Below are 115,343 nucleotides of genomic sequence, written 5' to 3' on the forward strand. Positions count from 1 at the left end.
TCTAGAGAGGGGCAGAAGAATGGACGGAGAATGCTGATGGGTTATGATCTCGAGGGCCAGTATTTAGGTTTTGAGAATGCGGAAATTTTTGCCCAGGCGCCCTATGAAGAGCAGGGGTGGAGTCACTATGCGGGAGCTGCACCACCACAGCTGCGGCCTCCAGTGGGAATGCAGGCAGGACATATTCCACATATACGGGTGGATGCTCTTTTGAACCTTCTGTTGGGAGATAAGGTTTGATTAATAGTGATAAAAATACTGAGTACCGTCGCGAAACACGTATCGAGTCGCTAGATGAGCCTGGACAGGAGGTCCCGCACAGAGATGCGACGCGGGTGGAACCGCTTGCGGATGAGTCAGCGGAGATTCCTAGGTCAATAACCACTGGAGAGTCTCTTCCAGATCGGATTGCTTTCTCCGAGTTGCGCCTACCCACTTTCCGGTTTAAGTGGCTAAAGCCAGCAGTGCTCTCTGCGCTTGCAGTAGTGGTGGCCGTGGTCGGATGGGAGTTTTATGGACTTTATCAATGGGCGGTCGATAAACACTGGGGATTGGGACTTTTTGTGGCTGTTTTGATGGCGGGCTTCAGTGCAATCATTGGTAGTTCCGTTTGGGAGTTTTTCCGAGCGGGGCGCCCACTGAACAAGCTTGAAAAAACTCAGGCAATGGCTGCCGAGGCCCGAGACTGCCGCAGTCACCAAGAGGCGCAAGTATTCAGGCGCAATTTGCAGGAGCATTTTGCCGGTAAGCCCCAAGGTGTACTGCTCAATCGAGTTCTAGATGAGGCAGCTGACTATTACGATAGCAGTGAGTTGTTAGAGCACTTAGAGGTTACCTTCTTAAATGCCCTTGACCAAGAGGCTCTAAGGAGAGTCGTGCGCCACTCAACGAGCACTGGTGCACTGGTTGGGCTGAGCCCTTTTGCCAGTATCGATATTCTGGTTGCCCTGAGGCAGTCACTGCGAATGATTGATGATGTGGCGCAGATTTATGGCGTGCAGCCGTCTCTTGTGGTGCGATGGCGCTTGTTCAAGAGGGTTTTGTCTTTGGTCGCCTACACTGGCGCGAGTGAGTATGCGATCAGTGAAATGTGGCCGGAACTTGTTGGCGATAGCATGCTGAGTACAGTATCTGTGCGTTTGGGGCAGGGGGTCGGAGCCAGCCTGTTTGTTGCGCGTATCGGCCTGGCGACAATGCAAAGCTGTCGGCCAATCCCTTTTACTGAAAAGCAGCGCCCTCGCCTGCGATCAGTTATGGCCCGTATTGGTGGTGGCCTTAAAGAGAGGATGCCCGAGTTGTTTTCTATGGTTGGGCTTAGCTCGCGAAAGGAAGCAAAGGTTCGGAAGGCGGGTACCGAGTAGCTACTGGGATCGTAAGCCCATCTCTTGGGCTGACTGTTTGATGTAAGGGGGCGAAAATCTGCCCCCTTAGTCAGCAACTTATTGAAACTGTTTTTTCATCAACATGCGGGTGTGATGTCGATCAACCAGCTGGGCCAGGGCTTCATAGCGGCGCTGTATGAAGGGGGCGGGGTTGTTATTTCCCGATTCATCCCGATATTCAACTCCAGACCGGACGTGTTGGAGCTCCTTGGCTAACTCTCTGATGGCGGTGAAGATCTTTTGTGTGTCGTCTTTGCTGTGAAATACTGAGCTTTTTGTGGTGTCTGTCAGGTAATCATCGCACTCGCTCAGCCAGTCCAACCTCTGTTCAAGAAACTGTATTGTATTGCGAATTCCCCCGGTGTATTCGGGGTTGAAGTTATGGTTGATATACTTGTCGAGGCTACGCATGCCCGAGCCGACAAATTGTTCAACCACATCGCCACAGTATTTTTCTGACAGATAGGATGGATGAGACTTTGCGCTGCTTAAATTGCTGATGAGCAGTAGAGAGGTAAGCAATAGGGCGCGCTGCATCACTGCATTTGGGTATTTCATATTATTGCCCATAGGTTTTGCTCTTATTAATGACTGTTATTTTATCCGCCTCAGGTTTTTTTGTTGTGCAATTTCCTCTGGCGGGCTGATATCTGTGACAGCAGTCACATGAATATCCAAAGCGAAGTCAAGTGTCAACGGTTATTAAGTAAGAATTGTCAGCTTGAGATGGTTGTTCACAGAAAACTTATTGTCGGGCTGTTTAAAAATTATTCGAAGCATAGCTGAGTGGGAGTTTATTTTGGCTGAGTATGATTTTGATCTGTTTGTTATTGGTGCCGGCTCTGGTGGCGTGCGTGCAAGTAGGATGGCTGCTGCACAAGGAATGAAGGTCGCTGTGGCTGAAGACCGCTATATGGGGGGGACCTGTGTAAATGTAGGTTGTGTCCCCAAGAAATTATTTGTTTATGCGAGTGGTTATTCCGCAGGCTTTTCTGATGCTCGAGCCTATGGCTGGAATAGCGCGGGAGTTGAGTTTGACTGGCCAACACTGCGGGATAACAACGCAAAAGAAGTTGCTCGACTCAATGGGATTTATCGCAATTTGCTGGATAACTCTGGGGTGGAAACCCTAAATGGCAGAGCCAGCATCAAAGGTCCTCACAGTGTTGTTGTTAACGGCAAAGAAATTACTGCAGAGCGTATTTTGGTGGCGACAGGCGGATGGCCATTTATTCCGAATATTCCGGGACGGGAATTTGCGCTGACTTCCAATGAAGTTTTCTCAATGGAAAACTTTCCCAAGCGAGTTTTGGTTGTTGGTGGGGGTTATATTGCCGTCGAATTTGCAGGCATCTTTGCTGGTCTCGGCGCGAACGTGCACCTCTCTTATCGAAGAGATTTATTCTTGCGAGGATTCGATCGGGATATTCGCACTTTTGTTCGCGATGAGATGCAGAAGAAAAATATCGATCTAAAGTTTAACCACAACGTTGTTTCTATTGAGAAGCTTCAGGATGGCAGCTTGCTCGCTCATGCCGATGATGGTTCCAGTATTAATGTAGATATGGTGCTTTACGCTACTGGGCGCGTAGCAAATGTTGAAGGGTTGGGGCTAGAGGAGCAGGGTGTTGTCTTGCACAAGGATGGCACAATCTCTGTGGACGATAATTTTAGAACTAGTGTGCAGTCAATCTATGCACTGGGAGATGTAACGGGTGAGCCTCAGCTTACTCCTGTTGCCTTGGCGGAGGCTATGGCCTTGGTTAAGCATTGGCGCACTGGAGAGACGGCTGAAATTGACTATAACAACATTCCTACAGCGGTTTTCTGTCAACCGAATATCGGAACTGTGGGGTTGTCCGAAGAAGAGGCGCGGGACTCTGGACTCGACGTCACTATTTATAAGTCGGAATTCAGACCAATGCGTCACACTGTGAGTGGGAATACAGAGCGGACATTGATGAAGCTGGTTGTAGATGCGTCCAACGACAAGGTGATTGGCGTGCATATGGTTGGCGATGACGCAGGGGAGATTATTCAGGGGATGGCCGTAGCACTTAAGGCAGGAGCTACCAAAAGCACCTTTGATTCAACGATTGGAATTCACCCCACCGCTGCTGAGGAGTTTGTAACTATGAGAACTCCAGTTGCAGGTTAGGTGCTGTTGTTACGCTGTAGATATAAGTTGCAGTTGTGAATAATGAAAAAGGCGGCATTTTGCCGCCTTTTTTGTGACTCCCAGTTTTTAGCTGGGTTCTTCTACAACCTCTTGTAGGGCTTGGTGCCGCCGTGTTTTCTTGCGTTCACTACGCTCTTTCAGGCAGCGCTCGGCGGAGGCGAATGTGTCGTTTACCGCTCGGTGTATGGATTCGTTCTCACTACTAATAGTCACGGGATTGCCACTAATCGCAAGCTCTAGTGATGCCTTGAAGTGTCTGCCTTTAGTTTTGTGTTGATGGGGAGCTTCGAGGACTACGCGACTATGTATGATGTCGCCACAATAACGTTCCAGCTTGTTTAACTTCTTGGATACGGTAGTCGCCAGGGCGGCTGACTTGTCGATGTCGCGGAACACAATGTTATCGTTAGGCGCTGATTTCATGGGCACATACCTCCGGTTAAAAGAAACCATGCAGGCCGCTGTTGCGGTTTGCTGTAAAGAAGGTAGGGCGCCCTAGTGGGAGGGTTCGAGGCTGCAGTTGAAGCGCCGAGCTGCCGGAATCGCAACGATTGTTTGCTGACAAAGCAGCTTAGGGTGTTTTACGTCCGGGTCGGGTTTCCGCTGAGTCCAGCGATCTTCTCCCTGGTATCCATAATGCTTCCGCCAAAAAAAAAATCAAGCGCTATCGCAGAAAAATTTCATATAAATTTTGGAGTGGTGTCACTGTGGTGACTCAATATTGTGGATTTGAAGGTTTATTGATCAGCTAGTTGGCTCAGGTGAACGCAAGGTCATTGCTCATAGCTTGCTCCCTGCGTAAAATTGACCATATTGCGCAGTAGCTTCACTCTGTCGTAGATTCAGAGTCGCTGCGCTTCCAAAACACGAAACACATCAATTCGAGAAATGGGTTCACGACGATGGCGGTAAAGCGGTGTTGCTCGCTCCTTTTGGCGGGCTTAGTAGTTATGGGTGGGGCAGTGGCACAAGCGCAGACGCCCCTCACGGCGGAGAAGAACCGTCTTGCGCGATTGGAACAGTCTCTTGAAAATCGGAGTGTTGGGCTCGAGGATGTCGAAAATGAGCTGCTCTCCTACGAATATAAGCTTGAGCAGGCCCAGAAATCTCTCGATGACCTGCGCCTGGAATACGAGGCGAGTCGCCAGGAGCTCAATCAAGCGACCCGGGCTCATGAGTCAACCCCCAACTCAGATACTGAGCGTCGCCTGAAGAAGGCTAAGCATGCCTTCGCTATGGCGGAGAGAGGTGTCGATAGCCGTTCACGTCGTCTCGAGTTTATTAAAGAAAATCATCAGCAGCTTCAACAAAAACTGGCTGAAGAAAAGCAGGCAATTGCTGATGCCAAAGCTAAGATTTCTGCCCAGCAGGATAAAATTAGCAAGATGGTTGAGGATATGCTGGCAAAGGCTGAAGCGTCCGAGAGAAGGGCAGCTATGGCGCGAGCTGCTGCTACTAATGAGAAACCAAAACCCCCGCAAATTAAAGCTCAGGTCGAGCCGCCAAAGCGCGATGAGCCCGCTAAAAAAGTGGAAGCTGTTGCTAAGCGAGAGATCGATGCCGACTTGTTGGATTATGTAAAGCGGGAAACAGCACGCCTGAGTGATCTCCTGGCTGACGAAGAAGGTAACGATAGAAAAACGTTCCGGGATCTTGAGTTGCGGCCAATTGGGGGGGAAAGAGTGCCCTTTGAGTTTTTGGGGGAAAATCAATATCGCTTGGTGACTACCGTTGAGTCAGGTCGCCAAACTTATAAAATTAACACTTGGAAATTCCGCCGTACAATTCCGGCTGAGGATGATGGGGCTCGCTATGTCTTTATTTTTGATGCGCGTCGCCTATCTCGACCAAGATTGGTTATGTACCCAGAGTATGTGCTGTCAGAATTGAATTAATTGTTCAGTGAACAAGTAAATAAAAAAGCGAGCCTAAAGCTCGCTTTTTTGCTTTTTGGGGTTTCAGAAAATAGATATTAACAGTGGGGAGGAGTTTTACCGCGACTGTAGAATAGTTGTTTGTAGGGGGGTGTAAAGGCTTCCTGTTGGACTTGGTTGACTTTGGTAGAGAGTAATATTGTTAATTGTTATTGGGTGTTCTAGGTCGATTGGAGAAAATCCGTGAAATTGTTTCCTATTTCTGCACAGGGTGATATGTGGGCGATAGCGCCGGTTTTCTGTCGGTATGGATAGGCTCTCAGCGAGGCGTTTGACGGACATATGCAAGGCCGTCAATTGTTTGGTGACTGTGATTTCTGCGGCGATTAGATGAGCATCATTGCCCGGGAAGGTATCAAGTTTAAATAGGCGGGTTTTCGTCTCAGTTGTGTTTCGAGCGATTGAGGTCAACCCGGTTTTTAGTGGCTGTATTGTTTTTATTGGAATCTGACCTAAAAAACAAAGGGTGATATGACGGTTCTTATAGGCTATCAAGCGGGTGCTGGCTAAGGATGAGGCGCTTTGTTTTTCCGTGATGAAGCTTGTTAAATAATTTAAAAATTCTTGTGTTGTTTTATCCAGCTGGATGCCGATAAAGATTCGACAAGTGGGCTCTAAAGGTTTTTTGTGATTTTTTGGCATAAAATTTATCTGTCACCCTTGAATTAGAAACCTCTGCCCATATCTCTGTTGTACAGGTGGTAGCTTCAATGAAAAGTGCCTCTGAAAAGAGTCCGGTCATTTGACGGACGTAGTTTTAAATATTGCTCTGAATTGAGGATATGATAATGCGTAATTTTGATTTCTCTCCACTTTATCGCTCTGCAATTGGTTTTGACCGTATGGCCAGTCTGCTCGATGCAATGACCACAAGCGAGCAAAAACAGCCATCCTACCCCCCTTACGATATAGAGTTGACCGGTGAGGATAGCTACCGAATTTCCATGGCTGTCGCTGGCTTTGAGCAGTCTGAACTCGATATTCAGGTGGAGCAAAATCGTTTAGTGGTTAGCGGTACTAAGCCAGAAAGTAATAGCCAGGGAAATTATTTACACAGGGGTATCGCCGCAAGAAATTTTGAGCGGCGCTTTCAACTTGCCGATCACGTGAAAGTGACCGATGCAAAACTGGCTAGTGGGTTGTTACATATAGAATTGGTACGTGAAATACCTGAAGCGATGAAACCACGAAAAATTTCGATTACAGAAGGTAATGTGCTGCAGCACAAAGAGAGTGAGACTAAGTCCACTGCTGCAGTAGCGTAAGTTGTCACTTCATTGCCCGCTGTGCCGCCAAAGCGCGGTACAGCTTTACCATCAGGATAAATTCCGCAGTTATCATCAGTGTGATAACTGCGCGCTCGTTTTTGTGCCGCCGCAATACCATCTGACACCTGAAAAAGAGAGAGCTTATTACGACCTCCATGAGAATTCGATGGAGGATGACGGTTATCATCAATTTCTCAGTCGTTGCGCGCAGCCGTTACTGAAAGAGTTGAGTGGGGCCTGCCATGGCCTGGACTTTGGTTGTGGCTCGGCGCCTTTATTGGCCAGAATTTTGGCGGAGAGTGGACACCGGGTGGACCTGTATGATCACTTTTACATGCCGGCCAGGAAGGCGCTGCATAGGAGCTACGATTTTATTGTTGCTACAGAAGTGATCGAGCATCTTGTGAAGCCAGGAGAAGAGCTTGAAAACCTTTGGCAAAGGCTTCGCACAGGGGGGGTTATGGCCCTGATGACGAAACTGGTTATTTCTGCAGAGCGCTTCGCCACGTGGCACTATATCAGAGACCCTACACATATTTGCTTCTTTAGCGTGAGGACATTTGAATGGTTGGCTCGGTCACTCGGTGCCGAGCTCCAGTTTGTTCACAGCGATGTTATTTTTCTAAGAAAATTAAGTATTGACCCTGAATAGCTTGGCTCGCACCGTGGTGCGGTATTCACTTGGAGTTGTTGCCAGGAATTTTTTAAATAGCGCTGTGAAATGCCCCATATCCTGGTAACCAACTTTTTCAGCAATTTCATTGACCGATAAATTGCTTGATTGTAAAAGCTCGCGCGCCATGTCAACCCTGACATTTTGCAAATACTGCAATGGTGTCTGTCCTGTAGCAAGTTTGAACCGGCGATTGAACGATCGCACACTCATATCGAAAAGTTGTGCCACTTCGCTAAGGCGTACCTCGGTATTGCAATGTTCCTTGAGCCAGGCCTGGGCTTGAACGATATCTTCGTCTGGGTGTAAGTGAACAGATCCTTCTGAGTAGGCTATCTCTTCAAATGGGCGGCGAATTTCGTGAGAGAAATTGCGCTCTACATGACTGGCAATGGCCGGTCCATACAGTTGGCGGATCATATGAACCGTTACGTCAGCGAGGGCATTGACGCTGGCCGCGCAGAAAAGTTTGTCTGCCTGGGTAATAAAATACTGACGTTTTAATTTTACCTCTGGATAGTCTGAGCTAAATTGATCAAAATAATGCCAGTGGGTGGTTGCAGGTTTTCCGTTAAGGAGGCCCGCTTCGGCCAAAAAGCAAACTCCGGTACCCACAGCACTAATTGCAGCTCCTTGTTTTTCCTGTTGGCGCAGCCATTCCAATATTTTTCCGCCTCGCTTAAGGGCGGGGCGGGGGTTGCGCCACATGGTCGGGATGTAGATTAGGTCGCTATCTGGTGCGTCGCTAAGAGCGACGTCCGGTTGAAGGGTAAACCCGCAGCGGGTATTTACTGGTGCCCCATCCAAACTGGCGGTCACCAGTTTTAGGCTGCCCTTGATGCCCTCAACCCTGGCGCGACTCTCCGCACCGCGGAGCATCTCAAGTGGGAGAACGGTACCGGTTGCCAGCATCTGGTCGATAAGTAGAAAAGTTACTGTTCGCATTACACATCTATGCGCACTTGCGCTATTGGCCAAAACACTCAATTTTGCTGGCCAGTATGCCCATAACTGGACAGAATCGCCACCCCCTACACTCGCATCTCTTATTTTTATAGTGTTAAGTGCTTGGCTGGAGGTCAGGATGCAGCGCCTTCCCGTAATCACCGCATTCGGTGGATTCAACCCTGCTGGACGTAGTTCTTTCCATAGGGGGTACTCTCGCCTCGTGCTAGATAAACTGGGTAAGGAAGAGAGGGATAGCACTCTTTCCGACCTGGCCGCCCTGATGGGCTTGCGTACCGGAGACAACGCTGAAGGCATTTTGGACCCTGCCCTTGAGCAGCAGGTGTTGGATGGTACTTTGGTGCGCGAACTAGAGAGTCGCTATTACGACTACCGCAAGTGCCATTTCCATCAGTCTGCCCAGCTCGCAAACCCCCAGGGCCTGACATTCGAAATTTCCACCCGGCAGCTTCCGCAGCCTGTGCCCGCTCATTGGCACTTGGAGCATATCCAGGGCGGCAGGGTTCGGGTCACCACAGCTGAGCTGTCAGTTTTGTTGGATAGCCACCGCGAGATAAGTGTGGCTGCTGCCGGCCAGCTCCCAACCGGATTTGAACCGGGCACTAAATATAACTCTCGATTTCACCCGAGGGGACTGCAGTTGGCCCTCTTGGGCGCATCAGATGCTGTGCAGTCTTTGGGGGTTGATTGGGATACCGTTGTATCTGCGGCTGGGCCGGGAAATATTTCACTCTATGCCGCCTCGGCAATGAGTCAACTGGACCCATTTGGCAACGGTGGTCTATTGCAGTCCCGCCTGCGAGGTGGTCGCGTAAGCTCTAAACAGTTAGCGCTTGGCCTAAATAGTATGCCAGCGGATTTTGTTAACGCTTATGTGCTCGGAAATGTCGGTTCTACTGGCGCTGTTGCCGGTGCTTGCGCAACCTTCCTGTACAACCTTCGCGCTGGCGTTGAAGATATTCGCTCGGGTAGGGCGCGGGTCGCTGTAATTGGTGCGGCTGAGGCGCCCCTTGTGCCTGAAGTTGTCGATGGCTATTCAACGATGGGTGCTCTTGCCACTACCGAGAATTTACGCAAGCTTTTCCCTGGTGAAATTGATTATCGACGCACTAGTCGCCCGTTCGGTGAGAACTGTGGTTTTACCTTGGGTGAGGGTACCCAGTGGGTCATCTTAATGGATGATGCTCTGGCGCTTGAGTTGGGTGCTTCCGTATATGGTTCGGTTGCCGGTGTGTTTACCAATGCCGACGGTACAAAAAAATCGATTTCTGCGCCGGGTCCCGGGAATTACCTGACGATGGCCAGAGCAATGGCGGAGGCGCGGGCAATTGTGGGTGAGGATAGTTTGCGGCGTCGCAGCTTTGTGCAGGCCCATGGCTCAAGTACGCCGCAAAATCGGGTTACTGAGTCCGCCATTTTTGATCGTTTGGCCGGCGCATTTGGCATTGCCGAGTGGCCGATTTGTGCGGTCAAGGCCTTTTTGGGGCATACCGTCGCTTCAGCCAGTGGAGATCAGTTAGTTACAGCGTTAGGTGTATTTGATCGCGGCATTCTCCCGGGAGTGACCACCGTTGATCACATCGCCGATGATGTTCATTGTAAGCATTTGGATATTTCCCTTGAACATACCGATAGGGGCAGGGGTGCGCTTGATTTAGCGTTCTTAAACTCGAAAGGTTTTGGTGGAAATAATGCGACGGCAACAATTTTGTCCCCGCAGATCACAAAATCAATGATGGAAAAGCGTCATGGCAAATCGGCCATTGTGACGTCTCAAGCGTTGAACGAGAAGGTTGTAGAGCAGAGCGAAAAGTACAACACCAAGGCTTCTCGTGGTGAGCTTGATGTTATTTATCGATTTGGTGAGGGCATGATCAATGAAAGTGAGATCGCTATCTCAGAAGAAGAAATATGTTTGCCCGGGATGCCGCCGGTGAAGCTGCCAAATGGAAATCCCTTTGAAGATATGGTGTGATTGGCTTTTACATAATGCCTCAATTTCGGTGATTTTTACCTGAGGGAAGATTGCACAAAAGGAGCTAATGGGGAGCATGGATGATCCTGAAGAGGATGTTGGCGCCCGCTTGAAAATGGTGCGCCACATTTACGGTATCTCACAGAGGGAGTTGGCGAGACGGGCTGGGGTAACCAACGCAACAATTTCTTTTATTGAATTGGGAAAGGTTAGCCCTTCCGTAAGCTCCTTAAAAAAAATATTGGGCGCCATTCCTATGTCGCTAACCGATTTTTTTTCCTTGGAAATATCGGGCGCAAAGCAAATTTTTTTTCGCGGAAATGAAGTGCCTGAGATCGGTCATGGCTCTGTGTCCTGCCGTTTGTTTGGAGGGGCAAAGGCAAACTGCGGCATGTCGCTATTGTGGAAAGTATTTCCCGCTGGGGATGACACCGGCTTTTCTCTCGAGTCTGCTGAGGGGGAGATTGGTGGAGTGGTTGTCAGTGGTGACCTGGAGGTTACGGTTGGCTCCGATTTTGCCCTGCTGAGTACCGGTGATGGGTATTATTTTGATGCTCAGCGTCCGCACCGCTTTCGAAATACAGGTCGCTGTGACTGTGTAGTTGTCAGCGCAATGATGCCGGCTTATGGGCATCCCGGCCTTCAAGAGTCCAATTCCTGAAAGGTGGTTTAGAAAAGAGGGAGTTCGTGCCAAGTGGCTGATAAGGCAGCACGATCCGAGATAGACTAGCCCAGCTTTAAATTCTCTCTGTTCGCAAACTGGCGAATTTCTGTACTTTGGCACTCCTGGTGCCACTCCATTTGTAAGAAATAGTATTCAAACAATCGTTTGAATCTGGCTATACTACGGCTGACCAAATTGGGCCTAAGTGTCACCGCGCTGTGCGGGGCGGCCCTTGGTTGCACAAAAATTCCGACCCCGGGCCCAGGATCGCGGCCCAGAATAAAAGAGGTCAATCAATGTTATTTAGTGGCAAAGCGCTCACGGTACAGATGCTGGACAACGGCATCGCCGAGCTCAAATTCGACCTGCAAGGCGAATCCGTCAATAAATTTAACCGTCAGACGGTTTCTGAATTCTCCCAAGCGCTGGATGCTATCGAAGCAGCGGATGGTGTAAAAGGTGTACTGCTGACCAGCAGTAAAGGCGTCTTCATTGTTGGTGCTGATATCACTGAGTTTGGTGGTGCCTTCTCTGCAGGTGCAGAGGGCGTTGCTGATCTGATGAATCAGAACAACGAAAATATCAACCGCCTGGAAGACCTTCCGGTACCGACTGCGGTAGCAATTAATGGTTACGCGCTTGGCGGTGGTTTTGAGGTGTGTCTTGGCTGTGACTTCCGCCTGATGGGCGAAGAGGCCAAAGTTGGCCTTCCGGAAGTTAAGCTGGGTCTGATTCCGGGCTGGGGTGGCACTGTTCGCCTGCCGCGTGTAGTGGGTGTTGATGTTGCTGCTGAGTGGATTGCAGCGGGTAAAGAGCAGAAGCCTGCCGCCGCTCTGGAAGCTCACGCTGTCGATGCGGTGATCCCCACTGCCAAGCTCAAAGATGCAGCGGTCAAGCTGCTTGAGCGCGCTATTAATGGCGAGCTGGACTACAAAGCCATTCGCGAGCTGAAGAAATCTCCAATCCCCTTGAATGATACTGAAGCGCTAATGGCCTTCTTTACCACCAAGGCATTTGTGGGTCAGCAGGCGGGTAAAAACTACCCCTCTCCCGTAGCTGCGGTTGAGTCAATCGAGCAGGGTTACAAGTTGACCCGTGATGAAGCGCTGAAAATCGAACAGGAGAAGTTCATTTTCTGCGCGCAGACCGGCACTGCGAAGTCTCTGGTAGGGCTGTTCCTGGCTGACCAGGCAATTGGTAAAGTTGCCAAAGGTTGGGAGAAGAAAGCCGATAAGCCGATTGAGCGTGCGGCAGTATTGGGTGCTGGCATTATGGGTGGCGGTATCGCTTACCAGTCTGCCTACAAAGGCACTCCGATCAAGATGAAGGATATCGACCAGAAGGGTATCGATCTTGGTCTGAATGAGGCGAACAAGCTGCTGTCCAAGTTGGTTGATCGCAAGCGCCTGACCCCCGTTAAAATGGGTGAAGTGCTCAACCGTATCGAGCCTACCTTGAGCTACGACGGCTTCAACGATATCGATGTTGTTGTGGAAGCGGTGGTTGAAAATCCCAAGGTGAAGCATGCAGTATTGAAAGAAGTGGAAACCAAAGTAAGCGAAGACACTGTAATCGCTTCTAACACCTCCACTATTTCTATTAACCAGCTGGCTGAGCCGCTCTCTCGTCCGGAGAACTTCCTCGGTATGCACTTCTTCAACCCAGTGCACAAAATGCCGCTGGTTGAGGTGATTCGCGGAGAGAAAACTTCCGACACAGCTGTAGCTCGCGTTGTTGCCTACGCAAACAAGATGGGCAAGAAGGCTATTGTTGTACGCGACTGCCCTGGATTCCTGGTTAACCGCGTTCTCTTCCCTTACTTTGCCGGTTTCTCCATGCTGGTGCGCGATGGCGCTGACTTCCAGGCCGTTGACAAGGTGATGGAGCGTTGGGGTTGGCCGATGGGCCCCGCTTACCTGATGGACGTTGTCGGTATCGATACCGGTGTTCACGCAGAAAGCGTAATGGCTGAAGGCTTCCCCGATCGCATGGGTAAAACCTTTACCGCTGCTTCCGACGTTATGTATGAAGCGGGTCGTTACGGCCAGAAGAACAACAAAGGCTTCTACAACTACGAGCAGGACAAAAAAGGTCGCCCGAAGAAAGTGGCTACTGAAGAGTCCTACGAGCTGCTTAAGCCGCACGTTGCTGAACGTCGCGAGTTTGAAAAAGACGAAATTATCGAGCGCATGATGGTGCCTATGGCAACCGAACTGGCTCGCTGCCTGGAAGAGGGTATCGTGGATTCCCCAGCTGAAGCTGATATGGCGCTGATCTACGGCATTGGCTTCCCTCCGTTCCGCGGTGGAATCTTCGCGTGGCTGGACAGCATTGGTCTGGATGAATTCGTGAAGATTGCCGATAAGTACGCCGATCTGGGTGAGCTGTACAAGCCGACCGATCGCATGCGTGAAATGGCCGCAAGTGGCAAAACCTACTACGGCGACAAGTAAGGAGAATAGCGATGAGTTTAAATCCTAGAGATGCCGTAATCGTCGACTACGCGCGTACGGCCATGGGTCGCTCGAAGAATGGCGTATATCGCCATGTTCGCGCCGATGATATGTCCGCTGAGCTGCTGAAAAAGTTCATGCAGCGCAATGACAAGCTCGATCCCGCCGAGATCGATGACCTGATCTGGGGCTGTGTTATGCAGCGCGATGAGCAGGGCTTTAACGTAGCTCGCTTTATCCTGCTGCGCGCTGGTCTGCCACACACTATCCCGGCGCAAACCGTCAACCGCCTGTGCGGCTCCTCTATGTCCTCCCTGCATACTGCAGCTGCCAACATCCAGGCTGGCGTTGGCGATGTGTACGTTGTGGGTGGTGTTGAGCACATGGGCCACCTGAACATGATGGAGCATGTTAGCCCCAACCCAATGCTGGGTCGCTATATGGCTAAAGCTGCCGGCTCCATGGGTATGACTGCTGAATACCTGGCGATGATGCACGGTATCCAGCGTCAGCAGATGGATGAGTTCGGTGCACGCTCTCACCATCGCGCGGCTGAAGCTACCAAGGCTGGCAAATTCAATCGCGAAATTATCGCTATTGAAGGTCATGACGATGACGGCGTACCTTTCCTGGTTGAGACGGACCAAACCATCCGTCCGGACACCACCGTGGAAGGTCTGGCTCAGCTGAAGCCAGCATTCGATCCGAAGCACGGTCAGGTAACAGCTGGCACCTCCTCTCAGATCACCGACGGTGCCTCTGTGATGCTGGTAATGTCCGCTGAGCGCGCTCAGGCTTTGGGTATGACTCCTATTGCTCGCGTGAAAGAAATGGCGCTGGCTGGTGTTGATCCGTCCATTATGGGTTATGGCCCGGTGCCCTCTACCAAGAAGGCGCTCAAGAGAGCGGGTCTAACTGTTGGCGATATCGACAAGTTTGAGCTGAATGAGGCATTTGCAGCGCAGGCGCTGCCGGTGCTGAAAGACCTGGATCTGCTCGAGCAGATGGATGAGAAGGTCAACCTGTACGGTGGCGCTATTGCCCTGGGTCACCCCTTCGGCTGCTCTGGCGTGCGCATTACTGGCACCCTGCTGAGCGTTATGCAGAATGAGGGCGGCAACCTGGGTGTGTCTACCATGTGTATCGGTCTGGGGCAGGGTATTACCACTGTTGTAGAGCGAGTCTAAGGAAATTAGACCCCGAAAAAAGGCGCCTTTGAGGCGCCTTTTTTTATTTTATGAGAAAAGTGTTCAGTAAAGTGTTGAAGACCCCAAAATGCTGTGGCACAATCTGCACCCCTTGTCGCGATGGGCTCTAAAAAAGTAGCGAAAGCGCTTAAATATCAAAGAGTTAGCGGCAGGTTCGATTTGGGGACGTGGTGAAATTGGTAGACACGCCAGATTTAGGTTCTGGTGCCGAAAGGTGTGGGAGTTCGAGTCTCCCCGTCCCCACCAAATTAAAAGCCTTGAAGTCCGTGTGACTTGCCCTGGAGGGGTAGGTGCGGGCTTCTTGTGTATTTGGCGGCAGCACAAAAGTATTGTTTTGGTGCTGGGCCTACGAGGTTACTGACTAAGTCTCGGTGACCCGGTATTCGTTGGCGCTGCGGCGCGATTACAGAGATAGTCTCACGAGGATAAACATGCAGGTTTCCATCGAAACTACTTCCGGTCTGGAGCGTCGCTTAACGGTCAACTTGCCGGCAGAAATTGTCGACAAAGAAGTGGATAAGCGTCTCCAGCAGGCTGCTAAGACTGTTCGCATCAATGGCTTCCGCAAAGGCAAGGTGCCGATGAAGGTTGTTCGTCAGCGCTTTGGCGCCGGCGTTCGTCAGGAAGTTCTGGGTGAGGTAATGAGCCGTTCTTTCTACGAAGCGGTACAGAAGGAAGAGGTTAAACCTGCCGGCCAGCCTAGCATCGAAGCTAAGCAGACTGCTGCTGGCGAAAACCTGGAGTACGTTGCTACTTTTGAGGTTTACCCTGAAGTTGAACTCGCTGATCTGGCTGAGATCGCTGTAGAGCGTCCTGTTGCAGTAGTTACTGATGCTGACGTGAAGAACATGATCGATGTTCTGCGTAAGCAACAGTCTTCCTGGAAAGATACCAAGCGCAAAGCTCAAAAGGGCGATCGTGTTGTTATCAACTTTGTTGGTCGTAAAGACGGCGAAGAGTTTGAAGGTGGCAAGGCCGAAGGTCACCAGTTGGTACTGGGTTCCGGCCAGATGATCCCTGGCTTCGAAGAAGGCATTCTGGGCATGAAGCCCGGTGAAGAGAAAGACATTGATCTGACCTTCCCGGAAGATTACCAGGCAGAAGAGCTTCGCGGTGCTGCTGTAACCTTTAATATCAAGGTGACCTCTTCCGAGAAGCCTGAACTTCCCGAGCTGAACGAAGAGTTCTTCAAAGCTTACGGTGTTCAGGAAGGTGGCGAAGAGAAATTCCGTGAGGAAGTTCGCAACAACATGCAGCGTGAGCTGAAAAATGCCGCTCTGAACAAAGTTAAGACCCAGATCATGGATCAGCTGTTCGAGAAGCATCCAGTTGAGCTGCCGTCCGCGCTGGTTGCCAGTGAAGTAACTACCCTGCGTGGTCAAATGGTTCAGCAGTTTGGTGGTCAGATCAAGGCTGAAGATGCCGAGCGTATGTTACCTGACACTATGTTCGAAGAGCAGGCAAAGCGCCGTGTAGTTCTCGGTCTGGTAGTCGGTGAGATTGTTAAGCAGAATGAACTTTCTGTTGATGCCGATCGCGTAAAGGCGAAAGTTGAAGAGCTGGCTTCTACCTACCAGCAGCCGCAAGAAGTGGTTGACTACTACTACAGCAACCGTGAGCTGCTGTCTGGTGTTGAGTCTGTTGTACTGGAAGACCAGGTTGTTGATCACGTACTGGCTTCAGCTAAAGTATCTGAAGTTGACAGCAGCTACGACGAAGTGATTAAGCCGCAAAAACAAAGCTAATCTCTCACTTCATTCAGGTGTAAGGTGGCGTCCGCTCAAGCGTGACGCCCCTACATCTCCTTCCTTTTTACCGGCTGGCTTTCTCTCGCCTGACCGGTTAAGCTCTGAAAACCAAATTTTTCAGCATGGGCATACGATGCCTACTCGCTGGCCTGCCGAATAAGCCACAAAAGGAAGCAATGGTACCTATGGCACGAATTGATTTTCCAAAAGCTTCGATAGAGCCCTCAGCATCAGGTTTAGTTCCCATGGTGGTAGAACAAACCGCCAGAGGGGAGCGCTCATTTGATATTTATTCTCGCCTGTTAAAAGAGCGTGTGATCTTCCTGGTCGGGCCTGTAGAAGACCACATGGCCAACCTGGTTGTTGCGCAGCTGCTTTTCCTCGAGGCAGAAAATCCGGATAAGGATATTCACCTCTACATTAATTCACCGGGCGGTTCGGTAACTGCCGGCATGTCTATCTATGACACCATGCAGTTCATTAAGCCTGACGTCAGCACTATGTGCATTGGGCAGGCCTGTAGTATGGGCGCCTTCTTGTTGACTGCCGGTGCTGAAGGCAAACGCTTCGTAACACCAAACTCCCGTGTGATGATTCACCAGCCCAGCGGTGGGGCCCAGGGGCAGGCGAGCGATATCCACATTCACGCCCAGGAAATTCTCAAGATTCGTCATCGTTTGAATGAGCTCATGGCGCATCACTCTGGACGTCCAGTCAGTGATATTGAGAGGGATACAGAGCGCGACAACTTTATGAGCGCCGATGAAGCCAAGGAATATGGCTTGGTCGATGATGTATTGTCTCGCCGACAGGCATTCGATAAGTAGATTTTTCTACATTAAAAGTTTGCCGGAGGCGGATTTCAGCGAAAGTTAGTTTTTTTGACAGGCTGGCTTTCGTTGGGACTTGAAAATCACGCCAAAAGGCAGCATCTTGCTGGGTAAGCTGAATTTAGGGCCCTGGCCGGCCAGTGACGACGGAGTATTTTGATGACCGACAAAAGCAGCGGAGAAGACAGCGGAAAATTGCTGTACTGCTCTTTCTGTGGCAAGAGCCAACAGGAAGTGCGGAAGTTAATCGCTGGGCCGTCAGTCTTTATCTGCGATGAATGTGTCGAGCTGTGTACCGACATTATTCGTGAAGAAGTACAAGAGACTGCGGAGGGGCCTGAAGGGCGCCTGCCGACACCCCGTGAGATTACTGAAATCCTCGATCAGTATGTGATTGGGCAGGAGAGAGCCAAGCGTGTGCTGGCTGTTGCCGTATACAATCACTACAAGCGTCTGCGCACCAAGTCTGGTGTTAAAAGTAAGGATGAAGTAGAGCTCAGTAAGTCTAATATTTTGCTGGTAGGCCCAACCGGTAGTGGTAAAACCCTTCTTGCCGAGACCCTGGCTCGCCTGCTCAATGTTCCTTTCACTATTGCCGATGCAACCACCCTGACCGAAGCTGGTTATGTGGGTGAGGATGTTGAGAATATCATCCAGAAGCTTTTGCAGAAGTGTGATTACGATGTAGAAAAAGCCCAGCAGGGTATCGTCTATATCGATGAGATCGACAAAATTTCGCGCAAGTCAGACAACCCTTCAATTACCCGTGATGTGTCCGGTGAAGGTGTGCAGCAAGCGCTACTGAAGTTGATTGAAGGCACTGTGGCGTCTGTGCCGCCGCAGGGTGGACGCAAGCATCCGCAGCAGGAATTCTTGCAGGTCGACACCTCCAATATCCTGTTTATTTGTGGCGGCGCTTTTGCGGGGCTGGATAAGGTTATCCGCGATCGCTCGGAGAAGGGTGGAATTGGTTTCAGTGCCGAGGTTAAATCAAAGGATGGCACCAGTAATTTTGGTGAGATCCTGCGCGACCTGGAGCCTGAAGACCTGGTTCGTTACGGGCTGATCCCGGAGTTTGTTGGACGCCTACCGGTGACCGCAACTTTGGAAGAGTTGGACCGTGAGGCTCTGGTACAGATTCTCACCGAGCCACGCAATGCCTTGACTAAACAGTACGCAAAACTGTTTGATATGGAAGATGTAGAACTGGATTTCCGCCCCGATGCGTTGGATGCAGTTGCCACCAAGGCAATGGAGCGGAAAACAGGCGCCCGTGGCCTGCGCTCTATCATGGAGTCCGTATTGTTGGAGACCATGTATGACATCCCATCCACAGATAATGTGGTGAAAGTTGTGATTGACGAGGCGGTCATTAAAGGCGAATCAGCCCCGTTGCTGGTTTATGAGAGTGAGTCCCAGCCGCAGAAGGCGGCGCCGGAAGAGTAGCTCAAATCCCACCTCAAAAAGCCCCAATATTGGGGCTTTTTTTATAGTTTTTTCTGATTACCCGGGTATCTAACTACCTGTCTGGGTATTCCTGGCTCGAATAGCACTCTTAGCTCGGCACAAATTGGTCGCGAGATTAGACTTGTATTTCGGGCCCTTCCCCCCCATTACTAGCATCTGAAGGGCGGTGGCCCAGGTTAAGCTGTCAATTCCAACAGCAGCATGATGCCGCGCCAAATACCCAGTGATAGGGCCGAGAGGAGTTCTATGGATCAGTCATCCGACACCACACTTGAATATCCGTTGTTGCCATTGCGCGATGTTGTTGTTTACCCCCATATGGTGATCCCGCTTTTTGTCGGCAGGGAAAAGTCCATAGAGGCCCTGGAAGAGGCCATGCGCAGGGATAAGCAGGTATTGCTTGTGGCGCAGCGAAAGGCATCTGAGGATGACCCAGGTGCAGACGATATCTATCGCGTGGGCACTATTGCCAGTGTCTTGCAGTTACTCAAACTCCCCGATGGCACTGTGAAGGTGCTAGTAGAAGGGGGAGAGCGCGTAAATATCCACGAAGTGATGGAGAGGGAGAACCATTTCGAGGCGACCGTTTCGGCGATGGAGACGCAGGAGTTGCCGGAAGGCGAAGCAGATGCCCTTGTGCGCTCTGTGATGTCTCAGTTTGAACAGTACGTTTCTGTAAGTAAGAAAGTCCCCAATGAGGTTATTACCTCTCTGTCGGGAATTGATGAACCTGGCCGCTTGGCAGATACCATTTCTGCACATATGTCCCTTGAGTTGGCTCAGAAGCAAGAGCTTCTGGAGACTCTCAGTGTTAAAGAGCGTTTGGAGCATTTGCTGGGCCTTATGGATGCTGAAATCGACCTGATTCAGGTGGAAAAACGCATTCGTGGGCGTGTGAAAAAGCAGATGGAGAAAAGCCAACGCGAGTACTATCTCAATGAGCAGATGAAGGCGATTCAAAAAGAGTTGGGCGAGATCACCGAAGAGCCCAATGAAATTGAAGAGCTGGAAAACAAAATTGCCGAATCCGGCATGAGTGCGGAGGCAGAGAAGAAAACCCGCGCTGAGCTGGCTAAATTGAAAATGATGTCGCCTATGTCTGCGGAAGCTTCGGTTTTACGCAGTTATATCGACTGGATGTTGAGCCTGCCCTGGAAAAAAGCCAGCCGGGTGAGACACGATTTGGTTAAAGCCGAGGAAATTCTCGAGAAAGAACACTACGGCTTGGAAGAGGTTAAAGAGCGGATTCTGGAATACCTCGCGGTACAAAAGCGAGTGAAGAAAGTGAAAGGGCCGATCTTATGTTTGGTTGGTCCTCCCGGGGTGGGTAAAACCTCCCTCGGTCAATCTATTGCCCGAGCAACAAATCGTCAGTATGTGCGTATGGCCCTGGGCGGCGTTCGCGATGAAGCCGAGATTCGCGGGCATCGACGCACTTATATTGGCTCACTGCCGGGCAAGCTGATTCAGAAAATTTCGAAAGTTGGAGTGAAAAATCCCCTGTTCCTGCTCGATGAGGTTGACAAAATGGGGATGGATCAGCGCGGCGATCCCGCCTCAGCGCTTCTTGAGGTTTTGGATCCAGAGCAGAATAAAACCTTCAATGATCACTATTTGGAAGTGGATTACGACCTTTCCGATGTGATGTTTGTCTGCACCTCTAATTCAATGAATATTCCAGGCCCGTTGCTGGATCGTATGGAAGTTATTCGAATCCCCGGTTATACCGAGGACGAAAAACTGAATATTGCACAGCGCTATCTTGTGCCGAAGCAGCGCAAAGCCAACGGCCTTAAAGATGATGAGCTGGATCTCTCCGATGACAGTATCCGGGATATTGTCCGCTACTACACCCGTGAAGCGGGTGTGCGTGGCCTGGACCGGGAGATTGCCAAGATCTGCCGCAAGGTAGTAACGGAGCACGTTCGCAATCCTTCAGAGAAGAAGGCTGTAATACAGCCAGAGCAACTTGAAGAGCTTCTCGGTGTTCGCAAGTTTGATTTTGGCCGTGCGGAGGAAGAGGACAAAATCGGAATTGTTACCGGTCTCGCCTGGACCGAGGTGGGTGGTGAGCTTCTTAACATTGAAGCTTCAGCTGTGCCGGGTAAAGGGCGCATGATCAAAACCGGCTCCCTCGGCGATGTTATGCAGGAGTCTATTCAGGCGGCCTTGACGGTTGTGCGTTCTCGCTCCCAGGCACTGGGAATAGGTCCGGACTTCCACGAGACCCGGGATATTCATATCCACGTGCCTGAAGGTGCCACCCCCAAAGATGGCCCTTCGGCGGGTATTGCCATGTGCACCGCTTTGGTGTCTGTGTTAACGGATATTCCCGTTCGCTCAGATGTGGCGATGACTGGAGAAATTACTCTGCGTGGAGAAGTTTTAAGAATTGGTGGTCTTAAAGAAAAGTTATTGGCAGCGCATCGGGGCGGTATAAAAACTGTACTGATTCCTGCTGATAACGAGCGAGATCTGAAGGATATTCCCGATAATATTCTTCAGGACTTGGTAGTTAGGCCCGTTAAGTGGATCGATCAGGTACTTGAGCTGGCGCTCGAACACAAGCCTGAATCCCTGTCTGATGAAGAGTATTCCGCCTTACAGAAAAAGGCAGAGGAGCGCTCGCAGCGAGGAATCCAAACTCACTGACTCTTGTAATGGGGTGACTTTTGTCGCCCCTTTACAACTTGCAAGGCCAAAACTTCGCCAATCAGGCTATCTACGCTGCTTGAAAAGTGTGCATCTGCCCGGAAACCCGCATGGTTCCTTGACCCGCTTCTGGGCAGTTGGTATAAAACGGGGCTTATTGCCCGGCGCGTAAATTGCCGAAGGCTAAAAAATTTAAAGTATGGGTGTCTTTTGTAGACCACCCGAAGCATATTTAAAAAGAACAGAGGGATTAAGCGTGAATAAGTCCGAACTGATTGAAGCAATTGCCGCATCTGCAGATATTCCAAAAGCAGCAGCTGGCCGTGCTTTGGACGCAATGGTTGATAGCATCACTGATGCCCTGAAAAAAGGTGATCAAGTTGCCCTCGTTGGCTTTGGTACCTTTGCTGTGAAAGAGCGTGCAGCTCGTACTGGTCGCAATCCTCGCACTGGCGATCCCATTGAAATCGCTGCGGCAAAAATTCCTAACTTCAAGGCCGGTAAAGCCCTGAAAGACGCTGTAAACTAAGTTTTCAGCAGGCTTTGAGACTTTGTAAAAGAGTCTGAATGTCAAAGAGGCGTGTCAGTTGGGATGCGCCTTTTTTGTATCTGATAGTAGTTAAAAACAATTAATTTTCGGAGCTGAGCATGCTTCAGTCCATGCGTGACAACCTGAAAGGGACAGCCGCGATTATTGTCGCAGCCTTTTTCGGTTTTATTATGGTCATTGGGGGAATTGATTTCTTCACCGGTGCCAGTGGAGGTGCTGCCGATGCGGTAGCCGAGGTTAATGGCGAAAAAATTACAAACTTGGATTTGCAACGCGCAATTCAAAATCGCCGCAATATGATCATTAGTCAGTACGGCGAAGATGTGCCCGCTGATTTAATCAGCGATGAGCAGTTGCGTGAGCCAGTTTTACGCCAGTTGGTTTCCAGTGCTGTGATGCGCCAAGCTGCTCAGGACAGCGGTATGGTGATGAGCTCTGCGGCGGTCGACAGAGCGATCGTGGGAATTCCGGCTTTTCAGGTGAACGGCAGTTTTGATCCGCAAATGTACCGCGATGCTTTGCGTCGTATGGGGTATAGCCCTGCAGGCTTCCGCCAGATTATGGAAAATGATATGGCGCTGGAGCAGTACGCAAATAGTGTGGTTGAAAGTGCTTTTACTACCCAGGCGGATGCAGAACAGATTGTTGCCGCCTCTATGGAAGAGCGTGATTTTGATTACGTGGTGATGCCAGTTGAAGGCCTGCTAGCAGAGATTCAGGTTTCGGATGCTGAAGTAGAACAGTACTACCAGGAGAATCAAGGGCAATACCAGCGTCCAGAGCAGGTGGCGGTTGAGTATATTGAGCTAACTCCTGAAGTATTTGCCGGTAACATTGATATTTCTGAAAGCGATGTTCGCGCTCAGTACGAGCAAGAGCTGAAAGGTTTCGCATCGGAACTTCGCCGTCGTGCTGCACATATTTTGCTTGAAGAAGCTGACGCAGAAAAAATTGCTGAGATTCAGAGCAAACTGGATGCCGGCGAAGATTTCGCCGAGTTGGCAAAGACTTACTCCCAAGACGTAGGCTCTGCGGAGGAAGGCGGTGAGTTGGGTTACACCACAGGTGATGTATTCCCAGAGGCATTCGAGCAGGCCTTGGCCGCGCTGGAAGTGGGTCAGGTTTCTGCTCCAGTGACCACCGATAGTGGAACTCACTTTATCAAGTTGTTGGAAGTAGAGCAGAGTGAACCGCCGAGCTTCGAAGAGCAAAAAGTGGCGATCGAAAAGCGACTGCGTGCGTCCGTTGCCGAGCGCGAGTTTGTTGACGCCTTGTCCCGTCTCGCCGATCTGGCATACAACGCGGACAACCTGGCTGAGCCCGCTGAAGAGTTGGGTGTTCCCCTGAAGACTGCCAATCTGTTTTCGCGCGAGAGCGCATCTGGCGTCCTTTCTAACGGGCAGGTTATCGAGGCTGCTTTCTCTGTGGAAGTGAAGGAAGATGGCAATACTTCAGATGTGATTAACCTGAACAATGAGCATTCTGTCGTTTTGCGGGTCACCGACTCTAAGCCCGCGGGTACCTACCCTCTGGAAGAGGTTCGCCAGCAAATTGTTGACCGTTTGAAGCGTGATAAGGCCAGTGAGCAATTGGCTAAGCAAGCGGAAGAGCTTAAAGAGAAGCTCGCTACTGGTACTAGTTTTGCAGAACTGGCGGAAGCGCAAGGTTTAACCCTGGAGACCAGTGATAAAACTCGTCGCGGTGGTTTTGCTCAGCGCGGTGAGATTAATGCCAAGGCATTTGCATTGCCTGCACCATCTGCTGGCAAAGATGAAGTAACCAGCTTCGCTACAAATAATGGTGATCTGGTAGTTCTCGATCTGCGCAGCGTGCGCCCGGGCGAACTGTCCAAGCAGAGCAAAGAGCAGCGTCAGGCACTGATGCAGCAATTGGCCTCTGTAAATGGTGGGGCCGAGTTAGCAGCTATCCAGCGCTACTTGTCCGATCAGGCAAAAATCGATCTGGCCTCTTCTGCCGAGTGACGGTTGTTATTGAGCGATAAAAAAACCCGGCAATTGCCGGGTTTTTTTATGGCTAACTCCCTGTAAGGTAGTGTGCGCTCTAAGTGTTGCTGGCACTATCCACAAATAAGGTTAAGCGCTGTCCGGGTTGTAAATACTTGGACTTATTTATCTTATTCCAGCGGAGAATATCATCGATTTCGATACTGAATTTATTGGCTATCCGATATAGAGAGTCGCCGCTGCGTACCCGGTAAGAAACCTTGCGGGTAGTGCGGTTGTTCTCTGATACTGCGGGGGAGCCGTTGTAAGCCACCAGGGTGCGTCCAGGGCGCAGGGTGTCTCCCGGTGCCATGCTGTTCCAGCTGGCCAGTTGCTTTACGGTCACATCCAGCTTGCGTGAAATCCCCCAAAGGCTGTCGCCAGGGCGTACAGTGTAATTAACTTTCTGGCCCTTGCCGGAAGACTGCTTGCGTTTAACGCGCTGATCGAGTGCGTAGGCATACTGTCCTGCGGGGCCCGATGCGCTGGGGATTAACAGTGTTTTTCCGGCGCGAATATTATTGCTGCGCAGTTTGTTTGTCTCGCGTATCGCTCCGACGGTGGTCTGGTAGCGGCGAGCGATAGTGGAGAGGGTGTCGCCTCGGGCAATGGTGTAGCGCTGCCAGCTTACCCTCTCTTCCTTGGGAAGTTGTGCCAGGGCGCTCTCAAACTTTTCCTGGGTCTCTATTGGAATCAGTAGTTGGTGGTTTCCGTTGGGGTCGGTTGCCCAGCGGTTATAGCCTGGGTTCAGTAGGTACAGCTCTTCAATCTCAATTTCTGCAAGTTCTGCAGCTTGGGCCAGATCGATCTGACTGCCTACATCGACACGGGCGTAGTAGGGCTCATTGGAGACATCATGCAGTGGGATTTTGTAATGGTCCGGGCGGGATATAACCTCCGCCAGAGCCAGCAGCTGGGGTACATAGCGCTTGGTTTCCCGCGGTAGTTTGAGATCCCAATAACTGGTGCCAAGCCCGTTGCGACGATTGCGCTCTACGGCTCTGCGAACCGTTCCCTCACCGGCGTTGTACGCAGCGAGTGCCAGCTCCCAGTCCCCATCAAAGCGATCGTGCAGGTAGTTGAAGTACTTTGCCGCAGCCTGGGTGGATTCATGGACATCGCGGCGTCCGTCATACCACCAGTTTTGCTCGAGCCCGAAAGAGCGCCCGGTGGCCGGGATAAACTGCCACATACCGGAAGCCCGGGCGTGGGAGTAGGCGAAGGGGTCGTATGCACTCTCGACAATGGGGAGCAGCGCTAATTCAAGCGGGAGATTTGCCTGTTCCAGTTGTTCTGCAACATGGAAAATATAGCGGCGAGAGCGCTCGGTTACCCGAGCCATATAACCCTCGTTGCGGGCGAAGTAAGCAATATATTCCTTAACCTTGGGGTCGCTGGTGTGGTGATCCAGGGCGAACCCCTGACGAAGTCTTGCCCAGATGTCTACGGGGGGAGGGACCGCTTCAGAGGGTTCGTGCTTTTTAACAGCTCGGTCACTCGCGACAGAGGTTTCCTCTGCAGGGATATTTTCAGTTTCGGGCGCAGAGGCCTGTTCCGGTAATTGCGAGCAGGCCCCTACCGTAGCGGCTAGTAATGCTACGGCAAAATTCTTGTGAACCATGTGTGATATCCGCGAGTCTTTCTTGTAATTCATCCTGACGCATTTCAGAACAATTATTGGTAAAGCGCCAGGCATTTGGTCAATTACTTTCGATTCTAATTAGGCAAATTAGTTTCGGTCAATATTGACGGTTAAAAAGTATGCGAATTGCTAGTTTATCACCCAGCCTGAGAGGAGTTTAGGTGAAGTTGGGCGTTTAGAAGTTGTCCTTCCAGCCGCGCAAGCTCGCAAAAATATCTACGTTATCGCTTCCGTCATTTAACTCCGGTCTCGAATTGATAGCTGTCTGCCTAACTTCCGGATACTGACAGCGAAGAAATGGGTTGGTGTCTAGCTCAAGGGCGATAGTTGAAGGCAAAGTTGGCTTGTTTTCTACTCTCAAGGCTTTGCACTGAGCAACCCTTGCCTCAATGGCTTGATTGTTAGGCTCTACCGTTTGGGCAAACTTCAGGTTGGCGAGTGTGTACTCGTGTGCAGGATAGACAAAAGTTGCGGCGGGTAATTTACTGAGCTTTTGCAGGGAATGGTACATCTGCTCTGGAGTGCCCTCGAACAACCTGCCGCAGCCAGCGGAAAAAAGAGTGTCACCACAAAAAAGGTGTAATTGTTCACCGCCTGCTGCTGTGGTTTCATTCAAAACCAAAGCTAAGTGGTCTAGAGTGTGCCCCGGAACAGCGTGTACCTGGAAGGGCATGCCAAGGACCTGTAAGGAATCTCCACCGGCAATGGGGTGAGTGACACCAGGTATGTGCTCGGGGCCATAGACAGGGCACTGGTACTGGCGACAAAGCGTTTCGATGCCGCCGGTATGGTCATAGTGGTGATGAGTAATGAGAATGCCGCTGAGCCTGGTCCCCTGTAGGGCCTTTTCTACTGGCAGAGCATCACCAGGGTCGACTACCCAGTGCTGACCATCTTTTTGCAGGTGCCAGATATAGTTGTCATTAAAGGCGGGGATTGGCGTGATGGATAGCATAATCAGATCGTCTTTTCGCTGAATAGCAGAACAATATCATGGAAGGCGTGAGACGGTGTGAATTGTTACCTGAGGACTGGTTTACTTAGATAAGGCCCTGGAAACATCGCCCGAGTGTAGAATTGAATAGCTGTTAGATTGATCAATGGAGATATGATGACCGGAAAGAGCAGGCCTGGTAATGATGAGGAGCAATCCCCTCTTGGCAAGGTCTGCCCAGCGCTATCCCATTGGTTTTCCAGTTCGCTGGGAGAGGAGATTCTCTCGCAACAGCTGGCGTTGGCCCAACCCTTAGTGGAGGGCTTTTTCGGTTATCACTTTCTACAGGCCAGTGTGACCCAATCCGTTGATTTTGGCGCCTCCAGTCGTATCAATCATCGTTTTCGATTGGGGGCAACTTCTGAGCAGGGCGGGGCTGCGATAGTGGAGTTCGAGCAACTGCCCCTCCCCGCCGATTCAATCGATGTAGTATTGCTGCATCACCTTTTGGACTTTTCCAGTCATCCCCACCAAGTACTGAGAGAGGCAGCCAGGGTTTTGATACCCGGTGGTCATATGCTGCTAATCGGGTTTAACCCGTTTTCTTTGCTCGGCTTGTCCCGTCTGCTGTTTTCCAGGGGGGCTTATCAGCGCGGAAATCAACTGCGGGCTGCTCGAATTGCCGACTGGATGAACCTGTTGGACTTGCAGGCTGAGAGGGTAGATCGCGGTTTCTTCCGCTTGCCATTACAGCAAAAGGAATTGCTTTCCAAGACGGCTTGGATGGAGCGCCTTGGCTCCCGCTTGCACTTGCCATGGGGGGGCTTTTACATCATAGTCGCCCGCAAAGAAGTGGCACGTGTTCGCACTATTAAAATCAATTGGCGGGCCGAGAGAAAGCCCGCTTTGGTTGCCACCCCGTCGAGCCCTCGCGTTGCAGCACGCGGGAAGCATCAAAAGCGCTGATTTCGCTGAAAATCGGCCCCATATCTAATTTTGGCGTAAGTTTTGAAACAAATTACTATCTATACAGATGGCGCTTGTCGCGGTAATCCTGGTCCCGGCGGTTGGGGTGCCCTGTTGGTGTACGGTGAGCGGGAGAAAGAGTTGTTTGGTGGGGAGGCGCATACCACCAATAATCGTATGGAATTGTTAGCTGCAATCAAAGCTTTGGAGGCTCTTAAACAGCCATGCAAAGTTGATTTACATACTGACTCACAGTACCTGCGCCAGGGAATTACCGGCTGGATTAACAACTGGAAAAAGAACGGTTGGAAGACAGCGAGTAAGAAGCCTGTCAAAAATGCAGACCTATGGCGGCAGTTGGATGAGAGCGTCTCCCAGCATGATGTAGAGTGGCACTGGGTTAAAGGTCATGCCGGCCACCCGGGCAATGAGCGGGCCGATCAGTTGGCAAATCGTGGCGTCGATGAACTGGAGTCCTGAGGGGAATATTGCATATGCGTCAAGTGGTTCTCGATACAGAGACAACAGGTCTCGATCCCAAAAGCGGCCATCGTATTATTGAAATTGGTTGCGTAGAGCTGGTTAACCGGAAGTTGACTGGCCGTCACTATCACCAGTACATCAATCCTCAGCGACAAGTGGAAGATGGGGCTATTGAGGTCCATGGAATCACTAATGAATTCCTGGCAGACAAACCCGTATTCGCTCAGATCGCCGATGAATTTATGACCTTCTGTGAAGGTGCAGAGCTGGTTATTCACAACGCGCCCTTCGATGTCGGTTTTATTGATGCTGAGCTGAGGCTGCTGGGTAATCCGCGCTGGCGCAATGTCAATGCGCATTGTGGGGTTTTGGATACCCTGACAATGGCCCGGGAAAAGCACCCCGGGCAGAAAAACAATCTGGACGCCCTTTGCAAGCGCTACTTTGTCGATAACTCCCAGCGGGATTTGCACGGCGCATTGCTGGATGCGGAGATTCTTGCCGACGTCTACCTGATGATGACCGGTGGCCAAACCGATTTGGTGTTGGCACAGGGTGATTCCTCGGAAGGGGAGGAAGGTAAGAAGGCGGAAAATGATGCGGCGGGTGAAGCCATTCGTCGCCTATCGGCAGATCGCGCGCCCTTGCTAGTAGCGCGTGCTACGCCACAGGAAGCTGAAGCGCATCAATCGATGCTAGGTTTGCTGGAGAAATCAGCAGGCAAACACTTCTGGTAGCACATCAATGAAGAGGTGTTCTCTTTAATCTTGATGTTTATTGTGCTTTTCTTTTTCTGAGTGGGTGGGAATTATCAATCCCCACCCATCCAGATAGTCTCTAATACAAGCTCTCTTTAGATCGCGTAGACCACGCAAATCAAAGCAACAATACTCAGTACGATGGTGTAGGGCAGAGCCATGATCACCATGCGGCCATAAGATAGGCGTATGAGAGGTGCCAGGGCTGATGTCAGCAGGAACAAAAATGCAGCTTGTCCATTGGGAGTGGCAACGCTGGGTAGGTTGGTCCCGGTATTGATGGCAATGGCCAGCTTGTCAAAATGTTCTCGGGTAATGTCGCCTGCAGTGAGGGCAGCTTTAACTTCGTTAATATAAACCGTTGCCACAAAAACATTGTCGCTAATCATCGACAAGATACCGTTTGCCATGAATAGCAATCCTGGCTGCTGTTCGGGCTTTTGTGCGAGAACGAAGTTGGTTACAGGCTCGAATAGGTGTTGCTGGTGAATCACTGCAACAATTGCAAAGAAAACCACGAGCAGTGCAGTAAATGGCAGTGCCTCTTCAAACGCGTGGCCGATTCTAGCTTCTTGAACAACGCCGTTAAACGAGGTCAGAAGTACAATAATCATCAGGCCAATGATACCGACTTCGGCAACATGAAATGCCAGGGCAAAAACCAGAACCACAGCGACAATGCCCTGAATCCACAGCTCGGCAACCTGAGCCGAGGTGCGCTTCTTTTCTTCCTCTTTGGAAAAATTAACCAGTACCTCACGTACGGCGCTAGGGAGCTGGGCTCCATAGCCAAACATTTTAATTTTCTCTAAAAAGAAACAAGTAGCTAGGCCGGCAAAGAATGTTGGAATGGTTACTGGGGCCATCTGCAGGAAAAACTGTACAAATTCCCACCCGGCTTTCTCAGCGATCAGCAGGTTTTGCGGTTCTCCAACCAAGGTACAAACACCACCGAGAGCAGTGCCTACGGCGCCATGCATGATCAGGCTGCGAAGGTAGGCTCGAAACTGGTCCAAGTCTTCGCGGTGATACTCCACGACATGCTCATCGTTGGAGTGGTCGTGGTCGTTGTGGTGGTGTGGCTGCTGGGAGGCGACCCGGTGATAGACTGAGTAAAAGCCTACGGCAACCGCAATCAGAACAGCAGTTACGGTCAAGGCATCTAAGAATGCTGACAGTACTGCAGATACAGCACAGAAAAGTAGTGACAGCAGAGATTTTGAATTCACATTAATCAAAATTTTAGTGAATACAAATAGAAGCAGGCTCTTCATGAAGTAAATGCCGGCCACCATAAACATTAGCAGCAGAATAACTTCGATATTCTCAACTACCTCGTGGTAGACGGCATCGGTGCTTGTCATACCCATCAATACGGCTTCAATTGCGAGTAGTCCGCCGGGTTGAAGTGGGTAACACTTCAGGGCCATCGCCAGGGTAAAAATGAATTCACCAATAAGGACCCAGCCTGTTACAAAAGGCCCCGATACATACAGTATTAATGGGTTGAGAAGCAAAAAGGCGGCTATGGTCAATTTGTACCAATCAGGCGCTTCGCCGAGAAAATTTTCGGCAAAGGCGCGACCAAATCCGCCGCCGGATGCCGCAATGGTGTTGTTGTAAGTGTTCATCATTTACTTCCTTGGTTAACCCATTGGTGTGGGTCAAAATGGAATCTTTGGGAATCGGCGGTGTATGCGAAATAGATACCTGAGCTCAATTATCGCTGCGTGCTTCCCCGGGTTTATTGTGCACAGATTGATTGGTTTTTGTTCTTTAACACAAAAAAACGTACAGCTTTAAACTTGAAAGTAGCAAACGCTACTGGGTTTTCTGGAAAATTCAAGTAATTTAGGGGCTTCAGCCCCGCCGCTAGGTTATTTGTCGATTATTCGGTGGAAATTGTTTGGCGAAAGGTGGACTCTTTTATTTATTGGGGTAAATTGCCCTTAATGAGGCCAGAATCATCCGGATCTGGTTGTTTTTTGTTCGATTATAGGAAGAATGCAGCGGTGCAGCCAAAGACTGAATTGCGCAAGATCAATATCACTTCTGTCAATGTAGTGAAGGATGAGCTGGTAGCTACCATCGATAATGCCGCCTCACACTTGGATAAATTTGCCGCGGATACTTCCCAAAAGCAGGCTCTCGAACAGAGTTTGGCTGCACTCAGGCAGGTCAGTGGAGTATTGCAGATGGTGCAGCTCCAGGCAGCTGAGCTCCTCGCCCAAGAGAAAATCAAAGCGCTTACAGAGGTGTTGGAGGAGAGACAGAGCGCCTCAGAAGAATTGATGGAAGCGCTGGGTACAGGTTTTTACGTAATGGGACGCTACTTGGATTTTGTCCAAAGTCGTGCCATTGCCCGTCCAGAATTGCTGATTCCCTATATCAATAATTTGCGTGCGGCCCGGTCTCAGCCCCCTGTGCCGGAAAGTCATTTTTTCCGTTGTAATTTGGAGGGGGCTGTGCCTGGTGCCGGGGCTTCTGCGGTAATGTCGGAAGACTTGAATAGTTTTGTTCGCCGATTCCGCCATATGTACCAGGTTGGTTTGTTGGCTCTGTTGCGAGGTAAACCTCGGGGCCCAGCGTACACGATGATGTCTCGCGCCCTTGAGAGAATCGCAAGCATCACCATGGGGCGCCCAAACGGGCGTTTATGGGTGGTAGCAGGAGCGGCACTTGCAGGCATGGCCTCCCAGGAAATGCGCATCAGCCGATCCCGAGTGATGGTTTTCAGTATGTTTGATCGCTGGCTGCGAGCATTACAAAAAGAGTGTGATACAGCTTTAGATCAGCCTGCGCCACCGATTTTGCTGAAAGAGTGCCTCTATTGGCTGACTCTTTCCAAGCCCGAGGGCTTTGGTGGCAAGTTGCTGGAAGCCTTCTCCGCAGAGGCTCTTGATTACAGTGAAGAGGAATTAGAGCGGGAGCGAGCCACCCTTGGGGGCCCTGGCGCCACGGCAATTACCGCAGTTGCTAACGCCTTAGAGGAAGAGTTGTCCGGTGTGCGCCGAATGTTGGATGACGCTGAGTTAATTGGTACTACTACCTTGGATGCAGAAGATGGCCTCGCTTCTTCTCTACAGAGAGTGGCCGGTACCTTGCAGATGCTCAATTTTAAGCGGGTTGGAGAGAGTTTGCGCAGCGCGGTTGCGGAATACCAGAGTGCCTCTGGCGCGGGCGGCTCCATAGCGGACAGCGCACTGCAGAAACTGACAGGCCAGGTGTTGATGGTCGATAGCACGGTAAGGGCTCTCAAGCAGAGCACTTCTATTGATCTGGATGAATACGGTCATGCGGATATTGCCTTTGAGCACAGCCAGTTGGCAGAAGCGGAAGTGGCTGTACTTAAAGAGGCTGAAGCCGGTTTGGCGTTGATTAAGAGAGCGCTGGCGGCCTATGCAGAGTCCGACTTTGATCATGGCCATATTCGCAATGTTTCTACTACTTTGAACTCAGTGCGCGGAGGCTTGATCGTTCTCAACTTAAGTAGAGCAGCGGCCGTAGTCGAAGGTTTGTTGAACTTTGTTGAGACTGTTATCGACCGCCATGATGCCGGTCCTGAAGTAGAGCAATCTTTGCATATTTTTGCCGATGCGATTATCAGCCTTGAGTACTATCTGGGAGAGGTAAAGCTGCACAGGCAAGCAGATATTCAATCCCTCAGTCTCGCTATCGAAAGCTTGACTGCTCTGGGTTATCCCGTTGAGGCCGCATAATTAAGGAGGTCTCCTTGGTAGATAAGTTTGTCCCAGCAGGTAATGTGTGGGCAGTCCCGGAATTTTCCCAGCATATCCTGATTGCTGATGGGCTGATTCTCTGCCGAGGAGATTTTTTCCTCCACGACGCCCAAGTATTGGTAGCGGAGGCTGTTCAATCCAGCCACTATTTGGGAGAGCTAAGTGGGCGGGCGTGTGGTGTCCACGTTTTGTCTCGCCAGGTTGAAATTGCCGGCTATGAATGGCGAAACCTGCGCAGCCTGCTGACTTTGGTTGAGGAGCCGATGTTTGCATTGGCTGGGCGGGCGCTACAGATTTCCCATTGGGATAGCCAACATCGATTTTGCGGTCGTTGTGGCACTCCCACCATCTATCACTCTAATGATCGCGCTCGCACCTGCCCGGCTTGTGATCTTACTGTCTACCCCAGAATCTCCCCCTGTGTAATTATGCTTGTTACACGGGGAGATGAGTGTCTCTTAGCTCGTCATGCCTCGCGTCGAAATGCAACTTATACGGCCCTCGCTGGGTTTATAGAGCCCGGTGAGAGTGCAGAGCAAGCGCTGGTGCGTGAAGTCTATGAGGAAGTGGGGCTCAAAGTGGGTGCCCTGGAGTATGTGGGGAGCCAATCCTGGCCTTTTCCCGGGCAGTTGATGATCGGGTATTTGGCGGAGTGGCAAGGTGGGGGATTGTGCTTGGACCCCAATGAGATAGAAGAGGCAAACTGGTTCCACTACAGTTCATTGCCAGCTATACCGCCCATACAGACCCTGTCCGGCCGCTTGATCCACACTTTTGTCGAGGCTGCTGCGAAGAACCGCCCGTAAGGTTGGTTTAAAGATGTTGCGCAGTATCAGGGAGTAGAAATCATAATGTATATAGCGATTACCTTTATTATTGCCATCCTGGCGTTGTTGTTTGTGTTTTGGGGGGCGCGAGTCCTGCTATCAGGAAATTGGTTCCTGGGGTTTATACGTGGTTCCGCCGGTCTTTTTCTTTTTGCAACTGCCCTTTGGATTGTTCTGATTGCTGCAGATGTTTACAGCTATAGAAACCTGGCTGAAGAGCACAGTGTTGGCATTGTTTCGTTTCGAAAAATTGCCGAGCAGCAATTTGAAGTCAAGTTTTCTGATGCGGATGGTATAGCGCAAAAGTTTGAATTGCTTGGGGATCAGTGGCAGTTGGATGCCCGAATGCTCAAGTGGCAGGGTCCATTAGCCCGCTGGGGAATTAAGCCCGCTTATCGTCTGGACAGGTTGAGTGGTCGCTATCTCACGCTACAGGATGAGCGAGCTCGCGAGCGTTCTGTCCACGAAATAGAGGGGGCGAACTATGGCGTGGATGTTTGGCGGTTTGTACGCGGTGTTGATCGCAAGTTGCCCTTTGTTGATGCGGTATATGGCAGTGCCACATTTCTACCTATGGAGGACGGTGCGGTTTACGAGGTGCGTATTAGCCACAGCGGTTTGTTGGCTCGCCCCCTTAATCAGCGAGCAACTTCCGCCCTGGAAGGTTGGCAGTAAAATACTGAAGCTAAATAAAAATTAGTTAAGACGGAAAATGGAGTCTAAGTGGAATTTTTAATTGAATACGGCCTTTTTCTAGCCAAAATTGTTACGGTTGTCGTGGCCTTAATGGTGTTGATAGGTTTTATTTTTGCAAATCGAGAGCAGCTGAAAGAGCGTGTTCAGGGGCATATCACAGTTACACATTTGAATGATCGCTATGAGCAGTTTAAAGAAACACTGCTTGAAGCTGTGATGGATAAGCACGAATTCGCCCGTCGTAAAAAGCAAATGGCGAAAGAAAAGAAGACTCAGGAAAAAGCCCTGGCTAAAAAACATAAAGCTGAGAGCAAAAAGCAGCCTGAAAAAAGTGCTGCTACTTCTTCTGACGTTGCTAAAGAGGAAGGGGAGCATGAGTCCAAGAGTATAAAAGGGGAGTTGGTCTCCGAGCGCAAGCGTGTCTTTGTTATGCAATTTAATGGGGATATCAAAGCGAGTGCGCTTTCCCATTTGCGTGAAGAGGTGACGGCCATTCTTCAAGTGGCAGAGCCCGGAGATGAAGTTCTCCTTTGTCTTGAAAGCCCTGGGGGCATGGTGGCGAACTATGGCTTAGCCGCCAGCCAGTTAACCAGGATTCGTAGTGCAGGTATCCATTTGACTATTGCTGTCGATAAAGTGGCTGCCAGCGGGGGCTACATGATGGCCTGTGTTGCAGATCGCATCCTGGCAGCACCCTTTGCGATGTTGGGCTCTATTGGTGTTTTAGCTCAGATGCCGAATTTTAACCGCCTGCTGAAGCGCAATGATATCGATTACGAACTGTTTACTGCGGGCCAGTACAAGCGCACTGTAACCATGTTTGGTGAAAATACTGAGGAAGGTAAACAGAAGTTCCAAGAGGATTTAGATGAGATCCATATTCTGTTTCAGCACTTTGTCGGGGAGTACCGTCAAAAACTCGACGTCGACAAAGTTGCCACGGGCGAGGTTTGGTTCGGGCAAAAAGCCCTATCCTTGGGACTGGTCGATGAGCTGAAAACATCAGATGAATACTTGACCAGCTGTGCTAAGGACTGCGACTTATATCAGGTGGAATTCAAAGAACGGAAAAATATAGCTAAGAAAATAGGGCTGGCGGCAGAAGCAGGTGTGGAATCGGCGGTCACTCGTCTCTTTTCACGGCTGGCAGCTCTGCGTCATCAGGCTCAATAGTTGTAACGTTACAGGTTGATAGTGTTGCGGGATATACCCCATGGAAATAGATAGGGATGAAAAATTTCGGGCAATTCAGGTTGCCGAAGTAGCTTCGGGAAAGTTTGACCAGTCTGTTGTTGAGCGTCAACTTTCTGAGCTTCCTGATAACCCCTTACTGTTGGCCGTAAGTTATTCATCCTTGAATTTCAAAGATTCTTTATCTGCGTTTGGCAATCGTGGGATTACTAATACCTACCCCCATACCCCGGGTATTGATGCGGTGGGCAAAGTGCTGTTCGATCGGAGCAAAACGTTTCAACCGGGTGCCGAATTATTGGTCAATGGCTACGATTTGGGCATGAATACTTCTGGTGGACTTGCAGAGCGTATTGCCGTTCCTCCGCAATGGGCCTTGCCAATCCCCGAGGGCCTGACAGCTTGGGAGTCTATGGCACTGGGTACGGCGGGTTTTACCGCCGCGCTTTGTGTTGAAAAGCTCCTGGAGTCCGGCGCATCTCCTGAGGATGGAGAGATTCTGGTAACAGGTTCAACCGGGGGCGTCGGCTCTGTTGCCGTCGCCTTGCTGGCGAAGCTAGGCTTTCGTGTCGCAGCAGTGACGGGAAAGTTGGAGTCTGCTGATTATTTGGCGAGATTGGGCGCATGGAAGGTTCTCGACCGGGATACACTGGCCCCTTTTGCCAATAAAGCGATGGCCAAGCCATTGTGGGCCTGGGCTGTCGATACTGTGGGCGGGGAAACGCTTTTTAATGTCATTAAATCCCTGCGCTACGGCGGCGGAGTGGCTGCTTGTGGTATGGCTTCAGGTGCTCAATTTCACGCCAATGTATTTCCATTTATCTTGCGCGGTATTAGTTTGTTGGGTGTGGATAGCGCTGTTTTGCCAATAGAAAAGAAGGCAGAAGTATGGAAGCGGTTGGCCAGTGAGTGGTATATCGGCGATAAGCTCGACAGTATTGCGGAGAATATTAGCCTTGATCAGGCTCCAGAGTTTCTTGCGCGCTTAAATAGAGGGCATGGAATAGGTCGTTACGTTGTAGATATGGCTCTCTAATAGATCTATCGATTTAGAATAATAAGTACACTTAAAAGATTCTATTTATCTTACCAAATATCCCCGACAACTCTGAATCTGAGTTGCATATGGGCTTTTTTCTCAATAGCCTTTAAGCGGACTCTGTTGTTTGCGGGCTTGTTGTATTGGAAGAAAACTTTGTCGACAAGTAACAGTGAAAGTAACAAACCTGGCCAGCGTAACGCTCTGGTTCTCTCTGGGGGAGGTGCGCGTGCTGCCTATCAAGCGGGCGTTTTAAGGGCGCTTGCGGAACTGGTTCCAGAAGATAATCCTCGGCCCTTTCAGATAATCTGCGGCACCTCTGCAGGAGCTATGAACGCGATGCTTCTCGCCTCTCATACAGGCACCTTTAAAGAAGCTGTCGACAGAATGTGCTCAGTTTGGTTGCAGCTTAGTGTTGAGCAGGTTTATCGCACCAGTTGGCGTAGTTTACTTGGGAACCTGTTTTCCATCAGTCGTTCGCTCTTGAACCAAGGTGTGGGTAGACAAAAACCTTTGGCACTCCTGGATAACAGTCCGCTACGTAGTTTGGTTGAGCGCGAGATAAACTTTGACAATATTCAAAAAAATATTTCGGCTGGGCATTTGCATGCCACAAGTGTTAATGCGCTTTCTTATAGTGAAGGGCAGTCCGTCAGCTTTTTTCAGGGAGCGGAGAATGTTAAAGGATGGCAGCGGTTTCGTCGCTTTGGAGTGCCCACTCAATTAACCTCGGACCACCTATTGGCGTCAGCAGCAATTCCTGCCATTTTCCCGGCGGTCAAATTGGATGGAGTTTATTTTTGCGATGGTGCCATTCGTCTGATGGCCCCGATTAGTCCGGCACTGCATCTCGGTGCCAAGCGTGTATTTGTGGTGGGTGTGTCGGACAACCGTTCTCCAGCCCATTGGGGGAGTCGCAACAGTCCTGCGCAGATGGAGTCCCCTTCGATGGCGCAAATAGCTGCTCAGTTATTCAATGCCGCATTTATCGATAGCTTGGAGGCAGACTTGGAGCATCTGGATCGAGTAAATATGTTACTTGACTATGTGGATCCAACAGATCATACGGATTTGAAATTATTGCGTTCGGTAGAGTCGGTTGTTATTGAGCCCTCGCAGAGTTTAGGGCGTCTTAGCGGAAGGAAACTTGGTCACCTTCCCTCGGCGCTACGCTGGTTGTTCCGCTCAACGGGTGCGACCAATCCCGGTGGCGGTGTTTCTGCAGCCAGTTATCTATTATTTGAAAGGCCATATATCGAGGAACTTATCGATCTCGGCTATCAGGATGCTATGTGGGAAAAAGATAAATTGCGCAGTTTTCTGCAGCCGGAGCCAGAAGGTATAACTGAGCGCAAGGGGCTCTTTGGGATTCGCAGTAAATCTCAAGAAGAGGCTTCTCACGGTAATTCTGAACACTAACTTTAGTTTCTACTCCCCTTATTGGCGTGACTAGCGCCTTTCATCTCAGTGAATATTTTTTCTTCAAGTTTCTAAAGGGCGTTAAACGCCCTTGAATCCATTATTATTCCGCCAAGGCGGAGGAAGCCTTTCGCATTTATTTTCGCGCTCTCTTATGATTTTCTCGGGCTATGTGCGCCCTCACTCATCCGGACAAGTAGCTTCTATATTTAATAGTGATGTCAATGCTGTCGGGTATTATTCAAGATGTTTTCTGTGTTTTTACTCGTGACTCTTTTTTCATTTAGTACAGGTAATCAGGATTTCGCCCAGATGATCGGTAGGGTTGATCGGGTTGAATATTTGGGGGGAGGCTTGGTTGTTTTTGGGTGGGCGTGTCAGAAAGGAGTATTCAAGTCAGTTTCTGTTGGTCTTTATCTAGGTGGAGACAGTAGAAGCGGGTTTCCATTAAAAGTTTCCAGAGCTGATCAGAAGTCGTCAAAGGGAATTGCCAATATATGTGATACCCAGGGCGTTCCCCATGGATTCAAGTTTTATTTGAATTATGAGGAAATGAAAAAGTTTGTAAGAAAGAAGGTCTATGTATACGGGTTTTCATCAAATCAAGGCAGATTCAGTGCAATTTCAAATTCTGGTAGATATCGGGTTGGGATTCCCTATATGAAATATACCGATATTACCTTGTTGCGAAGAACTTTTGATTTACAACCACTGGCTACGTTTGATGATCAGCATTTAAATTTAATTCCAATGCCCGGTGATGGGTATGCTCTGGAAGCTCAGTATATTCCTTATGAAAAGGGTTCTGAGAGAATTAGTACATCAACCCAATTAGCCAAATCTGTTTCATCGGCAACTCTCGCTTACGATGTGAAGTTTCATCGGAACTTCGAATTTGTTAAGGGCGGTAAGCTACACGGCCTTGCTGGTGGGGGGCAGGCTTCAGGATGCGTACCTATCGATCCGAAGAGTTGGAGTGTGCGGGTTAAGTTTGGTGCGGAGGGTAGGGTCGGGCTCTATACCTATCATCAGGATAGAGTCGCTCGGTGTGGAGATGGGTATCAAGGGAATGACAGCTTTAGATTTGAGCGGGATACTTGGTATCGGATTGAGTTGTTTGTGCAATTAAATAGCAGTGCAAATAATGCTGACGGATATATCGAGCTATTTATAAATGGCAAAAAAATTATAGAGGAACAAGGGTTACGGCTGACTGGTAGTGATAGGGTAGCTATTGATAAATTTCAGTTCAGTACTTTTCATGGCGGTAGTTCAGCTTTGTGGTCACCCTCCAAAAAAGTCTATGCCTACTTTGACAATATTTCAGTGAAGCAAGGGAGAAAGATATATGGTCTTAAGGGGGCTGTATGCGAAAATGAGAAAGCTGGAATATACAATGGGTCAGGAGCTTGCTGTTCCAGCTCGTGTGGGGCCTGTGGCGGCCCTGGGTGCGGCCAATTAAATGGCGGAAGCTCAGCCTGCTGTACATCGGAAATTATTAATTCAGCGCCATTGTGCTCCTATCCTGGGCAGGTCGCCCCATGCACTATGTAAGGCTTGAGGGTTTCTGAGTAACTTGGAGGCTTTATAAATTAAAGTTTCCATTTAAATCGCTGAATTAATTGCAAGAAACTTCCCTGTATTTCGCATTGTATTTTCAGCTGAGAACCGCTCATCGGATGTTCAAGCTTGAGTTCAGATGCATGCAAAAGCAGTCGAGAGCACTCGAGTCTGTTGGCAAAGAAACGATTATGGGTTGACTTTCCATATTTCGGGCAGCCAATTAGAGGGTGATGGATATGCTTGAAATGCCTTCTTATTTGATGGCGCCGCCCTGTTTTCAATTGGATTTCTATTAGGGAATACCGGCTGGTTGGGTAGCGGTCAACCTCATAAGGTAACTCAATAGTCTCCAAGCGTCGGTGCAGTGTAACAGCCTGCTGACGCGGCAGATCCGTTTTTGGTCGTTTCCTCTGGTGTTTGAAGTCGGCAACGGGGGGGAGGGCATAGTCAATGACACCTTCTTCCGGGCTATACCCTCTACATACAGCAATATATTTTTTTGATGATAAATCACTTTCCAGCTGTTGCTGTACCTGCGCAGCAATCTCGCTGCTTTTCGCAAAAATAATAACACCGGAGGTAGGCTTATCCAGTCGATGTACTGGATAAAGAAAGCTACCACATAGGTCCCTCAAATATTGCAAAAGTACACGCTTTTCATGGCGGTCTATTTCTGATCTGTGAACAAGCCACCCCTCTGGTTTATAAGCGGCAAGTAAGTAGTCGTCTTCAAAGAGAATGGTAGGTTCTTGAGTGGTCATTTTGGGGGTGTGGCGGCTGGACTGTAATTTCGGTAACACGATTTTATGGCATAGCGAGCCCTCAAGCTATGTTGAAAAGTAAAAGTTGGTTAGTGAATTCAGGGTAGAATTTTTATCGATAGGCAAAAAACAGGCTTGACATGGTTCCAAATGAGAATAAACTGCACCTAAATTCCATTGCTGATCTAGTTTCAAGGTTAGCATTCTAATTGGCAGTATTTTTGAAGTGGATCGCACCACTAAGGAGCCGTGAAATGCGAAATGTAGATATCAAGAGTTTATTTGTTTAATCGCTTTTCACGCGCTTGAGCTTGGAAAGTGATATTGCTTTCCAAGCCAGACCTTCCAAAAGCCCTGGCAAATGCCGGGGCTTTTTTGTTTTAGCTTGGATTGCCGTTTCAGTTAAGTGGATTAATCCAGGGATAAAATATGCCTGTAAAAACAGTGTTAAATCGAAATGCAGCGCCTGGCACGGTACCGGTAAAAATCTATACCGATGATATTGAGCCCCAGGCAATGCAACAGTTAAAGAATATTGCCCAGCTTCCTATTGTGCACTCCCATGTTGCTGCTATGCCGGATGTGCATTTGGGAAAGGGGGCAACGGTAGGATCGGTGATCCCAACGGTAAGTGCGATAATTCCTGCTGCCGTTGGGGTGGATATTGGTTGTGGAATGAATGCGGTGCGAACTTCGCTACAAGCCCATCAGCTGCCAGACAATCTGAAAGCACTGCGGGACGCCATTGAGGTGAAAGTGCCGGTTGGTCAGGGGCGACATAAACTGATCAGCGCCAGGGAATCTGCCTGCAAACTTTTAGCTCCCGGTGTGGATAGATTGTTTTCAAAGCATCCAGGGCTGCTGAAGAAGCTGCATCAGCCACAAAAAACCTGGGTGACCCAAATGGGTACATTGGGGGGTGGCAATCACTTTATCGAAATTTGTATTGATGAGAGTGGTGCTGTCTGGGTGATGTTGCATTCAGGGAGTCGAGGGATTGGCAATGCTATTGGTCAGCATTTTATCCAGCTGGCCCGTCGGGATATGGCTGGGCATTTGCACAATCTTCCTGATAAGGATCTGGCCTATTTCTCAGAAGGCTGCCAGAATTTTGACGATTATATTGAAGCGGTTAATTGGGCGCAGGAATATGCTCGCTGGAATAGGCAGGAAATGATGAAGCTTGTGCTTGGATGTCTGAAGGTCAGCTTAGCAAAGTTTACTTTGACCACAGAGGCAATTAACTGCCACCATAATTATGTTGTTCGCGAGCGCCATTTTGATAGAGATGTATTCGTGACTCGCAAAGGGGCTATTAGTGCTCAGAGAGATCAACTGGGAATTATTCCCGGCTCTATGGGGGCTAAGTCATTTATCGTGCGTGGGCTTGGCAATAAGGAATCTTTTTGTTCCTGTGCCCACGGAGCTGGTCGAAAAATGAGTCGTACAGCAGCTCGCCAGCGTTTTACCAGAAAGGACTTGGAAGATCAGACCCAAGGTGTGCAATGCCGTAAAGATAAGGACGTTCTGGATGAGATTCCTGCTGCTTATAAGGATATTGACCAGGTGATGGAGAACCAGTCCGATCTCGTGGAAGTGGTGCACACGCTACGCCAGGTAATTTGTATCAAGGGGTAAATAAGGAGGTATCAATACAAGTTTTGAGTGAGAAGATATTTGGAAGAGTGGATCTACTAAAAGTAAAAGGTGAAGTTTTATGAAAAAGAAAGAAAAAATTCGTAGTTACGTTGCGCGTAATCCGCTAATGAGAAAGGGCGGTGCCCACGTAAAGGCAAAATCTTCGGGTCGTTTCGCTAGCAAGCAGAAGCTTCGTAAAGAGGTGCGGGAGTGCGACTCCCGCCCCCAGGCTTTTGCTGCTATTTTTTCGTTGATATCGCCTCTTTAGTTAGCCGTGTTCTCTGCTAGCCTATTTCCCATCAGGCCAGTTGGGTAGAGCTTCCAAATATACCCAGCGCTTCTTAAATAACTTAAATAGTGAAATTTCGTGAATCAGGTGTTCTTGGTCATTTTCTGTATACCAAGCCTTAAATTCTACAATCGACTTTTTTAGTCCCGCCTTGCTCTTAATAACTTCCAATTGTGTCCATTGGGTTTCAATATCCTCAGCTTGCAGTTCTGGGCAGGTGTCGGGATGCCAGGTTTTTTTCAGGTACCGAAAATTTCCGGTTGCAAAGGCCGTATAGCGACTGCGCATAACCGCTTCTGCATTATTGGGGTAAGCCTTTCCCGACAAATAGAGTCCGCAGCAGGTATCAAGGGGCTTGCCCGATCCACAGGGGCAGTACCGATCCGTCATAAATCATCTCTCCAGCGTGAACTTAACGCTCTCGTAACACTTTTTAACCATGTTTTCTGGTGAGGGAGCGTAGCATAGCTTGACCTTTGAAATGTTGCCGCTAAGATACCGACCAACCGGTTGGTTTTGATTGGTGATGCCCAGGAGGTCATGTGTCGAGAGTCGACAAAGCTGCCATTGTCCGAGCAGCAGAAGAAGTAGTCCGGGATCGCGGGGCGCGCAAGTTGACCCTGGATGCGGTGGCTGCACAGTGCGGGCTCAGCAAGGGCGGTTTGATTCATCATTTTCGAACTAAGCAGTCACTCCTGAAGGCGATGCTGGAGGCGGCAATAGCTCGTGAAGATGACAGTGTTGCCACTTTTGTGTCCTCCGGGGACAGCTTGTTGGTGTCGCGCTTGAAGAGCATTTTTGAATTGATGGAGGACGACAAGGGGCTGCCTCGCTCACTGATCGCCGCCGTGGCCGAAGACCCCATGTTGCTGGGGCCGGTAAAAGACAAAGAGGATCAGCAGCGTCGCGATATATGCGATGCGTATCGTGACCCGGAAATGGCGGAACTGCTAATCCTGGCGGCCCAGGGCATGTTCCTGGGTCGCGTACTCGGTGTGGTTGAGTCTGAAGACCCGATTATTGAACGTTTACAGGGACGTCTGCTGGCGCTCTCTGCCGACCTGAACTAAAGGTCAGCCCCAGTTAATACAGTTTGTGGATGATGAATATGAATATATCGCCAAGATCGCGTTTCTCATTGGCCGTTTTGATCGCAGCAGTTGCAGTTCTGGCAGGATGCTCCGAATCGAAGACGGAGCAGGCGCAGGCAGAGCACGTCTGGCCCGTGAAAGTAGCTACCGTTGCCAGTAATAACCAGGTCAAAGATCGACAGTTTGCCGGTCGTGTTAAGGCAGTGCAGAGTGTCGATCTATCTTTCCAGGTCGGTGGGAAGCTGGACAAGCTCACAATTCGCGAAGGTGAAATTATTCCAAAGGGAACCCTGATAGCAGAGCTTGATCAGCGGGATTACCTGCGCAGGGTAAAAGAAGCCCGATTAAATGTAGAGTTGCTGGAAAAAACCCTCAATCGTCAGCGCTCTCTGGCAGGGTCAAAAGTTATTTCACAGCAGCAGCTGGATGAAACGAAAAGTAACTTTGACTTAGCTAAAGTGACCCTGGAACGTGCTGAGCAGGACCTGGCTTATACACAGCTAAGGGTTCCTTTCGATGCTTTGGCAACTCGCCAGCTGGTAGAGAATTACACCAACGTCCAGGCCGGCCAGGCAATTGTCCGTTTGCAGAATATTTCTGAAGTTCGAATTCAAATCTCCGTGCCTGAAAAGCTGTTGGCCACGGTTAATGAAGAGCAAGTCAACTCCATGACCGCCGAATTTGAATTTTTGCCGGGCAAGGAGTTCCCACTTTCTTACCGTGAGCACCAGGCTGAGGCAGACAGCGTTACCCAGACTTACGTTGTCGAGTTTGGAATGCCCCGCCCCGAAAATGTACAGATCCTTCCCGGCATGACCGCTCGCGTTAGTGTGAAGTTGAATAAAGCGAGTGGTGATCTGTGGGTTCCCCTTTCAGCAGTGCAGACTGGCCCGGAAGGTAAGCCCTATGTTTGGCAAATTAATGCAGACCAATCTGTTTCCAAAGCTTCCGTGACCCTCGGGCGTACTGATGGTGAGTCGGTTCAGATTAAAGATGGCATTAGCCCTGCTATGAAACTGGTTGCTACCGGCGGCCAGCACCTTTATGACGGTGCAAAAGTACGCAATTACGCACAGCACTAATTAGTGTGTTAGCTCTGGCCCTGTTAACAGTAGGGAAAATGTTGTGAAGATTTCTGACATATTTATAGAAAAGCCAGTTTATAGCTGGCTGTTGATGCTGATTTGCTTAATCGGTGGTCTTTGGGGGCTTTCAGATATTGGTCGCCTCGAAGATCCTGCGTTTACGATCAAGGAAGCCCGTGTTTACACTTTCTACCCAGGCGCCAGCGCCCAGCGTGTAGAAGAGGAGGTCACCGAAAAGCTTGAGGTGGCCATCCAACAAATGGGGCAGCTGGACAAGGTCTCTTCCACCTCAAGTCCGGGAATGTCTGAAATTCGGGTGGAAATCAAAGATCAGTATGCCTCGCAGGAACTTGCCCAGGTTTGGGATGAATTGCGGCGCAAGGTTAATGATGCTCAAAGTGACCTGCCCAGCGGTGCTTTACCCTCCATTGTGAATGATGACTTTGGTGAGGTTTACGGTATTTATTATGCGATTACCGGAGAAGGGTTTTCGCTGACTGAAATGCGTGAAATTACCAAAGCGATTCGCCGGGAGTTACTGGGAGTTGAGGGAGTTGCCAAGGTTTCCCGCTCAGGCATTATCGACGAAGTGGCTTACCTGGATATTGATGAATCCCGTCTGGCCCAGTTTGGTTTTTCCCTGGATGACTTAGCGCAGGTACTGCAATCTGAAAGTTCGACCCAGAAAGTCGGCGAGATTGGAGGTCAGGATTTACGTACCCGTATACTGGTTGATAATCCTGCGAGTGACCTGGAATCCATTCGTAATATTCTCGTCGGCGTGCCCGGTTCTACCGCGATGCTGGCCGTCCGTGATATCGCCGATATTTCTCTCGGTTACGATGAGAGCCCAAGCTTTATTGCCCGATTTGATGGTAAGCAGGCCATTCTGCTGGGTGTGGCCGGTGCGGAAAATACCAATATCGTGAACGTTGGCAAGGCGGTAGAGGCCAGGCTGGAGCAGATTAAACAGGCATTACCCCTGGGTGTAGAAATCCATCCTATTTACGAACAGCACCAGGTAGTAGAGGAGAGTGTTGACGGTTTCCTCTTTAACCTGGTTTCCTCTGTCGTGATCGTTACTCTAGTACTTTGTGTATTTATGGGCTGGCGATCCGGTGTTGTGGTTGGCACTGTCCTCGGTTTGACCGTTTTGGGCACCGTGTTAATCATGAACCTGTTTGGCTTGAATTTGCAGCGGATCTCTCTCGGTGCCCTGATTATCGCCATGGGTATGTTGGTTGATAATGCCATTGTGGTTGCAGAAGGGATGCTGATGGGGGTTCAGAGAAAAGAAGAGCCTAAGAGTGCTGCCAGGCGCGTAGTCCGCCAGACTTTCTGGCCACTGCTGGGTGCGACCATTATCGGTATTATGGCGTTCTCCGGTATCGGTCTGTCCGATGATGCTACTGGTGAATTCCTTTTCTCCCTGTTTGCGGTAATTGGTATCTCCCTGCTACTCAGCTGGATACTGGCAATTACTATTACCCCTTACTTGGGCTATCACCTGTTTAAGCCGGGTAAGCAAGCCGACTCGGATGATCCGTACGATGGCCGCTTCTACAACATGTATTCCGGTGCTTTATCAGGAGCGTTGAAGCGCAGGGGCCTGACCATTGCAGTACTTATTGTGGTGACCCTGGCCAGCTACTTTGCTTTCGGGTTTGTGAAGCAGGGGTTCTTCCCCAATTCAAATGCTCCTCTGTTTTATGTTAACTACTTCATGCCTCAGGGCAGTGATATTAACCGTACAGACAAGGCGCTTCAGGAAGCGACTGCATTCTTCCAGGAGCAGGATGAAGTTGTCTCCGTAACGGCGGTAGCTGGTCGCGGGGCTGATCGCTTTATGCTGACCTATGCTCCCGAGCCACCCAATGCGTCTTATGGCCAGTTGATTGTCCGCACTGAAAACCGGGAGCAAATCCCCCAGTTGATTGAGAGTGCCAAGGCGAAGTTGCGTGTAGCGCAGCCGGAGGCATTGATTACTTTCAAGCGCCTGGTGTTTGGTCCCGGTGGCGGATCGGATGTTGAAGTGCGTATTTCAGGTCCGGATTACCAGACACTGCGTACCTTGGCGGTCAGTGTAGAACAGCAGTTCCGTGAAAAAGGACTGGAAGATATTCGTCACAACTGGCGCAGCAGAGAGCCTACTCTGCACGCACATCTGGATGATGAGCGAGCGCGAGTTGCCGGGGTTACCAATGCTGATGTCAGCCGTATGATTCAGTTTGCCACTGCGGGTTACACCGTTGGCGACTTTGAAAGCGGTGACCGTATTATCCCTATTGTTGCCCGTATGCCAGAGGGAGATCGCAATCAGGTGGGTTCACTGGAAGACCGCTTGGTGTGGAGCCCTAATGAGCAGGGATATATTCCGGCAGGACAGTTGATTACTGATTTCGAGTTAACCGCTGATGAAGGATTGATCCAAAGACGCAACAGGGTGCCGACTATTACCATCAGTGCGGATGCGCCTGAAGGTGTTACGGCAATGGCAGCCTTTGGTCGCATACGTCCCTGGGTTGAAGAGATGAAGTTGCCACCAGGCTTCAAGGTTGAATTCGGTGGTGAGTACGAGAGTTCTACCGATGCGCAGAAGTCGTTAGGTAAAGGTTTACCTTTGGGCTTCTTGATTATGATCTTGGTGTCGATATTGCTGTTCGGTACTGTTCGGGAGCCAGTGATTATCTGGCTGGTTGTTCCTATGTGTCTCGTCGGTGTTGTTGTCGGGTTGTTGGCGACGGGATTACCATTTGGATTTATGTCTCTTCTCGGTGTTCTCAGCTTGTCTGGTATGTTGATTAAAAATGCCGTGGTTTTGGTGGATGAGATTGAGGTTCAGACTCATGCGGGCCTACCGAGATTGACAGCTATCCAGCGGGCCAGCGTTAGCCGTTTGCGTCCGGTATTCCTTGCCGCTGTCACTACTATTTTAGGAATGTCCCCGCTACTGTTCGACGCTTTCTTTGCGGATATGGCGGTGACAATTATGGGTGGGCTTGGATTTGCTACGGTGTTGACACTGATTGCAATCCCTGTGTTCTACGCGGTATTCCACAAAGTGAGACCCAACGAAGTAATCGGCGGGGAAACTGAAACCAAAGAGAAGCGCAAAGAGGCGGCTATTAGCGAACCTGTATCCGTTTAAAACATGCTTGCCCTAATTGGGGGCTGATTTAAGAGTCCCGTGCCAAGTTACTATTCACTTGGTACGGGATTTTTTTTGTCTTCGTTTTTTATCCATTAATTGCCAGGTTGTTTTCTGAGAGGGAGATTTTCATTGAAATATATGAAGAGCTTTGTGCAGAAAATTAAATTTATTGAACTAAATTATTCTTCGCCTGTAATCAAACCTTATTAAGTCTGTCATTTAGCACAACTACTCTATGCCGCCTTTATAACTGGAACTGCCTTCGGGTGGGGAAACAACGCATTGGAGTGGCAATGAAAAATCATAAATTTTTCAAAAGAGCAGCGTTAGCTATCGCTATGCCGGCAATTTTGGCTGGTTGTAGTGACGATAATGATGATCCGGTAGTGGTAACTCCAGATCCGGAAGTGCCAGAGGAAGTCAGTCTATTTGAATCAGTTGCTGGTTCTGAGGCTGCTGCGCATATTGGTCCTTCAACAATACAGGTACCACATGTTGTCGCCACGGCTGAAAACGTCAAGGTAATTAATCTGCTCAGCAATGGTTATCTCCCCACCGATTACTCCAGTGAAAACGTTCCCCAACAGGATATGCTTCCTATATTCGAGGAACACCCAAGTCTCGATGCTGCGGATACGGATGGCCTTTATGTCTTGTCTGGAGAACCCGATGGTTTGGGGTATCTGGATAATGACGACGGTACATTTACCCTGTTTATGAATCAGGAACACTACAACTTTGTTGGCGGTGATGGGGTGGTGCTGGAGAACTCAAATCGCAGTCTCCGATCGACAGGCACCTTCATTTCAAAGTGGGTAATCAATAAAACCACCGGGGAAATTGAGGGTGGTGAGGATCTGATTAAAGGTGTTTATGCCTGGCGGCGTACCCTGTATGACACGGATGGTGAGGTTGCTGAATCTCCAGGATATACCTACGTAACACAAATGAAACCCTATTTTGATGCGGATGGGGACCTTGTGAATACGGGAGCATTCGAACGTTTCTGCTCCGCAACTCTGCCAGCTGAAACTGCTTTCTATAATGCGGAAAGCGGCAAAGGTACCCAGGTGCGGATGTTCTTGACCGGCGAAGAGAGTGACGGTGGCGAGAGCCTCAAAACTTATTACGATGGTTTGGTTGAGAAGCGTGGTTATGAAGGCCTTCGATTTGATGCTTTTGGTAGCATCAGTGGTGAGGCGAAAGCCAAGAGTGAGATCGAGTCTGTCTACGAGTACGACAAATCGGAAATTTATATCGGTCGCGGTATCGCTGTTTTGACAACCGGAGACAATGCTGGTGATGCTTATGAATTGCCACTACTCGGTAAATCTCGCTTTGAGAATATCGTACCCAACTATAAAGCACAGGATAAAACCATACTGCTGTCTGTCGATGATGAACGGCCTCGGGGTGATGAAGATGATGCTTATCGCAATGGAGGTTTTCTCACAGTCTATGTTGGTGAAAAAACCAATGAAGGCAGTGAAGTTGATAAGGCTGGCTTGACCAATGGTGAGCTGTATGCGGTTCGGGTTCTGGATAGCGATGGCGCGCCGATGGTTGATTTTAGTGATAGTAACAATCGAGCGCTGTTCGACGATAACGAATTGATGTTTGAGTTGGTACAACTCTCCAGCCAGGATACCGACGGAGATGGGAAGCCAGAAGATATTCGCGATATGAGCCAGGAGGCCTTCCGTATTCATACCACTGGAATGGAGGTCTCCCAGTGGCGTTCTCCGGAAGATGGTGATTGGGACCCATTGGATCCCAATAGCTTTTATTTTGGAGCCAAGTACGGTGTATACCAGCTTGAGTTTGCGGATATCACCAATCCAACAGATGGTGGAATCATCAAGAGAGTAGTGAGTAGCAAATCCGATGGCGATATAACTGACAACTATGAGAATTTCGACAATATGGCAGCGGTTGCTGGTGTCGATAATAAGACTCGCCTGGTGTTGCAATTTGATAAATCTAATTATTACTCACCAATCTACGTTCTCGACCCTGAAACCGGAGAGATGATTCGTGTTGCCGAATTTAACCCGGAAATTATTGGCGATAGTGAAGACGAGCTCGATCTGAAGATCGAGAAACAGCTGGCAAGTGGAGAATTGGAAGCTGAGCCTACCGATGAGGAATACCAAGCACTGCTGGAAGAGCATGTGGAGAGTAAGCCCTACCGTCAATACTACTCACAATCTTCCAAGGTTCGCAGTGGGCTGGATGATACCGGGATAGAGGCTGCGCTCTCTACCGATGCTGAAGCATCCGGGGTTATTTATGTGGGCGATATTCTGGGTGATGGTTGGTTCTTGAGTTCAACCCAGTTTCACTATGATTTTGAAGGTCGAGTGGATAGTTACCTGAATTCCTTTAATGTGCGTGACCAAAAAAATGGTCCCTCTACACAATTGATTCAGGAAATGATGGCCGGAGGACAGTTGCACGCAATCTATATCCCTCAAGCGGTAGGGCTGGACAAGTAGCAAAATCTATCATTGATAAATTATGCCCTGTCAAGCGTTAATCAGGCAGGGCATTTTTATTAGGTGTAAAAAAATTGATCGAAATATCCTGCTCTTGATTACTCTTGCTATAGCCCTATTTTTTCATTTGGGGTGTTTTGTATAACGTTTGAACCATTTCTTATTGATTTGAACCGCCGCATACAATTGGTACACACTTTCTTGTAACCTAGCGCTCTGGTTTGATTGGTAGTTGATGTATGAGCGTTCGGTCAGTTTCTAAGCTTTTTTCCATTGCTGTAGTTTTCTCCTTCAGTTTTTCCGCTTTTGCAGCGTCCTATGATCGGGCGGAGTGGCTGCCCAAGTGGTCTGATTCCGATCGGGATTGTCAGGATACCCGCCATGAGTTGTTAATTCGCTATTCACTATCCCCGGTAACCTATACCCGCTCCAATCACTGCAAAGTAGACACCGGTTTGTGGCTGGATCCCTACACAGGCGGCTTCTTTGTAAAAGCCTCAGATCTTGATGTAGAACATATTGTGCCGCTAAAGTGGGCGCACGATCACGGGGGAGCCGATTGGACGCGCAAGCGAAAGCAGCGGTTTGCTGAGGACATCGAGAATTTATGGCTGGTTGATGACGGTCGTAACCAAAGTAAAGGCCACAAAGGGCCGGACAAGTGGATGCCGCCCTATGGACCAGTCAAGCAAGTTTACCTCAAGCGGTTTATGGCAATCGTAGATAAGTATGATCTTCAGCTGAGTGCGGGCGAGCGCCGCAAATATCAATCGCTAATGGCGGATGGCTGAGGACAAGTAATCTCTGGGGGGTATAACAAGATTCCGGCATCCGTTAGAATTTTGTTGTCCCCCAGGAGTTATTTGAAATGCAGCATCCCCCCAAGAAGTTAATCGAATACTTTCGGCGCTGCTATCAAGCTGACAGTTACGACCTCTCCCTCAACAATATTCTAAATCTCAAATCGAATCGTCGTCTGTTCTTGGATGAGCGGGACTACTTGGGGGCTGATGAGTTACCACGTGTTCCTATCTCCACTACTGCGGGAGCAAAACTGCTGGAACAAGTGGATGCTTACCGAAAGGAGCGGCGGCTGATTTATGGTTGCCTGTTTATTTGTGGTAACTACGCTCTCCAATCTGGACTAAGTGCAAAACGCAAGTTCTGTGCACCACTACTTTATTTTCCCGCCAAGCTACATTTTGATGAGGATTGTTTTGTAGAGATCAACTCTGCAAACATTCACGTTAATCTCCCTGTTTTGCGTCAACTGCTTAAACCTGATGTTGATTCCTCAATAACAGATAGTTTCCCAGTGCTTGCTTCGCCGCTTTCTTCGACACAGCTGGCTGACGTCGGTCGCTGGCTAACCCATTACACTATTTTGGAAAATGTAGAGGAATTGGGGCGCTGGCCTAACTTGAGTGGTAAGGCAGCTATTGAAAGTGCACCGAAGGGTGCTCAGTTGTCCTTGGTCTCGGCGGGTGCGGTAATTCTTGCGGATAGATCGAGGGGCTCTCGTGGAGTACTGCACGAATTACAACTTTTAGGCAGGGAAAAAAAATTATCTCCTCCGTTACAGGCATTACTGGGAGAGTGCCACTGGGAAACTGCACAGAAAGCGTGTGAGCCGGATATGCTGCCGGGTCTGTTGAGTGGGGCTCAGGAGAGGGCACTGGAAAATGCGGCTCGCTTTCCTCTTAGCCTTGTTTCAGGTCCGCCCGGTACGGGAAAGAGTTTTACGATCGCCGCTATGCTTCTTGATCGAGTGCTGCATGGTGAAAGTGTTTTGGTGGTATCGAAAAACCAGCAAGCACTGGATGTGGTGCGGGATAAGTTGCGAGATGAGTACGGGCTGACTCAGGGGTATGTACATCGAGAGGAGCGGGGTTTTATCCCCAGCTTGAAAGCTCATCTGGATAGGCTGCTGAAAGAGGGGGTGGAACTTCCAGAGAGAAAGCCTGCCCAGGTGAAGAGGGAACTGAAGAGGGCTTATCGAGCCTTGAGGGGCTTGGAGAAGCGCTTCTCCAAAGAGCTGGGATTGGCGCGCGCTGTTAGTGTAGGTCGGTTTGCTCAGTGGGTAGCACGACATGCCTGGAGCTTCTTTGCAAATCGATTGAGTGTTAAAAGTCTGTGGCAATCACAAGGTGCGATTGATGATTGTCGGCGCAACTTTGAAAGCCTGGCAAGTCAGTATTTGAATACTTATCGCCGCGATACATTGCACAGACTGCTGGAAAAGAATCGAGGTACCCTGAGCCAATTCAATCAAGCCTTGCGATCTCGAACTTCAAAAGTACAGGCGGAGCGCTTTGCCCAAACTGATATGCGGGTGGTAATGCAGGCGTTCCCCATATGGCTGGTGGAGGCAGATGAACTCAATGAAGTGCTGCCGTTATCGCCCGCCATGTTCGATTTGGTAGTCTTTGATGAGGCAACCCAGTGTGATATTGCGAGTTCACTGCCGGCTCTGTTTCGAGCTGAGCGGGCAGTGATTGTCGGTGACAGTAAACAACTGCGGCATGTTTCATTTCTTTCCCGCAACCGGCAGCAAAGTATCTGGCAGGGAGTGGTAAAAGATGCCGGGGTGCCGCCAAAACTGAGCTATAGGGATCAATCACTTTTGGATTTGGCTTCAGACGTGATTCCCACTCAACAAGCTGTTGTGATGCTGGATGAGCACTTTCGCAGCCATCCAGAGCTGATCGCATTCAGTAACCATGCTTTTTACTCCGGCCGCTTGAAAGTTATGCGGGCCAGGCCCAAACCATTACTGGACTCGGCGTTAGAATTTTATCAACTGCCAGGGCGCCGGAGGAAAAATGGGAGAAACACCGTAGAGCGCGACTGGGTTATTGCACAATTGAAAGCGCATTTCGAGCGCTATGCCGATGCTGCAATTCGGCCGTCGGTCGGTGTTTTGTCTCCCTATCGGGATCAGGCCGATTATTTGGAAGGGGAGTTGATTAAGGTCTTCTCCTCTCAGAAGTTACAGAGTTTTTCTGTGCGCGTTGCCACGCCCTATGGTTTTCAAGGAGAGGAGCGAGATTTAATGCTTATCTCCATGGCTATTGATAGTCATTCGTTGCGGGCAGCCAGCTACTTAAACCGGGCGGATGTGTTTAATGTCACAATTACCAGGGCAAAAGAAAAGCAGTTGGTTGCGTTGTCGATTGAGCCCCAAGCTCTCCCTACGGATCATCTCTTGCGTCAATATGTTGAGTTTCCACACTCCGTTGGCAGTCATTTGCAGGGTGATGAAATCGTATGTCGTTTTGCGAGTGAAGTTAGCCATTTATTAACCCAGCACGAAATTCCCCATTGGGTAGGCTTTCCTGTGGCTGGGCAGATTGTAGATGTGGTTTGTGCTGTGAGCGGGCGTTTTATCGGTATTGACCTGATTGGGTATCCCGGCGACTACGAGTCTTACTTTAGTGTAAAGGTCTACAAGGCATTGTATCGGGCGGGCATTCCGGTCTTTCCCCTGCCGTATATTAACTGGCGAAAAGACCGGCAGGGCTGCATCGAGCAGTTATTGGCGATCCTTCAGCAGGAAAAAGTGATTGTATCTGAAGCCGCTATTCCTGACGGTTAGTGCCGCTGCTTAGGGCTCAGAGATGAAAGTTACGCCGCAGCTGCTAGTCTTCAAGGAGGTTTGAGCAAAATTCCAGAGTAGATCTATGAAATCCTGGTTGCTGATTCTCTCCCTCTCTGTGGTTGCAATTGCCGGAGTGCAAGTTTCTTTGGCTGATCCCCAGCAGGTTCAAGGGGTGCGAAGTCCCACTTTAAGTTTCTGCCAGGCGCGGTTCTATGAGGAAGAGGACGGACGCCTCTACTGTAACTGGGCAGTCAATTTCAGGTATGCCTGCTTTGTTTGGTGGCCAACGAATAAGATTATTCCTGCAGGGGCCAAGCTTTCAGAGCCTGAGGTTGTCGGAAAGTGTGGTAATGGTGAGCCAGTCGTCAAATTGCATCACTACTAACTCACCTGTAAAGGAGCTGTGCAGGTGAGTCGTGGATACCCCGGTTCTTCAGCGGGTAAGCTTGATTACTGACGACGGAGTCAAAGTGTGATCGCGTGTACTGGTGTCCAAGGAGGTGGCGTGTTAGCTTTTCTCCTGCTCGGCATAGAGTCCTCGATCTTGCAGCTCACGGGCCTGTTTGAGGATTTCAAGCATGGCGCTGTCCTCTACCGACATGGCATCGATGATGGCTGCCAGCAGATCTGCTGAAAACATGCACTTGCTGACTTTGCTGCGCAGGTTTTCCGGTGTCATTGAAATTCCTCTCTCGGCCAGTGCTTGGGCGAGATCCCCGTAACGCATGCCCTTTAGTGCCATTGATGCGCGCACATAGCGAGCAATTGCCTGCTTGTAAGGGGTCAGTGCTTGCTGGTTGCTCAGGCTTTGCTTGTGGTCCATGGGCTCTACTCCGTCCTATTCACTATCACCAATGTGGTAAATATTATCTTTGTGTGTATTATTTGCAACATTAGTTTGTAATAAGTTATTGACCGCAGATTTTTTGGTGCTATATTTGTGACCAATATTCCACAGCGAGGGAGTTGAGATGACCTGGAACAATGAGAACCTGCGCCAATTGGCGGAAAACCACTCCGGATGGGTGGTCGAATCTGAGGGGGATTGCCTCAGTATTTCCAACGATGAAGGCGTCGATGCGTTTGTCTATGTTGGCGAGAAGCAGATAGTTGTAGAGAGCATTCTGTTTCCCGTGAGCCAGGTAGATGATGTGGCAGCGCTCAATGAAATGGTTCTGCAAACACATCAGCTGGTGCCCCTGACAGCCATTGCGATCAAGAATATTGGTGGTGAGAACTACTACGTCGCTTTCGGTGCTCTGTCGGTGTCCAGCAAGGACGAAGTTGTTATCGAGGAGGTTGAGACCCTGTTTTCCAATGTGGGTGACTTCCTGGATTTATTTGCCGATCATTTTGAAACGGAGGGTGTAGCATGAGCCTTAAGAGAATTTGGACTGCTTTGAAAGGCGCAGTTAACGAAGGAACAGAAGCAGTAGCGGATAGCCAATCGATTCGTATTCTTGACCAAGAATTACGCGAGGCGAAGGAAGAATTGAAAGCTTGCGATGAAAACCTGACCAAAATCATGGCGAAGCGCAAACTTACTGAGAGTAAGGTCCAAGCGCTGCAAGCCGACGTTGAAACCTATAGCACTCACGCAATCAACGCGAGTGAAAAGGGCGATAACGAACTCGCTCTTGAGTGTGCAGAGCGTGTTACCGAGCTGGAAAGCCAGCTGGAAACTGAGCGCAGCATCCTGGATGGATTCCTGAGTTCAGAGAGCACCCTGAAAGGTAATATTACCCAGGCAAAAACCAATGTGCGCCGTATGGAGCAGCAGATTGACCAGATCAAAGCGACTGAGTCTGTTCAAAAAGCACAGGTAGCGGTTTCTTCCCGCCACATGGGTGCGAACAGCAAGATCAAAACAGCGCTGGACAGCCTGGATCGCATCAAAAACAAGCAGGAGCAGCGTGCTGCTGAGCTTGAAGCTGCGGAAGAGCTGGCTTCAGAGGAAACCGGCTCCAGCCTGGATGCCAAGCTGAAAGCGGCGGGCATCAAGCCCGGCGGCCAGAAAAGTGGCAGCGATAAGTTGGCTCAACTGTTAGCGGGCCGCGAAAAGGCTTAACACAGTGCTGCTTTATCGAGTGCGACGCCTTCTGGCGTCGCTTTTCATTCGGGCCAATGTAACCACCATTCTCATAGCTGTAGGCAGCTATGTTTTCATCTCCTATTGGCTGCTCAAAATTGCCGGTGAAGCTGATATTGTCGCGGGCGAGAATTTCTTTTACTGGTTGGTCGTTACCGCATCGACAGTAGGTTACGGCGATTTCTCCCCGGTAACCCCTGAGGGTAAAGTCGTAGTTGCCGCTTGGGTGATCCCAGTGGGCCTCAGCCTGTTTGCCATGGTGGTCACAAGAATTGGCTTTGCGGTTTCAGAATTTGTGCATCGCGGCAAGAAGGGCTTGCGTATGACAAACCATATTGATCACACAGTAATTATCGGCTGGAACGGTACCAGAACGCTCCGCTTGATTGAGTTGCTACTCTCCAAAACAAACGGTAGCGCAGCAGAGATTGTCCTCTGTGTTGAAGCCGATATCGAAAATCCGATGCCGGGTAAGATTGATTTTGTCCGGGTGGAATCGTTTTCCCACGGGGAAGGTATGCAGAGGGCAGGGTTGGCTGATGCCGCTCGAATTATTATCGACAACCCTCTGGATGATGTAACCCTTACAACCGCCTTATTCTGCGACAAGCTCAGCCCGAACAGCCATAAAACGGCTTATTTCCAAGATGAAAATGTGGGTGAATTGCTCCGTGCCCACTGTCCCAATATTGAATGTATTCCCTCTGTCGCTGTAGAGATGTTGGCAAAATCCTCGCTTGACCCCGGTTCCGCAAGGTTGCACCGACAGTTACTCGATAGCACATACGGCATGACCCAATACAGCGTTGAATATCGGGGTGAGAAGCCTCTTCCTGTCGGTGAATTATTTGACCATTTTAAGCGGGATCTCTCCGCGACCTTAATTGCGGTACGTAGAAAGGGCGTGGTTAAAATTGATGTGAACCCGGGGCTTACCGATCAGGTCACCGAGGGCGACATGCTGTATTATATCTCTGCAAAGCGGCTCGATGAAAAAAGCTGTTTCGATATAAAAAGTAATGAAGAAGGTGTTGGTACATGTTTACCAAACTGATAAATAAAATAAAGGGAAAGGACGCTCCAAAGGTCAAGACTCCAGAAATTATGGGCTTGCGAATGGGGGCGAGTTTTGAGCTGGACCCTTTGGCTATTCGCCTGATACTCGATGAACTGACCATTGAATCCTGTTCACCGACCCAGATCATTAAAGCGGCCGGTGTTGTCGAACTAGATGGTACCTGGATTTATCGCTTTTACACTGATGATGATGCCTGGCTGCAAGTGATTGCTGAGGGCGGTCAGCGGGATGAGCATGTTGTCGATGTAAAGCTGTTCCATTTTTATGACACTCTGGATGTCGGTTCGGAGCAGGCTTGGAATAAATTGTTAAAGAGTGATATTGGCGCACCCAGTTATCACCTTCAAGATCGCTCTTATAGCCGTGTATGGACCGCTGCAGGGGACTACCACAACCCTGTGCATATGGCCGAGAAGACTTACGATGAAGATGGTGATTATTCAGTAACGGATCAATTCACCATGCTTTTCGAACGCGAATTGTCTGATCAGCAAACCGAATCCCTTTTTCTCTCAGCTGAAGAGAAAGAAGAGGATGCAGGCTACCTAAGCCGCAGCCTGGTGATTAGCACCGGTATTACTCTGACCCCCTCACAAATAACAATACACGGATAATAAGGAGATATTTAATGGACCAGCCTTATGATTTACTGACTGGTATCTTGCATTTTGCGGCCTACTTTGGCCTGTCGCTGGTACTTTTGATCGCATTTAAATTTTTATACGCACTGGTGACCCCTCACGATGAGTGGAAGTTGATCCGCGAAGATAAGAATACGGCTGCCGCTATTGGTTTTGGTGGTGCTGTTTTGGGTTTTGCAATTGCCGTTGGTGGTGCTGCAAGTAACTCTATTTCTATTGTCGATTTCGCCATCTGGGCCCTGGTTGCATTGATCGCCCAGTTAATTGCTTTTGCCATTATCCGCTTCGGGTTTATGCCGCGTATTGTTGAGCGCATCGAAGATGGAGAGGTGAGTGCCGGTGTTATGTTGGCTGCAACTACAATCGCTGTTGGCGTATTGAATGCGGCTTGCATGAGCTACTAATTGGGGGTGGTAATGAAGCGTACCAAGAATATTAACCTGGCAAGGATGCGAAAGGGCGGTGGCTCCAATTTTTTACTGCGCCCACTTGCCTTAGGTGTAGCGGCTGCCCTGGTCGGTTGCTCCTCAGATGAGGAAGTTAAAGTTGTCTCTTCAGTAGATGACTGTGTGGCCAATACCCAGCTGGACGAAGCTCAATGTGAAGCAGCTTATCAGCGCGCGGTTGAGGAAGCGGAGCGCACCGGGCCCAAGTATTCCCGTCTCTCTCAGTGTGAGGCTGAGTTCGGTAGCTGCCAAGAGACCAGTAGCGGCGTCTGGATGCCTCTGATGGCGGGCTTTATGGTTGGCTCCATGCTCAATGACAGGGATCGCCACTACAACTATGGCTACTACAACCCGGTCTACCGCTATTCAGGCTCCCGTTACCGCGACAAGCTGATGACAGCTGACGGCGGCATTATTGGCGACTATGGCCGTTCATCTTATAAGGTGGATAAAAGCGCTACGGCGCCTAAGCCTAAAGTTACCAAAACTGTTTCCCGTGGAGGCTTTGGTGCAGTGGCATCGGCCAAATCCAACTGGGGAGGGGGTCGCTCCAGCAGTGGTGGTTCGCGCGGCTGGGGAGGTTGATTTGTGCTGAGGTTGCCGATTGGTGAGCGCCCGCGTTGGCAAGAGCGAGCGCAGGAGTTTGGATTTCACTTCCATACCATGTATGGCGAACCCTACTGGGATGAAAGTGCCTACTATCAATTCTCTTTGGAGCAGATAGAAAAGCACATTGAAGATCCCACTGAAGAAATTCACCAGATGTGCCTGGATGTCGTTGCCCGTGTGCTTGAGGATGAGGAGTTGCTGAGGCGGTTCTGTATACCCGAGCAGCACTGGGACTTTGTGCGAACATCCTGGCGTAATGGCGACCCCAGTCTCTATTCTCGCCTGGACTTTGCCTATTCCGGACAGGGGCCGGCAAAGCTCTATGAGAACAATGCTGATACTCCCACTTCTCTGTATGAAACCGGCTTCTGGCAGTGGTTGTGGCTGCAGGACAATGTCGATCGCAGGTCTCTGCCGCTGCAGTCTGATCAGTTCAATAGTCTGCAGGAAAAACTGGTTAACCGCTTCCATGATTTACAATTCCTGACCCCGGGGCGGGAGTTGCATTTCGCCTGCTGTAAAGATACGGAAGAGGACCGGGGCACGGTTCAATATTTACAGGATTGTGCCTCCGAAGCGGGGATCAATAATCATTTTGTCTTTATCGAAGATATTGGCCGGGATGAAGCGGGTCAGTTTACCGATTTGAATGATCAGGTAATTACCTGGATGTTTAAGCTGTACCCGTGGGAATTTATGCTCCGAGAGGAGTTCGGGACCCTGTTGGCAGGAAGCAATGTCCGTTGGTTGGAACCGCCCTGGAAGGCGATTATTTCCAATAAGGCGCTTCTGCCAATGTTGTGGAAGCTTTTTCCAGAGCACCCGAATCTGCTTCCCTCTTTTTTTGAGGATGAGCTGGACAAGGCTGCGGATTTCCCGGAATTAGTTAAGAAGCCAATCTTTTCACGAGAAGGGGCGAATATTTCGGTAGTAAAAGGGGCGGATACCACTTTGCTGTCCGATGGCCCCTATGGGCAAGAAGGATTTATCTATCAGGCTCTGCATCCTCTCCCCAAGTTTGGAAAGAACCATACTCTGGTGGGAAGCTGGCTCGTTGATGACCTGGCAGCGGGGATGTCCATCCGGGAAGATTCAAACCTGATTACCCAGGATATGAGCCGTTATCTGCCACATATCATCCTCTAGGGCCCGCAATGACTGCAGGCGCTGACATCAAGCTGGCGCCTGCTCAATCCTCTTGTTTAAAAGTTATAGTGCAGCCGCAGCTCAAAAAAATTCACTCCGGAATTTTCAGAACAGGTTCCTGCATTTGAGTAGTGCAGTGCGTAAGTTGTGACTCCCCAGCGGCGCTCACTCCCAAAGTCAGAGCCCAATCCAATTCGATCCTCAAACTGGAAATGACATCCCAGAGTTGTGTGATTTGTGTTTTTACTCACAATATTGGACTCAGTAATGTAACTGGCCCCCACGGAAAACTCGAAGTAGGGAAAGATAGGCTTGTCCCACTGGGGCAGGTACTCAAGCCTCCATACCGGGCTCACTGACATACCGTGAACTAAATCCTCTCCCCGTTTGGAGACGTCTGGATCGCCATCGTCCAGGCTGGATCGCCATTCAAAGTAACTGGTCTCCAGTCGTGTCTTGAGCGTCCATTTCTCAGCAAGGGACCACTGCCAGGGCAGGTCCTTGGATATGGCAAGGCGATATTGGGTGAGTTCATTGCGGCGATTGGAAAATCCCGGGCCGGCTCCAACAATTGCAGCCCACCGTTTATCCGGGTTTGTTGCCGTTTCAGCCAAAGACCAGGCTGGAAGCAAAAGAGAAGAAAATAACAGACACAGGCCGAGCCTGCGGATAATCAAGTACAACATCATCCCTGATCCTACCTTTCCTACTACGAATGGTGACTACAAGAAAATGATTGGTTAGGGAAACTCAAAATCATCCGGGTTCTTTTCCAGTGTAGACAGAGGTGAGCGAATATAGGTCTTTTATCCCAGTGGTAATTTACTCATGGGAATAATTTACTGGTCTGCAGTTGTATTTGTTGCCAGGAAAACACTTGCAGTGACAGTTTAAAAAAAGCGGTGACAGCGATAGTCCTCCGATATGAAAAGAGGTTTTTCTCAGGATGAAATACGTGTTCGCAGGTTGGGGTAGCTGCCAATTCCCGCCCTACTGGCAACTTTTGAGGGTAGGTAATCTCGAGAGGTTTATGGTTTTAAGGCAGTCAGGCTTATCTATTTTGAATTGTAATAGGGGGTTGCTCATGAGAGAGGGGTGTCATCTATTGATAATTAATGAGTGTGGGGACTTGAATTAAGTTAAAAATCGTCTGTGAAATTTCTCATCCTGTTAAAGGTTTGCCTGTTCTCTATTTTAGGAGTCGCTGTAGTTTTTTCGTCCTATTTTTTAATCGATTATTTTTTCTTGAAAAAAAATACCCCTTAATATTATTTTCAAGGGAAAATGGTGCACTGGTGATCTTCTGAAGTTTGTAAATTTATATCAATAATTGTCAGGAACCGTGCTGTTAAGTAGCGGTCCATAATTCTGTCGCCAACATTACACATCGAATATGTGTGATCAGGATAAGGACCTGGTTCAGCTGGGGAAGGAGGTTGGACGAAATTGAATAACAGGCATAGATATGATTTTACGAAAAACCAAACTAGCATCTGCAATTAAACTACCAGTATTAAATAGCGCCCTGATGGCAATAGCACTGGCCGGTATGAGTTCAAATGCACTTAGCCACGGCTATGTAGAGGCCGCTGATGGTGGTGTTGCATCCGCTCGTGGAACCTTGTGTAAATATGCTCTCGATACAGGAGAGATGAATGTTAACTGCGGTGCTGTTCAATGGGAACCGCAAAGTATTGAAGGGAATGAAGGTTTTCCTGAAAGTGGTCCTGCTGATGGGCAGATAGCCAGTGCAGGAGATAGCTCTTGGTCAGAATTAAATGAGCAATCCTCAGATCGCTGGGTTAAGAATTATATTAGCTCCGGTTGGCAAACTTTTAAATGGCGCTTTACGGCCAATCATGTAACCCGGGACTGGAAATATTACATTACCAAAGAAGGTTGGAATCCAAATGCGGTTTTGACCCGCGACCAATTTGATCTGGATCCATTCTGTGAGGTTGATGGTAACTATGAGCAGCCTGCGGTAAATACGACACACGAGTGTCAGGTGCCGGAGCGTGAAGGCTACCATGTAATTCTTGCTGTGTGGGATGTAGGTGATACGGTTAATGCCTTCTATAACGTTATCGATGTCGAGTTTGATGGTGATAATGTTGTCAATACTGACTGGAGTGTTGGAGGCACTATTAACCCAACTCAAGACCTGAATGTGGGCGATAAAGTTTACACTCGTGTATTTGATAGCTTCGGTGAGAACTCCTCATACTCTACTGTTCTGGAAATTGCCTCAGATGAACAGGGTATCGCTGAAAACTGGTCTCACGATCTGGCTGAGCTGATTAACCAGGAACAGAGCAGCATCCGCGCCGGTGATTATGATGGTAGCAGCAGCTTTGAGCCTCTATATGGCATCAACAGTATCTACTTGTTAGAAGGTAGCAGTTTAGAAAATGTTGAAATTGGATATGAGCTTATTCAAGACCAGGATGATGACTCTACCGATGACGACAATAATTCCGGTGATGATAGTTCGGATAATAGTGGAGACAATGGCGATTCTGGAAATTCCGGCAATTCCAGCTGTGAAGCGTTTGTGCAGCAGTATGGCGGTGATCCAGGTTACTCGATTGGCGACGTAGTTATCTATGACAATGTTGCTTATGAATCTACACATGAGCCAAACTGGTGGTCGCCGAGTGCCGCGCCGCAATTCTGGAATGAAACTACCTGTGATGGCTCCGATAGTGGTTCAGACGATAGCTCTGATAACGGTTCCGATGATAGCTCTGATAGCAATAGTGGAGACGATAGCTCTGCAGTTTCCTGCCCTGAGTTCCAGCAGCCTTACGCGGGTGATAACGGTTACCAGGTTGGAGATAGAGTGACCTTCGGCGGCCAAGTTTATGTCTCAACCTATGGACCAAATTGGTGGTCTCCATCTGCTGCTCCGCAGTTTTGGGAAGAGAGCTCCTGTCAGTAACTAGCAAATTCAATCACCTACCTTTCGGTAGGTGATTGAACTGGGTTAAATCTAAGAGCATGGTTTTCTGACGTCGGAAAGATTTATTAACCTATCTGGTGTATTACTTCTTGTGATACACCAATCTCGCTCTCTCCTGTTAGATGAACAGGCATATTTCTCCACTCCTAATCAGCTCTCTGCTCCTGGGTTGAGATAATCAAGCGTTGTTAGTGGATGGCTCCACGAACAATAATCAATCTCCATTTCTGCACTATGTCCGCTTTATTGGGTCAAAAATGGCTCAACAGTTAGCTTGCACGCCTGATGTTTTATCTCCATATCGGTATTTGCGATCGAATAATACCGTCTAGCTATGGAGCTATAAATAAGTAATAGCAATTGCTTTTTTAGGCTTGGTTATTTAAATGCTGGGTTATATCGTCTGTCATTCCAAGTAAAATTTAGTTGAGTAGATAGAGTATTTCAGGGGCAATAGTTGCTGAAACTGGAAAATAAACTATTTGCCTAGTCTAAGTGTTGATCTAAAAGTCTAACTGTCTTCATAGAAAATTGTTAATCCCTTAAGCGGTGTTTACATTGGGTCATAGTGAATGTGCAATGTATTTTATTATATTACTGCCTCAATAGCGTGAGACTGGAGGGTGCTTCTATAGGTTCTGCATGTGTGTGATCTCAAGAGTATATTTTTCATAGCACTGCCTGCGAATTGTCATCTATTGGTAATTTAATTGTTTTGAATGCTCAGGGCTTTATGTATGACGACTTTATTTTTGTTGTGCTGACTATGATTTTTGCGTTTAGATGTTAATTATAGTTACGTATTTATTAATATTTTTTAGTGTTGGGTTTTTGGTTGGGAATTGGTTGTTTAAGCTTTTCTTGTGATGGGAAATTCCACTGGTTTGAATTTGATGGGTGTGTAAATTTATGAAAATAATTGTCAGGAACCGTATTGATAAACCGTGGTCTATAGATTTGTAATAATTATTATATTCGAGGTTTGCCTCGCCAGGTAATACGAACCTGTTTCAAATGGGGAAATTAGGCAAGGTTGAATAGCAGGTAAAGAGATGAATTTACAAAAATCCAAACTAGCATCGGTAGTCAATCAATCCGTTTTTATGTGCTTACTTAAGGCTGGAGTATTGTTCGAGGTTAGATCAAAGACTTTTAGTCGTAGTGATGAAGGGGCTGCCGATGGGTAAATTATCGGTGCGGGAAACAGCATCTGATCGCTAATTTTAAAATTATATTCGCTCTGGTTGAAAAACCTTTAGCTATCACTTTTATGCAGGTCCATTGCCCGCAATTTGTTGAGCGATTTGTCTCCCTTAGTAGCAGGAAATGGGAGGGCAAGCCGCGCTCAGCTTGGCTCAGCATCTAAAAATAACTACCTGATAAGAGAATCATTTTGATGTTTGGCCTTCTCTTTATTATCGACGCCATGTCTATAGGGATGTATGAAATTAATCGATGTGAAGTGGTAGGGATCAACATAGGGGGCAGGTTTGTAGTTTGCAAGCAGAGACTTGCGAGAAATATTACTCGGCATGATTTCTACAGCCTGATGCGATTTACGAAAGCATACTTACGGCCACTGATAGATGTACTGATTCAGCGCGCCCTTTAATATCTAAGGACGTAATACAATGAACCATATCTTTTTAAAAACGTCAGCCTGCTTTTTAGCAGCCGGCTTATTACTGGCAACGGATGTTGTACAGGCTCAGAAGACGAAGGGTAAGCAGCCCAAGGGACAAACCAGTGCTTATCTAGGAGAAACCAGCCGATCAACTCTTTCCAAAGGTGTACTTGATCGGCTTGAGCGGACATCGGGGAAGTCTGGTGAGCTTAATAGACCTAGAGATCGTGTTGTGTTTTGGTTTAACACGATGCTCGATTCATCGGCTATCGATCATACTCCCGACCCTGATACCGGTGAAGTGGATTTCTACCAGGGGGGGCCTACCCGGTCCAGTCGCGCATTCGCCATCGTACAAACTGCTGTGTTTGACGCTCTGAACGCCTTTGACGGTAAATACCAACCTTATAATGATCTCGGTGTGCTCGACACCAGAGATGCATCCAAAGATGCAGCTATCGCTTACGCCGCTTACGAAACCTTGCGCGCACTCTACCCCGATCAGGCAGAGCGATTGCAGGAACTACTGCAATCCGACCTCGACCAGTCAAGAGATAGTGCCGAAAGAATTGCCAAGGGCCAAGTGATCGGCGAAGCCGCCGCTGCGGCCATGCTCGCGGTGCGAAGCAACGATAAGGCCGACCACTTGGAGCCCGCTTATGGTGAGGGCGGCGCTGTCGCGGATGGGGATGACACCTATCACTCTACATCAGTCAACACGGGTGCTACGGTACCGGGAGAATGGCAGCCTGATCCCGTGGATCCAGTTGGCCACGATTCCGTGGCTCTCGGAGCCTATTGGGGCAGTGTGACACCTTTTTCACTAAGTTCAGGTGATCAATTCCGCAGTCCGATTCCGCCTACAATTACGTCTGAGGAATATGCCGAAGCCTATGAGGAAGTGGCGGCCCTCGGCGGGTCCCCAGCCAATACTATTACCCCATCGACATCCACAGCAGAGACACGATTTATCGGGAATTACTGGGGATATGACGGTGTACCGTTATTGGGCATTCCCCCGAGACTATATAACCTTATCGCCCTGCAGGCAGCACTGGATAACAAAGTCGAGAATGAGCTGGATCTGGCCCGGTATTTTGCTTTGATCAATGTGGGGCTGGCGGATTCTGGTATCGCTGCGTGGGACAGTAAATACTATTACAATTACTGGAGACCGGTTACCGGTATTCGCATCGATGACGACAACCCATCGACCTTGCAGGATGAGCAATGGTTGCCGGTAGGGGTGTCAGTCATCAATACCACCATTGCGATTAGGCCAACACCGCCGTTCCCCTCCTACCCATCGGGTCATGCTACCTTCGGTGCTTCCACCTTCGAGATTATGCGCAGTATGTTTGGAGACCAGCCCTTTACTTTTGTATCGGAAGAATACAATGGGGAAGGCTTCGACCCTTTCACGCCGGATACACCGAGGCCTTTGGTACCTGTCCGTTTTGAATCCTATACCGCCGCTCAACAGGAAAATGGCCTCAGCCGCATTTATAACGGAGTGCACTGGGACTTTGACAATATTGCAGGCCAAGTCATGGGCGAGCAGATCGCGCAGAATTTAATGAACAACGTCGAAGCATTTAGCCTGATTAGTAGATCAAGGACTCGCAGGTAAACTATTTTTACGCTATGAGCTAAATTCTCGCTCTCTATCAGGTGCCGCTCCGCAAGGGGCGGCCACACCAAAGGTAACTCACCGTATGAATAGCAAACGATATATTGCAGTGGCAGTGTTCGGAATAATCGCTTTTGGGTTTATAGCTACGCACACACTCAAAGAGCCAGTCGAAAACGAGAAGGTCTGGGTAAGTAAACAGGAGTCGGTACCGGATGTTGAAAGCGTTATCCACCCTGCAAAAACACCCGCTTCAGTGGCACTGGCTAGCAACGACATTAAGGCTGCATTCGAGCGGGATACAGTTATCAAGTTGAACAGTATTGTTCGCCGTTCCCTGGCTACTATTCGTAAGTACGATGCTGAGATAAAGGCCGTTCGAGCAGAGAGTCTTGCGGCGACTCAAGACGGGGTGGATGAGCAGCAAGTGGCATCTGCGAGGGCGAGTCTCGCCAAGCTGCAGGAGTGGGATCTGGAAGCATCCATGGCTCTCAAGGATATGAACGCAGCTGTTGAAGAGCTTGAGGCAAGTGGAGAGCACTATAACGCAGCAATTTTAGCGGGCATGGTACGCTTCGTGGAGACTGTGTCCACTGAAATAGGAGACGAGCACATCAAGCTGACAAGATTGGTGGGGAAGGGGACCGTAGCGGCAAAATTGTGACATACCACTAATAAAGTATCGGCTTCAAAACTATCGAGATTGCACCGAGCAGGAAGGTAATGACATATCGATTGATTTTGGTTTGTGGGAGTCTGCAAACAGTAAAATAATGGGAAATTCCACTTGAGCTGCTTTTGTGTAGCCTTATCCTGATTACTTTATCACTTCACTTTTTTACAACCGATTATCATAGGGGTCATTCCATTAGCTAACTAATTGGTATCTGAACTCTGTGACGTAGCTGTCAGCTAGGCTAGTTGCGGCGATTTAGATAGAATTTTTTTGTTACCTGGGGAGAGTTATTTTTCCGCTGGCAATCATCTCTTCAATCTTTTTACTGAGATGCTCGAATGTAAATGGTTTCTGGATGCAATCCAGTACCCCGTCAGAAATTACTTCCTGAACTTTACTATCCACGCTGTAACCGGTGGAGAGAATAGCCTTCACTTCGGGGTTAATCCGTTTTAGAAAAGCGAACAATTCTTGCCCATCCATGCCGGGCATAATCATGTCCAGCAGGACCAAATCTACTTCATCACTATATTTTCGATAGTAAGTTATTGCCTGCTCTGCTGTCGCAAAGGTAACGACGCTATGGCCGTTCATTTCGAACAGGGCTTTGGAGTAGGTGCGGACAATTGCCTCATCGTCGACAACCATAATACGCAATTTGCGCTCGCGAGCCAGTTTCTTGGCCTGGTAAGTTCTCTTTTTGATTGGGGGCTTGGAAATTGGCAGGTATAGTTTAAAGCTGCTGCCAATTCCCTCACGGCTCTGACACTGTATAGCGCCCTTATGTAAATGAATGGTGCCGTGCACTGCGGCAAGGCCCAGTCCAGCACCACGTCCACTTTCCTTGGTAGTGAAAAATGGTTCAAAAATACGGCGTCGCACTTCGTCAGACATGCCAGTGCCATTATCGGTAATCGTTACTAAAAGGTACTGGCCTGGCTGAATCTCAAAATCGGCGATAGAAGCCGATTTTTCTATGCTGATATTAGCTGTGACAAAGCTCAGGGAGCCACCAGAGGGCATAGCATCCTTGGCATTGATTCCGATATTTAGCAAAGCGCTCTTAAGTTGAGCAGGGTCGCCCACAATATGTGGACGATTTGCATCTAATTGCTGATCAATCTCGATTCTTCGATCAATAGTGCGGGTTAGCATCGCACAAACATCGCGAATGATTTCGTGGGTATTGCAGCTCTTAAGTTGATAATTTCCCTTGCGGGCAAAAGTGAGTAGCTGCTTGGTCAGCTCTGCGGCATGGCGGGCAGTAGTCAGTATATGGTTGGTATACTCGTTGATTCTGGCATCGGTGGAAATTTGTCGAATAACTTCAGCATAGCCATTGATCCCATGAATCATATTGTTGAAGTCGTGGGCAATACCGCCGGCAAGCTCACCGATAGCTTGCATTTTTTGAGCTTGCCGAAGCTCTTCCTCCAGCAACCGCTGCTTAGTAATATCCGAACCAATACTGAGAATTCCCGCGGGATCTCCCTTCTCATCTGAGATAATTTTATTGGTCCAGGCGATCCATACTCGCTTCCCGCACTTTGTAATGTTTTCATTAATATTGTAACGGTGTTCCTCTGGGAACTGGCAAATACGGTCTATCAATTGCCGCAGGTCACGGCCGCTCGTTTCGCTGGCGGGAACAATCGTGCCAATTAAGTGCCTGCCAATAATCTCGGCTTCGGTATAGCCAAATAATTGTTGAGCGTACTCGTTAAAGGATGTGATACGGCCGTGTTGATCGCATCGCATTATGATCGAGTTTGCATGCTCCACCAGCTCCCGGTAGCGCTCCTCACTTTTACGTAAGGCCTCATAGACCTGGGTTGAGTCTCTATCCGAGGTGGTAGCTGTAGATGGTGAAAGGGGAAAAATGGGCATATTACTTTCCTTGATCACCTATTTCTCCTCCTGAGTGCGGCTGCCTGTTTTTCCGCCAGAAATTCCACCATGAAGACGTACAAAAGTATATAGCTGGGGCGGCGTATTTTGACCGTGTAGACATTCTTTGCTGACTGGCTGTTATTTTTAGTTCGTATTGTTATCAAGTGTGCTTTGGTGGTACTGGGGGAACTCTCAGGCTCAGTTATGGCCCCTTGGATTGGGAGATGCATATCTCTAAACAGTCGTTTGTGACAATTTGGATAGTGGCGCTGTCAGCACAAACTGGTAGCATTCACCGCCATATTCAAAACGATTGGATGAATGACTATGCAGCTGCAACCCCGATTTCTCGGGCGCAGTATCGCGGCTCTGTTAAGTGCCTCGCTACTGCTGTCCGCATGCGGTGAGAAGCGTGTTGACAGTGAGCCGAGATCTCTCGACTTCGCTCGTGTGGACGCCTTCCCTTCCACTTATTCTGTAACCCAGTCCCGCCCTGTGTTGATTCAGGGAGCTACCCTGCTCACCGGTACTGGGGAGCAGCAAGAAAATGCGGACCTGTTGTTTGAAAATGGCAAGATCAAGGAGATCGGTAAGGGGTTACTGGCCCCTGAAGGTGCCTTGATTGTCGATGGCAAAGGTAAGTGGGTCACTCCTGGCATTATCGATGTGCATTCTCATCTGGGTGATTATCCAGCTCCGGGGATTGAATCTGCCCAGGATGGCAATGAGATGACCTCGCCAAACACTGCCCAGGTTTGGTCGGAGCACTCTGTCTGGACCCAAGACCCCCAGTTTCCCTTAGCTCTTGCCGGAGGTGTAACAACCCTGCAAATCCTGCCGGGTTCGGCCAACTTGTTTGGCGGCCGCAGTGTCACCCTGAAAAATGTACCCGGCCGCAGTGTTCAGGATATGAAATTCCCCGGTGCTCCCTACGGCTTGAAAATGGCCTGTGGTGAAAACCCCAAGCGGGTTTACGGTGGTAAAGGTAGCTCTCCCTCAACTCGAATGGGTAACGTCGCCGGTTATCGCGATGCTTGGATTAAGGCGAGTGCCTACAAGCAGGAGTGGGAGGATTACGTTGAGAACGGAGGGGATGAGCCCAAGCGCGACCTGCAGATGGAAACTCTGGCGGGCGTACTCAATGGAGATATTCTCGTTCACAACCATTGCTACCGCGGTGAGGAAATGGCGGTAATGATGGACGTTGCCAAGGAATTTGATTTCAAAATTTCCACTTTCCACCACGCAGTGGAAGCTTACAAGGTTGCTGACCTGCTGGCTGAAAACAATGTTTGTGCGGCAATGTGGGCTGATTGGTGGGGCTTTAAGCATGAGGCCTACGATATGACCGAGGCCAATATCGCCATTGTGGATCAAGCCAAAGCCTGCGCAATGATTCACTCGGACTCCGGTGTTGGCGTACAGCATTTGCACGAGGAGACCGCGAAGGCAATGACTGCAGGACAGCGTGCGGGCTTCGATATTCAGCCCAAGGATGCAGTGGTTTGGATGACCTTGAACCCCGCCAAGGCTCTGGGTATTGCCGATCAAACTGGCAGCCTTGAGAGCGGCAAGATGGCGGATATCGTTGTTTGGTCCGGCAGCCCCTTCAGTGTTTACACCCATGTAGATCAAGTTTTCATCGATGGGGAATTGATGTTCGATCGCGCGGACAAGAAACGTCAGCCACGCACCGATTTCGAGTTGGGTATTCTCGATGCAGAGGGAGAGCGACTGTGAGAAAAGTAGCTGTTTATTGTGCGCTGGCGCTGGGGTTGATGTCAGCCTCTGGCCAGGCAGAGACCATCCTGATCAAGGGTGGCAAGGTACACACCTTGGCGGGGCAGGGCAGCCTGGAGTCCGCAGATATTCTGGTTGTGGATGGCAAGGTCCAACGGGTGGCCCCCTCTCTGGAGGTGACTGCAGATCAGGTAATTGATGCGCGCAACAAGGTGGTGACGCCCGGTGTGATAGCGCCCATTTCTGAACTGGGGTTGGTCGAGATCAGTGCGGCCAGCGCCACCAATGATCACCAGGTGACCGGTGACAGTATTGGTAGTGCCTTCAATCCGGTACCTGCTTACAACCCTAAGTCCACCCTGATCCCATTCAACCGGGCGGGTGGAGTCACCAGTGCCGTTGTTTCACCGGGAATCAGCACTTGGGACAGCGGTGCTATCGATGCTCAGCAGATATTTGCAGGGCGCAGTTTTGCCATCAAGTTGAATGGTGAATTTGATAGCGTCGAAGCAAAGAATGTTGCGCAAAAAGCTTACCTGGGAGAGTCCGGTGGCGAGCTGGCCGGTGGCAGCCGTGCCAACGCTTATGCCAAGGTGGAGAGTGCTCTGCGTGAAGCTCAGGAGTATCGTGATAATCGCACAGCGATCCATCGTGGAGAGTGGCGAGAGCTGGATTACGATCTGGCAGATCTGCAAGCTCTGCAGCCTGTGATCGATGGTAAGGAGCCTTTGATGGTAACTGCCAACCGGGCCAGTGATATCCTCGCAGTATTAGAATTGGGTGAAGCCTTTAAGGTGAAGCTCATTATAATCGGCGCAGCTGAGGGTTGGATGGTTGCCGATAAACTGGCGCAAGCACAAGTGCCTGTAATGATCGATGCAATCAACAACGTTCCAGCATCATTCTCAAGTTTGGGTGCACGCCTGGATAATGCTGCACTTCTGGCCAAGGCTGGGGTGACGGTAGCTATCAGTGGCCCAGATATGGTGGCTAGCCACAATGTATACCTCTCGCGCCAGTCGGCGGGCAACGCTGTAGCCCATGGTATGCCTTATGAGGACGCGCTAAAGGCAATCAGTAGCAATGTTGCTGAGATTTTTAATCTTGAGGGCGGTACGTTGGAGAAGGGCGCGGTTGCGGATATTGTGATCTGGAGCGGTGATCCCCTGGAAGTTACCAGCTACGCTGAGCAGATCCTGATTGAGGGTGAGAATCAATCCCTGGTGAATCGCTCAACGCGCCTCAGAGATCGACACCTCAAGCCCGCAAAGGGCCATGAATTTGGTTACAAGCACTAGTATGCAAAGAGCGGGCTTCTAGCCCGCTTTTCTTTTTCCGCCTATTGATCTGAAAGGTCCATTGGCTTGTACAGGATTTGTGTGGCGGAATACTTGCTTTCGGGGATATATTCCCTGGCCAGATTGATAAGAACAAGGAAAAAACATGGCGAATATCACAGCACTCTACACCGGCCTCTGTGCGCTTCTGATTATTTACTTGGCATTCAGGGTAGTCGAGTTTCGTCGCACAAAGAAAGTGGGAATTGGAACCGGAGATGATCGTTTCAATGAGATTAGGGTGCGAGTTCACGCTAATGCGATTGAGTACACTCCGATAGCGTTGCTTCTGTTGCTGGCTGCAGAGTTGGGCGGTTTGCCTGCACTGTGGTTACACCTCTTCGGGGCGCTCTTTTTTATCTCACGGGTATTTCATGCCTATGGACTGACCAAGGGCAAGGGCGGGCTGCACTTTGGGCGCTTTTGGGGAACTTTAATCAGCTGGGTCGTTATCGTTGTGTTAGCGGTCATTAACATTGTTAATGCCGTAATTAATCTTTGAGGTTTATTGGTGAGGCTCAGTATGAGCCCCACGCAAAAAAGCCCGGTAGAACCGGGCAGAGTACAGGGATGAATCTATAAGCGTTTACTGATTGGCGGCGAGCGGAGTTACGCGATCATCTTCGCTCTCCTGCACCATGTTTTCGTCTTCTTCGAGTAGTACTTCAGGCTTCCCTTTACAGGCTTTAGCCAGGGCATCGCGGCGTTTGGCCAACAGCAGGCCGATCTCTTCGCCCACTTGCTCATCAATGCTGTCGATGTGGCGCTCAATCAGCGACGTGATATTAGCTGCGAGCTCCAGCATCTTATCGTGTTCTTCAGCGTCTTTTTTGTTGTCGAACATTGCTCCGTCTCTATCGCATTTCCAAACAGCTACTACGGCCATCGTGTGCCTCCCAATCGTCTATTAGACTGTCCACTTAGTTTGTATGCCGCTACCCTAACTGTATAAATATTCAGTGTCAACGATGGGGTGAAGAAAGGGCCCTATGCGGTCAAAAGACCAGCAGGTGCGATGATTGGTCCGCCATTAAGCGTGAACACTGTCATAATGTGCAAACAGCCAGACGCATTCCCCCCGGGGCGACTGGTTGTCTTCACATCATTTAACAGGCCCGCTTGCGGGCCTGTTTTTTATTGGGATGTGGTGAAACTGAGATAGTGAAGGTTTCTGCAGGCCTGTGGCTTTAAATGCTAAGGATCAGCCGGGCTGCCAGTCCTATCAGTAAGATCCCGAAAACCTGTTGGATACGATGGCCAATATGCTTGCTGACCAGCTGGCGTTTACGGCTGGCGTGAACCGCCAGGGCAACGATGCAGTACCAAACTGCATCCACTCCTGAAACCAGGGCCGCCATGCCCAGCTTGGTGCTCAGGGCTTGCTGTTCTGACACAAACTGGCTGAATAGGGCGGTGAAAAATACGGCGATCTTGGGGTTGAAGAAGGCAACACCAAAACCTTGAGCGATAGAGCGCTTCAGGCTCTGGTGTGGAGGTTGTACAGTTGCAGTACTGGTACCCGGTGCGGGCGCGCTGAGGGCTTTCCAGCCCAGGTAGACCAGCATTGCTGCACCGGCCCACTGCAGAATGTTAAATAGAAGAGGAGAGCTAGTGATCAATACCGCCAGGCCAAATGCGGTAAGAATTGCGTATATAGCGACCCCGGCTCCGTGTGCAATAGCACTGGCCAGGCCTTGCTGTAAGCCTGAGGAGGCGCTGCGTAAGACGATAAGAAGACTTGGTCCCGGAGACATAGCGCCGAGGGCACAGATCCCCGCGAGAGATAACCAACTGAGTAAATCCATTATTTAAAGCCGCCCCCTTGAGCCAGCCATTCTTTTTCTGCTTGAGTGGAAGTGCGACCCAAAGCCGCATTGCGGTGAGGGAAGCGCCCAAATCGCTCGATGACCTCTTGATGGGCAAGGGCGTATCGATAATGAGTGTCGAGATAGGGCGAGGCAATTTTGTCTTCTGCGAAGGTTTGCTGCAACTGTCGAAAGTAGTCTACCGAGTGTTGCTGGGTCACGAGGTCTTCGCTGTGCTCTAGCGGCATGCCTAGGAATACCTGCTGGTAGAGCCCAAGATTCGGGGCCTCTCCGCGCTGAATCAGCGACATTGTAATTGCCAGAGCTTGGGAGTCTGCAGCGAACGCCTGGCGGGTGCCCCGGTAAATGTTTCTGGATAGTTGGTCACATACCAGTAGCAAGGCGAGTTCGCCTTTCAAAGTTTGCTGCCAACGGTCCAGCTCTCCACGCTGCGCTGATTCGGCAATAGCTCCAAATCTTGCCTTGATGTCGGCGTCCACTTCCGGAGTAGCGGCAAACCATAAACTCTGCTTCTCCGCAGCAATAGAGTTACCGCGAATATCAGTGCCGCCAAACCAAAAAACCAGGACATCATCAGGGGTTGTCATATCGAAGTTCTCATTCCGTGTTGTGTTCCGAGTTTATCCGATCGTTTCAGCCCAGTGATGACCATTAGAAGGTGGTTCCAAGTGTTGGCGTAAAAAAAATTATACACCTGCATCCAACTGGGCTCCCCGAATCGTCATAGTGGCGTACAAGGGAAAATCGGGAGATCACAATGTTTACTGCGAGATCAACTAAAAAGGTACAATTTTGCGTCGCGCTATCTCTGGTAGTTGCGGCTCTGCAAGTGGGTCAGGTTAATGCCTCCGAGCTGACGCTTTCCCAGGATGGGATTCGCCGAGAGCTCACCCAGAAAATTGATCAGCAAATACTTAAAAAGCTTGGTGAGTGCACTGATAAGAGCGAGGAAGTTAACCGGCTACCTCCAGTGCGTATTGCTGAGGAAAAAGAGCCCCGAGGAGGAATGGCTTACCCCTACTCCAAGGCTCGAATGATGGTGATGTAGGTCACCCCCCCCCCAATGACGGTTCACACCACTGATAACGAAAATGATTAGAGAGTAAGTAATGAGAGCGAGAAATAAACAATCATTCCAGGCAGTCATCTGCTGTTGGGTGGCCATTGCGGCATCCAGCATAAGCATGGGCAGCTGGGCCCAAGAGGAGGACTCATTTGTCCCTGAGCCCCCGCCGCCGCCAGGTGTGGAGGCCTCCGAATCTGAAACCCGCGTCCGTATATTGCGTGAAGATGGTGTTCTCACCATCAAATCCGAAGGCGAGAATGGTGAGAAAAGTGAGGTTCGGGTTGACTTGGGGCAGGACTTTGGCGGTCCCCTAAGCCAGGAAATTATTGAACGTCTGAAAAGCAAGGGCATTCTGGATGTAGACGGAAAGGTTACCGAAGATACCCTGAATAGCGTACCGGACAATGTCAGGATAAGCCTCTCTGGTGACCGTAACTATCGGGGCCGGGACAGGCACTGGGATCACAACTACTCACACCACGATCACGATAATGAAGATCTTGTATCGGCGGGAGTCACCACAGTTGTACCAGTAGTGGCGCTCCTCTGTGTATTTGGAATGCCGGTATTTATTGTGTGGCTAGTGACACGCAGTAGCTATCGAAAGAAACAACTGGTAATGAGTAATATCAACCAGATGGTTGCTGATGGTCGGGATGTGCCCCCGGAGCTAATAGATCTTTTGGATGAGAGAGAGCCAAATAGCTCCAATGATCGCGGTATCAACCTGATTGCAATAGGCGCTGCTGTATTCCTCTCCCTCTCAGCTCTTGCGGGTATTGGAGTAGGCAGTCTCGGCTTGATCCCTCTGTTTATCGGTGTGGCTCGCTATGTGAACTGGAAGCTTGATAACAAGCAGGTGTAGGAAAGGCGAGTATGGACCTCAATGACGAGGAATTAATCAGGCGGGCCGTCAAAGACGGGGACCAGCGGGCATACGCCCAGCTGGTTCGTCGCTATCAATCTCAGCTGCGATACTCGCTCCGACAGCTGTGTGATGGTGACCAGGGTCTGGCAGACGATATGGCGCAGGAGGCCTTTATTAAGGCCTATAAGGCGTTGCCGGCGTTCAGGGGGGATGCCCGCTTCAGCACCTGGCTGTACCGTATCGCCTATAATCTCGTCATGAGCCACAAGCGTAAGAATATGCCCGATGTGGATCAAGAGGCAGTGGATAGGGCTCAGGCCGATGAGACTATTGAAGAATCTCGGCAGTTAGGGATGGCTAGGGACCTCACTGCCGCGATGGATACCCTGAGTGGCCCGCAACGGCAAGCAATCCATCTGTGTATGCACAGGGGCTTTTCTCACGAGGAGGCGGCAAGTATTATGAAATTGCCGCTTGGTACGGTAAAATCCCATGTCAACCGTGCTCGGGCCAAGCTGCGTAGCTTGCTACAGCCCTGGCGTGAGGAGGTGGTAAATGGTTAACTTTGAACAGCGCAACACGAAAGGTAACGCCTTGAGTGAAATGGCTTTAGAGGGCAACGACCGGGAGTTTGACGCCTGGCTAAGTGAACAGCTCCAGTTCAATGAGCCCCATTTGGATAACGATGGTTTTTGTGACCGCGTGATGGCCGCGCTCCCTGCGCAGCCTAAACGCTCAAAGCGTCGTTCCAGTTATTCTCAGTACATCGCGGTAGCAGCTGCCTTAGGGATCATTGCCTGGCAGTTCCCTTTCAGTGAGGTAGTTGCCGAGATGGCCAAGCAATCTATTAGCTTGTATAGCTTGGTAGGTGTTGGACTTTTATCTTCTTTAGCGGTAATGACCGGTGGCATTTTCGCCGCACGCCGCTAACGAGAGCCTGCCTTTATAGAAGCCCGCGCCTAAATCATGATAGGGCGGGCAGCTTCCTTTTTTACTTTGCAAGCTTTCCTTAAAGTTTTAGTGGGCTCGCTTCATATTAAGAGTGTGTCTGGCCTTCGAGTAGATTTTGTCAGCCTTTGCAGCGAGCGTGCTCTTCAGCCTGGTTGCACATCTCTTTCAGTATGGTTTTCCCCGCCTCTTCATAGCCATTGTTCAGCAGGTATTCTGCTGTCTCAATTGTGGCAGCGATCCCGCTCGAAACTTCTTTGATGGTATATGCGATATGGAGTTTTAATTCGCTAGCTGCGTTTTCAGAGTCGGAAATGGCATGGTGGGCCATCAAGCGTTGCAGGGTATTGGTGGGAATAACTACTTTGAAGCCAAATTTATCTGATAAATTATGGTAGTGGTTTGTCAGTCCATCAAACCCACTTACTTTAAGTTCGTAAGTAGGTTCCCACCCTGTAAAGGTGTGTTGAAGGGCAAATTGCATAGAGTGATGTTTGGTCGTTCTGTGGGATTGCTCTGGGAATTTCTGGAAGGTAAAGGTTGTACCCGGTACATTTGCGAGAGTTTGGCTCAACTCGTCAAATGGGACTTGCATATGATTCCCCTCGTTAGCGATGGTCACGGTCAGCGGGGAAAGCTCTTTGAGTTGTTTAGGTGCTAAATTGGAAACTCGCCCGGTTATATATTTATCCTCTAATGACGGGCTAAAAGCAAAGTACTGTGAAAATGGTGCTTTGTCGTTTAGCCAGTAGTCCAGTACGAAGCGGCCAGAGTTGGAGTGCCCAGACAAAATACTAAAATCTGCGGTTCGATAGTTTTTATTGACATAGGGCACAACTTCGTTTGCTAGGAACTGAGAAAATGCTGTCGATTTACCTTGATCCGGGCGCAACTCCTTGCCCATTCCCTCTACACCAATCACGATAAAATTGGGCACTTGGCCTTCAAGTAAATCGACAGTAGACAAAGTAGAAAGCATGTCCCACTGAGCATGTAATACGTAGAGCACAGGATATTCTTTGTCATTATCCTTATATTGTTCGGGAAGTTTCACCAAGATGGTTCGGTTTTCACCAAGGAAATCTGATTTGATTTCCGTCTTTTGTGCGAGAATAAAATCTGAAGCATTTGCTATCAGCGAACAAACACTTATCAAGGCTAAAAATAGAACTCTCATTTTCCACTCTCCATGTAGGTATTATTTTAGGGTGTAACACTAAAGTTCGGGTTAAATTAACCAGCTAAAACTGGCTGAAGAAAGCTGCTTTTGCCTACTTGTCAGGTATTTTCAGTAGAGGGTACTCGTGTCGACGTGCGCCGATGTTTGTGCCGGAAGAAGTTAACAATTTATTGTTATATGACTTAAATCTATTTATTGACCCTTTAGATGTCAAGTGCCTTGACTGGGAGATATGCCTTGTTGAGCGGGGGTAAGTCGATGAAGTAGGGACTGCAGACTTAAAACTTAGGGCAGGCTGAAGTCAGTCTGCCCTAAGTTTAACAAAATAGTGAATGCTACTTAGTTTCTATATTCTCCAGAAATTGATCGACCACTGCATTGAATTCATCGGGCCTCTCCCAAAACATCATATGCTTTCCCATATAAGCGGTAGTGGCGGAAGGGGTATTAGCTTTGATCCATTTGTCAGCCACTTCCTTAACTTCATTTCGTACCACATATAGCATGGGAATCTTCCCTTCAAGGCCGATAAGGTCTTTGCTGTAGTCGAGATAAAAACCAGTAGCGTTGGTAATTGCGGCGACGCTGCTAGAGGTTTGATTGGCGATATTAGATATCCAGGCAATATTTTCTGCAGTGGGATTTTCAAGCATCCATTTGACGAACTCTGCAATCACATTTTCGCGATCCTCAATAATCCCCTCAGTGAATGAGCGCGAGTATCCGTCTGAATCATCATTTAGATACCAGACCCACTCGTCCCGGCTGGCCCCAGAAATCTCCGGGCCAGTGTCGATCATAATCATGGCTTTTATCTTGTCAGTGCCGAACTGGTTGAGATAGGCCAGTTGCTCGGTCACTCCATAGGACCAACCCGCGAGAATCACGCTATCAAGCCCCAGCTTGTCAATCAGTGCAGCTAAGTCTCGAGCGTGTTGCTGATAAGTATGGCCCTCAACAGGCTTGGATGACATGCCCTGGCCGCGGGGATCATAAGCTAGTGCGCGATACTTGGTGGAGTCCTTGAAATGGGCAAGTTGATGCTCGAAAACCTTTGTAGACATCATCCAGCCGGGAATAAAGATGATTGTCGTATCGCCATTACCCGCTTGTTCGTAGTGGATAGTGAGAGAGTTGTCGATCTTGATTCTCTCTGCTGCCACATAAGTAGAAAAAATAGACAGGATGCTAAATAAAATTACCAGATGAAGAGTCTTCATGATGTAAATTAACTCAATATAATTTCTATAACGTAATCAGAGGAAGTTCGTAGGCGAAGGGGCTTCGGCTACCAATATTCGCTTATGCCCACATTGTACCGTGGAATTACTCCTATTAGTTGTTGCTGCAATATTACCCGCAATATAAATTGCACAAACGTCCGTTTTATAGGGTTGATTACTTAAATCCAAAGCAGGTGGGAGCTTACGGTAGTTGGTTATGATTTTTCCCATTTGGGTTGGTATAAAAATCTATTTTGGGTGTGATTGCCCGGTATTTATCCAGAATTATCATAGTGAAAAATAAAGGAATAAGTGACAGTGCTGAGAAGTGTAGTGCAATGAATTTGGTCTCCTCTTGTATGGGAGTGGAGGAAAATATAATTACTTCGATAATAAGTAAGAAAATAAATAAAAAACACTTATTGAAATCTGATATTGAGTCAAATATTTTGGGACCCAATATCCAATGCTTCCAGGATTTGTGCGCAATAGCATCTAGTAAGTAATAGAGACCGCAGGTAAAGCTAACCAATGTTGTAAGCAGTAGTTCAAATACCCAGGCGGGAGGCTTGCCTGGAGCGGGAGGCCAAGCATTCGTAACTCCAAATTCCGTAAAAGAGAGAATGGCAAAGAGACCGGTCGCCAGCAGTACAACTGGAAATCGAAAGACTAAAATTACCATACAGATTGCAGCAACGGTCTCGAATACTCTCTGGGTTGGCATAAAGATCTCGGCGTGATCCGCTACCCAGGCCAAGGCTCCCCGATACCAATACGGTGTATTCCCGTATTCGACATAGGAGTTAATGAGACCTCGGTACCCTTCTACAGTAAACCAATTTAACAGCCCATCCTCAAAAATCTGAAAGACTAACATTACTCCGATGGTGAAGGTAAAAAGATCAATCCAGCGCCCTAATATCGGAGTTGAATCCTGTTTGGGGGGAGTATTTCGATACTTGTCTAAATACTTTGAAGCTATTGATAAAATGGCAATGGTAATGCTGGATAGGGCGCTTACAGTGAATACGTAATCGCCACCATTGCGTGACATAACAAAGACTCCAAATAAGAGAGCAGATGCTACAACAATCGCACAACCCCAGGTTAATAGGCTTACTCTCGGTGCTATCACCGCGCCTAAAAACCGAGAACGAAAATTGTATTGAGAGTCTTTATGGAGCTTGTAAATGCTAACTGCCAAGATTAAGGCAAATAACGCAGGTGACAAAAACTCGAAGTACCAGCTGTTTTCTCCCATGTAAGTCAACCCCCACAGCAAGATAAAGCCGAAAAACATGAGTGTTGCGCCCAAAACAATAAAAACACGCAATATCAAGAGGGTCCCAGCAAGCAATAGTACCAGGTGGAGTGTATAGGTCACAAAAGCTGAGTAGGGGATAAGGTGGCTGGCCAGTGATTTGACAAGTGCAGGTGTACCCTTAGTCTGTACAAGCTGATGTAATAAACTTGCGAAGACATCCGGTGCCATTTGCCCATTAAAAAAGCGCATGATAACCAACTGAATACAGGCTGCGCCTAAGAGGAGGCTGATAATGGCTAGCCAAGTAGTTTGAGATGTGGCGCTTCTTGCTTGCTCAGTACTTAAGTGTAGGCTGGATATAAGCATGTATCTTATCCGAGGCCCTTTAAGATTGATTGCCTTATTAGTGATTATGGCAAATTAGGTAAATAACTTACAAATCTTCGCCGTGTTGATGCTGTTGTAACTACAAGGCTGGCTACAGCCAACCTTGTAATCGATGAGTTGATAAGAAAGTTCCAAAGCGACATTTGGTGACAGCTTTAATTACGGGTTTCTCCACTCTGCTGCCAGGTCAATTGCTTGCTGCAAGATTGGCCATTCCAACAGACTTTGCTGGTATCTGGTAGCTTTCTCGCTTAATGAGATATTATAAGCATATAGTCTATAAGCGAGTATTGCGTAAAATGCGTCTACAGCCCCAGCAGAGCCGAACATGAAGGGCAGTTTTGCTTTCGAGAAAATATCTTCAATCCTTTTTAACTCAGCCTGAATTCCAGGGTTCATATCCGGGGAGGAGTTGCTTTTATCTAGAGTGAAAGGGCAGTTGCTTCTTAAGGCGATGAAACCGGAGTGAAGTTCAGCACATAGGCTTCTTGATTGTGCTCGCTCAATATTTGATGAAGGGTACAAGATGCCTTTGGAGAGCTCATTAAAATACTCAGCGATTGCCAGTGAATCATGAATATAAGTATCTTCAAGCAACAACACAGGTACAAGTCCAGCTTGGGAATATTTAAGTACTTCGTTTTTGTAGTTAGGGCTGGAGAGGTCTATGGCTTTGATCTCAATGTCAAGGCCTGCGATTTGGGCGCATATCCAGACTCTTAAGGACCAGGTGGAATCAGTGCCTGTGATTAATTTCAAAATATGTACTCCTTTTTGGTGTTGCTGGAGAAAGTGGCAGGGTATTCAAGAGTATCTGAGAAGCTATATGTTGCCTCCCCTCGAGATATTTAGAAAAGAGTATACAGAATCTAGTGTTTAAACATTATGCTGAGACTTTCATGCTGACTGAAAATTTAAGGGTGAATTTAGAGGTAGCATTAGTTAGTCAGATAGCTTCTTCAGTAGTTCAATAATGTTAGGTTTTTCATCTGTTTTTCTCATAAAATACCGGGGGTATACCTTGTTTAAGTCTGGACCTCTCAGCAGAAAAACAAACTCTTCGCCTAATGATAACCCTTGGATATTACCGAGTTGATAGTGCCACATTTCCCAAAGTTCTACGTAAAATTCCGGGGGGACATGATCAAGGTTGCTTTTAATTACACCATTTGGCATTAATTTAACATGGAGCCTAATCTTATTCCCTGATAAAGGACTGGTTCTCCCATCTGGATTAAAGGTGATTTCTCCGCTTGAGGTGAACATATCTACCTTTTGAACCAGAACATGTAAAACGTGATCGGTGCTTTCTAGAAGCTGTTCCAGTGTTGCAGGCTCTATAGATGTTCCATTTGCACAGCTAGAAAATAGTAGAAAGAAAATCAGCTTTTTCATGAGTATTATCTATTTTTGTAGGTTATACCAGGCGCAACATTGATTGCCTAGGGTGGAGCTTTTTAATAGCTGTTTTCGTCAGTATTGTTAGTATTTCTGTCTGGTTTCGATGGTTTTTCTATTCTAGTCAGAATATGGAGGGTCAATTCACAGGCCGCTACTTACTTGTGCCTTATTACTCAGCGGTAGTTCAATAATGGCCAATCACACCATTGTTTACAAGGGGGTATCTCTATATTTTGGTGTTAAATCCTTTTTGAATCGAATTTCGGTGTTTGCTAAATTTTAGCTGGCCCACTAGTTGTTAATAGGATCTTACTATGTGTCCGTATGGGTTGATAATTATGCTGGCTTATTCTGTTTAAGGATCTGAGGTGTGGTTTTATAAAATTAATTTTCAGAAATGTTTATTTTAATATATTTAAAGGTGAGCGACTTCCTTTAATGCGGCTGCTATTTTCCACAAGATGTGGGCGTCTATAGGAGGAGGGAGTGAGAAACTGCTGCGGACCTGAACAATCAAGCCCGCTTGCTCCAGTGAATCACTCAAATGGTTTCAAACGTTTTGTAAGGTGCTTGCGGATATCTTTCATCGACTTTTCCGCAGTCTTGTGCCCCGCATTTATCGCAATTAGAAAGATTATGTCATGCTTGGGCATAATACGCACATCAGTAAACCAATATCCATTACTGCCAGTATGTGCAAGAAGTGATAACTCAGAGTCGTACACTGCGCCCCACCCGAGAGCATAATTGCCTGTCACCGGTGAATGTAACTTGCGATAGGTTTCAGTCTTTAGCAATTTACCGCGACCATGTACGCCATTGAGCTGATCTTCTACAAAAAGAGTCCAATCCTGGAGTGATATATTGATAGTTCCTGCGGGACCCATTACTTGAGGGTTATCACTATTTTTGTCGGCAGGGTCTAGCGGGATGAGCTTGCCCAGCCAGGATTTTTTGTGGCCACGGGGTTGATCTAATGTGGTCGAAGAGCCGGGAGCTGAAAAACCTGCATTCTTGATACCAAGTGGAGCAAAGATCTGCTCCTTGATGAGATCTTCCCAGGTCTTGTCTGTTCGAGCTTCGGCGATAGCCCCAGCAATGATAAAGCCGAGATTGGAATATTCAGCTGAGCCAGCCTCGGAGCTGGGAGGTACAGTGAGGTAATGGCGTGCGACTGCCATGCGTTGCGCTCGAATACTGTGTTCCGGCTCGATTACTTTCATTAATGTAGGAAGCTCATACCAGCTGGATAAAGGGGGTAGGCCGGCAGTGTGACTGAGCAATTGCGTGATCGTAATATTACGGTAAGCGGGGTCTATATCTTTTGCAAAAGAGGGAAATGAGTCAGCTAGTGTATCCTCAAATTGTAATATGCCCTGCTCGACTAAGCGCGCTACCATTGTTGCTGTAATCGCTTTGGTGTTAGAACCTATGTGCCAGCGGTCATTGATAGTTACTATTTCATTATGGCCCTGTGCGCGAACTCCGTCTACCGCCATGGCAGCGATGTCGCCATCGATTTGAACTAGTACACCGACTGCTGGAAGGTTGTTGCTATCTCGGGCATTAGTAAGTATTTGTTCGAGAAACTCTTGTAACGAATCGTCGGCATGTGCGATAAAGGGTGACGTTAGAAGTGTGACTGCCAGGAGAATCCTTGGTAGAGTTTTATTAAATCCTATATGCATTTTAATAAGCCCGAATGAATATTTAAAGCAAGTGCTGGATCTGTGTTTATACAGATATTTTATGTCGATTGGTATACTCTGAGGCTTCGATGTAATGAAGGGTTTTGGTACATTGTTGCCAAGTGGTTGTTTTAAATATTGTTCATAATTATTTTCAGGTAAGTGCTAGAGAAAGGTGTTTTGTGAGGTCTTTCTGCTCGAAGAATTATAGATTATAACAGCCACCAGATCATCGTATTGATCTGAACATCCTTTGTTCAATTTCAAGTCAACTTTGATATCCCTTAGTAATGATATTTCCTTTCTTTAGGGCGTTGACTGGAATATATGCTAACGGCATTTTCTCAATAATCTTTCTTTTGGAATTTGATTCTTTAGTGTATGCGACCTAGAAAGGTTATATTTATAATCTATTAGAAATGGTGTCATTGTGAGAGAGGCCCGTCAGCAATTCGTGTAGGTGGTGATTGCTGACGGAAAATGAAAATTTGGATCATGGCTGAGTTTATCATCTGGGATCAGATGCTTGTTAAGCATTACAAAAGCAAGAGCTTTTGGGGGTTCTAGATGGCAAGATTTCGAGCTCGAAAGATTCTGTCGCGAGGAACAAACTGAATGTGCAGGTCTCGAGAAACATTCGGTGCACTGATATGGGAATAATCTCCGGTAGCTGTGAATTTATACATTTGTAAGTTCCGTCCGGCAATATACCTTCCCAATCCCCAGTAACCCTGATAGTTAATGGCTTGATCATCGGGGATTTGGTTTGAAAGAGTGCTTATAGTACGAGCAACACGTCGGCCTCCAATCATGTTTCTTCCCATTCTTAACCCTGTGACATGCGCAGAACCTATAGGGATTATTCCGCCTGGACGTCCGCCTATATTAAAGTGGTGAATAATTCTTCTTGCTATTCCCTTTTGACGTTTTTCTGAAGATTTCCACTCTCCATTTCCTCTCCATGAATCCACACAGGCTATATCCCAACTTTTCCGAGAAGCTATATTGATTAATAGCGCTGATGTTTCAGTATCAGTTACGCCACCCGCGAAATAGTCTTTTATCCTATTGGGGTAAGCGGAGAGAGTTCCTGCAGCTTTTATTTCATGCGGTGCTTCGACGAACAATGAGTGAGGCTGATCGCTATTATCAGCTATAGCTTCAGCTGCAAAGGAGAAACCGTGAGGTACATCATTGTGCGGCTCTTGGACAATCACTAGCCCTCCGGCTTGCAATGTGGCGCGAACACGAGCCTTTGCGTCTTGCAGGGTTATATTGTTTACTGGCATTTAATATCTCCATCTTGCTATAGAACGACTGGTTTAGCGTCGAATGTGCTCGGTGTATTTCTCGTCGAGTAGAACCTTTTTATTTGGCTTGGACACAACTGCAAAAGCAGGAGTTATCATATTTCAGTTTTTGTAATGCATGTATTGCTAATCAAGTTACTCTTCATGAAAGTTAGGTTCAAGAAATAAATGCAACACCTTTCCAAATTTTGTCTTAGTTTGTGAGTTATTTCTTTCGGGGGTGTTTATTGCCCAGGGGTTTGTGTCCTTTGTGAGGTAGGTTCCCTTTTAATGTCCTGTAGTGTAGTTTTTATTAATATTGGCAATCTTGGAGATGGTCGTATCGAGTATGATTTCTAGGATAGATTTTTTGGTCTTTTAAGTCGGTTCTCCTGTGATAGATATTTTGGGCTAATTGTATTTTTTCTGGTTTTCTATTGGTTATTTTCTATAGGGATAGCTTTTGTAAAAAAAAGTAATCTACAGTAGAAAATCTTCTACATGTGTAAAGAATGAAGGGATAGTGTGATCACATTATCTAATACTGCATCCCCTTACGGCACTCCGAGCTAAAAAGTTTAATTTTTTTGTGACTTATTTGTAACCACATTTTTGGTCAAAAGTCTTGAGGTTCTTGAAATGGCTTTGTTGGATCTATAAATTGAGGAGGTGCTAACTCTCGGTGGGGTAGAAGAGAATAGATTTTAATCTGGGTTGATCTAGTGATGTAGAGAGCTACAAGATGAAATAGAGTTGCCAGTTTGGCCGATAAGTAACAAAAATAAGCTGCCCGGAGGCAGCACATTAATATATCTAGTTGCTAAGTCCTAATTCCCGCTCAATCTGAGCCTTTCTCCAAACTGAGTAACTGGCTGGTATCTTTGCCTCTTTGGTGCCATCGGCAAGGATGGCGCGGCCGAGGTTTGGCCAGCATAGTACGGCCAATACCCTGGGCGCGATTACTTGGAAGACTTTGGGTGGCCCCATTAGGGATTTGAGTCTCTGTATTAATGGTAGCCAGGATGCTGGGACTACCTGTTCTGCGATCATCCATGAGGCCTGAGGATCACTACCCAGTTGCTTTGCCAGGGATTCGTAGCGCAATGTAGCGGCTCTTAGTGAGGCTTGGGGTGGTGCGAGTATGACGGCACGGGCCCTTCTCTCTGCACAGAGTAGGCAAATCTCTTTGGGGAGACCGCTACTTTCTGCAAGCTCTTGGTTGAGTGCCCATCCACCGGCTTTGATATCGCATTGGCAGATAGAGCAGTTATATTTCGGGTTTTCAGGGGTGAATACAGAACTAACTTTTTGGGGGCGTTCGCCATTTTTCCAGATGAGAGAGTGTCTTTTAAAAAGATTGCTGGCAAAGTATCGGGTATAGGTCAGCCAGTCGATATTGGTCACATTGCCGAAACGGTCTTTGTGTACAACATCGGGAATATTGTGGCTGTAAAGGTGACGTAAGCAGTGAGGGCATGGCTTTAGTTGATCCTGGGGAAATGCCTTTCGCGCTTCGCTATAGTCACTGCTTATCCAAACCGGACCCTTATAGTTATTCACTATTGGGCACTTGGGGTAAATATGAACTTGACCAAAAGAGTCCGGGTTTTGTTCCAGGCCAAATAAAAAAACCGGTATACCCCGGTAGCGCCAAGCCACAGGTACGCTGTCCAGATCGCTTGAATCGAGTTGCATTCCAGTACGGATGGCTTTGGCTAAGCTGTTTCGATCAGGCATTTCAGATAAGCGCTGTGCTAACGGACGTTTGCCGGCTGAGAATGAATCCCCATCGTTAATGACATAAGGTACTGATAGTGCTCGTGTGGCGCTTGGGAATGCTGTGATAGCCTGACGGTTTTGAATGGGTTGAAATTTTGTGAGGTTCACAGAGCTTCCTCAAGGATTTGCAGGATATGGCTCTCAGAGTCTCTAACTACCCTGAATGCTACCCGGCGGGAACGATCTGGATCTTCTACCCCATTCTTATCCAAGACTGGGCGAGCTGAGGAGTAACCGACAGCTGCTACCTTGGCCCGTACCAGGACGGCTTGCTGCGAAGGCAGTAATGAATGGGCATATTGCATTACGGCTCGGGAGCGCTGTTGGGAAAGTCGCAGGTTGTGGAAATAACCAGCTTCCGGTGCGGATTGATCTCCCCATTCAGAACTTGTGTGCCCTTCGATTTGGATTGCGGCAATGGAATCCATATAGGGCGTGAGCGCTTCGATGTAGCGAGGTACAAAGGAGGACATAATCTCGCGGGCATTGTCGCTCAGGGTAAAATCACCGGTTTTAAATAAGGCATCACTGTTATTAAAGGAGATGGCCAGGGTTTGCTTATCCAGAGACGCTCCCCAACGAGTTAAGTCGTGGGCAAATTCCTGTTGCAGAGTTTGATAGATGGCCAACTGGGTGTCCCGGTAAGACTCTGCGAGTTCGCGGATCTTGGCGCGTTCGTCGATAAGAGAGCGCATTACAAAGACGGCAATACAGAGAAATACCATCATCAGGCCAGCCATCATGTCCGATAGGCTAATCCATTGACTATCGCTGGACTCACTACTGGCTTGCGTGCTTTCAAACATGCGCCTCTCCAGTGACTCTCTGAGCTTGCGCATCGACTCTCTTCATTTGCTGGATGAGCTGACGGAAGTCTCTGGAGAATTCACCGCTTAAAGTGCCAAGGGCATCGCCCATCGCTGCCATAACACTCTCTACCTCATCGCGCAGACGTTCATCCAGAAGTTCATATTGACGCTTGATACTGACATCGGCATTACTAAGATCGCGAGTAATCACTTGTGACAATTCGGTAATCATCTGGTTGTGAGTTTTGGCGATCAGCTGAGCTAGCTCGGCCATGGATTCCCGGTGACTGGTAGCCTGCTCGTGAATTGCTTTAGAGAAGTGGTTGGGGTCCATACTGGTAACCACATCGGCCAGGGCTACGACCTTACTGGTTCTTTGGTCGAATACTTCCGCCTGGGTCCTACTCAGGGAGATCAGGTTGGAAACCTGGGCCCCCAGTTGCTGTTGAGCTTGGTCAATTCCTCGGGTGAGCGCTTCAAACTTGGGCGCAATATCGGGGATCGATTGCTGTAGAACTTCAATAGAAGCTTGTTGCTCATTCAGCATGATTGATATCTGCTCTGCGTGATTGCGCTGCTGCTCTACCAGGGTCGGAATCACGTTGAAAATTTCTGGCAGCTCAGTAATACGCTGGTGTAACAGCAGAAGGTTTTCCTGAGCACCATTAATTTCATTGAGAAGAGTTGCAGTTTGGTCGCGGTAAATAGTTGCGAGTTCTGCGTGCTGCTGATGCTGATCTATTAGGGCCTGCAGGGCAGGGGATACGGCCTCTAATTGCTGGGTAAACTGCTGTAGGTTCTCACCCATCTGGGCATTCAGGCCGCTATTAAACTTTTCTACAACCGCAGTGAGTGACTGTAGGACTTCATCACTAATCTGTCGCTGGAATTTTGCCAGATCTTCGCGCTGACCGTTAATAGCCTGCAGTATGTCATCTGCTGTCGCTTTAGGGGCTTGTTCTTTAGTGAATATTTGAAAAATAGTTCGCAATATCAGGGATAGGAAGAGTCCCAAGATACTGGTCATAAAGGCGGTTTCCAGACCTTGCATCAGTTCTGAAATTGAGGTGTCAATATCGTTTAGATCAAATCCATAGATACCGATAATGATACCGATAAAAGTACCTAAAATACCGAGGGCAGTCAGTAGTGACGGCGTTTCCTTTACAAAGCGGGGAAACTTGCCTAAAGGGTAGAGGATTATGGCTATAGCACCAATGGCAAGCATGACCATAAGAAAGGTGTCGGTAACCTGTTCCGCAGACAACTTGGTTAACCAGTGATAGAAAAACTGGGTCATTATTTATCCTTTACAACTTTTTGCATTGTTATTTCGTGATAAAAAGGTCCGTTGGGTATTCGCCCGGTTCCCTGGCTGAGTACTTTCATCTCTGGTAGAGATTTCACAACATCGGTGATAGTGCGGAGCTGGGGCTGCTTACTACCCGAAGCGTGAATATAGGTTCCAACCTGGCCCGACTTTTGAATTTCAAATACACCACAGTTGACGGGAAGCTTGTTTTGTTTGAATAGCAAAAAGTGCATCACGCCACCATCACTGAGATATTGATGCAGGGCTTTAGTGATCAATTGTATTTGCTCGGTGGAAAAGAAATTGAGAAGGTCCCAGAGGAGGATGCAATTGAGATCCTTTGGTAGGGTTGCCTGTCGCAACGCGGCCTGAACGGCTTCTTCAAATGGCACTTTTCTGCTGATTTGCCAAGCGAGCGATGAGTAAAAATCAGAAATAAACAGTTCGCCCACCTCCCTTTGGACGTGTTCCATATTTCTCCCAGCCTTTTGCCCAATATCCAGAACTTTGCTGACCGGTGAGCGCTTGACGTGAGTCAGGGCGGTGTCGAGAGCGGTTAGCGAAATATTAGTAAGGCGGTTTTTTTGGAAAGCGGATACCGCTGCTGATGATCCACTGGCCATCACTGAAGTTGGCGATTTTACATTGCCATACTCAAACATTAATTCGATAAGGTCTTTACGCATCCCCTCTCTTTGTAGCAGGGAAGAGCGCAGGGAGAAGTTGCCCATAGTCTTCATTAAATTCAGGGATGAGTACCTATAGGTGGGCAGTGGTTCTTCCAGGTGGAGCGGTTCTGTATTGAAGGTAAAGCCAGAAAGGCGTTTAAAATCCGCGGGCCCCTTGGGCATAGTGCCGGTGTACAGCATTGTATGGAAAATGGTACGCGGCTTTAAGTGGGGTCGGATTTCCTCAATGAGCTTGGTAATAAGCTCAGGCTCCATAAAGTTGAATAGATCCCAGCAGAGCACCACATCAAGCTTGATTCGTTGGGGCTTTTTGGTGAGATATTCAGAAAGCTTAACGGCCCTGACTTCTTTATCGAGGGCAGAAGTATCCAATAGCAGACTGCGTAAATCTTCGATAAATGTCTGGCAGGAGCGCTCCAATAAAGGCTGTGTGGTGCCAAACGAAAGGCATCCCAAATCTAAAACTTTACTACCTGGTTGAATGACTTCATCCACCAAAGCAGCAATACCAAATGAATGATGCTGCAACATATTTCCCACACCAAAACTAAAGCCCCGGCATTAGCCGGGGCCCATATTGAGGATTAACTAAGAAGGTTTCCTAGCTTTCCTCAGCTTCTTCTTCGGTCTCTTTAGTGCCGAAGAGGTAGTCGCTGGTGTCGGACAGGCGAGAGGAATCGCTCGTGCTTGTGGTGCTGGAGGAGTAGGTAGAGCTGCCGCGAGTACGGGCTGCGGGCTTCTCTTCTGCTGCGGGCAGGTCTGGGTGTACCAGACGATCAGAGAACTCCTTGTGGCGCTCTTTCATTTCGGAATCGGTATCAACCATATCCATGGAGCCACGGAATTTACCGCCGTCGTCCAGCTTGATTCTCGGTGCAATCAGATTGCCATTAACTTGTGCGGTGTTGCGGATTTCGATCAACTCATCGGCAAGGGCATCGCCATCCAAGGTGCCTTCTACAACAATATTTTTTGCGTGGATATTGGCAGTAACTGCACCGCCAGTGCCAACAGAAAGATTGTGACCAACCATGATCACGGTACCATCAACAGTACCTTCCACGTGCAGATCTTCGGTGCCGATCAGCTCGCCACGAAAGTTAATACCTTCACCCAGCACTGACTTGGAGCCTGAGCCCGAAAGAGATGATTGCTGCTCAACAGCGCTCATGCCTGCTAAAAATGGTGTGGAGTCATTGCTTTTGTCAGTGCTCATAGAAATAAGTCTCTCTGTTTAGAAAAGTCAGCTGTTGCGTCGATTGCACCGATAACCGTGGTTACAGGGTTGTCGATACGTTGGGTTTTTGTCAAATCGGAAAATCAAAATTTTCAAAAGTGATAAGGCACTTCTAATGGCGGGTACGGATTATTTTGATACTGAATAAAACCTATCAAAACAAACGGCCCTACATTTATGTCAAATTTTTTTCTTTGCTGTGAGTGTTTTACTAAAAAAGAAAATTAGACTATCAGTGCTTTTGGTCACCTAAAATATCCCTGTCTCTGCCTTTTCCCTATTGTGCACATACCTTAAGAACGACTTCCTTTGTCCTTTTACAGTTTTCGTCTCTCTCGTAAAGTTGCAATGCCCGTTTTCTCGTGCTTGCATCAAGGTGAAGAAGAGGCTCTTCTGACCTTAAGCTACGATCGATTTTTGCGATTGCTGTTGATATCGCTATATTCTCGCTATTTACTTCAGGCTCGACCTGTAAGTAAATATTTACTTCCTTTTGTGGAGGGCATACTTCTAATTGTCTGCTGATGGGTATCGAGCCTATTGGCACAAAACAATATATGATTGGAATACTACCTACAGCGAGCTTACCAGCGTTTTCGGTCTGGCAATCAATCAAGCTGACCTCGACTTGAATGCGCTGAATTTAGCACGGATTGCATGCTAAAAGTGTGACTTGTAGCACCTTTTGGTCGTGATGATCGTCGTTTCCTGTTTTTTAATCCGCTAATGATTTACGGCTTAAAATATTGTTGCAATATGCGATGTATTCCTATGTAAAGAATTGTTTATGTTGGCATTTGGATTAATGTCTGAGCCTCGCATTCTTGCGCTTTCAAAATTCTATCCTAAATGTAAGTGTGCACTTATTTGCAATGACTATTGGGTGTCTTCAGGAAGGCTGTTTTCACAGGGTGGAGCTGCAGGCAGTTTTTGCCAGGATATATATCACTCACTGCATACCTCTCAGTCCCACCCACAAAAAGGTAGGCCCAAGAGATATTTTTGGTGGCGTTGGCAGGGGTGCCAGCCTTGCTGGGCTGGCTAAATTTCAGGGGTAATTTGGATTTTAAACGGAGTTCCGTTTGAAGTTTTAAACTCTACCTCTGCAGCTTGGTTGAACCCTGTCACCAGAATGGGACTTGCTATCTGCTTATAACCACTAGAAGCCCCAAATTCATATATTTTTGTCTGCAATCGAATTTGGTTTTCAGAAACTTGTTCGGCAGACACCTCGAACCTAAGTGTGTTTTCGATTTGGATTTCGCTTTCATCTCCTTCGTTATTGAGGAGGCGGACGGAGGCCAGGTTCTCGTTTCTGGTGCTAGCATCTACCTTAAGCATTATTGGAGAAGCTGACGATAAGGAGGTATACAAGAGTAAAGTCGTACCCAGGGCCAATATTGCGGTGAGATATTTTCTGCCCTGCTTGGCCATCGATATTTTTGGGTTTTCCTGAAGGATTATATCTATGGGCTTCAGTGAATATGCTGAAGATATTGCTTTTATTGAATCTTGAGAGGCATTTCCACTTTTTTCTATCCGTTGAATGGTTCTAAGGCTTAATGATGCAACATCGGCTAGTTGTTGTTGACTCCAAGCTCTAGTTGTTCTCAGTTTAATAATTTTCTTTGAGTTAACTTTCACTTCCATACTTCTGCCCTCTGAAAATAGAGCTCCATTTTCAAGGGGGCAGTCCTTATTGGTTACGATGTTCTTGCGACACCTACCTGACAGCTATACGACTTTGTCCAAATAATAGACTGTCTGTGCAACTTGCGGTCAATGGTGGGCGTGTTTGAAGGTTAGGTGATTCACTGATGTACTACAAGGGGCGCACAACCTTTAACTATTGCCCTGAATCCATATTCTGGGTCGGGAAGGCATCTATAGGCTCTAAGTTCTCACTTTGAGATAAGTAAAAGGCTAGGGAGTTGAGTCAGGTTGTAACTGGAGGTTCGGATAGTGGCTCTTCTGTTTTTTTGGGGGAAGGTTACCACTAAGCAGAGTCGAAGAGCTTTCAATGAGAACATGTAGCAAGATGACTTATGGAGTTCCTGAACAATTCCGTAATATCTCTGTGAGCCAGAAGCATCACGGATTTATTTAGAGGCTCCTTATATAAATTTAACGCTCCAAGCCATTAAATCTTAATACTGCCGTGAAGATAATCCACAGCGCCTCCCTTGAGAGAGACTCTGTTACTATGCAGTTCGCAGTGAATTAGTCCAGTCCGCTTGGAGAGTTGCTTAGCTAAAAGTACATCCTTTTTAAATTGTTGGCTCCAATATGGTGCCAGTTGACAGTGCGCTGACCCTGTCACAGGATCTTCGTTTACCCTTAATTTTGGATAGAAGCATCGGCTAACGAAATCAATATCGTTACTTGCTCCAGGAGCGGTAATGACAACTCCTCGTTTATCCAGCTGGGAAAGTTTTATAAAATTTGGATTTACAGATTTTAGATCGGTTTCGCTACCCAAGACAGCTATATAATCATATGCACACAGAACTTCTCGCGGAGTGACACCGAGGCCATCAATAAGAGCATCTGGTACTTCTGTGGATATCGGAATGCTAGCCGGAAAGTCCATGCTATAGACAGCTCCCGATCTCTGGACTAACAGTGGGCCGCTTTTTGTATCAAACTGGATGGTTTGGTCTGAGTATCTTAAATGAGTAAATAGAACGTGGGCAGCTGCGAGTGTGGCGTGGCCACATAAATCTACTTCTGCCTCAGGAGTAAACCACCTCAGAGAAAAGGAATCTTCATTTTTAACAAAGAATGCGGTTTCAGAGAGGTTGTTTTCCTCAGCTATCTTTTGCAGCGTCTCATCCGCAAGCCAGTTATCAAGAGGGCACACAGCAGCAGGATTACCTTCAAATACCTCGGAGGCAAAGGCATCTACTTGATAAATTGCTAGTTCCATTAGTTTTTTCCTTGAGTAATAGATGCTATTTTCGGTCAGTATAAAATTATTGTGATAGTTGGTGTGTTTATGCCAGATTGCTTTGTGGTACCAATTTTCTAAGGCTAAGGGAAGCTAGGATACTTATACCTGGGTGTCCTTTAGGGCGGGTCTTCAAAGTCCACAGAGATATAGCTAATTATTTACAGGCTCTCTAACTGCGCAAAGCGACGTTCGTAATAAAGCAGGCCGTTGGATATACGCATAATCTCAAGAAGGTCTCCAGAAGAAAATCCAACAACAATTTTAATCGGTGCTTCTTCACTGTATTGGAGAAGTTGTTCGTTTTTGCAGAGTTCTCGTGCTAGGAGGGATGTATAGCATAAGCTGAAACCAATGTATCCGTCTCTATTTAGGTGTTTCGGCTTGTTAGCTCCTTTACACAAGGCTGCAATATTTCTCAAATATCTCGAGCCCAAATCAGAATTCGAATATATCCAATCCCGTCTGCTTTTAAATAGTTGAGGAAGTAGTGTTAAGCTGATATCCGGGAATTCCCGGCCGATACTATCTCTGAATTCACGCAGCTCGAAATATAGGACTGAAGGAGGAAGCGAGTCCCCAGCAGCTACCAGTTCTGTATCGAACCATGTTTGGGCTAGGTCAAGTTCATCAGTTCCTAGCATAGTGGGCAGCTTTAGCCATGCCAAATTGGGGGTTCGGCCATCAGCCCAAAAAGAAAGGTTTTCAAGGCCGTCTTGGATGGATTCGTTTTTTTCCAGCGTATCGAAAATCACTTCATAGTATTCAGCTATAGACAAACCCCGAACTCCTGTCATATCCCATTTTTGCTTAGTATATCGATCAAGCAAGCCAGTGGGGACGTTTTTGGCTTTTCCTTCTGATTCAGCAGTATATGCGCTGGGGCGCAATCTAAAACAACCATCCCGTTCGAAATGAAATTCCAACAAAAGCAAAGAGAACGGACAGTACTGTAACTGGGATAATATGGTATGCCAGTGCAGTGAGATTTTTTTCAGAAAGATTTGGAATGATTCGCAGCCTTGCGTCAATTGCCAGTAAGAAAGTGCATGCCAAAAGAATCAGTTTGAAGGATATCAGGCGAGAAATTGGATTGGAGAAGTTGAACCACTGCGATAAGTCAGGCAGTAGGGTATATGAGAGATATAGCCCGGAGAGTATTTGAATGAGCAGGGCGGGGATGCCAATCTTTTCGTAGCTGCTTTCAAACCGGGAAAGAAAAGCTACATCCTTATCCCGTAAAACTTTGGGTAGTATTGTGCAGGCAAGTATCAGATGCCCACCGGTCCAAATTGTCGCACCTAGAAGGTGAAAAAAAAGTACTACGTTGTACATCCTGTCCCCCAGACAAATCCTTGTTGGGGGACTATAGCGCTAAAATCTACGGGTGTCTGCTGCCAAATAGGGGTAGAAAGTAGCGTTGTCTACTCCCTGGGTTCCGGCCGGGACCAAATCCAGTAGGCGCCGCAGCTGATGCCGCCAATGGTAAAGCAAAGAAGGTAAATATTACTGATATGAAGGATGGCAAAAGCTAGGGATATAGCCATTGTCAGGCTGGCCAGTAACTTGGTTCTGCGGCTTACATAACCACTGCGCCAAGTCCGCAATAGATGCCCAAAGAGATGGTGTTCTTCAATCCATTGGTGCAGGCGCTGGGAGCTGCGTGATGCGGCCCAGGCACCGAGGACAATAAATACAGCCGACGGCAGGCCAGGAAGAATGGCTCCGATAATGCCAAGGGCGATGAAAAAGCAAGCAGCGGCGCCCCACAGCCAGCGCATCCAGCCCTTTGCCAACGGCGGGGTGTAGGACATTACGCTGTCTTCAGTGGATTCTTTCATTCGGTACCTCTACCTTCTAGCTTATTGCAGTAGTTGTGCATCAAAAGTAACAATATTTGTCCGCTTGGTCTGCTTGCTCATAAGCAGTTTGCCCAGCACCTAGTCAATAGAGTCAGCAGGCCGATAGGTCGCTAGTGCAGGGTAACGGATTATGTGGATCATTTCCTCTGTCCAGGGAGGTGACTTTCTGGTTTATGTGAAGTCAGGCCTCCCAGTTCTGAGAAAGCAATTTATTTTGGTTAACGAATAAAAAATTCGACCGGAACGGCCATTGTCAGAGGATCACCGGGTACCTCTTCCGGTGGTCTAGGCAGTGGTTCTGCCCTGCGCACCAAGGCCACGACTTCTCGGTCGAGAGACGATATGCCACTGGCTCGATGCAACTCAACCTTCAGCACTTTGCCTTTTCTGTCCATCGTGAATTGTACCCAGGGAATACCTTGTTGGCGCCGTATTTGTGCGCTACGGGGGTAGCGTTTTCTCCGTTCGAGGTGGGCCTGTAATTGGTTCTGCCAGGTTAATCTGGCTTGTGATTCCCTCTGGTTCAAGGCGCCCACTTCCGGTGCCGCAGCTTGCTCTGCTTCTGCTACATCTGCCGCGAGAGGGGCTGATGTTTCTTCAACAACAGTTTCTCCAGTAGCCTCTCCACTGGAGTCTTGTTGCTGTGCGATTTCCTTCTCTTCCACTGGCTCAGGGGTCTCTTCCTTTTCCTCCGTGGGGGGCTCCTCTTCGGGCTTCTCAATGGCAATTTCCGAGGGGGCTTCTGGCAAAATAACAGGCTCTGACTGCGCAGAGGTTTTTTGTGGCTCGTTGCTCTGCTGGTTTGCGGGAGAGGATTCCTGTTGTTGAGGGCCTACCGGTAGCGACGTGGGTGGCGCCACTGGAGCGGCTACCATACTGACTTCAAATACCTGTGGTGCTGCAGCAGGCGGCAGCGCCAGTTCGGATTTGGGCTGCCATAAAAAATAGACGGCAATAAGTCCGTGAAGGGCTAGGGCGCAGCAAAAGGCGCAGAGCGATAGAAAAAATCGCGGACGCTTCGCAGATTTTACCTTCGGGCCGGCCAAGAGGCTCATTGGTTTACGGTCGCCGGTTTATCCAGACCTACCAGAGCGATTTTCTGGTATCCGGCACTGGCAAGGCGGTTCATCAGGTCCATCAAATCCCCATATTCCACTTTGCTGTCGGCACGCAGCAGGATTTGCTGTTCTGTGCCAATTTCATTTGCCTGGAGTTCAGCAGCCAAGTTCTCCCGCACAATAACTTTGTTCTCACCGAGAGTCAGGGTGAGGTCCTTTTGCAGGGTGAGATATTTCGGATCTTCTGCCTGGGGTTGTTGTGGAGCTGTCGCAGAGGGTAGATTGACGGGCACGCTTACAGTGGCCAACGGAGCCGCAACCATAAAAATAATTAGCAATACCAGCATCACATCGATAAAAGGTGTGACATTGATATCGTGCTGTTCTGGCAGTTCTTCGCTATTGCTGCTGTTGAGATGGAATGCCATTAGTTGACGCCCTGAACCTGCGGTACTGCGCGCTTTTTGTTCGCGCTAACCAGTTCGGCGAGCGGGCGCGCATTTGGATGATGGCGATCCAGGTCCCGACTAATCAGTACCATTAAGGCGGTGACATTATCGGCCAATACCGCGCGATAATTGCCGATAGCCCGGGAAAAGTAGTTGTAGATCACTACCGCCGGAATCGCAGCAACCAGGCCGATCGCAGTTGCCAGCAGGGCTTCCGCAATACCTGGAGCCACTACGGCCAGGTTTGTGGTTTGGGTTTTTGCGATTCCGATGAAACTGTTCATGATGCCCCAAACAGTTCCAAATAGACCGACAAAGGGGGCGACGGAACCGATGGTTGCCAGAATTCCGGTGCCACGGTTCATGTCGGTAGCGAGAGAAGCCTGGACTCTTTCCAGGCGAGCCAGAACACGTTCTTTTAAGCCGTCATCTGACACTGGGCCACCTGAAGATAAGTTGAGTTCGTGGCGACTCGCTTCTACCAATAACAGGGCACCGCCGGTTTGGCCTGAAAGCTTTGATTCGGCATTTGCGAATGTCTTGCTTTGGATCAGGGTTGCCAATAATTGTTTGGCCTTGCGACGTGTTATTACCAGCTGCACGGTTTTAAAAAGCCAAATCGCCCAGGTTAAAACAGAGGCCAAGAGTAGGCCGATCATTACGCTTTTAACGACGATATCCGCGGCGTGATACATTCCCATGGGAGATAAATCGTGTGCGCTGAAAGCGGTATCTCCAATGTTGGAGGTTGCAGTCGAGGTAGAGTTGTCTTGATTTTCTTGCAACCCCACGGAGGTTTCCACATCTCCCTCGAGAACTATTTCTGTATTGCTTTGTTCGCTTGAGTTGGAATTATTTTCCTGCGCTAAAGCCGGCAATGGGCCCAATGTGCTGCCTAGCAGGCACAATAAAATTACAGTCCAGATTTTCATTACCGACTCCTGGCTTCAGGTGAAAAATAAATTAGGGTGTAGCGGGCGCTAATAATTGTTCGACATTTTGTCGTGCAAAAGCAAAGGCTTGTTTGGCCCCATTGAGGGCTACTTCTTTTTGCTCTTGGTTGAGTTCAAGAGCATCTAACGCAGTTTTGAATTGGCGCCAGTGTAACCCGCGACCGTCTTCATGTCCTGCCAAGTGGCGTGCGCCGAACTCTTCTGATAAATCCAGATGTTTGCGCGCGTACTTGAGAAGGAATGCCGCTCCTAAGTTGGAGCCTTCAACTACGTAGAGCCAGCCCAGTGCAGAGTGGAAATCAGTAATTGTGACTTCTGCTGCGGCTTGTTGATCAGCTTTTAAATCGCTCTCGGGCATTTCGAAATCAGCACAGTCCTGGAGGACTGCTTCAGAGCGGTCTCTCTCTTTCAGGCCGGGCAAAAAATTATTTAATTCGTCACTTTGAAACCAATCAGACACCGCTTGATGCAGTCGCGACTGCGTGCGAACAAACAGTGCATATCGCTCGCGATTGGAAAATGGTGACAGGGACATAATGCGTTTATCTAGACTCTCGTGGGTCGTATTAGTGCCTTCTTTCAGCCAAGCGGAAAAGGTGGGCTCTGTCGGTTCAACGGATTGGCATTCTGCTGGGTTGCTCACGGGATTTTTCCAAAACAAATTAAACAATAACCGCCCGGTTATTCCGGTGGCTTTGTAATGGGTGACGGACCAAATTCAAATTAACCCATCCCGTTGATCAATATTTTTTGAAAAATTCACCGGGTTATTCCAAATTGATATAACATTCTCAGCTCAGCTACTTTAAATGAGAATAGATATCATTTACAGTCCCCGCCCTCAAAAGATTACAGCGCAAGGTCTGAGTTTTGGCCCCGGAAACCCCTTCAACCCCAGGATTTGATGAGCTTTACCAAGAGCACCACGAGTGGCTTGTCCGTTGGATAGCGCGCCGAACTTCCGGTGTTGATAATGCCCAGGATTTAGCTCAGGACACTTTTATTCGTCTGCTGGATAGGCCGAGCCTGCCTGCGGGAATTCGAAGTCCGAGGGCCTGGTTAACCAAAGTGGCCGGGAACCTGCTGATCGACCAAGCCCGTCGCCAAGTGCTGGAGAAAAATTATTTAGCGCTGCTGGAAAATTTGCCGGAACCGGAATGTCCTTCCCCAGAAGATAAGTGGGAGCTATTGGGGCTTTTGGAGCAAATCGATCAATTGCTCAGTGGTCTGCGCCCGATAGAGAAAACGGTATTTCTAATGGCGAGACTAGACGGCTTAACATACCGCCAGGTGGCTGAGCAGCAGGGGCTGAGCCTTTCCTCAGTAGAGAAATATATCGCAAAAGCCATGCTCAAGTGCTATGCCGCCGCGTACGATAACGAATAATTTTCTATGGACTTGGAACTTGCTTGCTGATGTCAAACGCCCCAGAAAAAAATAGAGAAAAAATTCCTGAAGCAGTACTGTTGCAAGCCGTTAGCTGGCGCGTTCGCCTGGGTTCCGGTGAGGCGCTTGACTCAGAGCGCGATGCTTGCAGTCAATGGCGTTCGGCGGACCCTCTGCATGAACTGGCGTGGCAGCGTTTTGAGCGGATGGAGTCACCTCTAGATACGGTGGCTCGCCGAGCGCCGCGTTTGGCCCATTCCACCCTCAATCAAACCGATGCAGAAATTCGCCGTTTAAATCGCAGGGCTGCTCTTAAAACCATGGGCGGTGGTGTCCTTGGGGCTTTTGCCGTTGGCGTGGTGGGATATGACACCGGTTTGCTGAAGTATATGTCTGCCGATTATTCCTCTGGTTCTAAGCCGGCCCAATATACTCTGGATGATAAGAGCCAAGTCTGGCTAAACACCGGTAGTGCCATTGAATGGGAGTCGGGCACAGCAATCCGTTCCCTTGTTCTGACTAAAGGTGAAATGCACTTGACCAGTGCCGCTGACCCGAGGCCAATGCAGGTATCGGTGCCTCAGGGGCAGCTGATTTCCCGTGACTCGCGCTTTTTTGTCCGCAATGGCGATGACCACACGATTTTGCAGGTTGTGGAAGGTGGGGTGCAGGTTCAGCCGAGCGCGGATATAGAGCCCTTTGCAGTTAAAGCGGGTGAGGCTTATCGCCTTACTGGAGCCGGTTCGCTCGCTCTGGACAGCAAGATGTTTGATTACAGCGGATGGATTGACGGGGTGCTTTCAGCTCGGAGCATGCCATTAGGGGCACTGCTTGAAGAGTTGTCTCGCTATCGTGTTGGTTTTTTACGCTGTGATCCGGCATTAAGAGATCATCAGGTTTCCGGGGTTTTCCAGCTTCACGATATCGACACCATCCTAAAAATATTGGCGCGTTCGGCGGGAGCTGAACTGAGCTATACCACGCGCTGGTGGGCAACGATTCAATTGCAGGGCTGACGGTTTTTTCGGAACGGGCAACCTTTAATTCCTGCTCTTATTGCCAGATGACCACAAAAAGTTATCAGAAGGTGTCATTTTTTATTTTTGATGACGCTTTTGATTGCTAGTTTTCCCTCCGAAGCAAAAAAAACAAAATAATTCTCATTTAGATTACGGGTTTTTGATTTTCGTTCGGCTTCCTAGTTATACACCTGAGAATAGGAAGCCGCTTAAATGCAGTCCCGCGCCCCAAAACATATTTTGCCCACCTTGTTGGCACTGTTGTTGGCCGTAGTTCCCGTATCGAGTTTTGCGCAAGCCCAGCAGGGCAATACAGCGTTGATCGAATTCAGTTTGCCTGCGGGTAATCTGGGAGATGTGCTCAACCTCTACTCGCGTCAGGCTGGGGTAACGCTCTCTTTCGACGAGAACCTGGTGGAAACTATTTCTGTTCCAGCACTATTTGGTAGCTACCGTGCAGAAGAAGCTCTGTTGAGCTTGCTGCGGGGCACCAACCTGCAAGCGGTTCCCGTTGGTAGCGGAGCCTGGTTGATCCAGTCCGCTGGCGAGCAGGATCTGATGGTGCTGGACAGCATTCAGGTTGAGACCCGTGATGGCGGTGAAAAAGACCAGGTATTTCGCGAGTCCGGTTCAGTAAATATTCTCACCCAGGAAAATATTGAGCGCTTTCGCGGTACCAGTGTTGGCGATATTTTTCAGGGCACCCCCGGTGTACTTATCAGTGAAAACCGCAATTCCGGTGGTCTGGATGTCAATATTCGCGGTATGCAAGGGCAGGGCAGGGTTCCTGTCTTAATCGATGGCAGTCGCCAGGAAACAACGATTTATCGTGGTTATGCCGGGGTTTCCAGTCGCAGTTATATTGACCCAGATCTGATTGGGTCCTTGCGTATTGATAAGGGGCCGGTAATGGGTGCCGAGGGCACTGGCGCTACCGGTGGCGTTGTCAGTGTAAATACCCTGAGAGCGGAAGATGTCGTAAAACCCGGCGAATTGTCGGGTTTCCGTGTTCGTGTCAGTGGTATTGGAAACAATAGCGAGGCTCCAGAGGCTGGTACTTACGCTGGTTACCACTTGCCGCGCCCTGTTTATCGCTCCGATTGCCGCTTTGTAAGTGATTGCACCGCTGACTATACAATGCCGGACAGCTTTGCGCCGGACCATGGAATGGATAGGCCCAGCCTGTTGGATTTTGAGGGTTACGCGGCGAGCTTTGCGGGCGCCCAGCGTTTTGAGTGGGGTGATCTGGTATTGGCTCACGCCCAGCGCGAACAGGGAAATTACTATGCGGGTACTGATGGCCCCGCGCCGGAAGTGGTTATTGGTGAGCCTCAAGAAATGGCTTGGTATACCGAGACTAAGGTTGAGCTGGAGAGTGAACTGGGAGAAAGCATCCCTTACCGCGCCGGGGAGCGGATTCCGAATACTAGTTTTTCTAGCGATTCCTGGTTGTTAAAAAGCAGTCTCCATTTGCCAAAAGACCAAAGTCTTGAGCTGGGCTATATCCGCTATAACAGTATCTTTGGTGAGATGATGCCCTCGCAAGTTCTTTCAAATTTCGGTCAGGCGCGCGAGTGGCTCGATAGTGAAGTGCTTAACCAAACCTACACTGCACGCTATCGTTGGCAGCCGGTGGAATATGATTGGGCCGACTTGCGTGTCAATTTTTGGCACACCGATGCGGTCACTGATCTGAACACACCGAATATATTCTCTATCGAGCTGGAGGATAATATTGCGCGAAATGACGATTATCAGCGCTTTGGCCTTGATATCACCAATAGTATGCGCTTCTACCCCATGGGTGAATTGCGCTGGGATTATGGTGTTTCTGCACAGTGGGAAGACTTGGATAGCGATACCCAGACCGCTGAAGGTATTTATGCCGGTTCCCGCAGTGGTGGGCGCGATGAGTACAGCTTGTTCACCGGTATTGAATGGCAACCGTGGCCGGAGTGGACGCTGGAGTCTGGAGTTCGTTATACCCATTTCTCTTCAAAAGACAATAATCCCCTCCCGTTGAGCATTGATTCCGATTTTTGTGTAGATAATGGGGAAGGGGGCTGTGAGGACGTTTACTACAGCAATAGTCGCTCCGGCACTGCACCTATTGTGGTTTTGACATGGGAGCCGATCAAGGGTTTGCAATTCTATGCCCGCCATGCGCAGGCTTTGCGTATGCCGAGCCTGTTTGAAGGTACCACTGGTTTCTCATCGAGCCCCGCACTGGATATCACCCTTAAGCCTGAGCATGCAAAAAATAATGAGGTTGGGATTAATTATCTTAACGGCCAGTTATTTGAAACTCATCATCAACTCCGAGCGAAAGTTGCTTACTTCGAAAACCATGTTGACGATTATTTGACTCGCACCGGGGTCAACGCCGATGAAGAAAAGCAAGGTAGCGGTATCTCCGATTTATTCCGTATGCGAAATATCGATAGCCTCGACCTTGAAGGTTTTGAGTTCAACCTTGGATACGATGCCCTCTGGTGGTTAGTTGAGCTGAGTGCTACCAAATACAGCCACATTGAAGTCTGTGATGTTGCCAGCTATGTGCGTACTTACTGCACGGATTGGGGTATAGAAAACAGTTATTTCAATAATATGGTCCCACCTAACTGGCATGCCAGTGCGCATATTGGCTTGCGTTTATTCCAGGAAAAATTGGAATTCGGGCTGCGCGGTACTTTTATGGGGGAGCGAAACCCTGTTCCTTATTACGGCGATCAAGCTGGATTTACTGAGCCGGTGCTGTGGCAGAGCTACGAACTGTTAGATTTTTATACCAGCTTCCAATTTAACGATAGTTTTTCGGTGGATTTCACCGTCGACAACGTAACCGATCAATATTACATCGATGCTTTGAGTCTTGGCTTGGTGCCTGCACCGGGACGTACGGCAAGACTCAGTCTCACTTATCAATATTAAACATTTGGAGTTCCACAGATGAAAAGAGCAGCAGCCCTTATCGGCATGCTATGTTTGTCTCTCGTGCTGGCCGCCTGTGGTGGCGGTGGTTCGGGCGACGGCTCAAATAATAAACCTACCGCCAGTATCAGTTTGTTGTCCCCTGTAGACACAACTTTCTCCTTGGCTGGCGGTGATGTCACTGTTCAATTGAGCGGTACTGACAGTAGCAGCTCGCGAGATGCAAGCCTGACTTATCGTTGGGAGCTGATTGAGTGGCCTGAGCTTAGCCTGGTAGAGTTGGCCAGTGCTGAGGATGCCTACACAGAGTTTACAGCTGATCTTCCAGGCGACTATGTTGTGAGCCTGATCGTGGATGACGGTACTGAAACCAGTGAAGCATCCCGTATAACGTTGACTGCAACCAGCCCGAATCCAGTGGCAATTACTGAGCCGGTGCACAGTGTTATCCTGGGTACTCAGACCCTGGGCCTTGATGGCAGCTTGAGTACTCCGCCAACGGGTGAGACTGGAGATCTGGAATATTTATGGGCCCTGGTTGAAAAGCCTCTCGACAGTGCTGCGTACCTGACTAACAGTGACTCTAGCCAAGCTACATTGCACTTGGATATCGAAGGTGACTACAAGCTTGAATTAGTTGTTACTTATAATGGAGTTGCCAGTGAACCTGCGGAAGTTCTGGTAACAGTTTCCGCCGGTGATGCTCCACCTGTTGCCGTAACAGAAGACCAGACGATTACTCTTGGAGAAGAAGTTGTACTGGATGCGAGCGAGAGTTATGACCCTGAAGGTAACTCTCTGCAATACCGCTGGAAGTGGGCTTATAGTCCAGTGGAAACTGATGATGTTCCGGTTCCCGAGTTAGAGGGAGAGACAACCTCTACCGTTAAATTTACTCCCATTGCGGCAGATACTTACAATTTAATTTTGTTTGTTTTTGATGGCGCAAGAAAGAGTGAGGAGCGTGAAGTTACTATCGTAGTTGAAGCCGATTCCGAAGCGGAAGTCAATGATGCTCCAATTGGTGAAATCGAAGCGACTGGTTACTACCCGTCCTACAGTATTGGTGAGCAAGAGCTGGGGCTTCGCGCTGAATTTAATTTTGTTGGCTATGACCCTGAGGGTGATGCTCTGCAAATTATTGAAGCGGAGCTAATTGAAAAACCTGAAGGTAGTGTTGCCGAACTGGTTGATATTGGTTCTTGGAAACCGCTGGGTAAGAAAATCCAAGAGCTGGATGTGGTAGGTACCTATCGCGTAAGTATGACCGTATCTGACGGAACCAACCAGATAGACCTAGAAGCCACTATGGAAGCCAAGATTGGCAAGGTAAATGGTTATCCTTCTACCCGTAGTGTCGAAGCTCAGTCCAAGTCTGTGCTCGTTGGCGATGCTTTGGTGTTTGATGCCTCCAGTAGCGACCCTAATAATGATGAAATGACCTTCCACTGGGAGCTGGTTGACCGGCCCGATGGGAGTGATGCAGTGATTGAACCGGTTACCGAACCGGAGAGTGGGGAGCTTCGCCGTGCTCAGGTAGTTACCGATGTACCGGGTTCCTATACCGCTCGCCTGATCGTCAGTGATGATCGTGGTCTATATGCCAAAACCTACTCTGAAGACGATGGTCTTGCCAAAGTTTCCAACACGGCACCAGAAATCCGTTCTGTAGTTTGGGCGCGCAACTGGGGTAGCTTATCCACTGGTGAAGATTATTACCAAATCCTGCCCTGTATGTCCCTGCTGCATCGCCCTGTGGTGGTAGATGCCGACGGTGATGAAGTATTCACTTATGAAGAGCTGATCAGCGCGCCGGAAGGTGGTGAATTTACCAGCTATCCAGATAGTGAAGATTGTGAAAATACAACTGGTACCGTATTTTCGAAAGCGGGCACCTACGTATTCCGCTACTACGCTACAGATTTGATTGATGATGCGCCGGAATACGATTTTGTTGTAGAAGTTGAGCCCATGAGCGAAGCCAAGGGTGTGCGTCTGCGTAATATCAACTCCTGGGAAGAGAGCCTTTGGCTGCCCATGCCGTACGAAAATATTCCAAGCTACGGTACCCCGTCAGATTTACGGTGGGATACATCCCCTACCGAAGATGAATACCTACAATGGTCTCTGACTGCAGTTGATGCCGATTACACCATTGAGAATGTACAGGTGAAGCATATCAATGGCGATTTGGCTAGCCTTACACCATGGTTCGAGGGTGTTGCAGAGGGACAGGTTATTAGCGAGGGAGAGTCTCTGGACTTCAAGACATGGGTACCCTCTGTTCCCTGTATGCGCACAGATGAAAAAATAGAAGGCTTCCATTTCTCATTTAATATTAAAGAAATCCCGGAGTTGACCTTCACCTACGAAACCTGGGTAGCCATAGATGATGGTATCTTTAGCGAGGGCTGGAGACAGTGTGAAGCAGGGGAGTTAAATTAATCTTTCAGAGCTTACTTCTGCAATAACACATATTATTGCTGAGGTTCTATAACATTGTGACCTCTTTGAGAAAGGGCGCCTAATAGGGCGCCCTTTTTTAATCGTAATCAAACCTTAAAAGCTATTTTGTGCCCAATCATTGACTGCTTCTAAAACGAACTGTTGGCTTTTGTCATTCTTATCACACTTGTAAACCTGAAGACGCTCACCCTCTTCGGTTGAGCTACCCGGTGCGTCTATACAGTAGGTCCAGTTCTTATCGCGATTTTGGATGACCCCACTTTCCTGGATTTGCCATTTCTCCGAATTGCCGCCGTCACAATCCCACAGGTGCATTTTATCGCCGTTATCAGCAGAGCCAGTGTTGAAGTCAACACAGTATTTATTATTACCCTTAGGGCGGAGTTGGCCTTCAGCAGTATAAACAAACTGCTGTTCATTGCTGGAGCCACAGTTATTCATATTTAGGTTTGAGCCATTGCTATAGCCCTGGGAGACGGTCATGCACAAGTCAGCATTTGAGGCAGAACGGATTCTCAAATAGCCAGGAAGACTTCTCCTTACTCCGACAAAAGGAATTGCCGTGCCAGTATAATTGGGGGTGGTTGCGACTGTATCAGGATCCATCCCGATTGCAGTGGCACCATGTGCGATTGCTGTAAATATGTAGCCATAGTCGGTATTGCTAAAATCGCCAGAACTATCCCATAGGTGCATCAGCTGTTTGGTTTCAGCGGCTGCGTTGGCTGTTATCTGGTAATGATCGCCAGCCTGGACATTGCCGCAAAATATTCTTTGCGAACTACTGCTGTCTATTGAATCAATGGAGCCGGTAAATTCTTCTGGATCTGCGGTATCTATATCAGGACATAAAAATGCGCTCATCTCGTAGGAGTCTAATGCGGATTCCATTCGATTATTGACGTTGCCTGACTGTCCTCCGGTAAAAATAACGATTACTTTTTTGCCGTTATTTAATAAGTTGCCAACGCTAGGCCATCCCGTACTTGTAAGTGTGGTACGGTAATTTTCTGAGGAAGAAATTTGTTGTAAATATGCAAGCATATCCTGGTAGCTGTATTGGAGGTCGCCCAGCTCTTGTTGGATATACTGGTCAAGCAAATAAATTTCATCTGCATACCAGGCATTAAACCAATCTAAATTGGTTTTCATATCGATATACAGCATTATTGGCGCTTCAATAGTGTTAACGGAGAGCCAGGATTTTATATCGTCCAGACAGTGTTCCAGACGATCATCGTCTCCGTTGCTATTGCACATGTGATTACCGATGTCGTTTTGTCCATGAGCAACATGGGGTCCATGGCTGCTACCTTGCCAGGAACCGTGATCTACGACATCGATTTCCAGTGATCGAAAGCCTTTGTCGAGCCAGTCAGTCAGTGTTTCACCGTCTTCTAGCCGCTCATAGCTGTTATGGGGCTGTAAGTAATAAAGCTCATCAATACGATGCTCACTGGTGGCCGCTTCTGCTTGGTAATCGGGCCAGTGAAAAGTGTCAGCTTTACTGATGCTGGGTATAGATACCCAAAGTGATAGACATAGAGCGCCTGTAGAGACTTTGAGGAAGGACATTGGGGTTCCTGTTATCATTTTAATAGTATATTTATTATTTGTTATATAAAAAGTGTGTTAATACTTTGTTACCAGAACTGGATAATTTAAGCCTGTTAATTAACTGTTTTTTTTCAAACGGCATTGAGATGCGTAGATTTTTATTTAGATTACAGGTAATTGTTCGTAAGTAGGCAAGTGTTTGGAATTTTTGAGTTGACAGTGAGAGGCTAGGAGAAGAGTACTTTGGGAAAGTACTCTAACATCTAAAGCATATGCTTGTATTTGGCGATGGTCCATCGTGCACGTTTTATTGCTATTTACGTCCCATTCTCTTATCTACCTGCTTTCTCTCCCAATCTTCACCAAAGAAATTAAATAAATTGAAGGTGCTAATTGCATGGGAGGCGAGCCCTATACCCCATCCAAATGCCGCCCAGAGTGACCATAAGTATCCGGGAGCGAGTATTAAGTTGGCAATTACTAGCCCCGAGATAACTAATAAGTAGGTGATTAGGTGTTGGTAAAAGCTCTTCAGCTTCTTGACATGCTCAATGACTTTTCTTTCTTTGGCGGAGATCTGGTCTCGGGAGTTCATATTGATGACCTTGGCTGATTAGCTACAGCAGTGGGGAATATTATTATTCGAGTTATTTTCAAGTTTGGATAGAGATATTAACCACAGCCAATGAAATGTGGCAAGTAGTGAAATTTTCAAGTGTATGAAGGATGCCTGATGAGACCAAGCATCCATAAAAGAGTACTACACAATACAGTCTGGTTGTTCTGAAGGGTGGGCTTTAATAAAGGCCGGTAGTTCATTGCATGCGTCTGTGATTTTCTGGATTTTGGGATATTGGGTCATATCCAGGCCAAAGCGCTCCGCACTGTATACTTGCGGGAGTAAGCAACACTCGAACAACCCTGGATTGTCTCCAGCGGCGAAAGGCGAGGGTCTTAATTGCTTCTCCAGTGCGGAGAAGCCCAGGTGTATCCAGTGCTGAATCCATTGAATTTTTTGCTCATCACTGACTTTGAGTTCAGCCTGGAGGTACTGCAGAACCCTGAGGTTCTGTATAGGTTGAATATCGCTGGCAATACTTTGCGCGAGCGCGCGGATATGTGCGCGGGCTTCAGGAGCCTTTGGAAGTAGCGCTGGTTCTGGATGGGTTTCATCCAGCCATTCCAAAATGGCGAGGGATTGGGTGAGACTGGTTTCGCCATCATTCAGGGTTGGCAGTAGCCCGTGTGGATTCAGCGTGCGGTAGTCGTCTCCGTGCTGATCTCCCTTGAGCAGGTTTACCGGGTGATACTCGTATTCCAGGCCTTTCAAGTTGAGCCCGATACGCACTCGGTAGCTGGCGGATGAGCGAAAGTATCCGTAAAGGTCCATTCTCTTTCCTTTTCTTTGTTTTGGCGTTTGGCTGTTTGAATGTCAGCCTTCTTGGTGTTGTCTGGATGCGCTGTATTCACTTTGGCTTCCAGGAGTTTACATAATCTGTTAGCTCCACGGCATGGGCATCCGGGAGAATATCCCAGGGGGTGCGGCTGTCGATCATTACAGCAACTTCATCGGTTTCCTTGCGTGCATGCCGGGCTCCGGTAGCAAATGCCTTGGGGTGGGGGCCGTGGGTAAATCCCATGGGGTGGAGGGTAAGCATCCCCGGATGAATATTGTCGCGGCTAAAGAAGTCACCACGGTGATAGAAGATGAGTTCATCAAAGTCATCATTGTTGTGAAAGAAGGGGACTTTGAGTGCGCCCGGGTCACTCTCAATCGGGCGAGGAACAAAAGTCGCTACAACAAAACCTTGTGCGACAAAGGTGGTATGAGCCGAAGGGGGTAGATGGTAGCGGTGGCTCATCAGTGGGCGTATATCGCGCCAGTTGATGCGAACGGCCAGGTTGTCCCCAGTCCAACCACAGGCGTCCAGTGGGTTGAAGGGGTAGGTAATGGTCGACAGCTGTTGCCGGGCCTTAACCACAACCCGCCACTTATCATCGCCCTGTTGATCGAGGAAGGCTTTATCTATACGAGGCACATCCAGCATCGCTTGGTCAAAAATCGCATTGGGGCCAAGGATCCCTTTTTCGGGGAGCTGAAAATGGCTGCCTATCGCCTCCACCATCAATAGTTCCAGTGGCTCATCCTCGGTCGGCGTCAGGCGCCATAAGGTGCCGCGGGGCAGCAGGATATAGTCTCCATCGCGAATAGAGAGATGGCCAAAATCACAGAACAAGTCGCCGCTCCCATTGTGTATAAACAGGAGTTGGTCGCCGTCAGCGTTGCGCACCAGATGATCCATAGGCTCCCGGCAGGTCCAGAGGGCGACCTGGCTATCCTGGTTTCGCAGGATCGGCTTTTGATCCCAGGGGCTTGTTCCCTTGTGCTTCATTTGCGTGGCATCAAAAGCGTGGGGACGCAGTGGACCTTCGAACTGGCTCCAGCCGGTGGGGGGATGGCGGTGATAGAAGTGGGTGCAGGGCCCAAAAAAACCCTCTTTGCCCATTTCCCTTTCAAAGCTGTTAGGTGGGAAATCTGCATGGGCTTGGCGGCTTGTATTTCCTTCCGTTCGCGGAAAGCTGATCCACTGTTTCATGGCGTGGCCTCGCTTCTGTGCGGATGGTTCGAAGGTGTGGCGAAAAATTGAGCATCTCAGTGCCACTTACACGCAAATTTCTTGCGCCATAGACCCAATTAGTTCGCAAATATGGCGCAAAAAAACCTATACTGTCCGGCCATTTTTTCGTATGGCCCGGTAACTTTTCCAGAAAGTATTTGTGCCGATAGTGGTTACAATTGAAACCAATGTTAGTTAAATTGAGTATCAGGTACAACCGGGACACCCGAGCAGGCAGGTTTGAGGGCAGCTATGACAATCGAACAAAACACGCGACCCACCGTTGTTGAGAACGACGAGCTGCGCCTCGAAAAGTTCTTACCCTACCGCCTCTCGGTACTTTCCAACCGAGTGAGTAATGCTATTGCGCAAGCTTATGGTGCGCGCTTCCACCTCACCATTCCCGCTTGGCGGGTGATGGCAATTCTGGGCCGTTTTCCCGATTTATCTGCCGCCGAGCTGGTTGAGCAGACGGCGATGGACAAGGTGGCAATCAGTCGGGCCGTCTCTTCCCTGTTAAAGAATGACTACATTACACGCAGTGAAGATCCTGGTGACCGGCGCCGGCAAGTGCTGAACCTGTCGGAGCTGGGGCGTGATATTTATGCTCGCATAGTGCCGCTGGCCCATCAGTACGAGAATGACTTGATGGCATCCCTATCCACTGAGGAGCGGGAACAACTGGATAGCATTATTGATAAGTTAATGGTGCGCGCGAAGGAATGGTCTGAGCGCGGCCTCGTTGATGAATAAATGAGATAACTAAGAGGAGTTTTCAGATGTTTGAGCATTTAAACAGCCTTCCGCCAGATCCGATTTTGGGCCTTTTGGCCAGCTACCGCGCGGATGAAAACCCCAGCAAAATTGATCTCGGTGTGGGCGTCTACAAAGATGAGGCAGGCCATACCGCTGTCTTGCAAGCCGTTAAGGAAGCCGAAACCCGCTTGTTACAGGGTGAGGAAACCAAGGCCTATATCGGCCCGGCCGGAACTCCAGGTTTCAACACCGCCATGCAGGAGCTGGTACTGGGTGCCGGGCACCCCGCGTTGGTGGGCGGTCGCGTTCGCTCAGCTCAAACTCCCGGTGGATGTGGTGCTTTAAGAGTTCTGGCGGAATTGATTAATCGCGCCAAAGCTGGGGCAACCGTGTGGGTGAGTGACCCCACTTGGGCTAACCATGTGCCGCTTCTGGGTAATGCGGGCTTGCAAATCAAGAGCTACCCCTACTATGACCGCGCTACCAGCAGTTTGCAGTTCGACAAAATGGTCGAGACTCTGAAGGATGTGGGTGAGGGCGATGTTGTTCTTTTCCACGCCTGCTGTCATAACCCCTGTGGCGCGGACCTGTCCCGTGAGCAGTGGAAAGTGTTGGCAGAAATGGCGCAAAAGCAGGGCTTCACGCCGTTTATCGATATGGCCTATCAGGGCTTTGGCGAGAGCCTGGAAGATGATGCCTACGGCCTGCGCTTGATGGCTGAATCTGTTCCAGAAATGCTGGTCGCGGCTTCCTGCTCGAAAAATTTTGGCCTCTATCGCGAACGTGTCGGCCTGGCTATGGTGATTTATGCGAATGGTGAAGCCGCCGATAAAGGCCATAGCCAGTTGCTGAGCGCTATTCGTGGCAACTATTCCATGCCACCTTCCCACGGTGCTGCCATTGTAGAATCTATTCTTACTGATGCGGGACTGAAAGCGAACTGGGAAGCTGAGCTGACCGAAATGCGCGAGCGTATTAACGGTTTGCGCGCTGGATTGGTAGAAGGGCTCGCCGCAGCGGGTGCTGCCGGTGAGTTTGGCTTTATCCGCCAGCAGAAAGGGATGTTCTCATTCCTGGGTATCAATCCCGAACAGGTACAACAGCTGCAAAAGGACTATTCCATTTATATGGTGGACTCGAGTCGCATCAGTATTGCCGGCCTGAGTTCCAATAATATGGAATACTTCTGTAAGGCTGTTGCCAGCGTGCTGTAAATTCGGCACATTTGGGGGTGAGCAATATGCTCACCCTTAAGATTTATCCTTTAGAAGTAAGAGTGAAAGATGGAAGTTGAGCTAGGAGTCCCAGTGCCCGAATCCCCCACCCAAATTTGGACCCCCCAGAGCTGGCGAAACTTCACCGCACATCAACAGCCCCAATACACGTCTGCCGAAGATGTTGCCCAGGTGGCTAAACAGCTCTCTGGTCATCCGCCCCTGGTTTTTGCGGCAGAGGCTCGCGAGCTGCGCCGTCAGCTGGCTCAGGTTGCCGAGGGGAAAGCCTTCCTTTTGCAGGGCGGCGATTGTGCTGAATCTTTTGCCGATTTTAATGCAAACCGCATTCGCGATACTTTCAAGGTATTGTTGCAGATGGCTGTCGTGCTCACCTTTGCCGGTAACCTGCCGGTGGTGAAAGTTGCGAGAATGGCCGGCCAATATGCCAAACCCCGTTCGGCGAATACCGAGACGGTGAACGGAGTAGAACTACCCAGCTACCGTGGCGATATTATCAACGGCATTGATTTTACCGCTGAAGCGCGCATACCTGACCCTCAGCGGATGGTAACTGCTTATAACCAGTCGGCAGCAACCCTGAATCTACTGCGAGCTTTCGCCCAGGGGGGATTGGCCGATCTGCATCAGGTGCACAAATGGAATCTCAGCTTCCTGAAAAATAACCCTCAGCGGGAAAAATATGCCCAGCTGGCGGAACGCCTCCAGGAAGCTTTAGAGTTTATGGCGGTATGTGGTGTTACCTCAGAGAACTCTCCCGCAATTCGTGAGACTTCACTCTACACCTCTCATGAGGCGCTATTGCTTGAATACGAGCAGGCACTGACACGAACCGATAGCCTTACTGGCAAATGGTATGACTGCTCCGCACATATGCTGTGGATTGGTGAACGCACTCGGCAATTGGATGGCGCCCATGTGGAGTTTCTCTCCGGTGTTTGCAACCCGATTGGGGTGAAAGTTGGTCCAAAGATGCAACCGGATGAGCTGCTGCGTTTGATCGATAAGCTCAATCCCGAGAACGATGCAGGTCGCCTTACACTGATTACCCGTATGGGCGCCGATACTTTGGGAGAAAAATTGCCTGCATTGGTGCGCGCCATTCAAGCGGAGGGGCGCTCGGTGGTATGGAGCACTGATCCCATGCATGGCAATACCGTTAAAGCGGGTAACGGCTATAAAACTCGCGATTTTGAAAAAATCCTGCGGGAAATTCGCGACTTTTTCTCGGTACACTGGGCCGAGGGAAGCCATCCCGGCGGTATCCATCTGGAAATGACTGGGCAACATGTCACTGAGTGCACCGGTGGAGCTTGGAAAATTTCTGAAGCAGACCTCGCCAGTTGCTACCGCACCCAATGCGATCCGCGACTAAATGCCGATCAGGTGTTAGAACTGGCGTTTTGTGTTTCTGAATGGTTGCGCGCTGGTCGAATCGCTTAATTGGCTGTTCTCTTTAATTAAGAAATTCTGAATATAAAACCTCTTATCTTGAGCCTTTGGCTCGAATAAGAGGTTTTTATTTCTCTCGACTGAAACTCCCTCTAAATCAGTATTCTATATTTGTCAGCCTGTATGTGAGGAGCTGCTCCTGTTGCAGTTAAGTCATTCAAGCTGAATATTCTCCAGGTTTTACTTCGACTGAAAGTACTTAAGTATCAATTAAAGCCACCTCATTTATTGGATTAGGGGATGGATATCCCTTTTCCGACATTATTGATAATATTTGATAGTTTGTTCTGTCAGTTTTTGTAAAAGTAAATTGTAGGGTGGGGCAATGGTGCGAACTATAGAGTTTTTGTTGGGTTTATGTCTTGTAGGCCTTGGTATTTACCGGGGATCACTGTTGAAATCGATGTTTACGCGATAATGCTAGTCGTATTTGGTATAGGTTTGATGGCACGATGGTTCGGTTCCTCCAGTAGAGATGAGGATGATGGTTGGTTCGATAGTGATTCTGGCAGTAGTTCGAGCGGTAGTTCTTGCAGCAGCGATGACTAGTTTTTCCGTCTGACTAACTGTTATTGGAGATTGCTACATTGGCTGGTTTACTGGCTTTGATTCCTTATGTTGGATTAACTGTTGCTATTTACCTGGGAATTAAAGGGTGCGAACTCGCCTGGAAAAATAAGCAATGGGAAAGCCTTGAGAATTTTAATTCTGTTCAGAAAAAGTGATCTGTTAGGGGTGTTTGTTGATAATTCCTATTTTGGGTATTCTTACTGCAGTCGCATTACCTGCATATATGGACTACCAGAGTGTGGTAGGGGCTCAGTAGATCGAGTTCTTTATCGATAAAGGGTTTGGCTTCCTGCCATTCCCTTTCTGATTAATTTCCTAACTTTTTATTCCTCTCTCCATAACTAGTATGACTATATTTTCAATGTAATTAAGTCATGTTCAAATTCCAAGAAGGGCGCTACAAGCCTGTTGAAGAGTATGGCGTTTAAATGTTGATCGATTGTGCCAAGATTGGTTTAGAAATAAGGTGTAATCGATTTCGGTCTTTAAATCTGTATCATGTACCATTTTGCGCTGACTTGAAGCTTAAGTGACTTGTCAGCAGTGCTGGCTAACCAGCTTGACGCTGGTTGTATAGGGATAAAGCAAAATGACAGATATGGTAAAGGGACATTACTCAGTTAGTCGCAGGAAGTTTTTTGCTGCAAAAATATTGGGCGTATTGTCGGCATTAGTAGCAGTGTTATGGGCACTTACCCAGTATCTATTTCCTGAGCCCATGATTTACCTATACGGCATATGGCGCCCTGAGTATTTTGTAGCCTTTATGGCTATTGTGATTGTGTGCACTTCTCTATCTCTTTGTATTTGGAGCTACTTAAAAAATCGCTACCTATTTGGTGTGGTTGTGGTTTTGGCTTATTCGATCTCTTGTTTTTCATTTTTTATTCTGGGGAAGGAGTATCACATTCCGGATTTTGTTGCGGGTCTTCCAAAAACGACTTCTGAAGGTGGTGCTGTTTACCTGCAAGGGGTCGAGATTCATCACAATAATTGTGTAAGGCAGGGCGGTACAGTGCAGTGCCGTATGACCGTGACTAATCGGAGAAGTCGGCAAAAAGTAAGGCTTTCCTCCTGGCGCCTGATTATGAAAGATGGTGCTGTCTTCAAGGAGTATGAGGCATTTAGGGGTGGGCAGGAAGTGAGGGGAATGGTATATCTGGAGCTTCCCCGCGGTTCTGAGGCCGAGCTGGAAATCGTGTTTTTTGAAGTCCCTGAGAACTATACTGAAATCTTGAATCTCGGCTTTAAGGCCGGGAGTAAAGAGTTTGGATTTAAAAACATAAATGTCAGATAGTTTTTTCTAAAGATAGAAAGGTATTGGAATCGGTAGGCTTGAAGCCACAGAAATTTTCCACTTAGGTGTTGTTTGCAGTGTTATCAAGTGTGGATTTGAAACGATATATTCGTGAGTTTTGGTTGTTTGGCTTGAGGCAGGCTTATGCCTGTATTTTCGGTGGCTTCTTGCTGGGAATTATGATTGTCACCAACTATTGGTACCCACTGGAATCGATTCACCGGTATGACTTTATCTTTCTGGCTGCTATAGCCTTTCAGGTCTTTCTTCTAGCTACAAAACTGGAAACATTCAGGGAGTCAATAGTTATTGTCGTATTTCATGTCGTTGCGACCGTCATGGAGATATTTAAGACATCTGACGCTATTGGCTCATGGAGTTACCCGGAAGAGTATTTCTTTGGGATTGGTAATGTGCCACTGTTTACAGGGTTCATGTATAGCGCAGTGGGCAGTTACATTGCTCGAGTGTGGCGAATTTTTGAATTTGAATATTCTCACTATCCATCGAAATTGCTGACAGTTGTTCTGGTTGTGTTTATCTATGTCAACTTCTTTGCACATCACTATATCTGGGATTTCCGCTGGGCGTTACTAGCGGGAACAGTGTTATTGTTTTATCGAACCAATATTTACTTT

The 115,343-nt window shown here is 48.6% G+C and carries 101 protein-coding genes and 1 tRNA gene (2 of these 102 only partly in view); 63 read left to right on the forward strand and 39 right to left on the reverse strand.

What is annotated here, in order from left to right:
* Both ACJJI1_RS16015 and ACJJI1_RS16020 read left to right on the forward strand, forming a co-directional pair.
* Positions 1-240: the end of a YcjX family protein gene (locus ACJJI1_RS16015; RefSeq protein WP_444957266.1), read on the forward strand. The gene continues 1,218 nt to the left of window position 1, outside the view; only the last 240 of its 1,458 coding nucleotides appear in the window; its start codon lies beyond the left edge, outside the window; the stop codon is at positions 238-240.
* Positions 237-1,361: a TIGR01620 family protein gene (locus ACJJI1_RS16020; protein ID WP_444957267.1), complete on the forward strand. Its 1,125-nt coding sequence runs from the start codon at positions 237-239 to the stop codon at positions 1,359-1,361. The genes ACJJI1_RS16015 and ACJJI1_RS16020 overlap by 4 nt, the downstream gene beginning before the upstream one ends.
* Before the next feature lie 78 nt (positions 1,362-1,439).
* Here ACJJI1_RS16020 and ACJJI1_RS16025 read toward each other — a convergent pair whose 3' ends face one another.
* Positions 1,440-1,940 carry a hypothetical protein gene (locus tag ACJJI1_RS16025; protein ID WP_413665163.1) on the reverse strand — a complete coding sequence of 167 codons (501 nt, stop codon included), beginning with the start codon at positions 1,938-1,940 and terminating at the stop codon, positions 1,440-1,442.
* A 241-nt stretch (positions 1,941-2,181) separates the two neighbouring features.
* Here ACJJI1_RS16025 and gorA point away from each other — a divergent pair, with 241 nt between their 5' ends.
* On the forward strand, positions 2,182-3,540 hold the full coding sequence (gene gorA / locus ACJJI1_RS16030; RefSeq protein ID WP_413665164.1) for a glutathione-disulfide reductase: 1,359 nt from the start codon (positions 2,182-2,184) through the stop codon (positions 3,538-3,540).
* An 87-nt stretch (positions 3,541-3,627) separates the two neighbouring features.
* On the opposite strand, the gene ACJJI1_RS16035 is transcribed toward gorA, so the two are convergent.
* Positions 3,628-3,984, reverse strand: a complete 357-nt coding sequence (locus tag ACJJI1_RS16035; RefSeq protein WP_413665165.1) for an HPF/RaiA family ribosome-associated protein — start codon at positions 3,982-3,984, stop codon at positions 3,628-3,630.
* Between the two features lie 539 nt (positions 3,985-4,523).
* Between ACJJI1_RS16035 and ACJJI1_RS16040 the strand changes: the two genes are divergently transcribed.
* Entirely contained in the window at positions 4,524-5,456 is a 933-nt protein-coding gene (locus ACJJI1_RS16040; protein WP_444957268.1) for a hypothetical protein, read from the forward strand.
* A gap of 96 nt (positions 5,457-5,552) precedes the next feature.
* Here ACJJI1_RS16040 and thpR read toward each other — a convergent pair whose 3' ends face one another.
* Positions 5,553-6,137 carry an RNA 2',3'-cyclic phosphodiesterase gene (gene thpR, locus ACJJI1_RS16045; protein WP_444957269.1) on the reverse strand — a complete coding sequence of 195 codons (585 nt, stop codon included), beginning with the start codon at positions 6,135-6,137 and terminating at the stop codon, positions 5,553-5,555.
* A 146-nt stretch (positions 6,138-6,283) separates the two neighbouring features.
* Here thpR and ACJJI1_RS16050 point away from each other — a divergent pair, with 146 nt between their 5' ends.
* Positions 6,284-6,760 carry an Hsp20 family protein gene (locus ACJJI1_RS16050; protein WP_413665168.1) on the forward strand — a complete coding sequence of 159 codons (477 nt, stop codon included), beginning with the start codon at positions 6,284-6,286 and terminating at the stop codon, positions 6,758-6,760.
* 1 nt (position 6,761) lies between these two features.
* On the forward strand, positions 6,762-7,415 hold the full coding sequence (locus ACJJI1_RS16055; protein WP_444957270.1) for a class I SAM-dependent methyltransferase: 654 nt from the start codon (positions 6,762-6,764) through the stop codon (positions 7,413-7,415).
* On the opposite strand, the gene ACJJI1_RS16060 is transcribed toward ACJJI1_RS16055, so the two are convergent.
* A complete protein-coding gene (locus ACJJI1_RS16060) occupies positions 7,395-8,381 on the reverse strand; it encodes a GlxA family transcriptional regulator (protein ID WP_413665170.1) in 987 nt (328 codons plus the stop codon). The genes ACJJI1_RS16055 and ACJJI1_RS16060 overlap by 21 nt on opposite strands.
* 139 nt (positions 8,382-8,520) lie before the next feature.
* Here ACJJI1_RS16060 and ACJJI1_RS16065 point away from each other — a divergent pair, with 139 nt between their 5' ends.
* From ACJJI1_RS16065 to ACJJI1_RS16115, 11 genes are all read left to right on the forward strand, one after another.
* A complete protein-coding gene (locus ACJJI1_RS16065; RefSeq protein WP_444957271.1) occupies positions 8,521-10,377 on the forward strand; it encodes a beta-ketoacyl synthase in 1,857 nt (618 codons plus the stop codon).
* A gap of 76 nt (positions 10,378-10,453) precedes the next feature.
* Positions 10,454-11,038 carry a type II toxin-antitoxin system RelB family anti-toxin gene (locus ACJJI1_RS16070; RefSeq protein ID WP_444957272.1) on the forward strand — a complete coding sequence of 195 codons (585 nt, stop codon included), beginning with the start codon at positions 10,454-10,456 and terminating at the stop codon, positions 11,036-11,038.
* Positions 11,039-11,337: 299 nt separating this feature from the next.
* Positions 11,338-13,494, forward strand: a complete 2,157-nt coding sequence (gene fadB / locus ACJJI1_RS16075; protein ID WP_444957273.1) for a fatty acid oxidation complex subunit alpha FadB — start codon at positions 11,338-11,340, stop codon at positions 13,492-13,494.
* Between the two features lie 11 nt (positions 13,495-13,505).
* Positions 13,506-14,681: an acetyl-CoA C-acyltransferase FadA gene (gene fadA, locus ACJJI1_RS16080; protein ID WP_413665174.1), complete on the forward strand. Its 1,176-nt coding sequence runs from the start codon at positions 13,506-13,508 to the stop codon at positions 14,679-14,681.
* Between the two features lie 182 nt (positions 14,682-14,863).
* A tRNA-Leu gene (locus tag ACJJI1_RS16085) sits at positions 14,864-14,948 on the forward strand.
* A 185-nt stretch (positions 14,949-15,133) separates the two neighbouring features.
* A complete protein-coding gene (gene tig, locus ACJJI1_RS16090) occupies positions 15,134-16,447 on the forward strand; it encodes a trigger factor (RefSeq protein WP_444957274.1) in 1,314 nt (437 codons plus the stop codon).
* A gap of 188 nt (positions 16,448-16,635) precedes the next feature.
* Positions 16,636-17,277, forward strand: a complete 642-nt coding sequence (gene clpP, locus ACJJI1_RS16095; RefSeq protein WP_282933430.1) for an ATP-dependent Clp endopeptidase proteolytic subunit ClpP — start codon at positions 16,636-16,638, stop codon at positions 17,275-17,277.
* Positions 17,278-17,439: 162 nt separating this feature from the next.
* Positions 17,440-18,726: an ATP-dependent Clp protease ATP-binding subunit ClpX gene (clpX, locus tag ACJJI1_RS16100; RefSeq protein WP_444957275.1), complete on the forward strand. Its 1,287-nt coding sequence runs from the start codon at positions 17,440-17,442 to the stop codon at positions 18,724-18,726.
* 267 nt (positions 18,727-18,993) lie between these two features.
* Positions 18,994-21,399 (forward strand): endopeptidase La, encoded by a 2,406-nt coding sequence (lon, locus tag ACJJI1_RS16105; RefSeq protein WP_444957276.1) that lies wholly within the window; start codon positions 18,994-18,996, stop codon positions 21,397-21,399.
* Between the two features lie 256 nt (positions 21,400-21,655).
* Entirely contained in the window at positions 21,656-21,928 is a 273-nt protein-coding gene (hbs, locus tag ACJJI1_RS16110; protein WP_010132873.1) for a non-specific DNA-binding protein Hbs, read from the forward strand.
* Between the two features lie 119 nt (positions 21,929-22,047).
* Entirely contained in the window at positions 22,048-23,931 is a 1,884-nt protein-coding gene (locus ACJJI1_RS16115; RefSeq protein ID WP_444912656.1) for a SurA N-terminal domain-containing protein, read from the forward strand.
* A 79-nt stretch (positions 23,932-24,010) separates the two neighbouring features.
* Here ACJJI1_RS16115 and ACJJI1_RS16120 read toward each other — a convergent pair whose 3' ends face one another.
* Both ACJJI1_RS16120 and gloB read right to left on the reverse strand, forming a co-directional pair.
* Positions 24,011-25,573, reverse strand: a complete 1,563-nt coding sequence (locus ACJJI1_RS16120) for a LysM peptidoglycan-binding domain-containing protein (protein ID WP_444905765.1) — start codon at positions 25,571-25,573, stop codon at positions 24,011-24,013.
* A 196-nt stretch (positions 25,574-25,769) separates the two neighbouring features.
* Complete coding sequence (gene gloB / locus ACJJI1_RS16125; RefSeq protein ID WP_444957277.1) at positions 25,770-26,549, reverse strand: hydroxyacylglutathione hydrolase; 780 nt, start codon at positions 26,547-26,549, stop codon at positions 25,770-25,772.
* 156 nt (positions 26,550-26,705) lie between these two features.
* On the opposite strand from gloB, the gene ACJJI1_RS16130 reads away from it, so the two are divergent.
* Genes ACJJI1_RS16130 through dnaQ form a run of 3 tightly spaced genes read left to right on the forward strand, consistent with a single transcriptional unit; the run spans position 26,706 to position 28,714 of the window.
* Entirely contained in the window at positions 26,706-27,494 is a 789-nt protein-coding gene (locus tag ACJJI1_RS16130; protein ID WP_413665180.1) for a class I SAM-dependent methyltransferase, read from the forward strand.
* Between the two features lie 42 nt (positions 27,495-27,536).
* Entirely contained in the window at positions 27,537-27,974 is a 438-nt protein-coding gene (gene rnhA / locus ACJJI1_RS16135; RefSeq protein ID WP_413665181.1) for a ribonuclease HI, read from the forward strand.
* Positions 27,975-27,988: 14 nt separating this feature from the next.
* Complete coding sequence (gene dnaQ, locus ACJJI1_RS16140; protein ID WP_444894319.1) at positions 27,989-28,714, forward strand: DNA polymerase III subunit epsilon; 726 nt, start codon at positions 27,989-27,991, stop codon at positions 28,712-28,714.
* A gap of 116 nt (positions 28,715-28,830) precedes the next feature.
* Here the strand turns inward: dnaQ and nhaB are convergent, their stop codons facing one another.
* Positions 28,831-30,366 carry a sodium/proton antiporter NhaB gene (gene nhaB, locus ACJJI1_RS16145; RefSeq protein WP_444908425.1) on the reverse strand — a complete coding sequence of 512 codons (1,536 nt, stop codon included), beginning with the start codon at positions 30,364-30,366 and terminating at the stop codon, positions 28,831-28,833.
* Between the two features lie 381 nt (positions 30,367-30,747).
* Here nhaB and ACJJI1_RS16150 point away from each other — a divergent pair, with 381 nt between their 5' ends.
* The 7 genes from ACJJI1_RS16150 to ACJJI1_RS16180 all read left to right on the forward strand — a co-directional run bounded on the left by ACJJI1_RS16150 (position 30,748) and on the right by ACJJI1_RS16180 (position 39,201).
* Entirely contained in the window at positions 30,748-32,454 is a 1,707-nt protein-coding gene (locus ACJJI1_RS16150) for a FimL-related protein (RefSeq protein WP_413665183.1), read from the forward strand.
* 14 nt (positions 32,455-32,468) lie between these two features.
* Positions 32,469-33,281, forward strand: a complete 813-nt coding sequence (nudC, locus tag ACJJI1_RS16155) for an NAD(+) diphosphatase (RefSeq protein WP_444957278.1) — start codon at positions 32,469-32,471, stop codon at positions 33,279-33,281.
* A 45-nt stretch (positions 33,282-33,326) separates the two neighbouring features.
* On the forward strand, positions 33,327-33,977 hold the full coding sequence (locus ACJJI1_RS16160) for a cation/multidrug efflux pump (RefSeq protein WP_444957279.1): 651 nt from the start codon (positions 33,327-33,329) through the stop codon (positions 33,975-33,977).
* A gap of 48 nt (positions 33,978-34,025) precedes the next feature.
* The gene (gene sohB / locus ACJJI1_RS16165; protein WP_444894316.1) at positions 34,026-35,171 is read left to right on the forward strand and encodes a protease SohB; all 1,146 of its coding nucleotides are present in this window, start codon (positions 34,026-34,028) and stop codon (positions 35,169-35,171) included.
* Positions 35,172-35,211: 40 nt separating this feature from the next.
* Positions 35,212-36,225 (forward strand): YhdH/YhfP family quinone oxidoreductase, encoded by a 1,014-nt coding sequence (locus tag ACJJI1_RS16170; RefSeq protein WP_444957280.1) that lies wholly within the window; start codon positions 35,212-35,214, stop codon positions 36,223-36,225.
* Positions 36,226-36,384: 159 nt separating this feature from the next.
* Entirely contained in the window at positions 36,385-37,647 is a 1,263-nt protein-coding gene (locus tag ACJJI1_RS16175; protein WP_444957281.1) for a patatin-like phospholipase family protein, read from the forward strand.
* 660 nt (positions 37,648-38,307) lie between these two features.
* The gene (locus tag ACJJI1_RS16180) at positions 38,308-39,201 is read left to right on the forward strand and encodes a polysaccharide lyase (RefSeq protein WP_444957282.1); all 894 of its coding nucleotides are present in this window, start codon (positions 38,308-38,310) and stop codon (positions 39,199-39,201) included.
* Positions 39,202-39,239: 38 nt separating this feature from the next.
* Here ACJJI1_RS16180 and ACJJI1_RS16185 read toward each other — a convergent pair whose 3' ends face one another.
* The gene (locus ACJJI1_RS16185; protein ID WP_444957283.1) at positions 39,240-39,971 is read right to left on the reverse strand and encodes a pseudouridine synthase; all 732 of its coding nucleotides are present in this window, start codon (positions 39,969-39,971) and stop codon (positions 39,240-39,242) included.
* Positions 39,972-40,400: 429 nt separating this feature from the next.
* Here ACJJI1_RS16185 and ACJJI1_RS16190 point away from each other — a divergent pair, with 429 nt between their 5' ends.
* Both ACJJI1_RS16190 and ACJJI1_RS16195 read left to right on the forward strand, forming a co-directional pair.
* Complete coding sequence (locus tag ACJJI1_RS16190; protein WP_444957284.1) at positions 40,401-41,609, forward strand: RtcB family protein; 1,209 nt, start codon at positions 40,401-40,403, stop codon at positions 41,607-41,609.
* 79 nt (positions 41,610-41,688) lie between these two features.
* Positions 41,689-41,877 carry a hypothetical protein gene (locus ACJJI1_RS16195; RefSeq protein ID WP_413665191.1) on the forward strand — a complete coding sequence of 63 codons (189 nt, stop codon included), beginning with the start codon at positions 41,689-41,691 and terminating at the stop codon, positions 41,875-41,877.
* Positions 41,878-41,898: 21 nt separating this feature from the next.
* Here the strand turns inward: ACJJI1_RS16195 and ACJJI1_RS16200 are convergent, their stop codons facing one another.
* Positions 41,899-42,288, reverse strand: coding sequence for a YchJ family protein (locus tag ACJJI1_RS16200; protein WP_282933410.1), 390 nt, complete (start codon positions 42,286-42,288; stop codon positions 41,899-41,901).
* 152 nt (positions 42,289-42,440) lie between these two features.
* Between ACJJI1_RS16200 and ACJJI1_RS16205 the strand changes: the two genes are divergently transcribed.
* From ACJJI1_RS16205 to ACJJI1_RS16235, 7 genes are all read left to right on the forward strand, one after another.
* Positions 42,441-42,968, forward strand: a complete 528-nt coding sequence (locus ACJJI1_RS16205) for a TetR/AcrR family transcriptional regulator (protein ID WP_444896723.1) — start codon at positions 42,441-42,443, stop codon at positions 42,966-42,968.
* 38 nt (positions 42,969-43,006) lie between these two features.
* A complete protein-coding gene (locus ACJJI1_RS16210; RefSeq protein ID WP_444896724.1) occupies positions 43,007-44,071 on the forward strand; it encodes an efflux RND transporter periplasmic adaptor subunit in 1,065 nt (354 codons plus the stop codon).
* Between the two features lie 43 nt (positions 44,072-44,114).
* Complete coding sequence (locus tag ACJJI1_RS16215) at positions 44,115-47,222, forward strand: efflux RND transporter permease subunit (protein WP_444896725.1); 3,108 nt, start codon at positions 44,115-44,117, stop codon at positions 47,220-47,222.
* Positions 47,223-47,518: 296 nt separating this feature from the next.
* Positions 47,519-49,720 (forward strand): hypothetical protein, encoded by a 2,202-nt coding sequence (locus ACJJI1_RS16220; RefSeq protein WP_444894307.1) that lies wholly within the window; start codon positions 47,519-47,521, stop codon positions 49,718-49,720.
* Between the two features lie 239 nt (positions 49,721-49,959).
* Positions 49,960-50,511, forward strand: coding sequence for a GmrSD restriction endonuclease domain-containing protein (locus ACJJI1_RS16225; protein WP_444894306.1), 552 nt, complete (start codon positions 49,960-49,962; stop codon positions 50,509-50,511).
* 77 nt (positions 50,512-50,588) lie between these two features.
* Positions 50,589-53,315 carry a DEAD/DEAH box helicase gene (locus ACJJI1_RS16230; protein ID WP_444957285.1) on the forward strand — a complete coding sequence of 909 codons (2,727 nt, stop codon included), beginning with the start codon at positions 50,589-50,591 and terminating at the stop codon, positions 53,313-53,315.
* Between the two features lie 85 nt (positions 53,316-53,400).
* Positions 53,401-53,703 (forward strand): hypothetical protein, encoded by a 303-nt coding sequence (locus ACJJI1_RS16235; protein ID WP_282933402.1) that lies wholly within the window; start codon positions 53,401-53,403, stop codon positions 53,701-53,703.
* A gap of 123 nt (positions 53,704-53,826) precedes the next feature.
* Here ACJJI1_RS16235 and ACJJI1_RS16240 read toward each other — a convergent pair whose 3' ends face one another.
* On the reverse strand, positions 53,827-54,141 hold the full coding sequence (locus ACJJI1_RS16240) for a DUF6471 domain-containing protein (RefSeq protein ID WP_108732688.1): 315 nt from the start codon (positions 54,139-54,141) through the stop codon (positions 53,827-53,829).
* Between the two features lie 148 nt (positions 54,142-54,289).
* Here ACJJI1_RS16240 and ACJJI1_RS16245 point away from each other — a divergent pair, with 148 nt between their 5' ends.
* Genes ACJJI1_RS16245 through ACJJI1_RS16275 form a run of 7 tightly spaced genes read left to right on the forward strand, consistent with a single transcriptional unit; the run spans position 54,290 to position 59,327 of the window.
* Positions 54,290-54,694, forward strand: coding sequence for a DUF2170 family protein (locus ACJJI1_RS16245; protein ID WP_108732689.1), 405 nt, complete (start codon positions 54,290-54,292; stop codon positions 54,692-54,694).
* The gene (locus tag ACJJI1_RS16250) at positions 54,691-55,386 is read left to right on the forward strand and encodes a PspA/IM30 family protein (protein ID WP_282933401.1); all 696 of its coding nucleotides are present in this window, start codon (positions 54,691-54,693) and stop codon (positions 55,384-55,386) included. Before ACJJI1_RS16245 ends, ACJJI1_RS16250 begins: the two co-directional genes overlap by 4 nt.
* A gap of 4 nt (positions 55,387-55,390) precedes the next feature.
* A complete protein-coding gene (locus tag ACJJI1_RS16255; protein ID WP_413665197.1) occupies positions 55,391-56,461 on the forward strand; it encodes a potassium channel family protein in 1,071 nt (356 codons plus the stop codon).
* Positions 56,446-57,099 (forward strand): YjfK family protein, encoded by a 654-nt coding sequence (locus ACJJI1_RS16260; protein ID WP_413665198.1) that lies wholly within the window; start codon positions 56,446-56,448, stop codon positions 57,097-57,099. Before ACJJI1_RS16255 ends, ACJJI1_RS16260 begins: the two co-directional genes overlap by 16 nt.
* 14 nt (positions 57,100-57,113) lie before the next feature.
* Positions 57,114-57,530 carry a DUF350 domain-containing protein gene (locus tag ACJJI1_RS16265; RefSeq protein WP_282933398.1) on the forward strand — a complete coding sequence of 139 codons (417 nt, stop codon included), beginning with the start codon at positions 57,114-57,116 and terminating at the stop codon, positions 57,528-57,530.
* Positions 57,531-57,542: 12 nt separating this feature from the next.
* Positions 57,543-58,157 carry a DUF1190 domain-containing protein gene (locus ACJJI1_RS16270; protein WP_282933397.1) on the forward strand — a complete coding sequence of 205 codons (615 nt, stop codon included), beginning with the start codon at positions 57,543-57,545 and terminating at the stop codon, positions 58,155-58,157.
* Between the two features lie 3 nt (positions 58,158-58,160).
* Entirely contained in the window at positions 58,161-59,327 is a 1,167-nt protein-coding gene (locus tag ACJJI1_RS16275) for a glutathionylspermidine synthase family protein (protein WP_444932771.1), read from the forward strand.
* Positions 59,328-59,383: 56 nt separating this feature from the next.
* On the opposite strand, the gene ACJJI1_RS16280 is transcribed toward ACJJI1_RS16275, so the two are convergent.
* Positions 59,384-60,016: an acyloxyacyl hydrolase gene (locus ACJJI1_RS16280; RefSeq protein WP_413665200.1), complete on the reverse strand. Its 633-nt coding sequence runs from the start codon at positions 60,014-60,016 to the stop codon at positions 59,384-59,386.
* Between the two features lie 776 nt (positions 60,017-60,792).
* Between ACJJI1_RS16280 and ACJJI1_RS16285 the strand changes: the two genes are divergently transcribed.
* The 3 genes from ACJJI1_RS16285 to ACJJI1_RS16295 all read left to right on the forward strand — a co-directional run bounded on the left by ACJJI1_RS16285 (position 60,793) and on the right by ACJJI1_RS16295 (position 66,207).
* Positions 60,793-62,268 (forward strand): lytic polysaccharide monooxygenase, encoded by a 1,476-nt coding sequence (locus ACJJI1_RS16285; RefSeq protein WP_444957286.1) that lies wholly within the window; start codon positions 60,793-60,795, stop codon positions 62,266-62,268.
* Positions 62,269-63,920: 1,652 nt separating this feature from the next.
* Positions 63,921-65,543 (forward strand): vanadium-dependent haloperoxidase, encoded by a 1,623-nt coding sequence (locus ACJJI1_RS16290; RefSeq protein WP_444957287.1) that lies wholly within the window; start codon positions 63,921-63,923, stop codon positions 65,541-65,543.
* An 85-nt stretch (positions 65,544-65,628) separates the two neighbouring features.
* A complete protein-coding gene (locus ACJJI1_RS16295) occupies positions 65,629-66,207 on the forward strand; it encodes a hypothetical protein (protein WP_444957288.1) in 579 nt (192 codons plus the stop codon).
* Between the two features lie 285 nt (positions 66,208-66,492).
* On the opposite strand, the gene ACJJI1_RS16300 is transcribed toward ACJJI1_RS16295, so the two are convergent.
* On the reverse strand, positions 66,493-68,124 hold the full coding sequence (locus ACJJI1_RS16300; RefSeq protein ID WP_444957289.1) for a hybrid sensor histidine kinase/response regulator: 1,632 nt from the start codon (positions 68,122-68,124) through the stop codon (positions 66,493-66,495).
* A 312-nt stretch (positions 68,125-68,436) separates the two neighbouring features.
* Between ACJJI1_RS16300 and ACJJI1_RS16305 the strand changes: the two genes are divergently transcribed.
* The 3 genes from ACJJI1_RS16305 to ACJJI1_RS16315 all read left to right on the forward strand — a co-directional run bounded on the left by ACJJI1_RS16305 (position 68,437) and on the right by ACJJI1_RS16315 (position 71,688).
* A complete protein-coding gene (locus ACJJI1_RS16305) occupies positions 68,437-69,849 on the forward strand; it encodes an amidohydrolase (RefSeq protein WP_444905736.1) in 1,413 nt (470 codons plus the stop codon).
* Positions 69,846-71,147 (forward strand): amidohydrolase family protein, encoded by a 1,302-nt coding sequence (locus tag ACJJI1_RS16310; RefSeq protein ID WP_444957290.1) that lies wholly within the window; start codon positions 69,846-69,848, stop codon positions 71,145-71,147. The genes ACJJI1_RS16305 and ACJJI1_RS16310 overlap by 4 nt, the downstream gene beginning before the upstream one ends.
* Positions 71,148-71,292: 145 nt before the next feature.
* On the forward strand, positions 71,293-71,688 hold the full coding sequence (locus tag ACJJI1_RS16315) for an MAPEG family protein (protein ID WP_108732703.1): 396 nt from the start codon (positions 71,293-71,295) through the stop codon (positions 71,686-71,688).
* An 84-nt stretch (positions 71,689-71,772) separates the two neighbouring features.
* Here ACJJI1_RS16315 and ACJJI1_RS16320 read toward each other — a convergent pair whose 3' ends face one another.
* From ACJJI1_RS16320 to ACJJI1_RS16330, 3 genes are all read right to left on the reverse strand, one after another.
* On the reverse strand, positions 71,773-72,072 hold the full coding sequence (locus ACJJI1_RS16320) for a YebG family protein (protein WP_108732704.1): 300 nt from the start codon (positions 72,070-72,072) through the stop codon (positions 71,773-71,775).
* A gap of 301 nt (positions 72,073-72,373) precedes the next feature.
* Complete coding sequence (locus ACJJI1_RS16325) at positions 72,374-72,991, reverse strand: LysE family translocator (RefSeq protein WP_444916713.1); 618 nt, start codon at positions 72,989-72,991, stop codon at positions 72,374-72,376.
* Complete coding sequence (locus tag ACJJI1_RS16330) at positions 72,991-73,599, reverse strand: DUF924 family protein (protein WP_444957291.1); 609 nt, start codon at positions 73,597-73,599, stop codon at positions 72,991-72,993. The genes ACJJI1_RS16325 and ACJJI1_RS16330 overlap by 1 nt, the downstream gene beginning before the upstream one ends.
* A gap of 170 nt (positions 73,600-73,769) precedes the next feature.
* Between ACJJI1_RS16330 and ACJJI1_RS16335 the strand changes: the two genes are divergently transcribed.
* The 4 genes from ACJJI1_RS16335 to ACJJI1_RS16350 all read left to right on the forward strand — a co-directional run bounded on the left by ACJJI1_RS16335 (position 73,770) and on the right by ACJJI1_RS16350 (position 75,876).
* On the forward strand, positions 73,770-74,060 hold the full coding sequence (locus ACJJI1_RS16335; RefSeq protein ID WP_444957292.1) for a hypothetical protein: 291 nt from the start codon (positions 73,770-73,772) through the stop codon (positions 74,058-74,060).
* 61 nt (positions 74,061-74,121) lie between these two features.
* Positions 74,122-74,943, forward strand: a complete 822-nt coding sequence (locus tag ACJJI1_RS16340; RefSeq protein ID WP_444957293.1) for a DUF6249 domain-containing protein — start codon at positions 74,122-74,124, stop codon at positions 74,941-74,943.
* A gap of 11 nt (positions 74,944-74,954) precedes the next feature.
* Positions 74,955-75,509, forward strand: a complete 555-nt coding sequence (locus ACJJI1_RS16345; RefSeq protein WP_413665211.1) for an RNA polymerase sigma factor — start codon at positions 74,955-74,957, stop codon at positions 75,507-75,509.
* Complete coding sequence (locus ACJJI1_RS16350; protein WP_282933382.1) at positions 75,502-75,876, forward strand: hypothetical protein; 375 nt, start codon at positions 75,502-75,504, stop codon at positions 75,874-75,876. The genes ACJJI1_RS16345 and ACJJI1_RS16350 overlap by 8 nt, the downstream gene beginning before the upstream one ends.
* A 139-nt stretch (positions 75,877-76,015) precedes the next feature.
* On the opposite strand, the gene ACJJI1_RS16355 is transcribed toward ACJJI1_RS16350, so the two are convergent.
* The 20 genes from ACJJI1_RS16355 to ACJJI1_RS16450 form a co-directional block, all read right to left on the reverse strand.
* A complete protein-coding gene (locus tag ACJJI1_RS16355; protein WP_444957294.1) occupies positions 76,016-77,071 on the reverse strand; it encodes an alpha/beta hydrolase in 1,056 nt (351 codons plus the stop codon).
* A gap of 338 nt (positions 77,072-77,409) precedes the next feature.
* Positions 77,410-78,294: an alpha/beta fold hydrolase gene (locus ACJJI1_RS16360; protein ID WP_444957295.1), complete on the reverse strand. Its 885-nt coding sequence runs from the start codon at positions 78,292-78,294 to the stop codon at positions 77,410-77,412.
* Positions 78,295-78,499: 205 nt separating this feature from the next.
* Positions 78,500-79,927 carry an alpha-amylase family protein gene (locus ACJJI1_RS16365; protein ID WP_444957296.1) on the reverse strand — a complete coding sequence of 476 codons (1,428 nt, stop codon included), beginning with the start codon at positions 79,925-79,927 and terminating at the stop codon, positions 78,500-78,502.
* A gap of 180 nt (positions 79,928-80,107) precedes the next feature.
* Positions 80,108-80,707 carry a glutathione S-transferase N-terminal domain-containing protein gene (locus ACJJI1_RS16370; RefSeq protein ID WP_444957297.1) on the reverse strand — a complete coding sequence of 200 codons (600 nt, stop codon included), beginning with the start codon at positions 80,705-80,707 and terminating at the stop codon, positions 80,108-80,110.
* Between the two features lie 183 nt (positions 80,708-80,890).
* The gene (locus tag ACJJI1_RS16375; protein WP_444957298.1) at positions 80,891-81,343 is read right to left on the reverse strand and encodes a hypothetical protein; all 453 of its coding nucleotides are present in this window, start codon (positions 81,341-81,343) and stop codon (positions 80,891-80,893) included.
* 542 nt (positions 81,344-81,885) lie between these two features.
* The gene (locus tag ACJJI1_RS16380; RefSeq protein ID WP_413665217.1) at positions 81,886-83,037 is read right to left on the reverse strand and encodes a serine hydrolase domain-containing protein; all 1,152 of its coding nucleotides are present in this window, start codon (positions 83,035-83,037) and stop codon (positions 81,886-81,888) included.
* Between the two features lie 563 nt (positions 83,038-83,600).
* Positions 83,601-84,326: a hypothetical protein gene (locus ACJJI1_RS16385; RefSeq protein WP_413665218.1), complete on the reverse strand. Its 726-nt coding sequence runs from the start codon at positions 84,324-84,326 to the stop codon at positions 83,601-83,603.
* A gap of 813 nt (positions 84,327-85,139) precedes the next feature.
* Complete coding sequence (locus ACJJI1_RS16390) at positions 85,140-86,213, reverse strand: hypothetical protein (RefSeq protein WP_444957299.1); 1,074 nt, start codon at positions 86,211-86,213, stop codon at positions 85,140-85,142.
* Positions 86,210-86,911 (reverse strand): OmpA/MotB family protein, encoded by a 702-nt coding sequence (locus tag ACJJI1_RS16395; protein ID WP_413665220.1) that lies wholly within the window; start codon positions 86,909-86,911, stop codon positions 86,210-86,212. The genes ACJJI1_RS16390 and ACJJI1_RS16395 overlap by 4 nt, the downstream gene beginning before the upstream one ends.
* Entirely contained in the window at positions 86,904-88,214 is a 1,311-nt protein-coding gene (locus ACJJI1_RS16400; RefSeq protein WP_444905720.1) for a MotA/TolQ/ExbB proton channel family protein, read from the reverse strand. The genes ACJJI1_RS16395 and ACJJI1_RS16400 overlap by 8 nt, the downstream gene beginning before the upstream one ends.
* The gene (locus ACJJI1_RS16405; protein WP_444957300.1) at positions 88,214-89,446 is read right to left on the reverse strand and encodes a class I SAM-dependent methyltransferase; all 1,233 of its coding nucleotides are present in this window, start codon (positions 89,444-89,446) and stop codon (positions 88,214-88,216) included. Before ACJJI1_RS16405 ends, ACJJI1_RS16400 begins: the two co-directional genes overlap by 1 nt.
* Before the next feature lie 70 nt (positions 89,447-89,516).
* Complete coding sequence (locus tag ACJJI1_RS16410) at positions 89,517-90,131, reverse strand: bactofilin family protein (protein WP_413665223.1); 615 nt, start codon at positions 90,129-90,131, stop codon at positions 89,517-89,519.
* 1,062 nt (positions 90,132-91,193) lie between these two features.
* Positions 91,194-91,802 (reverse strand): helix-turn-helix transcriptional regulator, encoded by a 609-nt coding sequence (locus ACJJI1_RS16415; protein ID WP_444957301.1) that lies wholly within the window; start codon positions 91,800-91,802, stop codon positions 91,194-91,196.
* Between the two features lie 490 nt (positions 91,803-92,292).
* A complete protein-coding gene (locus ACJJI1_RS16420) occupies positions 92,293-93,078 on the reverse strand; it encodes a PhzF family protein (RefSeq protein ID WP_444957302.1) in 786 nt (261 codons plus the stop codon).
* 182 nt (positions 93,079-93,260) lie between these two features.
* The gene (locus ACJJI1_RS16425) at positions 93,261-93,989 is read right to left on the reverse strand and encodes a hypothetical protein (RefSeq protein ID WP_444957303.1); all 729 of its coding nucleotides are present in this window, start codon (positions 93,987-93,989) and stop codon (positions 93,261-93,263) included.
* 534 nt (positions 93,990-94,523) lie between these two features.
* Entirely contained in the window at positions 94,524-94,940 is a 417-nt protein-coding gene (locus ACJJI1_RS16430; protein ID WP_108732723.1) for a YbaN family protein, read from the reverse strand.
* 239 nt (positions 94,941-95,179) lie between these two features.
* On the reverse strand, positions 95,180-96,016 hold the full coding sequence (locus ACJJI1_RS16435) for an energy transducer TonB (RefSeq protein WP_413665228.1): 837 nt from the start codon (positions 96,014-96,016) through the stop codon (positions 95,180-95,182).
* Positions 96,013-96,447 carry a biopolymer transporter ExbD gene (locus ACJJI1_RS16440; protein WP_413665229.1) on the reverse strand — a complete coding sequence of 145 codons (435 nt, stop codon included), beginning with the start codon at positions 96,445-96,447 and terminating at the stop codon, positions 96,013-96,015. The genes ACJJI1_RS16435 and ACJJI1_RS16440 overlap by 4 nt, the downstream gene beginning before the upstream one ends.
* Positions 96,447-97,400, reverse strand: coding sequence for a tonB-system energizer ExbB (gene exbB, locus ACJJI1_RS16445; RefSeq protein ID WP_444896751.1), 954 nt, complete (start codon positions 97,398-97,400; stop codon positions 96,447-96,449). Before exbB ends, ACJJI1_RS16440 begins: the two co-directional genes overlap by 1 nt.
* Positions 97,401-97,431: 31 nt before the next feature.
* The gene (locus ACJJI1_RS16450; RefSeq protein ID WP_413665231.1) at positions 97,432-98,064 is read right to left on the reverse strand and encodes a biliverdin-producing heme oxygenase; all 633 of its coding nucleotides are present in this window, start codon (positions 98,062-98,064) and stop codon (positions 97,432-97,434) included.
* Positions 98,065-98,291: 227 nt separating this feature from the next.
* On the opposite strand from ACJJI1_RS16450, the gene ACJJI1_RS16455 reads away from it, so the two are divergent.
* From ACJJI1_RS16455 to ACJJI1_RS16470, 4 genes are all read left to right on the forward strand, one after another.
* The gene (locus tag ACJJI1_RS16455; RefSeq protein ID WP_282933363.1) at positions 98,292-98,807 is read left to right on the forward strand and encodes a sigma-70 family RNA polymerase sigma factor; all 516 of its coding nucleotides are present in this window, start codon (positions 98,292-98,294) and stop codon (positions 98,805-98,807) included.
* A gap of 29 nt (positions 98,808-98,836) precedes the next feature.
* On the forward strand, positions 98,837-99,823 hold the full coding sequence (locus ACJJI1_RS16460) for a FecR domain-containing protein (protein ID WP_444957304.1): 987 nt from the start codon (positions 98,837-98,839) through the stop codon (positions 99,821-99,823).
* A gap of 216 nt (positions 99,824-100,039) precedes the next feature.
* Positions 100,040-102,757, forward strand: a complete 2,718-nt coding sequence (locus ACJJI1_RS16465) for a TonB-dependent receptor (protein ID WP_413665233.1) — start codon at positions 100,040-100,042, stop codon at positions 102,755-102,757.
* 18 nt (positions 102,758-102,775) lie between these two features.
* Positions 102,776-105,202, forward strand: a complete 2,427-nt coding sequence (locus tag ACJJI1_RS16470) for a PKD domain-containing protein (protein ID WP_444957305.1) — start codon at positions 102,776-102,778, stop codon at positions 105,200-105,202.
* A 114-nt stretch (positions 105,203-105,316) separates the two neighbouring features.
* Here ACJJI1_RS16470 and ACJJI1_RS16475 read toward each other — a convergent pair whose 3' ends face one another.
* The 4 genes from ACJJI1_RS16475 to ACJJI1_RS16490 all read right to left on the reverse strand — a co-directional run bounded on the left by ACJJI1_RS16475 (position 105,317) and on the right by ACJJI1_RS16490 (position 109,377).
* On the reverse strand, positions 105,317-106,798 hold the full coding sequence (locus tag ACJJI1_RS16475; RefSeq protein ID WP_413665235.1) for a ricin-type beta-trefoil lectin domain protein: 1,482 nt from the start codon (positions 106,796-106,798) through the stop codon (positions 105,317-105,319).
* A gap of 295 nt (positions 106,799-107,093) precedes the next feature.
* Positions 107,094-107,375, reverse strand: coding sequence for a 2TM domain-containing protein (locus ACJJI1_RS16480; RefSeq protein WP_444957306.1), 282 nt, complete (start codon positions 107,373-107,375; stop codon positions 107,094-107,096).
* Between the two features lie 165 nt (positions 107,376-107,540).
* Positions 107,541-108,170, reverse strand: coding sequence for a maleylacetoacetate isomerase (gene maiA / locus ACJJI1_RS16485; RefSeq protein ID WP_444927426.1), 630 nt, complete (start codon positions 108,168-108,170; stop codon positions 107,541-107,543).
* A gap of 76 nt (positions 108,171-108,246) precedes the next feature.
* On the reverse strand, positions 108,247-109,377 hold the full coding sequence (locus ACJJI1_RS16490; RefSeq protein WP_413665238.1) for a homogentisate 1,2-dioxygenase: 1,131 nt from the start codon (positions 109,375-109,377) through the stop codon (positions 108,247-108,249).
* 273 nt (positions 109,378-109,650) lie between these two features.
* Here ACJJI1_RS16490 and ACJJI1_RS16495 point away from each other — a divergent pair, with 273 nt between their 5' ends.
* From ACJJI1_RS16495 to ACJJI1_RS16520, 6 genes are all read left to right on the forward strand, one after another.
* On the forward strand, positions 109,651-110,151 hold the full coding sequence (locus tag ACJJI1_RS16495) for a MarR family winged helix-turn-helix transcriptional regulator (protein ID WP_282933355.1): 501 nt from the start codon (positions 109,651-109,653) through the stop codon (positions 110,149-110,151).
* A gap of 26 nt (positions 110,152-110,177) precedes the next feature.
* Positions 110,178-111,368 carry an amino acid aminotransferase gene (locus ACJJI1_RS16500; RefSeq protein ID WP_413665239.1) on the forward strand — a complete coding sequence of 397 codons (1,191 nt, stop codon included), beginning with the start codon at positions 110,178-110,180 and terminating at the stop codon, positions 111,366-111,368.
* A 69-nt stretch (positions 111,369-111,437) separates the two neighbouring features.
* Positions 111,438-112,829: a class II 3-deoxy-7-phosphoheptulonate synthase gene (locus ACJJI1_RS16505; protein WP_444896762.1), complete on the forward strand. Its 1,392-nt coding sequence runs from the start codon at positions 111,438-111,440 to the stop codon at positions 112,827-112,829.
* Between the two features lie 596 nt (positions 112,830-113,425).
* The gene (locus tag ACJJI1_RS16510) at positions 113,426-113,563 is read left to right on the forward strand and encodes a hypothetical protein (protein WP_444957307.1); all 138 of its coding nucleotides are present in this window, start codon (positions 113,426-113,428) and stop codon (positions 113,561-113,563) included.
* A 611-nt stretch (positions 113,564-114,174) separates the two neighbouring features.
* Positions 114,175-114,705 (forward strand): hypothetical protein, encoded by a 531-nt coding sequence (locus ACJJI1_RS16515; protein WP_444957308.1) that lies wholly within the window; start codon positions 114,175-114,177, stop codon positions 114,703-114,705.
* Positions 114,706-114,800: 95 nt separating this feature from the next.
* Positions 114,801-115,343, forward strand: the 5' portion of a protein-coding gene (locus tag ACJJI1_RS16520) for a DUF817 domain-containing protein (RefSeq protein WP_444957309.1). 273 nt of this gene lie beyond the right edge of the window; only the first 543 of its 816 coding nucleotides appear in the window; it begins with the start codon at positions 114,801-114,803; its stop codon lies off the right edge, out of view.

The sequence above is a fragment of the Microbulbifer maximicatervae (SeqCode) genome (genome assembly GCF_052467065.1).

Bases quoted from the DNA above. Each gene is read 5' to 3' on its own strand.
- ACJJI1_RS16025 (WP_413665163.1), bottom strand. From the start codon at position 1,940: ATGAAATACCCAAATGCAGTGATGCAGCGCGCCCTATTGCTTACCTCT.
- ACJJI1_RS16035 (WP_413665165.1), bottom strand. From the start codon at position 3,984: ATGAAATCAGCGCCTAACGATAACATTGTGTTCCGCGACATCGACAAG.
- thpR (WP_444957269.1), bottom strand. From the start codon at position 6,137: ATGCCAAAAAATCACAAAAAACCTTTAGAGCCCACTTGTCGAATCTTT.
- ACJJI1_RS16050 (WP_413665168.1), top strand. From the start codon at position 6,284: ATGCGTAATTTTGATTTCTCTCCACTTTATCGCTCTGCAATTGGTTTT.
- ACJJI1_RS16060 (WP_413665170.1), bottom strand. From the start codon at position 8,381: ATGCGAACAGTAACTTTTCTACTTATCGACCAGATGCTGGCAACCGGT.
- ACJJI1_RS16065 (WP_444957271.1), top strand. From the start codon at position 8,521: ATGCAGCGCCTTCCCGTAATCACCGCATTCGGTGGATTCAACCCTGCT.
- ACJJI1_RS16070 (WP_444957272.1), top strand. From the start codon at position 10,454: ATGGATGATCCTGAAGAGGATGTTGGCGCCCGCTTGAAAATGGTGCGC.
- fadB (WP_444957273.1), top strand. From the start codon at position 11,338: ATGTTATTTAGTGGCAAAGCGCTCACGGTACAGATGCTGGACAACGGC.
- fadA (WP_413665174.1), top strand. From the start codon at position 13,506: ATGAGTTTAAATCCTAGAGATGCCGTAATCGTCGACTACGCGCGTACG.
- tig (WP_444957274.1), top strand. From the start codon at position 15,134: ATGCAGGTTTCCATCGAAACTACTTCCGGTCTGGAGCGTCGCTTAACG.
- clpP (WP_282933430.1), top strand. From the start codon at position 16,636: ATGGCACGAATTGATTTTCCAAAAGCTTCGATAGAGCCCTCAGCATCA.
- clpX (WP_444957275.1), top strand. From the start codon at position 17,440: ATGACCGACAAAAGCAGCGGAGAAGACAGCGGAAAATTGCTGTACTGC.
- lon (WP_444957276.1), top strand. From the start codon at position 18,994: ATGGATCAGTCATCCGACACCACACTTGAATATCCGTTGTTGCCATTG.
- ACJJI1_RS16115 (WP_444912656.1), top strand. From the start codon at position 22,048: ATGCTTCAGTCCATGCGTGACAACCTGAAAGGGACAGCCGCGATTATT.
- ACJJI1_RS16120 (WP_444905765.1), bottom strand. From the start codon at position 25,573: ATGGTTCACAAGAATTTTGCCGTAGCATTACTAGCCGCTACGGTAGGG.
- gloB (WP_444957277.1), bottom strand. From the start codon at position 26,549: ATGCTATCCATCACGCCAATCCCCGCCTTTAATGACAACTATATCTGG.
- ACJJI1_RS16130 (WP_413665180.1), top strand. From the start codon at position 26,706: ATGACCGGAAAGAGCAGGCCTGGTAATGATGAGGAGCAATCCCCTCTT.
- dnaQ (WP_444894319.1), top strand. From the start codon at position 27,989: ATGCGTCAAGTGGTTCTCGATACAGAGACAACAGGTCTCGATCCCAAA.
- nhaB (WP_444908425.1), bottom strand. From the start codon at position 30,366: ATGAACACTTACAACAACACCATTGCGGCATCCGGCGGCGGATTTGGT.
- ACJJI1_RS16160 (WP_444957279.1), top strand. From the start codon at position 33,327: ATGTATATAGCGATTACCTTTATTATTGCCATCCTGGCGTTGTTGTTT.
- ACJJI1_RS16170 (WP_444957280.1), top strand. From the start codon at position 35,212: ATGGAAATAGATAGGGATGAAAAATTTCGGGCAATTCAGGTTGCCGAA.
- ACJJI1_RS16180 (WP_444957282.1), top strand. From the start codon at position 38,308: ATGAAATATACCGATATTACCTTGTTGCGAAGAACTTTTGATTTACAA.
- ACJJI1_RS16185 (WP_444957283.1), bottom strand. From the start codon at position 39,971: ATGACCACTCAAGAACCTACCATTCTCTTTGAAGACGACTACTTACTT.
- ACJJI1_RS16190 (WP_444957284.1), top strand. From the start codon at position 40,401: ATGCCTGTAAAAACAGTGTTAAATCGAAATGCAGCGCCTGGCACGGTA.
- ACJJI1_RS16195 (WP_413665191.1), top strand. From the start codon at position 41,689: ATGAAAAAGAAAGAAAAAATTCGTAGTTACGTTGCGCGTAATCCGCTA.
- ACJJI1_RS16200 (WP_282933410.1), bottom strand. From the start codon at position 42,288: ATGACGGATCGGTACTGCCCCTGTGGATCGGGCAAGCCCCTTGATACC.
- ACJJI1_RS16210 (WP_444896724.1), top strand. From the start codon at position 43,007: ATGAATATATCGCCAAGATCGCGTTTCTCATTGGCCGTTTTGATCGCA.
- ACJJI1_RS16220 (WP_444894307.1), top strand. From the start codon at position 47,519: ATGAAAAATCATAAATTTTTCAAAAGAGCAGCGTTAGCTATCGCTATG.
- ACJJI1_RS16225 (WP_444894306.1), top strand. From the start codon at position 49,960: ATGAGCGTTCGGTCAGTTTCTAAGCTTTTTTCCATTGCTGTAGTTTTC.
- ACJJI1_RS16230 (WP_444957285.1), top strand. From the start codon at position 50,589: ATGCAGCATCCCCCCAAGAAGTTAATCGAATACTTTCGGCGCTGCTAT.
- ACJJI1_RS16235 (WP_282933402.1), top strand. From the start codon at position 53,401: ATGAAATCCTGGTTGCTGATTCTCTCCCTCTCTGTGGTTGCAATTGCC.
- ACJJI1_RS16240 (WP_108732688.1), bottom strand. From the start codon at position 54,141: ATGGACCACAAGCAAAGCCTGAGCAACCAGCAAGCACTGACCCCTTAC.
- ACJJI1_RS16245 (WP_108732689.1), top strand. From the start codon at position 54,290: ATGACCTGGAACAATGAGAACCTGCGCCAATTGGCGGAAAACCACTCC.
- ACJJI1_RS16250 (WP_282933401.1), top strand. From the start codon at position 54,691: ATGAGCCTTAAGAGAATTTGGACTGCTTTGAAAGGCGCAGTTAACGAA.
- ACJJI1_RS16260 (WP_413665198.1), top strand. From the start codon at position 56,446: ATGTTTACCAAACTGATAAATAAAATAAAGGGAAAGGACGCTCCAAAG.
- ACJJI1_RS16265 (WP_282933398.1), top strand. From the start codon at position 57,114: ATGGACCAGCCTTATGATTTACTGACTGGTATCTTGCATTTTGCGGCC.
- ACJJI1_RS16270 (WP_282933397.1), top strand. From the start codon at position 57,543: ATGAAGCGTACCAAGAATATTAACCTGGCAAGGATGCGAAAGGGCGGT.
- ACJJI1_RS16280 (WP_413665200.1), bottom strand. From the start codon at position 60,016: ATGATGTTGTACTTGATTATCCGCAGGCTCGGCCTGTGTCTGTTATTT.
- ACJJI1_RS16285 (WP_444957286.1), top strand. From the start codon at position 60,793: ATGATTTTACGAAAAACCAAACTAGCATCTGCAATTAAACTACCAGTA.
- ACJJI1_RS16290 (WP_444957287.1), top strand. From the start codon at position 63,921: ATGAACCATATCTTTTTAAAAACGTCAGCCTGCTTTTTAGCAGCCGGC.
- ACJJI1_RS16295 (WP_444957288.1), top strand. From the start codon at position 65,629: ATGAATAGCAAACGATATATTGCAGTGGCAGTGTTCGGAATAATCGCT.
- ACJJI1_RS16305 (WP_444905736.1), top strand. From the start codon at position 68,437: ATGCAGCTGCAACCCCGATTTCTCGGGCGCAGTATCGCGGCTCTGTTA.
- ACJJI1_RS16315 (WP_108732703.1), top strand. From the start codon at position 71,293: ATGGCGAATATCACAGCACTCTACACCGGCCTCTGTGCGCTTCTGATT.
- ACJJI1_RS16320 (WP_108732704.1), bottom strand. From the start codon at position 72,072: ATGGCCGTAGTAGCTGTTTGGAAATGCGATAGAGACGGAGCAATGTTC.
- ACJJI1_RS16325 (WP_444916713.1), bottom strand. From the start codon at position 72,991: ATGGATTTACTCAGTTGGTTATCTCTCGCGGGGATCTGTGCCCTCGGC.
- ACJJI1_RS16330 (WP_444957291.1), bottom strand. From the start codon at position 73,599: ATGACAACCCCTGATGATGTCCTGGTTTTTTGGTTTGGCGGCACTGAT.
- ACJJI1_RS16335 (WP_444957292.1), top strand. From the start codon at position 73,770: ATGTTTACTGCGAGATCAACTAAAAAGGTACAATTTTGCGTCGCGCTA.
- ACJJI1_RS16340 (WP_444957293.1), top strand. From the start codon at position 74,122: ATGAGAGCGAGAAATAAACAATCATTCCAGGCAGTCATCTGCTGTTGG.
- ACJJI1_RS16345 (WP_413665211.1), top strand. From the start codon at position 74,955: ATGGACCTCAATGACGAGGAATTAATCAGGCGGGCCGTCAAAGACGGG.
- ACJJI1_RS16350 (WP_282933382.1), top strand. From the start codon at position 75,502: ATGGTTAACTTTGAACAGCGCAACACGAAAGGTAACGCCTTGAGTGAA.
- ACJJI1_RS16355 (WP_444957294.1), bottom strand. From the start codon at position 77,071: ATGAGAGTTCTATTTTTAGCCTTGATAAGTGTTTGTTCGCTGATAGCA.
- ACJJI1_RS16360 (WP_444957295.1), bottom strand. From the start codon at position 78,294: ATGAAGACTCTTCATCTGGTAATTTTATTTAGCATCCTGTCTATTTTT.
- ACJJI1_RS16365 (WP_444957296.1), bottom strand. From the start codon at position 79,927: ATGCTTATATCCAGCCTACACTTAAGTACTGAGCAAGCAAGAAGCGCC.
- ACJJI1_RS16375 (WP_444957298.1), bottom strand. From the start codon at position 81,343: ATGAAAAAGCTGATTTTCTTTCTACTATTTTCTAGCTGTGCAAATGGA.
- ACJJI1_RS16380 (WP_413665217.1), bottom strand. From the start codon at position 83,037: ATGCATATAGGATTTAATAAAACTCTACCAAGGATTCTCCTGGCAGTC.
- ACJJI1_RS16385 (WP_413665218.1), bottom strand. From the start codon at position 84,326: ATGCCAGTAAACAATATAACCCTGCAAGACGCAAAGGCTCGTGTTCGC.
- ACJJI1_RS16395 (WP_413665220.1), bottom strand. From the start codon at position 86,911: ATGTTTGAAAGCACGCAAGCCAGTAGTGAGTCCAGCGATAGTCAATGG.
- ACJJI1_RS16400 (WP_444905720.1), bottom strand. From the start codon at position 88,214: ATGACCCAGTTTTTCTATCACTGGTTAACCAAGTTGTCTGCGGAACAG.
- ACJJI1_RS16405 (WP_444957300.1), bottom strand. From the start codon at position 89,446: ATGTTGCAGCATCATTCATTTGGTATTGCTGCTTTGGTGGATGAAGTC.
- ACJJI1_RS16410 (WP_413665223.1), bottom strand. From the start codon at position 90,131: ATGAGCACTGACAAAAGCAATGACTCCACACCATTTTTAGCAGGCATG.
- ACJJI1_RS16415 (WP_444957301.1), bottom strand. From the start codon at position 91,802: ATGGAAGTGAAAGTTAACTCAAAGAAAATTATTAAACTGAGAACAACT.
- ACJJI1_RS16420 (WP_444957302.1), bottom strand. From the start codon at position 93,078: ATGGAACTAGCAATTTATCAAGTAGATGCCTTTGCCTCCGAGGTATTT.
- ACJJI1_RS16430 (WP_108732723.1), bottom strand. From the start codon at position 94,940: ATGAAAGAATCCACTGAAGACAGCGTAATGTCCTACACCCCGCCGTTG.
- ACJJI1_RS16435 (WP_413665228.1), bottom strand. From the start codon at position 96,016: ATGAGCCTCTTGGCCGGCCCGAAGGTAAAATCTGCGAAGCGTCCGCGA.
- ACJJI1_RS16440 (WP_413665229.1), bottom strand. From the start codon at position 96,447: ATGGCATTCCATCTCAACAGCAGCAATAGCGAAGAACTGCCAGAACAG.
- exbB (WP_444896751.1), bottom strand. From the start codon at position 97,400: ATGAAAATCTGGACTGTAATTTTATTGTGCCTGCTAGGCAGCACATTG.
- ACJJI1_RS16460 (WP_444957304.1), top strand. From the start codon at position 98,837: ATGTCAAACGCCCCAGAAAAAAATAGAGAAAAAATTCCTGAAGCAGTA.
- ACJJI1_RS16465 (WP_413665233.1), top strand. From the start codon at position 100,040: ATGCAGTCCCGCGCCCCAAAACATATTTTGCCCACCTTGTTGGCACTG.
- ACJJI1_RS16470 (WP_444957305.1), top strand. From the start codon at position 102,776: ATGAAAAGAGCAGCAGCCCTTATCGGCATGCTATGTTTGTCTCTCGTG.
- ACJJI1_RS16475 (WP_413665235.1), bottom strand. From the start codon at position 106,798: ATGTCCTTCCTCAAAGTCTCTACAGGCGCTCTATGTCTATCACTTTGG.
- ACJJI1_RS16480 (WP_444957306.1), bottom strand. From the start codon at position 107,375: ATGAACTCCCGAGACCAGATCTCCGCCAAAGAAAGAAAAGTCATTGAG.
- maiA (WP_444927426.1), bottom strand. From the start codon at position 108,170: ATGGACCTTTACGGATACTTTCGCTCATCCGCCAGCTACCGAGTGCGT.
- ACJJI1_RS16490 (WP_413665238.1), bottom strand. From the start codon at position 109,377: ATGAAACAGTGGATCAGCTTTCCGCGAACGGAAGGAAATACAAGCCGC.
- ACJJI1_RS16495 (WP_282933355.1), top strand. From the start codon at position 109,651: ATGACAATCGAACAAAACACGCGACCCACCGTTGTTGAGAACGACGAG.
- ACJJI1_RS16500 (WP_413665239.1), top strand. From the start codon at position 110,178: ATGTTTGAGCATTTAAACAGCCTTCCGCCAGATCCGATTTTGGGCCTT.
- ACJJI1_RS16505 (WP_444896762.1), top strand. From the start codon at position 111,438: ATGGAAGTTGAGCTAGGAGTCCCAGTGCCCGAATCCCCCACCCAAATT.
- ACJJI1_RS16515 (WP_444957308.1), top strand. From the start codon at position 114,175: ATGGCTATTGTGATTGTGTGCACTTCTCTATCTCTTTGTATTTGGAGC.